This window comes from Ensifer sp. EB106-05-01-XG146 (assembly GCF_058791875.1).
On the sequence record NZ_JBYTDX010000002.1, the window covers coordinates 340186 to 454721 of the forward strand.

Genomic DNA, 114536 nt, shown 5'->3' on the forward strand with positions numbered 1-114536 from the left:
GAATATTTCGACCATTTCGCGCGCAATCAAGTATTTCTTGAGAGGAAAAGTATCGTTTCCCGTTTGCACCGGCCTGGTTCGTTGGCCGTGCCGACCGGCTACTCCGCTGGACGCGTCAGGATGAAAAGCGCGGGAAGCGCCATTGCGGCTGCGACGATAGCGGCGAGCGAGAGGCTCGGATTGCCGAAGAAAAGGAAGAGGCCGAAGCTGGCGGCCATCAGGCTGACCGCACCGGTCTTGGCCCGCCGGGATATCGCCCCCTTTTCGCGCCACAGCCGAAGTGGGGCCCCGAAGACCCGGTGGTTGAGCAGCCATTGCTCCAGCCGGGGCGAGGCGCGGGCAAAGAGCCCGGCTGCCAGCAACAGGAACGGCGTCGTCGGCAGGATCGGAAGAAAGGCGCCGATGACGCCGAGGCCGACCATCAGCCATGCGAGGCAAAGATAGAGAAGGCGAAGCGCGGGGTTCACCGGAGGGCTCCAGGCTGTGTCATGCTTCGGATGCCTCGGCGATCACGACCGTTGCGGTCTCGAGCGGAGGCCAGCGGCGAAGTGCTTCGGCGCCCTGTTCCGACAGCGCGTAGATGCCGCGGTCGACCCGCTCGAACCAGCCATAGACGTTGCTGAGCAGGATTTTGGCGGCATCGGGTGCTACCGGGCGCAGATCGCGCGGGCGCTGCTGGCCGACTTGCAGGGCGGCAGCGCAGGCGAGCGCCTGCTGCCGATACGCGGTCATGATCGGTGTGCGCGTGGCGCCACCCGCGGTCGGATCGCCCTTGCGGCGGCGATGCTCGCTGATCAGGCGCGCTCTTTTCCTGTTGTTCTTGCGCGGCATCACCGCGGAAGCCGCGAGAATAACATCGACCATGCCATTGTCGGCGACCGCCAGCATCCCGAAGCCGAGCCGGCGGCAGAGATCGCGGAAACGCCGGTCACTCTCCCGCCCCTTGCCCTTGGCCGAAACACGGGCGGCGACCCACACCTCGTCGCCGGCGGTGGCGCGATCGACCGCCTGCAGGATCAGTTCGAGATTGAAGCTCAGCTTCAGTTCGCACACGACCACCAGCGGCGGTTCGTCGTCGCTGAGCGCGACGATATCGCAGCCGCCGATCTCGCCCTTGACGCTATAGCCGCGGGTTTCGAGGAAGCTCTTGATCGGCTGGTAGAGGGTCGTCTCCAAACCCAAAATCCTGTTCTGCTGAAACTGGAAGGCGCCAAAGCCGGCCTCGAATTGGCGGCGAAGCGTTGCCGCTCAAATGAACATCTAGCAGATACCGCCGATCGCCGCCGTTGTCATCCCGTCGCAGCCGAGAGGCCGCCGGCGTCCCGTGCTCTGACGTGCGAGCCCGCGGGCGCAGTAGAGGCCTTCGCTTCGTGCTAACCTTGTGTTGTGCTATCATGCGGCGCGTGGCCCTCTTCGCAGGTGTCGAGCATGCGAGGTTCTGACGACGGATGTTGCGAACCCTCACGCTGTTGTTTTTGTTGATCTTGTCCTTCGCGTTTCCAGCTTCGTCGCGGGCCGAAAACGATCGGGTCGCCTTGGTGCTGCATGTCAACGGCGCCATCGGTCCGGCGACCGCCGAATATGTCAGGCGTGGCCTGACGAAGGCGCAAGAGCGCCGCCTGCCGCTGGTGGTCCTGCAGGTGGATACGCCCGGCGGCCTCGACACCTCGATGCGCGAGATTATCCGCGCGATCCTTGGCTCGCCCGTACCCGTCGCAACCTACGTTGCGCCGAGCGGCGCGCGGGCGGCGAGCGCCGGCACTTACATCCTTTATGCCAGCCACATTGCGGCGATGGCGCCGGGAACGAACCTCGGCGCCGCGACGCCGATTGCGATCGGTGGCGACATGTTCGGTGAGGGTAAGGACGGCGACAAACAGCCGGCGGCGCAGAGCCCTGCCGAGGCAAAAATGGTCAACGATGCCGTGGCCTATATCCGCGGGCTGGCGGAGTTGCGCGGGCGCAATGCCGACTGGGGCGAAAAGGCGGTGCGCGAGGCTGCAAGCCTCTCGGCCGAGGCGGCCGTCCGGGAAAAGGCCGTCGATTTCACCGCGACCGACGTTACCGATCTCCTGAAGCAGGCGAACGGGCGGACGGTGCGCGTGGGGCAGCGAGAGATCGTGCTCGATACCGCAGGTCTTACGACCGAGGACTTCGTGCCCGACTGGCGCACCCGGCTGCTTTCAGTGGTCACTGATCCCAATATCGCGGTCATCCTGATGATGATCGGCATCTACGGCTTGATCTTCGAGTTCCTGTCGCCGGGGTCGGTGGCGCCGGGAACGATCGGCGGCATCTGCCTGTTGCTCGGGCTCTATGCGCTTTCGGTGCTGCCCGTCAGTTATGCCGGCATAGGGCTGATCATGCTCGGGATCGGATTGATGGTCGCCGAGGCGCATTCGCCATCCTTCGGCGTGCTCGGCGCCGGCGGCAGTTTTGCACTGGTTCTGGGCGCGGCCATTCTCTTCGATACGGATACGCCGGGTTTTGGGGTTTCCTGGTCCGTGCTGGCGGCGCTTGCGGTTGCAAGCCTCGGTTTTAGCCTTCTGGTCGCTCGGCTCGCCTTCAGTTCGAGCCGCCACGCGGTGGTGACCGGCAGCGAACAGATGATCGGCCTTGCCGGCACGGTCGAAAATTGGACCGGCGCGGCCGGTTACGTCATCGCCCATGGCGAGCGCTGGCAGGCCGTCAGCACGGAGACGCTGTCGAGGGGCGAGAACGTGAAGGTCATCGGGCGGAACGGACTGACGCTCGAAGTGATCCGCGACGGACCAAAGACATAGCGCCCGCGGATCTGGTGAGGGCGCGGTGAAGGCGCCCGGAATGGAGGAATGGTCATGGACATGTTCGGGAGCCTTGCTCCTTTTGCTGCGTTGCTGGTGCTCGTCATTCTCGTCATCGCCTATTCGATCCGGATCCTGCGTGAATATGAACGGGGCGTGATCTTCACCCTCGGCCGGTTCACCGGCGTCAAGGGGCCGGGGCTGATCCTGCTTGTGCCCTATGTGCAGCAGATGGTGCGGGTCGATCTCAGAACCCGGGTGCTGGACGTGCCGAGCCAGGACGTCATCTCTCATGACAACGTTTCCGTTCGGGTCAGCGCCGTGATCTATTTCCGGGTGATCGACGCCGAGAAATCGACGATCCAGGTCGAGGACTTCATGATGGCGACGAGCCAGCTGGCGCAGACTACCCTGCGGTCCGTGCTCGGCAAACATGATCTCGACGAGATGCTGGCCGAGCGTGATCGGCTGAACGACGATATCCAGAAGATCCTCGACAGCCAGACGGATGCCTGGGGCATCAAGGTGGCGACCGTCGAGATCAAGCATGTCGACATCAACGAGAGCATGGTTCGGGCGATTGCCCGTCAGGCGGAGGCCGAACGCGAGCGGCGCGCCAAGGTGATCAATGCCGAGGGTGAGCAGCAGGCCGCGGCCAAGTTGCTCGAGGCCGCCGAGATCCTCGCCCGGCAGCCTCAGGCCATGCAGTTGCGCTATCTGAGCACCTTGAACGTCATTGCCGGCGAGAAGAACTCGACCGTGATCTTCCCGTTCCCGATGGAACTCGGTGGTCTGCTGGGATTCAAGCCCGACAAACCCACCGGCTCGGCGCAAGAGTGATCAAGCTGCTGCCCGGTCAAGCTGGGCGACCTTCAGCAGGTCATCGACGGCGCTGGGGGCTGCGGCCAACACCGGCGCCCAATGCGTCAGCGCCTCGCCCCGCGCGGGGAAAGGCAGCGTCCAGCCGCCGGCTTCGGTCACCAGGCAATAGCCGCCAAGGCAGTCCCAGGCATGCATGTAGGGTTCGTAATAACCGACGAGGCGACCTGCCGCCACATAGGCGATCATCAGTGCGCCGGAACCGTTGCGCATGAAGTTGCCGCCATTCGAGAGCAGGCGCTCGACGATGGCACCCATCTCGCCAGGTTTCACCTGATCGTTGGCGCCAAGCCCGGTGACGGCGTTGCGGATCGTGCGCGTGCCGTCGAGACGAAGCGGCTTGCCGTTCAGCGTCGCGCCCCGGCCGGTTGCAGCGGCATAGATTTCCTGGTGGCAGGGCGAGTGGATCACGCCGATAACGGGTTTCTCCGCATAGACCACCGCAATCGAGACGCACCAGTTTGGCATGCCGTTGACGAAGGGCGTGGTGCCGTCGATCGGATCGAGCACCCAGGTGAAGCCGGATGTGCCGTCGAGAAGTCCATGCTCCTCTCCGAGCACGCCATCGTCCGGATACGCGGCCGCGATCTTGTCGCGGATCAACGTCTCGACGTTGCGGTCGGCGATCGACACGACGTCGTGGGCGTCACGCTTGGTTTCGATGACGAGCGTTTCCCGCTTCAGGAAGTAATCGTAGGCGAGCCGGCCGGCCTCCTCGGCCATGGATTTGGCAAGCGCGAACCGGGCATCGAGGCCGGCAATTTCAGCAGTCATGCAAGTGTCCTTCTCGTATCCAGTTGTGAAAAGTCATGCGTCAATCAAAGCGAGGCCGCGGCTGCGGAAACCGATCGCGACCTCCGTTGCCGGAGATAGCATTTCCTCCACCGCCTGATCGACAACAAAGAGGAGACCCGCCGGCGTTTCGACCTCGTATTCGACGTGGCCGCCGAGATAGGCGGCGCTGCTGATCGTGCCTGAAAGGGCGGCACCCTTGGCCGGCGTCAGCGTCACCGCGTTGGGCCTTACGGCGAGTTTTGACGGACCCGTCCGGGCGCCCTTGGAGGGCAGGCGGTGCTCAAATCCGCCGATGCGGATCGTCGCCAGGCCGGCGTCGGTCGCGGTCACCTCGCAGGGCAGCACATTGGCCTCGCCCATGAAGTCGGCGATGAAGGTGGAGGCCGGTGCTTCATAGAGGTCGCGCGGCGCACCTTGCTGCGCGATCGCGCCATCTTTCATGACGATGATGCGGTCGGAAACGGCAAGCGCCTCGTCCTGGTCGTGGGTGACGTAGACGGCGGTGAACCCGAGGCGCTGCTGCAACTCGCGGATTTCTGTGCGCACCTTGCGGCGCAGTCGCGCGTCGAGGTTGGACAGCGGTTCGTCGAGCAGCAACACCTGCGGTTCGAGCACGAGCGCGCGGGCAACGGCGACGCGTTGCTGCTGGCCGCCCGAAAGTTCGGCCGGAAGCCGCTGGCCGAGGCCGCCGAGGCCGACGAGCTGCAGGCCTTCTTCGGCGCGCTCACGCGCTTCCTTCTTCTTGATTCCCGAGGATTCGAGGCCGTAGGCGACATTGTCGAGCGCCGACATGTGCGGGAAGAGCGCATAGGACTGGAAGACCATCGACACGTCGCGCTCGTTGGCCGGCAGCATGGTCACGTCCTTGCCGCCGATCAGGATCCGGCCGGTGGAAGGGTGTTCGAGGCCAGCCAGCATACGCAGCGTCGTCGTCTTGCCGCAGCCGGAGGGGCCGAGCAGGGTCACCAGCGTGCCCGGCTCGATGGTGAGCGACAGGTCGTGGATGGCGGTAAAGCTGCCGAACTGCTTGCGCACGTTCTGGAAGACGACCGAGCCGGTGCGCGGGGTGCTCATGGAGGTGCTCATGCGGTTTTCTCCTGGGAGATGGTGTTGGACGAACGGACCGGAGCGGCGCCGAGGACGCGGTTCTCGCGCCTCAGCTTGCGTTCGCCGACGAGGAGTTGCAGGCCGGTGATGACGGTGATCATCACCAGGATGAGGGCCGAGGAGTAGGCGATCGCCACGCCGAACTCGCCGTTTTCGACAAGGCCGACGATGTAGGCGGTGGCCATGTTGTACTCGGCGCTGACGAGGAAGACGACGGCGCTGATCGAGGTGATCGCCCGGACGAAGGAGTAGACGAGTGCCGCGACGATCGCCGGACGCAGCAAGGGCAGGATGACCTTGCGCAACGTGCGGAAGCTCGTTGCCCGAAGCGTCAGCGACGCCTCGTCGAGGCTCTTGTCGAGCTGGCTCATCGCCGCAATGCCGCCGCGCACGCCGACCGGCATGTTGCGGAAGACGAAGCAGGCGACGAGGATCAGCGCCGTGCCGGTCATTTCGAGCGGCGGCAGGTTGAAGGCGATGATGTAGCTGATGCCGATGACGGTGCCGGGGATAGCAAAGCTCAGCATCAGCGCGAACTCGAAGACATCACGGCCGGCGAAACGCTGGCGCACGATCAGATAGGCCGTCAGCAACCCGACCATAGCCGTCAGTGGTGCTGCGATCAGCGAGATCTCCATGGTCGTCCAGAAGGAGTTCCAGGCAACACCCGTCCAGGCGATTGCGCCGTCGGCAAACGAGATCGAGAAGGCCTTGGCGTAGTGGTCGAGCGTCAGCGAGTTGTCGAGACCCCAGGTCTTCACGAAGCCGCCGAAGAGGATCATGCTGTAAACGACGACGGTGAAGATCATCCAGGGAATGACGATGGCGTGAACGCCGATCGAGATCGAGCGTGGCAGTGCACTGTGGGCACCGGAATCGCCCTTGCCGGTCACGGTCGAATAGTTCTTGCCGGCGAGCCAGTAGCGTTGCGCCACGAAGGCCGTGAGCGTGAAGCAGAGAAGGATGATGGCGAGCACGGCCGCACGGGACGGATCGTTCTGCGCGCCGACGACGGCGAAGAAGATTTCGGTCGAGAGCACGCCATGGCTGCCGCCGAGCACCAGCGGATTGCCGAAGTCGGCCATGCTTTCGATGAAGCCGATGAGGAAGGCGTTCGCCAGGCCCGGCTTCATCAACGGCAGAGAGACGGTCCAGAAGGTGCGCCAGCGATCGGCGCGCAACGTCTGCGACGCCTCTTCCATCGAAGGGCTGACCCCTTCGACGACGCCGATCAGCACGAGGAACGAAATCGGGGTGAAGGAGAGGACCTGCGCGATCCAGATGCCGGTGAGGCCATAGAGCCAGCGCCCCGGTTCGACGCCGAAGGCATCCGAGAGAAATTCGGTAACGACCCCGGCGCGGCCGAAGAGCAGCGTCAACGCCAGGCCGATGACGAAGGGCGGCGTGATGATCGGCAACACCGTCAAGAGCCGCATGCCCTTCTTGAAGGGGAAGCGGGTGCGGGTGGCGACAAGCGCGAAGGCAAGGCCAAGCAGCGTCGAGCCGGACGCCGTCATCAGCGCCAGCCATAGGGTGCGCCAGGCGACGCCGCAGCGGCCTTCGCCGACGGCACAGCTCAGGCTCCAGATCGAGGCGTCCTGGATATTGCGGATGAAACCATCCGGTTTGAACGAGCCGTCGAAATCCTGAACCGACGCCGCGAACATGCTGCCGACCGGATAGAAGACGAAGACGATGACGAGGGTCACGAGCAGGGAAATCGCCGCGACGATGAAGGCGTCGCCCTTGAGCACGCCGCGCTCGGCCAGCCCGAAGGCGAACAGAAGAACGAAGGTGAGTGCCATAAGCACGGCGCCGGCGCCCATTGACGGCTGACCGTCGGAAAGCGTGCCGAACAGGGTCTCGCTGATCGTCCAGGTCCAGCCGGAAAAGCCGATCGCCAGCCCCTGGAGAGCGAGATAGAGAACGCCCGCTGCGCCGGCGACGGCAAGCAGAAGCCCTCGACGCGCGGGATCGCGGACGAACCGCGCTGCCACGCAGATGCCGAGCAGCGCCAGCGCCACGATCAGCCACGGCTTACCATGGGCGAAAATCTGCATCAGGCCGGGGGCAACGGCTGGATCCCCGGGGAAATCGGCAAGCCAGCCGAGCCCGAAGAAGCCGCCTTCGATGCGATACCAGGGGACAGCCAAGAATGCGGCCAGTCCGAGCCCGAGCGTGAGGTCGAGCCTGCGGTTGCGATGTTCCATGACGGTCCTCGCGCAATTTGGAATGAAAGATGATGTGACATCGCATCACCGCGACGCCTGCCGGAAGCGATGAACGACGGTTGGGACCGTTGGGCGGTGCCGGCCGGATCAATCACCCGGCCGAACCGTTCAGGCCGCGATCAGTTGGCGCTCGCGCCGACCTCGCGGTCCCAGCGCTCGAGCAGGGCTTTGCGCTTCTCGGCATCGCCGAAGGTGGCGAAATCGTAGTCGATCAGCTTGATGTCCTCGAACTTCGGTGCTTCCTTCGGCACTTCGGCCGATTTGTTGGACGGCAGCTGGAAGGACTTGGCGTCTTTCATGCGCGACTGGACCTCGGGCTTCAACGCCCAGTCGTACCAGGCCTTGGCATTGTCCAGGTTCTTGGCGCCGCGGATGATCGACATCGAGCCGATCTCGTAGCCGGTGCCCTCGCAAGGCGCGATCGACTTGATCGGGAAGCCTTCGGCAGTCTGTGCCACCGCATCGTGCATGAAAACGATGCCGAGGCCGGCTTCGCCCCGTGCGGCTGCCTTCACCGGTGCCGAGCCGGACTTGGTGTACTGCGCGATGTTGCCGTTGAGCTTCTTCAAATAGTCGAATGCCTGGTCCTCGCCCATGATCTGCACCAGTGAGGCAAGCGCGGTATAGGCCGTACCGGAAGAGTTCGGGTTGGCCATCTGGATCTCGCCCTTCAGCGAGGCGTCGAGCAGGTCGGCCCAGCACTTCGGCTCCTTCAGGCCCTTCTTCTGGAAGATCTCGGTGTTGTAGCCCCAGCCGAGCGCGCCGGCATAAACGCCGACGGTGCGATAGCCGGAGCCTTCAGCCTGCTTCTTCGCCCAGTCCTGGAGCTGGTCCAGCATCGGCGACTTGTATTCGAGCGTCAGGCCGTCAGAGGCTGCCTGCAGGTGCGGGTCGCCGGTGCCTGCCCACCAGATGTCGGTCTTCGGATTGCGCGCCTCGGCGCGGATCTTGGCGTAGGTTTCGCCCGAAGACAGGCGAACCATGTTGACCTTGATGCCGGTTTCCTTCTGGAAGTCGCCGGTCATCTGTTCGCAGATGACCACGTCTGCGGAGCAGATGAGGTTGAGGCTGCCGGCAGCCTGGGCGGGCAGGGCGGCAAGCGCCGTGCCTGCAAAGAGCATGAGGGAAAGCGTCGTTGTTTTCATTGGGGCATCCTCCTGTTGCCTGTTTGAAACTTGGGCGCGAACGGGCATGGCGCGGCCATCGGCCTGCCCGCCGGGCGGCACGTTCACGATTTCGGTGCTGTGGATTTTGCTACGCTTCTGCGAAGCGCTCAGTTCGTCGCGGCGATCTCCGCGTCGAACCGTTTGAGCAATCGACTTCGTTCCTCCGGCGAGCCGAAGGTGGCGAAGTCGAAATCGACCATCTTGATCAGCGATATGTCCGGTGCGCCAGGCGGCAACTCCGCGCGGGCGTTGGATGGGACCTGGTTCTGGCCGGCAGCTGCACCCGTACCCTGGCCTTCCGGGGTGAGCGCGAAATCGACGAAGCTTTTCGCGTTTTCGAGATGGCGCGCGCCCTTGACGATGCTGACGGCGCCGATTTCGTAGCCGGTCCCTTCGCACGGCGCGACGATGACGAGTGGGAAGCCCGCCTGCTTCTGCGTGACCGCGTCATGCATGAAGGAGATGCCGATCAGGGTTTCCCCGCGTGCTGCCGCCTTGACCGGTGCCGAGCCGGCCGTGGTGTACTGGTCTATGTTGCGGTTGAGTGCGCCCATGAACCGGAAGGCCTCATCCTCGCCGAAGAGCTGCACCAGCGTTGCAAGCGTGGTGAAGGCGGTGCCCGACGAGTTCGGATTGCCGCTGCGGATACGGCCGCGATAGGCGTTGTCGGCGAGATCCTTCCAGCAGGTCGGGGCCGGCAATTTCAGCGTATGCAGCAGGTCGGCATTGTAGGCAAAGCCAAGCGCTCCGGCATAAATGCCCGCCGAACGTCCGCCGGAGATGGCGAAGAAATTCTGCGCCCAGGGCAGCATGTCGCGCTCATGCGCCGGCCGATAGGGTTCGAGCAAGTTCTCCGATCCCGCCTGCAGATGGGTGTCGCCTGTCCCGCCCCACCACACATCGACGGTAGGGGTGTCCTTTTCGGCCCGGATCTGGGTGAGGATGTCGCCGTTGCTCTTTCGGGTCATAGCGACCTCGATGCCCGACTTCGCCTCGAAAGCGGCCTTCATCGTCGCGCACCACGCTTCGTCGACACCGCAAAGCACGGTGAGCGCCGGTGCCGTCATGCCTGACGTGGCGGCGCACAGCCATAGGGCCACGCCCGCGCCGATAGCGGTAATGCCTTTCACGATGTCCTCCCATTTGGAGCGTTGCCGCCCCAATCTCCGCAATCAGGATGTCGGTATTCCCTGCGGGTCGCAACCCGCAGAATGGTTACCGTTCTTACAACACGGATGCGGCTTTGCCGTTTCAAGATTACAAAGATTACAAATGTGACAATGCGGATAACGCGAGCCGCTTTGATCATTGGGGCAGCCCCGCCTATGATGGCGGCGGGAGGACGTGCATGCTGAGTGAGAGAATACGGATTCTGATCGTCGAAGACGATCCGGACATGGCGGAGCTTGTTTCCGATCTGGTGGAGGCCGAAGGCTGGATGCCGCTGACGGCGCCATCGGCGGAGGCCGCCGCTGTCGTCCTCGAGCGGGAAACGGTGCACCTGGTGCTCGTCGACCACAACCTGCCTGGAGCCTCGGGCCGGACCTTTGCCCAGCGGCTGCGGGCGCGCACCAATATCGGCATCGTCATGGTAACGGCGGCAGGCAGCGCCGCGGATCGGGTGCTGGGACTGGAGACGGCCGCCGACGATTATGTCGTCAAGCCGTTCGAGCCGATCGAACTGACGGCCCGGATCAAGGCCGTGCTTCGACGGACTTACCCGTCGCTGAAGCCGGAGCGGGAGACCGAGCGCGAGCACGAGCCCGCGGCGCTGAAACTCGGCGACTGGTCGATCGACCTCAAGAGCCGGCGCGCGGTCTGCCTTTCCGATGCGACCCGCTCGCTCACCAGCGCCGAGTTCGCTCTGCTGGAAATTCTCGCGGAAACGCCGAACACGCCAGTCACCCGCGCCCATATCCTCGATCGGCTGGGCGCCGAAAGCGATCGCTATATCGACCGCAACGTCGATGTGCTCGTGCTTCGGCTCCGGCGCAAGATCGAGCGCAATCCGGACCTTCCGCGCCACATCAAGACGCGGCGCGGCAAGGGTTATGTGCTGGATACCGACGACGACGAGGCCCGGCCGTGATCAGCCGCCCGTTCCTTTCGTCGATCGCCTTCCGCCTGCCGTTTGCGATCGTCTTCATCTGCGTGCTCGTTTTCAGCCTGGCAACGGTCGCCGTGTTCGGCCTGCAACGGGCGCGTGACGAGATGGCGGCCTACGGGCTGCAGGCCTTTTCCAGCCTTGCCAAGGCCTCGCTGGTTTCGCGCCAGGTTTCCGATCTCGTGTCCAGCGCGCCGTTCCTGATGAACGCAACCTCGCCCTATCGGGTGTCGAGCGAAAGCCGGTCGGTCGTCGCGCAGGTCGACGTCCTGCTTCAGACCATGGCGCCGGAGACCGGCAAGACAGCGGTCGAGGGCTTTGCCAGCGCCCACATCGTCGAGTTGCTGGATGCGATCCGCACACAGACGGTGACACTCGCCGCCGACGCGGATTCGGCCCAGCAGTACAAGGCCGATGCGGCAGCAGCGCTCGGAGAGATCGCCACCGGCAACGGCATAGCCGACGCAGAGGTTCGCCAGAGCCTCAACGCGATCGTGCAATCGGCATCCAATTCCGACAGCCTGTTCCAGCTTGGCGAACTGCGCCGCCGCTACGTTGCCGTAACGACGCCCCGGCTGGCGCCCGCCGGGCCGGATAGCCGGATTTCGGCAGCCAAGCTGACGCCCTATGAACGGGTGTTCGAGGCGCAGACCCACTATCTTCTGGAAATGTTCGCCATCCGCGCCGCGGTGGCGCGGCTGCACACGGTCTCGCGCGATCTTTCGCACGCCACGGAAACACAAAGCGAGGCCGTTGCCCGGGGGCTCAACGAGGATCTCGCCTCGACCTCTGATGCGCTGAGCCGACTGCTCGTCATCGTCGCGGTCTCCGCCCTGCTGGTGCTCGTCATGGCGATCTTCTCGATCCGCTCCGTCATGCGGGTGTCGCGCGGGATCGTGTCGCTCTCCAAGGGCATGAACGCGCTTGCCCAGGGGCGCCGTGACGTCGATACACCGAGCTACAAGGGGACTGAGACCGAGTTCCTGCGGCTGCTTGAAGCCTTCAGCGCCTTCCGCGAAAGCGTCGAGCGCGTGTCGCGGCTTCGTCGGACGGCCGAGGCGGCGGCGCGCACCATTCGCTCGACCTTCCGCAACATGAACGAAGGGATCGCGCTTTTCGATCCCGGCGGCAAACCGATCACGATGAATCGTCGCGTCATGGAGCTCGTCGGCTGGCCAGGCTCGGCGCGGAAGCTTCCGCTGCGCCGGTTCGTGAGCCCAATGCCGGAGATCGATCCAACCCTCTTGCCCGCCGATCGCGACGCGGGATCGCTCGACGACCGGTTGGTGCTGCGCCATCGCTCCGACATGGGCCGGGTGACCGAAGTCTCCCTGTCGCGGCAGCCGGACCGGGGCATCGTGCTGCTGGCGCGGGACGTGACGGAGATCGACCGGCAGGAGGCCGAGGCGGCGAAGGCGCAGCGGCTGGACGGGATCATGAGGATGACCCACCAGGTGAGCCATGAGGTCGGCAACATGATCGGTATCATCACCGGCAGCCTGGGGCTGCTGGAGCGCGAGACAGGCTTCAGCGACCGGCAGAAACGTCATATCGCCCGCATTCGCAAGGCGGCCGACCGGGGGCGTTCGCTGGCCTCGAGCATGCTGTCTGTCGGCAGCCAGCATCCACTCCAGCCGGGCGCGCTCGAAATCGGCGCGGTGCTCCGCGGCATGGCCGACGTGCTTGAAATCGCCGTCGGCGAAAAATGCCGGCTCGCCTTCGAGATTGCGGACGGCTTGCCCAACGCGCATCTCGATGCAGCGCTCTTCGAGCAGGCTATCCTCAACCTTTGCCTCAATGCCGCCGCGGCGATGCCGCTCGGCGGCACCATCCTCGTCCGCGCGGGCTGCGTCGAGAGTGATGTCGTCGTCTCGGTGACCGATGCGGGGATCGGCATGTCGCCGGAGGCGGTGGACAAGGCGTTCGAGCCCTACTTCACCACCCGTGACCAGGAGGGCGGTGCCGGACTTGGCCTCGCCGTTGTCTACGGCTTCGTTCGGCAAAGCGGCGGCGATGCCCGCATTCTCTCGCAGCCTGGGCGCGGGACGACGGTGGAACTCGTCTTTCCGCGCTGAAGCGATACCGGTTTCTCGGGCGCTCTATGGCGCGCTTCGGCGCGAAAGGCGCATAACGGCGGCATCGATCCGTTCGCCGTTGTCGGCAAATACGGCCCACAGCCACGCCATCAGCCACAGCATCAGGCACCACGCCAGAACGACATCGGACAGATAATGCGCGCCGAACACGATCCGGTTCAGCGAGAAGGCGAGGACAAGGGGGACGAGGGCGATGATTGTCGCCCGTCGCCATTGAACCGGTAACAGCAGTGCGAGCGCCACGAGCGCGATCGCGGTGGCGGATTCGCCCGACGCAAAAGAGCAACTGCGCGAGCAGGCGCCGGACACTTGCCAGGCCGGCGTAAACGGCAGGCTGCCGCCGAAATCGGTGATCTCATGGGGGCGCGCCCGTCCGATCAGCCGCTTCAGCGCCTGAATAAGGAGCCCCGGCCCGAGCGCAAAGAAGGTCAGGAAGAACAGTGCCTTGTGCGGGCGGGGCAGCCATGGGCGGGGTGCGATGGCCTGCGCAACCAGAAGCGCCAGAACGCAAGGCAGAATGAAAACCGGCAAGATACGGTTGAAGTCGCGAAGGGCCCGTAGCTCCGGTTCCCGCGAGAGCGGAAAGTCGCCGGTGGCGAAGGCGGCCCAGCGCGAGACGGCAAGATCGATCCCGGGAAAGGCCATGAAGACGAAGGCCGCGCAAATGGTCAGTGCGCCGGCGGCCGCGATTGGCCGGTGTTCCAGGCGCGCGCGCGCCTGCCCCGGCCAGAGACGAGGATTGGCACGCGGCCATCGGCCGCTGTCTGAAGAGGTCGCCGTGGATGAATAAAGGCTGGGCATGCGGTCGCTCGCAAGTTGTCTGTGTGGGTGGGCCGGACACTTGCGCCGCTCTGTCAAGGCTGCGTCGAGGAACTGGGAGCGCTTGATGCGCAAGATCGAACGGTTGGCCGATACAGCTTCTGGTCGAGCGCGACCGACATGCGGGAAGGAGGTCTCCGGCACTCTGCCCCGCATTTCGGCCGCGGGGAGAGGCCCGGTTTGTCGGTTGTGCGGCGCGTCCGTCGCCAATTGTCAAGAAACGGCGAAGATTTGTACGGAGCTCTATCCGGAGGGCCGATCAAGCGACCATTGGGCCGCGCGGACGAATTGCAACGCGGGCTTATTCGTCACATAAGCTGCTGATCACAACATCAGACCCAGGGAGTTAGTTCATGGTCGATAAGGGTCTCATCCTTCTGGCGGAGGACGAGCCGGAGATTGCGCAGATCCTAGATGCCTATCTCGTGCGCGACGGTTTCCGGACGGTGCGTGCCGCCGACGGCGAGACGGCGCTGACCCACCATGCGGTGCTGTCGCCGGACCTGGTGCTGCTGGACGTTCGCATGCCGAAGCTCGATGGGTTCGAGGTTCTCGCCCGCCTTCGCCGCGAGGGGAATACGCCGGTTATCATGGTCACGGCACTGGCAGAAGATCTCGACCGGCTGACCGGACTGAGGCTCGGCGCCGATGACTACGTGATCAAGCCGTTCAACCCGCAGGAGGTGGTGGCGCGCGTCAACGCGGTGCTGCGCCGTACCCGCAACGGCGCCGGCGCCACCGTGCTTCGCTTCGAGAGTGTCGAGGTCGATCTCGATGCCCATGTCGCCTTCGTCGAAAGGGCCGGCAATCGCCAGTCGGTGCCGCTGACGCTCAGCGAATTCCGCATCCTTGCCCACATGATCCGCCGACCGACGCATGCCTTCGATCGCGCCGATATCCTCGACGCCTGCCTGCCGGACAGCGATGCGCTCGCCCGCACGGTCGATACCCATATCGCCAATCTCAGGCGCAAGCTGGAAGATCTCGGTGCCTGCGGCTTCTTCAGTGCCGTGCGCGGCGTCGGCTACCGTTTCGTGGAGCCCAGATGAAGATCGGTCTCTCGCGCCTGCCGCTCGGCATTCTCACCGCGCTCGTGACGATCGCGCTGCTCATCATCAGCGTGTTCATCATCTATGCCGGCGTCGAATTTATGGAGCCGCGGCTGGAGGCGAGACTGCTGGAGCGGATGCCTGCGGAGGCGGCCCAGGCTTACAAGGACATCAATGCCGGCAAGTTGCCGCGCCAGGAGTCGCTGCAAAAGCTACTTTCGACGATGCCGGAACTCGAAGACTGGGCGAACTGGGAGGTGGACAAGATCATCCTCGGTTTCGGAGCGACGGCAGTCACTTTCTGCGGGCTCGTGGGCTACTGGCTGGCGCGCAAGATCAGCCGGCCACTGGAAGTGCTGGCGCAGGCGACGCAGGACCTCAGGACGGGTGACTTCGCGGTGCGCGTCGGATCGTTTCGCAAGGGTGCCAAGGAGGTGGCGACGCTCGTGAAGACCTTCGATGAGTTGGCAGCCGAACTGGAAAACATGGAGAACCGGCTGCGCTTCAATACGATGGCGGTGGCGCACGAACTGCGTACGCCGCTGACGATCCTGCAGGGCAACCTTCAGGGAATGGCCGACGGTGTTTTCCCTCTCGAGCCGGAAAGGGTGCGGCAGTTGCTGCTGCAGGTGGAGGGGCTTTCCGCCCTGGTTGAAGATCTGCGTACGCTTTCGCTCGCCGCCGGCCAGAAGTTGGTCACCCAGCGTCAGACGGTGGACCTCGCCGTGGAGGCGACCCAGGTGCTTGGTGCGTCAAACACCCTGCTTGGCTCTGTTGGCATGTCGGTGGAGGTCGCGCTTGAGCCGGTGCGGGTCTCCGGTGATTCGCAGCGTCTGCGCCAGGCGCTGCTGGCGCTGATCGAAAACGCTACACGCTACGCCGCAGACGGCCGTGTCCTGCGCTGCGAGACCGGGCGGCGGGGTGCCGACGAGGCTTTTATCCGGATGCTGGACCGTGGTCCCGGTCTTCCGGACGACGTTTCGATCCATTCGATCGACCTGTTCTGGCGCGGCGACGCCTCGCGGTCGCGTGCGACGGGCGGCACGGGCCTTGGGCTTTCCGTCGTCCAGGCGATCGCCAAGGCGCATGGCGGACGGCTGGAATTTTCCGCGCGTGCCGGCGGCGGCGCCGTGATCACGCTCGTCCTGCCGCGGGAAATCGCCCTGTGAGCGATTGGCGCAACAGCCGTTGCGCTAAGCAATTTTCCGCTTTTCCCGATCGGAACATCGGCGGCTTCGCCGCCCTCGCGCCCGCTTAGAATCGGCGTGCAATTGCCCACCGGTTCTCCGCAAATCCTTGACAGTGCCCGGGCAAACCTGAGCTCGGCCGAGTCCTTCGGCCAACAGCGTTTGCTCTCAAGGATAGCACCATGTCCCTGGAATTCAGTCAGGAATACAGCGCGGATCTGCGGTTGCCGGTCGATGGCAAGGCATTCGTGGGCGAACAGCTGACGCCTTCGGGCCGGCCGGTTTCTGCGCCTGTCGTCGGTGAAGGCTCGGGAGAGACGTCGATCACCAGCCATGTGCTCAAGCTCGGCCTGAGGGTGAGCTTGAAGCGCGCCGTCGTATTTTCCATGCGGTTTGCGCGCCATCCGTTCCTGACATCGCGCTGGATCGGCTTTCTCGGCGAATTTGCCGAACGCTACCGGCTGGGTCTGCCGCACGATGATCTCGTGCGCAAGTCGATCCCGACATTCTTCCTGCACGGCGCGTCGTCGACAGCAAGACTCGACCTGCTGCTCAATCACTTCGATGTCGCAAGCGAGGTCCTGTCGCGCCGTTCACTGATGGCCCTTTGGCGCGGCAGCACGCTGGAAATGGGCACGGTTTCCGGCCGCAGCGAGAACTATCGCATCCAGCTGCAACTGGCCGACCATGGCGGCGCCCGCCATGAGGGGGCATTCGCGATCCGGCTGCGCCGGCAGAGCGATGGCTATGCGCTCTGCACTGTCGGCTTCATCTTCGTGCGTTGCGCAGGCGACACCTATAGTCTCGCCATCGGCGGGATGCAGGGGCCGAAGGGCGAAGAGGCCAAGCGATCCCTGATCACGGCAACTCGCGATCTCGGCGGGCTCCGGCCGAAGGATGCGGCGCTGCTGGTCCTCAATGGCCTGGTGACGGAAGGCCACGCGGGCCACGTCTTTGCGGTCTCGAACGACAAGCACGTCATCAACCGCCGCCGCTTGAAGCGGCGCCGCATGATGAGGGCCGACCTCGATGCCTATTGGTGCGATCGCGGCGGCGTGCCGGCCGAGCCTTTCGGCTTCAGTCTGCCGATCGGCGACGACCCGGCGGCGCGGGACGGCAACAGGCGCGATCAGAGCAAACGCGCGTTTCGCGACATCGGCGCGTGGTTCTACTGAGCCGGTACCGGCATGTAAGCTGCCGCGATTACGGGATCTTCGTGAAGTCCATCTCGAAGGCGCCGGAGACGATCCGGCCCTTCGGCGTTGGCCCGGCTGCAGACGGGCGCACACCATCCTCAGCCATCGCCTCGCCTGCGATGCCGCCGACAACCACAAGGGCAGATATCACCCGAATTGCACGCATGGATGCCTCCAATTTTGTCGCGGTTCTTTATACTGGCGCCGATTCGAAACCACAACTGAAGGTAAGTATGACGCGGGCCGTTGCCAAGAGGCTTAAGCCGCACACGGGCGGATGCCTCTGCGGAGCAATCCGGTTTGAGGCGCAGGGGACGGCCGGAAAGCCGCATACGTGTTCGTGCAAGATGTGCCAGCGCCATTCGGGCGCCTTGACCCTGGCGTGGGTCGAATTCCCGAGCGAAGCCGTAACCTGGACCGGACCGGGCGGCGCGCCATCGGTCTATCACTCCTCGGACTATTCCAGCCGCGCCTTCTGCCCGGCCTGCGGCAGCAGTCTCGGTGCGATCGACGATGCGCCGGTGGTTGCCCTTCTGCTCGGCGTCTTCGACAAGACGAGTGCCATCGATCTGATCCCGAAGAGCCACAGCTATCGCACTGCCCGACCCAAGTGGTGGCACGTGGAGGCGGTGAAGCCCACGACCTGACGAGCAGGGTTCGAAAGTGATTGACGCAGCCGGTAGAGGCTGCGTCGACAGGGGCTAGAGCAGCCCCTTCACGGCGGCTCCGATGGCAATGATGCCGAAAGCGATCAGAACCAGCCCCGAAATGCGCGATACCCAGACGACGAAGCTGTCGGGCAGTCGCGTCCGGGCGATCGCAACACCGCCGCTTAGGAAAAACCACCAGCCGAGCGATCCCAGGAAGACGCCCATGACCACGACGGCAGCGCTGAGCGCGTCGCCCGCTTCGGCAAGGCCGAGGCCGGCGAAGATCGCGGCAAAGGAGAGGATCGTCGCCGGGCTCGTCATCGTCAGGAAAAAGGTGGCGATGGTTGTGCGAATGAGATCGCGTCCGCCGACATCGGCGGCTGCCGTCACCGCCCTTGGCCGTAATCCGCTCCAGCCGAGCCAGATCATGAACAGTCCGCCGGCCAAGCTAAGCGGCGTGGCGATGATGGCAAGGACCGCTGCGAAGGCCGCGAAGCCGATCGCAGCCAGTGCTGCATACGTGGCATCGGCGGCGGCTGTCCCGAGGCCGCCGGCCACGCCCGCCCAGAAGCCGCGCTCCAGCGTGCGGTTGATGCAGAGCGCCCCGATCGGGCCTAGAGGGGCTGCGACCGCGAGGCCGACGAGGAGGCTTTTTCCAAACAACAATGTGGACATGGCATAGGGCTCCGGCCGGGGCATGGTTGCGCCGTTCGCTTCGAGGACGGTGCATGCCCGGCAAACAAAAAATGTTGCAGCAGTTTGCGCGTCCGGTCAGGCGCGCAGCACGGTCGTTACCAGGCTTTCCCGCACGGTCGACAGCGCGATCACCGTTTCGCTTCGCGCCAGGAACCGCCGTTGCTTCATTTCGGCAAGGAACGGCTCGAGGTCGCCGAGCGATGGCATCCGGACCTTGACGCAATAGGACCAGGCGCCGGTGACATGGTGGCATTCCGCTACGGCAGGGTGACCGGCCATGAAGCTGCGGAACGCTTCCTCGTCCGCGTCCGGCGCAAGGCCGACCCAGACGAAGGCGAGTACGTCGAGGCCGAGCGCGCGATGATCGACCTCGACGGTGAAATTTCGGATCACGCCATTGGCGACGAGCCGGCGAATGCGTTCGTTGACGGCCGACGGCGACAACTCCACCGCAGCACCGATATCGGTCAGCGATCGCCTCGCATCGTCAGCAAGAATTTCAACGATTTTTCTGTCAACGTCATCCATTTCCAATGAATACGCTGTTTCTAATGGAATGTACAGATGATTTTTCTGTATGAAACCGCAGTTTCCGCGGAAACGTTGGTCGCCGGGGCTATTCGATGTCTTTCAAGGCGTCGAGCGGGCCGGTCAGTGCCGTGCGCGGCTGCACCAGTTCGGGCTGGATCAGGTGAATGCGCGGCTGCGGCCGGGCTTCCTCGATGACGTCGAAGGCCTTGGTGATCATGCCCTCGACGTCCTGGCGGATCATGATGACGGGGAAGGGCAGGAAGGACGCGAAGGGATCGTAATCGTAGCAGCCGACCACGAGGTCGGCGAAGTTTTCGTGCGGATGCCCTGCCATGAAACGCAGCAGCCCCTCGAAGTTGATCGACGAGTTGACGAAGAGACCACGCGGCAGCTTGCCGTGCTTTTCGTAGAAGGCCTCGAAGGCGAGGCGGGCATTGTTCGGCGCATAGCCCGTCGGCTGGATGCATTCGTCCGGATCGGCGCCGAGCAGTTCGCTTTTGACGGCACGGAAGCCGCGGATGCGCTCGCGGCTGGCATGGTCGTTGCGGCCGCCGAAAAGGTAGAGATCGTGCGGCGCAAGCGGACCTGATGCCTGGAAGTGGCGGATGATCGCCTCGGTCAGCATTCGCCCGCCCTCGTAGTTGTCGCTGATGACGGAGGGCACCTTGGTGCCGGGCAGGTCGATGTTGATGTGTTTGAGGCCGGCCGCCTCGCAGACCTCGTGCACGCCGTCGGGGTCGGTCGCGCCGCAGATGAACAGCTCGTCGATCGAATAGGAGATCAGCGTTTCGGCGGTCTTGCGCTCTTCCTCCGGATCGCGGCTGGCACTGACGACGATCGGGCATTGCCCCTTGCTTCGGACATGCGCCTCGAAGGTCTGCGCCATCGACGAGAAGTAGCGGTTGTCATGGATCGGCAGGAGCAGCCCGATCAGGCCGGAGCGCGAACTGCGCAGTCCGCGCGCCTGGCGGTTGGCCGTATATTGGTGCGTCTCGGCGAGGTTGCGGATCAGTTCTGCCGTGCTCTCCTTGATCCGGCGCTTCTGCCAGGTGCCGTTCAGGACCGCACTTACGGTTGAAGGCGAGCTTCCTGACAACACCGACAGGTCGTAGATCGTCGCTTTCTTCTTGCTGCTGCTGGCCAACGGTTTCTCCCCCTGGTGGTTTTAGTGCCGATTTCCCCTTGACGAAAGATTAAGTCTGCACAATAGTTCTTGCACCATCGATTGTGCAAACAAGAAATATCGATTGTGCACATTTGATGGTGTCGTCTGAGGAGGCGGCGTTTCAGGGAGGCGAGGAACACTTCGCCAGTGATGATTTGAAACTGGAGGCCGGCGCTGAGGCGACCGGGCGCGTTCCCCCTATGGGAACGAGTGGAGGAGAGAACATGATCAGGAAAATTCTCGTCGCCGCCCTGGCGACATCGCTGGCGCTTGCGAGTTCGGCGGCCGCCTTTGCGCAGGATGCCGGTAAGGTCGGCGTCGTCGTCAAGATCGGCGGCATTCCGTGGTTCAACGCCATGGAAGCCGGCATCAAGGAACGCGGCCAGAAGCTCGGTATCGACGCCTTCATGGTCGGCCCGACCAGCGCCGACCCGGCGCTGCAGGTGCGCGCCATCGAGGATCTCATCGCCCAAGGCGTGAAGGTCATCGGCGTGGTGCCGAACGACGCCAAGGTGCTTGAGCCGGTGCTGACCAAGGCCAAGGAAAAGGGCATCATCGTCATCACCCACGAATCCCCGGGCCAGAAGGGTGCCGACTGGGACTTCGAGCTCGCATCCTCGACCGGTTTCGGTGAGGCGCATGGCAAGCTGCTGGCCGAGAAGATGGGCGGCAAGGGCGAATATGCCGTCTTCGTCGGCTCGCTGACCGTGCCGCTGCACAATGCCTGGGCCGATGCGGCAATCGCCTACATCAAGAAGAACCATCCGGACATGACGCTGGTCGGCGATCGCTACGGCGTTGCCGAAGACGTCGACAAGAGCCGGTCGACTGCACTCGACCTGATCTCTGCCCATCCGAACCTGAAAGGCTTCCTTGCCTTCGGCAGCCAGGGCCCGATCGGCGCCGGCCGCGCCGTCGAAGAGCGCCGCAAGGTCGGCGAGATCTTCGTGCTCGGTCCCTTCTCTCCCGGCCAAGGCCAGAAGCTGGTGAAGTCCGACGCGATCTCCGGCGGCTTCATGTGGAATCCGAAGCAGGCCGGCGAAGTCTTCGTCACACTCGCCGACAAGCTGATGAAGGGCGAGGAGGTCAAGGACGGTGACGAGATCGAAGGTCTCGGCAAGGTCAAGCCGGACTTCGAAAACCGCAACATCATCGTCGATCAGCTCGTGCCGATCAACAAGGACACGGTCGCGGATCTCGCGGCCATGGGTCTCTGATCCTCAAGGGTTCTCCCGGCTGCTGGGCCGGCTTCGGCCGGCCTGGCAAGTCCCTCAACCGTACCGGAGCCGGATGAGGAAAGGTGTTTGCGGTTTCTGCCCGCATCTTGCTCGGACTTAACGTGATTTAGGGGCAGTCCATGCACCAGCTTGCGACCGCGGGAGGAGGCGAGAAGCCGCTTCTGGCCCTGCGCGATATCAACATGACGTTTGGTGGGGTTCGTGCGCTCAAGAATGTGAGCTTCGACGTCCGCCCGGGCGAGGTTCATTGCCTTGCCGGCGAAAACGGCTGCGGCAAGAGCACGCTGATCAAGATCATCACCGGCGTTTACCGCCCCGCCGATGGCGCCTCGATCGAGTTCGATGGCGAAACCTATTCCCACATGTCACCGGTGACCGCGCAGGATCGCGGCATCCAGGTGATCTGGCAGGACCTGGCGCTGTTTCCCGAAATGAGCGTCGCCGAAAACATCGCCTTCCAGACGGTGCTCGGCCGCTGGCCGAAACTGGTCGATTATGGCCGAATGCGCCAGATCGCGACCGATGCGCTCGCCCGTCTTGGCGTGACGCTCGACGTCGACCTGCCGCTCAAGGAATATGCGATTGCCCAGCGCCAGATCGTGGCGATCGCCCGGGCGCTTGTGGGTGAAGCGAGGCTCGTCTTCATGGACGAGCCGACCGCGTCGCTGACGCAATCGGAAACCGACCATCTGCTCGATATCGTTCGCGGGCTCTCCGCCTCCGGCGTCGCCGTCGTCTTCGTCAGCCATAGGCTCGCCGAGGTGTTGGAGATTTCGAGCCGCATCACGGTCTTGCGCGATGGTGCGCTGGTGGGCGTCTACCCCGCCGCCGGCATGACCCAGTCGCGCATCACCGAACTGATGACCGGCAAGACCTTCGACCAGCAGGTGCGCGCGAAATTCCGCGACGGTCAGCCCGTCGTGCTCGATGTGAAGGGCCTGTCCCGCCCGGGCCAATTCGAGGATATCTCGCTCTCGGTCAGGCGCGGCGAAACACTTGGGATTACCGGCCTGCTCGGCGCCGGGCGCACCGAACTGGCGCTGACGCTTTTCGGCATGCTGAAGCCGGCATCCGGTACCATTGCGCTTGAAGGCAAGCCGGCTCGCTTCTCGTCCAACCGCGATGCGATTGCGGCGGGCGTCGCCTATCTCTCCGAGGACCGGCTGTCGCTTGGCCTCATCCAACCGCAGTCGATCGCCGACAATCTCGTGATTAGTTCGCTCGACAAGATCCTTTCAGGCGGACTGCTCTCCGAGGATCGCAAGCGCAGCCTTGTCGCGCGCTGGATCGCCGATCTCGGCGTCAAGATCGGGCTGCAGCAGGATGCGATCTCCACGCTTTCCGGCGGCAACCAGCAGCGCGTGGCGATCGCCAAGTGGCTGGCGACCGATCCGAAGCTCCTGATCCTCGACGCCCCGACTGTCGGCGTCGACGTTGGTGCGCGTGCTGGCATCTTCGACATCGTCGCGCGGCTTGCCGAGACCGGCCTTGCGATCATTCTGATCTCCGATGAGGTGCCGGAGGTCTATTTCAACGCCGACCGTGTGCTGCACATGGCACAAGGCCGCATCGTCGGCAGCTATGATCCGCGCAGCGCTTCGCTCGCCGAGATCGAAGGAGCGGTCTATGCGTAGCTTCGTCCGCACCCACGCGACGGAAGTGTCGCTGCTTGCCGTCATCATCGCGATCAGCGCCGTGCTGTCGGTCTCGACCGCCAACTTCTTCTCGCTCGGCAACGCCTTTGACCTGCTGAACATCAGCTCGGTCAACATCATCTTCGCCGTCGGGCTGCTCGTCGTGCTGATCGCCGGTGGCATCGATATCTCCTTCGCTGTTGCCGCCTCTGTCGTGCAATACGGTACGGCCATTGCTCTTGGTTGGATGGTCGGGGGAGGTTGGATCTCAGGCCTTTTGATTGCCGGCTCGCTCGGCATCCTGCTCGGCGCCATCAACGCCTTCCTGATCCACCGTTTCCGCGTCATCTCGATCGTCGCGACGATCTCGACCTTCAACATCTACTTCGGCCTCCTGATGTTTTTCACCAAGGGCGTGTCGATCTACGACCTGCCGGATTGGCTGACGGACCGCGTCATCCTGTTCGAACACGAGATGCCGGACGGAACCTGGATCGAGATCACGCTTCCCGTGCTGGTGATGGTGCTCTGCGTCATCGCCACCTGGGTGCTGATCACCCGCACCACGACCGGCCGCCAGCTCTATGCGTTCGGCGACAATCCGGAAGGCGCGCGCCGCTTCGGCATCAACATCGGCGCCATGCAGTTCATCGCCTTCGGCTGGCTCGGTCTGATGGCCGGCATCGGTGGGCTCATCCAGGCGCACTATGCGCAGGAGGTGGTGCCGAACGCGCTCTATGGTCGCGAACTCGACGTGCTTGCGGCGGTCGTCCTTGGCGGCGCGCGGCTTGGCGGCGGCAAGGGCTCGGTGCTCGGCTGCGTGCTCGGCGTGCTCCTGATCTCGATCACCCAGAACGGCCTCAACCTGATGGGCGTCTCGCCCTTCGCTTTCAAGATGATCATCGGCGCCATCATCCTCGTGGCGATCACGCTCTCCAATACCCGCATCGAAAGGCTTCTGCCCTTCGTCAGCCAGAAAGGAGCCGGACGATGAGTGCGATCGTCGAACGCGTGAAGACCCTCATCGGTCCGGAAATAGCCGGGCCGGGGCTGGCGTTTCTCGCCGTGGTGTTGGTGTTCGGCATCGCCTCGCCGCAGTTCCTCAGCGCGGCCACCTTCGGTTCGGTCGCCTTCCAGCTGCCGGAGCTCGGCCTTCTGACGCTCGCGATGTTGCTGCCGATCCTGACGGGCGGGCTCAATCTCGCGATCACCTTCACGGCCAACATCGCCGGGCTGACGCTCGCCTGGGTGTTGCAGGCCAATGGCGGGGTGGAGGCCGGCCCCGGCGCTTTCCTGCTCGGTTCGGTGCTCGCCATTCTCGTTGGGGCGGCGAGCGGCGTGATCATGGGACTGGTGATCGCCTTTACCCGCGCGCATCCGATCCTCGTTTCGTTGTCGATGATGATCTTCCTGCGCGGCCTCGGCGAGTTCCTGACGCGCGGCGGCGACGTATCCGGCTTTCCGGCCTTCCTCGGTCCGCTCGGTCACGGCTCGTTTCTCGGCGTGCCGATCCCGCTGATCGTCTTTATCGTCTGCGTGCTCGCTTGGAACGTGCTGCTGACCCGCACGAAGCTCGGCTTCAACACGTACATGATCGGCTCCAACCTCGAGGCGACCCGCTATTCCGGCATCAACACCCGCAAGGTGATCGTGCTCGTCTATGCGCTCTCCGGCGCCATGTGCGCGATTGCCGGCATCATCATGCTGGCGCGCTTCAATTCCGTGCGCATCGGCCACGGTGAAAGCTACCTGCTGATCACGGTGCTCGCCTGCTTCTTGGGTGGCGTCAATCCGTTCGGCGGCTTCGGTCGGGTAATCCCTGTCTTTGTCGCGCTGGTGGTGCTGCAGCTTCTCTCTTCGGGTCTCAACCTCGTCGGCGCCAACCAGCATCTGGCGACCGCCGTCTGGGGTTTGCTGCTCGCCGGCGTCATGGTGCTGCGCTTCGTCGCGACGAAATTCAAGATTTCATTTGTCAGAAAGGAAACATGACCATGCAGGGTTTTGGCGTCCATACGAGCATGTGGACCATGAATTGGGATCGCCCCGGTGCGGAGCGCGCCGTTGCGGCGGCGGTGAAATACGCCGTCGACTTCATCGAGATCCCGATGCTCAATCCGCCGGCGGTTGATACTGCCCATACCAAGGCGCTGCTGGAGAAAAACAAGCTGCGCGCGGTCTGCTCGCTCGGCCTGCCGGAGCGCGCCTGGGCATCCGTCCGACCCGATGCCGCGATCGAGCATCTGAAGGTGGCGATCGACAAGACGGCCGATCTCGGCGGCGAGGCGCTGTCCGGCGTCATCTACGGCGGCATCGGCGAGCGCACCGGCGTGCCGCCGACTGAAGCCGAGTACGACAACATCGCCCGTGTGCTGCAGGCCGCCGCCAAGCACGCCAAAACCCGTGGCATCGAACTGGGCGTCGAGGCGGTCAACCGCTACGAGAACCACCTGATCAACACCGGTTGGCAAGCGGTCGACATGATCAAGCGGGTGGGCGCCGACAACGTCTTCGTGCATCTCGATACCTACCACATGAACATCGAGGAAAAGGGCATCGGCACCGGCATCCTCGATGCACGCGACTTCATCAAATACATCCACCTGTCCGAAAGCGACCGCGGCACGCCCGGCTATGGCAACTGCGCCTGGGACGAGATCTTCGCGACGCTGGCTGCGATCGGTTTCAAGGGTGGACTGGCGATGGAAAGCTTCATCAACATGCCGCCGGAAGTGGCCTATGGCCTTGCGGTCTGGCGGCCGGTCGCCAGGGACGAAGAGGAAGTGATGGGCAACGGCCTGCCGTTCCTTAGGAACAAGGCCCGGCAATACGGATTGATCTAGGTGCGCGCGCTTTAAGGGCCGCCTCTATCAGGACGGAGGGTCTCGGTATGGCAGTTTCAGCGGATGCGGACACGGGGACGGTCGCCGTCCTTGACGTCGGCAAGACCAATGTGAAGCTGAACGCGGTCACATCAGACGGTTTCGTCCTGGAAACGCTGAGCGTCGCCAACCCAGTGCTGCCGGGCCCGCCCTGGCGGCATCACGATCTCGAAAGCCTCGGCGAATGGATCTTCGCCAGTCTCGCAGATCTTGGTCGCCGCCATCCGCTGCAAACCTTCGTCGCCGCCGGTCACGGGTCCGGCGGCGTACTCGTCGGCGATGACCCGGATATGGCCGCTGGCGCGGCTCTACCGATGATCGATTACGAGCAGCCGGTGCCGGAGAAAATCCGGCTCGGCTATGCGCCGCTCTCCGGCTCGTTTTTCGACCGCGGCAGCGCGACGATGCACAGCGCCACCCATCAGGCGCGCCAGCTCTACTGGATGCAGGAGCATGCGCCCGATGCCGTCGCCGCCGCGCGCTGGTATCTCGGCCTGCCGCAATATTGGGCGTGGCGGCTGTCGGGCGTTGCTGCATCCGAGGCGAGCCTGCTCGGCGCGCAATCGCATCTCTGGAATGTCGCCGAACGCTGCTTCGCGCCCATTGTCGGGACACGCGGCTGGCGGAGCCTGATGCCGGATTTTGCCGATGCCTGGCAGGTCCTCGGCTCCGCTCGTCCCGAGCTTGTCCGGCGCCACGGGTTGCCGGAAGGCTTGCGCGTGCTTACGGGCGGCCACGACAGCAGCCTCAACCACTATCGTTATCACGCCGGCGGGCTCAACGATTTCATCGTCGTTTCGACCGGAACCTGGATCGTCGGCTTTTCCGGCCGCACGGCGCTCGACCGGCTCGACGAACACCGCGGCATGACGCTGAACAGCGACGTCTTCGGGCGCCCGCTCGGCGGCGTGCTCACGATGGGCGGCCGCGAGTTCTCCCATGTGGCGGGCCGCGAACCGCCGGACGCCGCGGTGCCTGACGACGTCGTTCTCGGCTTGATCGCCAGACGCAGCATGGCGCTGCCGTCGTTCGGCGACGATGACGGCCTCTTTCCGGGAAGTGCCGGTCGCGGTCGCATCAGCGGGCCACCGCCGGAAACGCCGATCGAACGCAAGGCGCTGGCGTTGCTCTATTGCGCGCTTCTAACGGCGGAGTGCGTGGAGGCGCTGGGGCCGGGGCCGCTGGTCGTACTCGACGGAAGCTTCCTGCGCGACCCGCTCTATGCCCGCCTCGTCGCCGCACTGATGCCGAACCGGCGTGTGCGTTTCAATCTCGATGCCTATGGCGTGGCCTCCGGCGCCGCACTGCTTGCAAGCGAGGGCCGGCGCCGGCGCCCGGCGCCGCTTTCGCTCGCCGATCCCGGCGACGTGTCTCACCTCTCGCCTGCTGTCGCCGTCTATGCGTCGCAATGGCGAGCCCGCGCCCGGGCTGGGCGCAACAATGGTTTCAGTCGCGACTTCGAAAGGACATATCGATGAGCAAGGCCGACATTCTGTCGCTCCGCCGCGAGATGGTGGACATCTGCCGCCGCATGAATTCGAACGGTATCAACCAGGGGACTGCGGGCAACATTTCTGTTCGCACCGAGACCGGTTTCCTGATCACGCCGTCGTCGCTGCCCTATGAGACGATGCAGCCTGAGGATCTGGTCGAGATGGATTTCGACGGTACCTATGTCGGTCTTCGTCCGTCGTCGGAATGGCGTTTCCACCGCGATATCCTGAGGGAACGCACGGATATCAACGTCGTACTGCACTGCCATTCGGTCTATGCGACCACGCTTGCCTGCCACCACAAGACCATCCCGAGTTTTCACTACATGACCGGCATTGCCGGCGGCACGACGATCCGCTGTGCAGAATATGCGACCTTCGGCACGCAGGCATTGTCCGACAATGCGCTTGTGGCGCTCAAGGACCGCACGGCCTGCCTGCTTGGCCAGCACGGCCAGATCTCGCTCGGCAAGACGCTCGAGGCCGCCTTGTGGCTGGCGATCGAGATCGAGACCCTGTCGCGCATGTATGTCCAGGCGCTGACGCTTGGCGAGCCGCCGGTTCTGCCCGACGACGAGATGGAGCGCGTCATCGCGCAGATGCGCCGCATGAGCTACGGGCAGGCCCCGGATGACGAGGGTGTCAACGATCTTGCCCGTCCCAGAGAAGCGGTTTGAGGCGACTGGTCGCAGCGCCGCGGAAGCGCGCCGGCCCGCCCTGAAACAATCGATTTTGAGGGGACAAAGCCGTACGTCGTCGCCCGGTCGCATCTCTGCCCCCATTCTTCGCGGGTTTGCGAAATGGGGTGAATCAACTAATGCTCAGCCATGATGCAACGATATCTGAGTCGGAGATTCGGCACGTCGGAGAGACGGCTGCGCCCTGCGGACGGCTGGCGCGTGGCTGCGGTGTCGCTGGTGGCCGCGACCGTGCTGTCGGGCTGCAACACGCGCCAGGACGTCGGCACGCCGACCGGCAGCATCATGGTTCCCTCGGAAAACGCGTTGATCCTGCCGCCGCCCGGCGGGCCTGCGGTTCTGAACGTCGTCGAACGGCGCAGCACCAACGCGATCGAGCAGGATATCTATCTTTACACCTCGGCGGCGACCCCAGGTCAGAACCTGCTGCGGGCCAAGTTCTTCGGCCCGATGAACGCCAAGTTCGACCAACAGTCCCGCTCGAACTATGCCGCTGTGCGCGACAACAAAATGATGGCTGAGGCGCGCCGGGCGCTGCCCGGCGTTTCGCTGTCGCTCAACCCTTACTTCCTGCAGAACAATTACGGGCCGTTCGGCTATGCCTTCGGTCAGGGCCGGGCGAACGACGCCTGCATCTTTGCCTGGCAGCAGATCCGCCAGGCGGAGAACCATCGCTCGCCGCTCAAGGGCTACGGCACGATCCAGGTGCGGCTGCGCTATTGCGCGGCAGGCGCCAGCGAGACCGAGCTTTTGGCCCCGGTCTACGGCTACACGATCACCGGCACCTTCGGCGATCCTGCCTGGAACCCCTATGGCGCGCCGCCGCCGCTGGAGGCGGGTCTCGGCCGAACCGGCAGCCCGATCTACCGCCAGGAAGAGGCGGTGACCACGAGCGCTCCCGTGGCGGTTCCGCGGCGCCAGGTGCAGCCCGTGGCACGGCGTGAAGTCAGCAGCGTTCCGGCACGCGTCGAACAGCAGGTCGTTGCGCCCGCCGCGGTGACGTCGATCCCGGTTCCGCAGCCGGACGGGACCGTCTCAATGCCGCAGGCGCAGGCGGAAACCACGGCGAAAACCTTGCCGAACGTGATCGTGCCGGCTCCCGCGTGCGCAGGGCAGCAGACCGGAGGAGCCTGCCCTTAATCGACCGCTAACCATCCTTTGTTATGGGCTGGTGTCGGTAGGGGAGACTCGGTCGAATATGGGTCGGGCAATACCAGTGGCATGATGCCGAACGCTGGAAGGCAAATGTATGAGCAGGATCGGATCGGTTGCCGCTTGGGCGTTTTTCTCGCTTTGTGTGATGGCGGTCATCACGCTGCCGGTGAACCTCCAGACGCAGCTCATCGTCAGCGTTCTCATCGTTACCTTCATGGCCGTGCTCAAGCTTGCCAATGCCGGCGGCCGCTGGCGGCTGATCGCGCTCGCCTTCGGTACGGCGATCGTGCTGCGTTATGTCTATTGGCGCACGACAAGCACGCTGCCGCCGCTCAACCAGCTTGAAAACTTCATCCCGGGCTTCCTGCTCTACCTTGCTGAAATGTACAGCGTGATGATGTTGTCGCTCAGCCTGTTCGTAGTGGCGATGCCGTTGCCGCCGCGAAAGGCGAGTTCGATCTCTCCCGGCAAGTTTCCGAAGGTCGATGTCTTCGTGCCATCCTACAACGAGGACGCAGGCCTGCTCGCCAATACGCTTGCCGCCGCCAAGGCGATGGATTATCCGGCCGACAAGCTGACGGTGTGGCTGCTCGACGACGGCGGTACCCTGCAGAAGCGCAACTCGGCAAACCTTGTCGAAGCGCAGCGCGCATCCGCCCGCAATGCCGAACTGCAGGCGCTTTGCGACGATCTCGGCGTGCGCTACCTCACGCGCGAGCGCAACGAGCACGCCAAGGCCGGCAACCTCAACAACGGCATGCTGCACTCCGACGGCGAGTTGATTGCGGTCTTCGATGCCGACCACGCGCCGGCGCGCGACTTCCTTTTAGAGACCGTCGGCTATTTCGAGCAGGACCCGAAGCTGTTCCTGGTGCAGACGCCGCACTTCTTCCTCAATCCGGATCCGCTTGAGCGCAACCTGCGCACTTTCGAGAAAATGCCGAGCGAGAACGAGATGTTCTACGGCATCATCCAGCGCGGTCTCGACAAGTGGAATGCCGCCTTCTTCTGCGGCTCGGCCGCCGTTCTCCGCCGCAAGGCGCTGGAGGATACCGAGGGCTTCAGCGGCATGAGCATCACCGAGGATTGCGAAACGGCATTGGCGCTGCACGGACGCGGCTGGAACAGCATCTATGTCGACCGCCCGCTGATCGCCGGCCTGCAACCGGCGACCTTCGCCAGCTTCATCGGCCAGCGCAGCCGCTGGGCGCAAGGGATGATGCAGATCCTCATATTCCGCTTTCCGCTGTTAAAGGGCGGACTGTCGATCCCGCAACGGCTTTGCTACATGTCGTCGACGCTGTTCTGGCTGTTTCCGATCCCGCGGACGATTTTCCTTTTTGCGCCGCTCTTCTATCTGTTCTTCGACCTTGAGATCTTCACGGCGTCTGGCGGCGAGTTCCTCGCCTATACGCTGGCCTACATGGTCGTGAACCTGATGATGCAGAACTATCTCTACGGCTCGTTCCGCTGGCCCTGGATCTCTGAACTCTACGAGTTCGCCCAGACGGTGCATCTGCTGCCGGCGGTCATCTCGGTGCTGCTGCGGCCGAGCCGGCCGACCTTCAAGGTGACGGCAAAGGATGAATCGATCCTGGAAAGCCGGCTCTCCGAGATTGCCCGGCCGTTCTTCGTCATCTTCGCGGTGCTTTTCGTCGCCCTGCTCATGACGGTCTACCGGGTCTACACCGAGCCGTACAAGGCAGACGTGACGCTCGTCGTCGGCGGCTGGAACCTCTTGAACCTGATCATGGCCGGCTGCGTGCTCGGCGTCGTGTCGGAGCGCGGCGAGCGGGCAGCCTCCCGGCGCGTCAAGGTCAGCCGCCGCTGCGAATTCGGGGTCGCCGACAAATGGTATCCGGCAACGATCGAGGATGTCTCGGCGCACGGCGCGCGCGTCCAGGTCTACGGCATCGACGCATCGACGCTGCCGACCGACACCGAGGGCGGGATCCGCTTCGAGCCCTACAGCGGCAGCGGCGTGGCCGAGACGCTGCCTGTCGCGATCCGCAACAAGGAGGTTGCCGGCGATATCACCATCATGGGCTGCCGCTACCTGCCGCAGGTCGCCCGCCATCACAGCCTGGTCGCCGACCTGATCTTTGCCAATTCGCGGCAATGGAGCGAGTTTCAAAGCGCCCGGCGCGGTAATCCGGGACTGGTGCGCGGAACGTTCTGGTTCCTCTGGCTGGCGCTCTATCAGACGAGCCGCGGCATGATCTACTTCCTTCGCAGCCTGCGTGGCTCCGAGGCGCAGAAGGAGGGCGCTTGATGCTCAGGCGCCTCGTTCTCCCAGCCCTCTTGCTTGCGAGCCTTGCAACCGGCGTGTCGGCGCAGCCGTCGCCTTTCGACATGTCCGGCGAGCGCCCGGCGGATGTTCCGATCCTGCAGCCGCCGGCAGACACCGGAAGCAACGCCGGGCCGGCAGAGCCCATCGTCACGCTCAAGCCGCCGGACGACTTCAAGCGCTTCATCATCCCGTTCAGCGCACTGTCGCTGACCGGCGAGGTCGATGAACGCACCTGGTCCGTCTATCTGACGCCGGCGCAGGCGCAATCTGCCGCGTCGCTTGATTTCGCCTATCAGAACGCGATCGTCGTTGCGCCGGAAGCGTCGACGCTTTCGATCTTCGTCAATGGCGAACTGGCCGGCGAGAAGCCGATCGGCTCGGCGGAGGCCGCCACGCCGCTGAGCTACGACCTGAAGCCCGGGTTGCTGCGCGCCGGATCCAACGATATTCGCGTCAAGGTTCGCCAACGCCACCGCACGGACTGCACGGTCGAATCGACCTATGAACTGTGGACTGAGATCGCACCGAAATCGGCCTTCATCCGGTTTTCCTCCGGCGACAGCGCGACGCTTTCCAGTCTCGACGACGTACGCGCAGTCGGGCTCGATGCGCGCGGCCGGACGCAGTTCAACCTGGTCGTACCCGGCCTCCAGCAGCCGAGCCGAACGGCAGCTCTGATGCGGCTTGCGCAAGGCATGGCGTTGCGCGGCCAGATGCCCGCCCAGGAATTCGCCCTCAGCGAGACCATGCCTGAACTCGCGAAACCCGGGCAAATGACTGCGCTCGTCGGCACGGCCGAGGAAGTGGCGCCGTTCCTCGAGCGACTGCCGGAAGGTGCGTCGAGCGGCCCTGTCGCCATGTTCGTGCGCGACGGCAAGACGAAGTCGTCGGTGCTGGTGATCAGCGGTCCAGACTGGTCCGCCGTTCAGGAGGCGATCGAGGGGATCACGCAGCCGATGGACCGCCCGAGCAACGTGCCGCGCGACGTCATCGCCACCGGGCGTTGGCAGTTGCCGGAGACGCCGCTGGTCGTGACGAATGCGCGCCTGCGCTTCTCCGAACTCGGGGTGGAAACCAGCGAATTTACCGGCCGGCGCTTTCGCACGCGTTTCTCCGTAGCCGTGCCGTCGGATTTCTATGCCGACGCCTATGGCGACGCGACGCTTTTGCTCGACGCTGCCTATACGGATGCCGTGCTTCCAGGCAGCCACATCGACATCTATATCAACGGCAACATCGCATCGACGATCCCTTTGAACTCGGCCACAGGCGACATCCTGCGCCACCTGCCGATCAAAGTAACGATGCGCCATTTCAAGCCCGGTCCGAACCTGATCGAGATCGAGGCGGTGCTCTCCGCCGAGCCGGACAAGGCCTGCGCGCCGGGAACGCCGGCCTCTAACGATCCCCGCTTCGCGCTCTTCGATACGTCCGAACTGCGAATGCCGGACTTCGCGCGCATCGGTCGCCGGCCGAATATCGCTGCGATTTCCGGTGCTGCCGCCCCCTATCGCAGTGATAGCGCCGCCGTTCCCCTTTTCCTCGACCGTGCCGACGAGGACACGCTGTCGGCGGCCGCGACCTTCCTTGCCCGCCTGGCGGTTGCCGGCGGCAGGCCGATGCTGGTGGAGGTGATCACATCGCCGCTTGCAGCCGGCAGCCGCAACGCGATCTTCATCGGCGCCATGCCGCAGTTGCCGAAGACGGTGCTGACACAGGTTGGTATCGACCCCGCCAGGCAGATGTCCTGGGGCAATGCGGAGGACACCGGCCGTCCTGACGACACGCAGAAGGCCATCGACGAGTGGCGCACGCGCCTGAGCGGCGGCGCCTGGCGCAACCAGGTCACGGGGTTTCAGACCTGGGTGAAGCAGGAGTTCGACATTTCGCTGAGCTCGCTGCGTATCCTGCCCGAAGCGCAAGCCGCCTATATTCCGCCGGAAAGTGCCGGGCTTGTGATTGCGCAAGGCGCCAATCCGAGCGACGACGCGACCTGGACGCTGCTGACGGCGCCAACCGGCAAGCGTCTGCGTGAGGGCACGGCGGCGATCGCCGACGTCACGCGCTGGCAACAGCTTACCGGGCGGGTTTCGGCCTACGAGCCGGCGACGGACAAGATCGAGGCGACGCCGGTCGCCGGTTTCGATTTCGTCCAGACGCAGCCGCCGTCGCTCACCAACTATCGCCTGATCTTTGCCAACTGGCTGTCCAGCAACATCATGGTCTATGCCCTGCTGCTGATCGTGCTGTCGGTGCTTCTGGGGCTGGCAACATCCTCGATGCTGACCCGCCTGGGGCGGCGCCAATGAGGTGGCGAACCGCGCTTCTCGCCGGATTGCTTGCGCTCCTTTTGCCGATGGCGGCCGGGGCCGACGAACAGGCGGGCTCGGTGAAGGCTGGGGAATGGGACCAGTACAAGGCGCGGTTCCTCGATGCCGGTGGCCGGATCATCGACGACGCCAATGGCAATGTCAGCCATAGCGAGGGACAGGGTTATGGCCTGCTTCTCGCCGTGCTGGCCGACAACCCGGCCGACTTCGCGCTGATCTGGTCGTTCACGCGCCGTGAGCTGCTGCTGCGCGACGATGGGCTGGCGGCGTGGAAGTGGAGTGCCACCGAAACGCCGCACATTATCGACATCAACAATGCCACCGACGGCGACATCCTGATCGCCTATGCGCTGGTGCTCGCCGGTGAACGCTGGAAGCGGCAGGATTACCTGCAGGCCGCCTCGCGGATCGCCAAGGCCATCCTCGACAACACCCTGCTCGATCATGGCGGGCGAACGCTGCTGTTGCCCGGCGTTACGGGCTTCGGCACGACCGATCGCCCGGATGGCCCGGTGGTCAATCCGTCCTACTGGATCTTCGAGGCTTTTCCCGCACTTGATCGGGTAGCGCCGTCGCCGCGCTGGAAGGCGCTCTCGGATGACGGCCTGGCCTTGCTCAATGCCCTGCAATCAGGCCCGAGAAAACTGCCGGCCGACTGGGTCAGCCTGCGTGCGATGCCGAAGCCAGCCCAGGGCTTTCCCGCCGAGTTCGGCTACAACGCTTTGCGGATCCCGCTCTACCTCGCCCGGGCGGACATGGGTGGCCGCGATCTGATGGCGCGGCTGCGGGCGGGAATGGCCGGCGACAAAGACGCATTGGTCCTCAGCGACGCCTCTACGGGGGCCGTTCAAACCAGCCTCACGGACCCCGGTTATCGATTTGTTAACCATATTCTGGCCTGTGTCTTGGACAGGGTTCCGATACCCGACAGCGTCAAGGTGTTCAGCCCGACGCAATATTACCCTTCCACGCTGCACCTGTTGGGGCTGTCTTACGTGAGGGAGAAGCGTCCGGAGTGTCTATGAAGTCCTCAATCGTTGCCATTGCCGCTGTGATGACTACGGCGATCGGGGTTGCCGGACTGACCGATGGCGGCTTCTTGCGCCAGGACAACAAGAAACTCGGCAGCTTGACTGGCGAGAGCCAGGAGGCGCCCGCCGTCGGCGGCAGCGCCGGCCAGGGCGCGCGCGGCGCGCCGCCGCAATTCACCGAGGTGGCCCAGGCCGACAGGCCGTCGGAGGAAGCACAAAGCACAAGCAAGCCGCAGTCGGTCGTCGACGAATCGGCGCTTCGCTACTTTGCCGCCAAGGGCGATACCGCACGGCTGCAGGCGGAAATCTCGCGCCTGCGCTCGCTTTATCCCGACTGGGTCCCGCCCGCCGATCCGCTGGCTGTGCCACGCAACAACGACGTCGCGCTCGAAACCATGTGGCGGCTCTACTCTGAAGGCCGCTACGCCGAAGTGCGCAAGGCGATCGCCGAGCGTCAGGCGAAGGAAGCCGCCTGGCAGCCGCCATCGGACCTGCTCGAGCGCCTCAACGTCGCCGAGGCTCGCGCCCGGCTGGTGAACGCCTCCGAGCTCAAGCAGTATGAAACCGTGATTTCGATTGCTGCGAGCACGCCGAGCCTTCTGACCTGCTCGGAAGTGGATGTGCTCTGGCATGTGGCGCAGGCCTTTGCCGAGACCAAGCGGCCGGACCGGGCCCGCGATGCCTATCTCTATGTGCTGAAGAGCTGCGACAACGCGCCGGAACGGCTCGCCACCGTGCAGAAGGCTGCCGCTGTGCTGTCCTACGCGACGCTGCAGGATCTGCTCGCGCTCGAGCGCACCACGCCGGAGGGCGTGCCGGAGTTCGAAAGCATCCGTGACGATCTCGCCCGGCGCTTCGTTGCCGAAGGTGACGGAGACAAAGCGCTTGCGGTTGATCCCAAGTACGTCCAGCGCGTCGAAAAACTGGCCGAGACCGGTGGCACGGCAAGCGACGCTCTGCTGCTCGGCTGGTATCAGCTGCGCCGCGACAACATGAGCGCCGCCGAGCAATGGTTCCGCCGTGCCCATGACAAGGAAGACAGCGCCTCCGCCGCGCAGGGGCTGGCGATGACGCTGATCGCGCGCAAGGCACCGCTCGAGGCCGAGGCCGTACTCTACCCGTGGCGCGATAGCTCGCCCGATGCCCTTGCGACCTATTTCGCGGCGACTGCCAATCTGCTGGCAATCGATCCGCCGGTCGCCCTCGATGCCGCCGTGCTGGCGCGGATCGCTCAGGAAACGACCAAGGCCCGCGAACCGGCCACGGCCCAGCAGTTCGGCTGGTATGCGCGCGCCCTCAACCAGCCGGCAACCGCCGCACAATGGTTTGCAACGGCGCTGCGCTGGAAGCCGGACGACGAGCCGTCGGCCTATGGCCTCGCGCTCAGCCGTGACCAGCTGAACGACAAGGATGGCGTCGTCGAAGTCCAGCGTTTGTGGTCGGGCCGTTCCGAACGCATCGCCCGGCTTGGCGAAGTCAAGGAGAAGCTCGACGAAGTCAGCCGCGCGCCGCTTCCGACGGCCGAGGTGCAACGGACGCAACCGCAGCCGACGGCCCGTACCACCGTCGTCACAGAGGTGGTCGAGCAACCTGCCGCTCAGAGGCCGCGCACGGGCGGCGTCGTGCAGAAATCGGTGCGCAGCGGGGCCGGCTGCCGAACCACCATCAATCCCGCCGGCATGGCGCCGCAGGCGGCGCTCGCGCGCGGCTGGTGCCTGATGGACCTCAACCGGCCGCTGGAGGCCGCCGAAGCATTCGAGGTGGCCTTGCAGGCGCCTGCGTCGCAGATGCGCGAAGACGCTGCCTATGGCCAGAGCCTGGCCTACCTGCGCGCTGGTCTCACCAACAAGGCCGCGGTGTCGGCGACCAAGTCGACGCAGAGCCGGGGGCGGGTCGACGAGCTGCAGACGGCGATCCTCGCCGACCGTGCCATTGCCGCCTTCAATGCCAATCGCTACCGCGAGGCCATCCTTTTTCTCGATCAGCTCGGGCAGATCTCGACCCGCCGCCAGGACCTGATGGTGCTGCGCGGCTACGCCTACATGAACCTCAAGTACCACGCGGAAGCGCGACGCATCTTCGAGGCGCTTGCCGCCACCGGCAATAGAGACGCGATGCAGGGCCTTGCGGCCGTCGAGGCCAGCCAGGAAATCTGGCCGAACAAGAACTGATCGTCGATCCCGCGATGTCACGGCGACACCTGCTGCCGTACCAGGAGTGGAACGCCTGCCGCCGGACTCGGCGCGAGGGCCCGCCAACTCGTTCGCGCACAGGATGCAATCGGCAGGCGGTTCCGGATTTGCATATCGTGCTTGGCTTTGCCCCTCTTTGGAAGGAAATTAGCGAAACGCGGTGCTATCGTCCGGCCATGTCGCGGCGTTGATCTCATTGCATTCGCTGCGATCCGCGTAGAGGATGGAGCGTTATCGTCCGGCCGCTGTGGGAGGAGACCGCACTGGCCGGCACGATGGGAGGATAGACATGTTTCAGGGCGGATTGAGCTTCGCGCTTGGCGAGGACATCGACGCGTTGCGCGAGAGTGTGCGGCGCTTCGCAACGGACCGTATCGCGCCTTTGGCGGACGAGACCGATCGCAGCAACGCATTTCCGATGCCGCTCTGGCGCGAGATGGGCGAGCTTGGTCTGCTTGGGATTACCGCCGGCGAGGAGCATGGCGGGGCCGCTATGGGCTATCTCGCCCATTGCGTGGCGATGGAGGAGATCAGCCGCGCATCGGCCTCGATCGGCCTTAGCTACGGCGCCCATTCCAATCTCTGCGTCAACCAGATCAACCGCAACGGCAACGACGACCAGAAGGCGCGTTACCTGCCGAAGCTGATTTCCGGCGAGAATGTCGGTGCGCTGGCGATGTCGGAGCCCGGCGCCGGTTCCGACGTCGTTTCGATGACGCTCAGAGCCGACAAGCGCGGCGACCGTTATGTGCTCAACGGCAACAAGATGTGGATCACCAACGGTCCGGACGCCGACGTGCTCGTCGTCTATGCCAAGACCGATCCGACCGCCGGCCCGCGCGGCATCACCGCCTTCCTCGTCGAGAAGGGCTATGCCGGCTTTTCGACCGGCCAGAAGCTCGACAAGCTCGGCATGCGCGGCTCCAACACCTGCGAGCTGATCTTCAAGGACTGCGAAGTGCCGGAAGAAAACGTGCTCGGCACCATCGGCGGTGGCGTGCGCGTGCTGATGTCGGGGCTCGACTATGAGCGTGTCGTGCTTTCGGCCGGGCCGCTCGGCATCATGGCCGCTTGCCTCGATGTGGTCGTCCCCTATCTGCATGAGCGCAAGCAGTTCGGCCAGGCGATCGGCGAGTTCCAGCTGATGCAGGGTAAGCTCGCCGACATGTATGTGACGGCGAATGCGGCGCGCGCCTATGTCTATGCCGTGGCGGCGGCCTGCGATCGCGGCGAGACCACGCGCAAGGATGCGGCCGGTTGCATCCTCTATGCGGCTGAGAAGGCGACGGCGCTGGCGCTCGAGGCGATCCAGGCGCTCGGCGGCAACGGCTACACCAACGACTACCCGGCGGGTCGCCTGCTGCGCGACGCCAAGCTTTACGAGATCGGCGCCGGCACCAGCGAGATCCGCCGCATGTTGATCGGGCGGGAGCTGTTTACCGAGACGCGGTAGCCGCCGGCAACTGAAACGGCCGAACTCGATCGAAAGAGGACTTGATGACCGTTCTGAAATCTCACATTTCTCCGTCCTCCGATACGTTCAAGGCAAACCAGGCGGCCATGGCGGAGGCGATCGCGACTGTCGAAGACGCGGTGAAGGTGGCGGCCGCCGGCGGCGGTGATACCGCGCGCGAACGCCATGTCAGCCGCGGCAAACTCTTGCCGCGCGACCGGGTGGCCAACCTCATCGATCCGGCAACACCCTTCCTCGAAGTCGGCATGACGGCGGCGCACGGCATGTACAACGGCGATGCGCCGGCGGCCGGGCTGATCACCGGCATCGGCCGGGTGTCTGGCCGTGAGTGCATGATCGTTTGCAACGACCCGACGGTCAAAGGCGGCACCTACTATCCGCTGACGGTCAAGAAGCACCTGCGCGCGCAGGAGATCGCCGCGGAAAACAATCTGCCCTGCATCTATCTGGTCGATTCCGGCGGCGCCAACCTGCCGAACCAGGACGAGGTTTTTCCGGACCGCGATCACTTCGGTCGGATCTTCTATAACCAGGCCAATATGTCGGCCGCCGGCATCCCGCAGATCGCCGTGGTGATGGGTTCCTGCACCGCGGGTGGCGCCTATGTGCCGGCCATGTCCGACGAGACGATCATCGTCGAAGGCCAGGGCACGATCTTTCTCGCCGGCCCCCCGCTCGTGCGCGCCGCGACCGGCGAGGTCGTCTCGGCGGAGGATCTCGGCGGCGCCGATGTGCACACGCGGCTCTCCGGCGTGGCCGACCATCTGGCGCGCGATGACGCTCATGCACTGGCGCTCGCCCGCCGGGCCGTTTCGGCACTCAATCGGCTGAAGCCGTTGACGGTCGAGCTGGTGACGCCTGAGCCGCCGCTCTACGACCCGCACGAGATCGCCGGCATCGTGCCCTCGGATCTGCGCACGCCCTACGACATCCGCGAGGTCATCGCCCGCACCGTGGACGGTTCCCGTTTCGACGAATTCAAGGCGCGCTACGGCACCACGCTCGTCTGCGGCTTTGCCCATGTGCACGGCATCCCGGTCGGCATCATCGCCAACAACGGCGTGCTGTTTTCGGAATCCGCCCTGAAGGGCGCGCATTTCGTCGAGCTCTGCGCCCAGCGCAAGATCCCGCTCGTCTTCCTGCAGAACATCACCGGCTTCATGGTCGGGCGGAAATATGAGACGGAAGGCATCGCCAAGCACGGCGCCAAACTGGTGACGGCGGTGGCGACGGCACGTGTGCCGAAGGTGACGATGCTGGTCGGCGGTTCCTTCGGCGCTGGCAACTACGGCATGTGCGGTCGGGCGTTTTCGCCGCGGTTCCTGTGGACCTGGCCGAACAGCCGCATCTCCGTCATGGGTGGTGAGCAGGCGGCCGGCGTCCTGACGACCGTGCGCAGCGAGGCCCTGAAGCGGGCGGGAACGCCCTGGAGCGAGGAGGAGGAGGCGCGTTTCCGCCAGCCCATCCTTGATCTCTTCGAACGCCAGAGCCATCCGCTCTATGCCTCGGCCAGACTTTGGGACGACGGCGTCGTCGATCCGCGCAAGACGCGCGACGTGCTCGGCCTGTCGCTGTCGGCGGCGCTCAATGCGCCGATCGAAGACACGCGCTTCGGCCTCTTCAGGATGTAGGGACACCGCCATGAAACGCGAAAACATCAATGCCCCGAACGCACCGCAGCCGCGTGGAGGCTACTCGCAGGCCGTTCGCCTGGAGAACTTCGAGCGTCTGCTCTTCGTCAGCGGGCAGGTGCCGCTGACGCCTGAAGACGCGCTGCCGGAGGGTTTCGAGGCGCAGGCGCGCCAGGTCTGGGCCAACATCGACGCGCAATTGACCGCGGCGGGCATGACCAAGGCCGATATCGTCAAGGTGACGGTGCTGCTTGCCGATCGGCAACACGCCATGGCCAACCGCGCGGCCCGCGCCGAATATCTCGGTGCGCTAGCACCCGCCATGACGGTCGCGATCGCCGGCATCTTCGATGCCGGATGGTTGCTCGAAATCGATGTGATCGCAGCGCAATAGGGCCAGGAGATGCCGATGTTTTCCAAACTCCTGATTGCCAATCGCGGTGAGATCGCCTGCCGGGTGATCCGCACAGCCAAGCGCCTCGGCATCCGCACGGTCGCCGTCTATTCCGATGCCGATGTCGGCGCGCTGCATGTGGCGCTGGCCGACGAGGCGATCCGCATCGGCCCGGCGCCGGCGCTCGACAGCTACCTTGTGGCCGAACGCATCATCGCGGCGGCGCACTCCGTCGGCGCAGACGCCATTCATCCCGGCTACGGCTTCCTGTCGGAGAATGCCGACTTTGCCGAAGCCGTCGAGGCGGCCGGCATCACCTTCGTCGGACCGTCGGCGTCGGCCATTCGCGCCATGGGGCTGAAGGATGCCGCCAAGGCGCTGATGGAGCAATCCGGCGTGCCGGTGGTTCCGGGCTATCACGGCGAGACACAGGAGCCGGACTTCCTTGCCGGGGAAGCGGTGAACATCGGCTATCCCGTGCTGATCAAGGCGCGCGCCGGCGGCGGCGGCAAGGGCATGCGGCGGGTCGACAGCGCCGCCGACTTTCCGGCTGCGCTGGAGGCGGCGCGCCGCGAGGCGGAAGCGGCCTTCGGCGACGGCGCGGTCCTGATCGAGAAATATCTGACGAAGCCGCGGCATATCGAGGTGCAGGTCTTCGGTGACCGGCACGGCAACATCCTGCATCTTTACGAGCGCGACTGCTCGCTGCAACGACGCCACCAGAAGGTGATCGAGGAAGCGCCGGCGCCGGGCATGACCGCGGAAGTGCGGCGCGCCATGGGCGAAGCCGCCGTTCGCGCGGCGCAGGCGATCGGCTATGTCGGCGCGGGCACTGTCGAGTTCATCGCCGACGTGACCGACGGGCTCTGGCCGGATCAGTTCTATTTCATGGAAATGAACACCCGGCTGCAGGTCGAGCATCCGGTCACCGAGGCGATCACCGGCATCGATCTCGTCGAGTGGCAGCTGCGGGCTGCAGCCGGTGAAGCGCTGCCGAAACGCCAGAGCGAGATCGCCATCGACGGCTGGGCCTTCGAGGCCCGCATCTATGCGGAAGACCCGTCGCGCGGCTTCCTGCCGGCGACCGGGCAACTCACGACCTTGAGCTTTCCGGAGGAGGGCGTCCGTGTCGATGCCGGTGTCCGGCAGGGAGACAGGATCACACCGTTCTACGATCCGTTGATTGCCAAGCTGATCGTCCATGGGCCCAACCGGTCGACGGCGCTGGCCAGGCTCGAGATCGCGCTCAGGGCCTGCCGCATCGGCGGAACTGTCACCAATCTCGATTTTCTGGCCCGCCTTGCGGCCGAACCGGATTTTCGCGCCGGGCACCCCGATACCGGCCTGATCGATCGTTCGATCGATCGGCTATCGGCGTCGCCGGCGCCGAACGATGCGGCCCTCGCGCTTGCGGCCATCATTTCGACCGGAGCCTTGCAGCCGGACGGATCGGCCGATCCCTGGTCTTCGCTCGGCCATTGGCAGATTTGGGGTGACGCAAACCGCAACATCGCGATCGAGCACCTGGGTGGACGGACGACCGTGGCGCTGGCGGCCCGTGGCCGGGATCAGTTCGCCGTCCACACCGGGACGGCGGCGCTGCCGGTCGTTATTCTCAATCGCTCTGCCGATGGCGCCCGGGCGGAAATCGCCGGCGCGCAGCAGGAGTTCCGTTTCCTGCGCGAAGGCGAGCAGATCACGCTGTTCCTGAATGGTGAGACCTACGGACTTCGCTTGCCGGACGCGCTTGGTGCCGGTCACTCAAGCGAGGTCGCCGACGACGCGGTCTCGGCGCCGATGCCCGGCATCGTCAAGCTCATCCGGGTCCGCCCCGGTGATGCGGTCGAGAAGGGCCAGGCGCTTGCGGTCATGGAAGCGATGAAGATGGAACTCACCTTGTCGGCCTCGCGCGCCGGCGTGGTCGAGAGCGTGCAGGTCAGCGAAGGCGAGCAGGTGACAGCCGGCGCCGTGCTGGTGATGCTCCAGCCGGAGAGCGCGGAATGAGCGGAGCGGCGCCTGGGCATGTGACGATCGTCGAGATGGCGCCGCGCGACGGGCTGCAGAATGAAAGCGCGCTCGTCCCAACGACTGAGAAGATCCGTCTCGTCGATATGCTCTCGGATTGCGGCTACGAGCGGATCGAGGTGACGAGCTTCGTCAGCCCGAAATGGGTGCCGCAGATGGCCGACGCCGCCGAAGTGATGGCCGGCATCCGGAGGCGGCCCGGGACGCGCTACGCGGTGCTGACGCCCAACATGCGCGGTCTTGAAGCCGCGCTCGAAGCCGGCGCCGACGAGGTGGCGATCTTCGCCTCGGCTTCCGAAACCTTCTCGCAAAAGAACATCAATTGTTCGATCGCCGAAAGCATCGAGCGGTTCCTACCGGTTGCCGAACTGTGCCGGGAAAAAGGAATTCTGCTGCGCGGCTATGTGAGTTGCGTTGTCGAATGCCCTTATGAGGGTGCGATCGCCGCAGCGAGCCCTGCCCGCGTCGCCGGCCTGCTCGATGATCTCGGTTGCTACGAGATCAGTCTCGGCGACACGATCGGCCGCGGCACGCCAGAGGCGGTGGACGCGATGCTGGCCGCGGTGCTGGAGCGCATTCCGGCCAACAGGCTCGCCGGGCATTTCCACGACACCTCCGGCCGCGCGCTCGACAATATTGCCGTTTCGCTCGACCGCGGCCTCAGGGTCTTCGACGCTTCGGCCGGCGGTCTCGGTGGCTGCCCCTATGCGCCGGGTGCTGCCGGCAATGTCGACACGCTCGCCGTCAACGCCTTCGTAACGGCCAAGGGTTTTTCGACGGGGCTCGACCTAGCGAAGCTCGAACAGGCCGCCGCTTTCGCGCGGACCTTAAGGACGGGATCATGACCTTCGAAACGATCCGGATCGAAACCGATGCGCGCGGTGTCGCGCGGCTGACCTTGGCACTGCCGCAGAAGCACAACGCGCTTTCGGCGCGGATGATCGGCGAACTGACCGAGGCGGCAGAGCAGCTTTCGGCCGGCCGTTCTGTCCGCGTCGTTATCCTTGAGGGCGAGGGCCGCAGCTTCTGCGCCGGCGGCGACCTCGGCTGGATGCGCGAGCAGTTCGATGCAGACAGGGCGACTCGCATTGCTGAGGCGACGCGATTGGCGATGATGTTCAAGGCGCTGAACGAGATCTCGAAGCCCGTGATCGGCCGCCTGCATGGCAATGCCTTTGGCGGCGGCGTTGGCCTCATGAGCATCTGTGACGCGGCGGTTGCCTCGACCGACGCCAAGTTCGGCCTGACCGAAACACGCCTCGGCCTGATCCCGGCGACCATCAGCCCCTATGTCGTCGCCCGCATCGGCGAGGGTAAGGCGCGGCCGCTGTTCATGTCCGCCCGCCTGTTCGGTGCGGAGGAGGCGCGCGCCTTGGGGCTCGCCACCACCGTTGTCACCACCGACGCGCTGGATGCGGCGATCGAAGCAGAGATCGAGCCCTATCTGGCGGTCGCGCCGGAGGCCACCGGCCGGGCCAAGCGACTGGCTCGCTCGCTTGGGGCTCCAATCACCGAAGAGACCATTGCCGCGACCATCGAACAGCTTGCCGATTGCTGGGAATCCGATGAGGCGCGTGAGGGTGTCGGCGCGTTCTTCGACAAGCGCGAGCCCGCCTGGCGGCGATAGGCGTCCTTGATTTGGGCATGTTTTGATCTTATTTTGATAACACGATGATCAAAACAAGTGCGGATCCTGTCATGGCTGCTGTCGGTCTCAACATCTCCACCGCCCACTACGGCGAGAGCCAGTCGTCCTTCCTGTCCGCTCGGCTGGTCGCCGAACGCCTTGGCGTGACGCTTGCCGAACTCGCGAAGCTGATCGGTGTCGCGCGCAACACGCTGACGGCGAAGTCCAGTGCCCGAAAGGTCGATGCGGCCTTGAGCAGCGTCGTCCGTATCCTTGCCATGGCCGGCGAAATGGCGGGCGACGATAGCCGCGCCGTCATCTGGTTCAAGCACCAGCCGATCCCCGGCTGGGCCGGCAAGACCGCCTATGACCTCGTCGGTGAAGGCAAGGCCGACAAGGTGCTCGCCTATCTCGAAGCCGTGCGTTCCGGTGTCTACGCCTGATGGCGGTTGGTGAGCCGGTGCGCCTCTGGCGCGCCTATGTGCCGCGCTGGGCGCATGCGCCGCTCTCGGGCGAAGGGGCAGGGCGGTACGGTGGGAGGTGGAATCCCGTTGGAACGCCGACGGTCTATGCCGCCCGCGAGCTCTCGACCGCCTGGGCCGAATACAATCAGGGTTTCGTCCAACACCCGGCGCTGATCGCCCAGCTTGAACTCCGCTTTGCCCGTCTTGCCGATCTGACGGCGCCGGAGATCCTTTCCGACCTTGGTCTCACCGAAGAAATCCACCGATGCGAATGGCGCGATGCGCTCGATCGTGGTCTGGTGCCGGAGACGCACCGCCTGCAACTGGCGTTGAGCGACCGAGGCTTCGATGGCCTGATCTATCCGTCCTTCATGTCGCCCGGCGGCACCTGCGTCGCGCTGTGGCACTGGAATACGGGCGAGGGTTCCGAACTGAAGGTTATCGATCCCGAAGGGCGCCTGCCGAAAACGCCGGCGTCCTGGCTCTGAATTTGAGCCGTTTGCGTGGCGATGAGGCTGCCTCAGATCACCTTGCCCGGATTGAGGATGCCGTTCGGGTCGAGCGCCCGTTTGATCCGGTGCATGAGTTCGAGTTCGGCCGGGCTGCGCGAATGGTCGAGGAAATCCCGCTTCAGCGTGCCGACGCCATGTTCGGCCGAGATCGAGCCTTTGTAGCGCCGCACGATTTCGTAGACGATGCCGTCGACGATATGCGGCGTGTCCGCGTCGCTGTCAGGCTCCGAAAAGGCGATATGCAGGTTGCTGTCGGCGACGTGGCCGAAGAAGGAGACATGGGCGGCCGGGAACCGTTGAGATAGAGCCGCACCACATTCCGTGGCGAAGCGGCCGATATCGCCGATCGGCAGGCTGACGTCGAGGTTGACGAGTGCCGGCAGCTGGCTGTCCATCGCGTGGCCTTCGCGCACGCTCCAGAACGAACGGCTTTCTTTCTCCGACTGGGCGATCAGCGCATCGGCAATGATCCCATCTTCAAGCGCCTCACCGAGAAAGGCCTCGAAACCGTCACGCTCGCTGGCATCACCGAGCAGATCCTGCTCGACGATCACCGCGAAGGGCGGGATTTCATCAAAGAGCTTCAGCTTCTCCGCCTCGGCGTTGAAGCGGAAGTAGTTTTCCCACATCGCCTCGAAGGCCGAGAGGCCGGGCAGGCGGCGTTGGCAGCGCGTGAGGAAGGCGACCACATCGTCGTAGCTTTCGAGAGCGCAGAGCGCCGTCAGCCGGCCGGCGGGCAAGGGCCGCAGGCGCAGGACCGCGCGGGTGATCACGCCGAGCGTTCCTTCGGAGCCGATGAAGAATTGCCGGAGGTCGTAGCCGGTGTTGTTCTTGATCATCTTGTTGAGCGACGAGATGATCGTGCCGTCGGCGAGCACCGCTTCGAGACCGAGCACGTTGTCGCGGGTCACGCCGTAGCGAAGCACCCGGATGCCGCCGGCATTGGTGGCGAGGTTGCCGCCGATCTGGCAGGAACCACGGGCGCCGAGATCGATTGGCAGCAGGAAACCGGCGTCTTCGGCGGCGCGTTGCGCCACTTCGAGCGGCGTTCCGGCCCGCACAGTCATGGTGCCTGCCTGTGGGTCGATCTCTTCGATGCCGGTGTAACGCTCGAGCGAGATCACCACCGCGTCGCTGCCGGCATTGGCGCCGCCGGCAAGCCCGGTCAGGCCGCCCTGGACGACAACCGCTTGGCCGTTCTCGTTGCAGAGCCGGAGGGCCGCGGCGATCTCGCCACTGCTTGTCGGGCGGATCACGGCTCTGGGCAGCTCCCGGCCGGTCAGGCTGGCGTCGCTCCGGTGGCGTTCGCCGATTTGCGTGCCGGTGAGCACGATGTCGCCGAGGGCTTGTTTCAGGTCGTCGACGATCGTCATGCGCTTCTCCCGGTTCCGCAGCCATTGTCGGCAGCGGGCGTCCCTGCTTAGCGCATCGCGAAGCAAACCGATATCCGCACGGCGACCCTCAGCCCGTCGTTGCCGGCACGATTGCACACGGCACGACGAGACAGGTGAAACTGCGCTACCGAGCGCGCCCGATCAACTGCCGGTGCGCGCCAGCTCGAAGGGCTCGGCCGTTTCCACTTCGGCCGGCGCCTCCAGCGTTGCGGCCGCATTCGGCTGCTCCTCCCTGAACAGTTTCCACTTTGTCGGTCGGAAGGCGATGCGGCTGTGGTCGCCGGCAGCGGCGCGTTCGGGTGAGAGTTCGATCTCGACATGCGGATGGTTGCGGCCAAGGTCGAGTTCGAGATGGCGGGTGCCGGCAACGCGGCGGCTGGCGGCGACAAGACCGGCAAGGCAACCGCCGCAGCCGTCGATCAGCTCGATGTCGTGCGGGCGGAAGTGCAGTTTCGCCGGGCCGTCGGGCTCGGACGGGGCGCGCAGCCCGATCGGCCGATCCTCGAACCAGATCTCGCCGTTCTGCAGCGTAACATTGAGGCAGTTCGACTGGCCGATGAAGCCGTAGACGAAGGGCGAGACCGGATGGTCGTAGATCTCGTCGGGGGTGCCGACCTGTTCGATCACGCCCTTGCTCATGACGACGACGCGGTCGGCGAGCTCCAGCGCCTCGTCCTGGTCATGGGTGACGAAGATCGTCGTGTGGCCGGTGCGGTCGTGAATGTCGCGCAGCCACTTGCGCAGTTCTTTCCGGACCTGTGCGTCGAGCGCGCCGAAGGGCTCGTCGAGCAGAAGCACGTTCGGTTCCACCGCCATGGCGCGGGCGAGCGCCACACGCTGGCGCTGGCCGCCCGAGAGCTGCGCCGGATAGCGCTTGTCGAGGCCGGAGAGCTGGACGAGGTCGAGCAGATCGAGCGCGCGCTTGCGGATCTCGGCCGAAGGCGGGCGGCGATTGGAGGGCCGCACCTTGAGGCCGAAGGCGACGTTGTCGAGCACGGTCATGTGGCGGAACAGGGCATAGTGCTGGAAGACAAAGCCGATGTTGCGCTCCTGCACGGTCTTTTGCGAGGCATCCTCGTCGCCGAAGAAGATCGTGCCTTCGGTCGGGCTTTCGAGCCCGGCAACGAGACGCAGAAGTGTCGTCTTGCCGGAGCCGGAGGGGCCGAGCAGCGCGATCAGCTCGCCGGAGCGGATGTCGAGCGAGACGTCGTCGAGCGCCGGGAAGCGGCCAAATTCCTTGCGGATGTTGTGAACGCGCACGTCCATGACAATACCTTTCGAATGCCGGCTTTCCCGGTCAGTGCCTGCGGCTGGCGGCGATCTCGGCGCTGTAGCGGATCTCCAGCGCCGTCTTCAAAATCAGGGTGATCAGCGCCAGCAGCGCCAGCAACGCCGCCACCGCGAAAGCGGCGACGAAGTTGTATTCATTATAGAGGATTTCGACCTGCAACGGCATGGTGTTGGTCTCGCCGCGGATATGGCCGGACACCACCGAGACGGCGCCGAACTCGCCCATGGCGCGGGCGTTGCACAAAAGCACGCCGTAAAGCAGCCCCCATTTGATGTTGGGCAGCGTCACATGCCAGAAGGTCTGCCAGCCCGATGCCCCGAGAGACAAGGCTGCCTCCTCGTCGCTACTGCCCTGTTCCTGCATCAACGGGATCAGCTCGCGGGCGACGAAGGGGAAGGTGACGAAGACGGTGGCGAGCACCAGGCCCGGCACGGCAAAGAGGATCTGGATGCCGTGGCTTTGCAACCAGGGACCAAGGACACTGTGCGAGCCGAACAGAAGCACGAAGACGAGGCCGGAGATCACCGGCGAGACCGAGAACGGCAGGTCGATCAGCGTCGTCAGGAAGGCCTTGCCCTTGAACTCGAACTTGGCGATCGCCCAGGCGGCGGCCACGCCGAAGACGAGGTTGAGCGGCACGGCGATGGCGGCGACGATCAGCGTCAGGCGGATGGCCGAAAAGGTTTCGGCATCGCCAAGGGCCAGCACGAATTCCGTCACGCCCTTGCGCAGCGCCTCGGTAAAGACGGCGGCGAGCGGCAAAAGCAAAAACAGTGCGACGAAGGCGAGCGCCGTGATCGTCAGCGTCAGTCGGGCAAAGCGGCTTTCGGAGGTGGCGGCGGCCAGTTCCGGCAGGGCGGCGCGAGGGCCGGAAGCCGGACTGAGACCGGGACTGGGTGCTGAGGCGGCGGTCAGGTCATGCGACATAGACATATCTCCGCCGGCTCCAGGCCTGGATCGAGTTGATGAGGAGCAGCATGGCAAACGAGATCGCCAGCATGACCGCGGCAATCGCTGTCGCAGCCGCATAGTTGAACTCTTCGAGCCGGATGACGATCAGCAGCGGCGCGATCTCCGAGACATAAGGAAGGTTGCCGGCGATGAAGATCACCGAGCCGTATTCGCCGACACCGCGGGCAAAGGCGAGCGCAAAGCCGGTGAGGCCGGCCGGCAGCAACCCTGGCAGCAATACCCGGCTGATCGTCTGGAAGCGGCTGGCGCCGAGGGTGGCTGCAGCTTCCTCCACCTCCTTGTCGATCTCCTCCATGATCGGCTGCACGGTCCTGACCACGAAGGGCAGGCCGACGAAGATCAGGGCAATGACGATGCCGGCCGGGGTGAAGGCGATCTTGAGGCCAAGTGGTTCCAGGAACTGGCCGATCCAGCCGTTCGGGGCATAGAGCGTCGTCAGCGCAATGCCGGCCACCGCGGTCGGCAGCGCAAAGGGCAGGTCGACCATGGCGTCGATCACCCGCTTGCCAGGGAACCGGTAGCGCACCAATACCCAGGCGAGGATGACGCCGAAGACGAGATTGATAACGGCGGCGATAAAGGCCGTGCCGAAGGAGATCTTCAAGGCATTGAGCGTGCGCGGATCAAGCGCCAGCGCCACGAACTGCGCCCAGCCGAGCCCGCTGGCGCGAAACACCAGTCCCGACAACGGGATCAACACGATCAGAACCAGCCAGCTCAGCGTGATCCCGAGCGACAATCCAAATCCAGGCAAAACACTCGGCTGGCGAAATTGCCAGGGTGCAGTCTTCGTCGCATCCGTCAATGGCACTACCTTTGCAGTCTTTACGCGGCACGATGAAACGCGCTTCGCTCGAGGGCTCGGCCCGGCGCGACGCGAAGCAGCGCGCGCAGGCAGGCTCGCCGGCTGCGCGCGCTGTTCAGGTTTTATTGGCCCGGCTTGTAGAGCGTGTCGAAGACACCGCCGTCGCCGAAGAATTTTGGCTGGGCTTCTTTCCAGCCGCCGAAGTCTTCGATGGTGACGAGCTTCAGTTCGCCGAACCGCTTGATATCGGCCGGGTCTGCCGCTGCCGGCTTGAACGGCCGGTAGTAGTGCTTGGCCGCGATCTTCTGGCCGGCATCGCTGTAGAGGTAGCCGAGATAGGCTTCCGCCACCTTGCGTGTACCCTTGGTGTCGACGTTGCCGTCGACGAGCGCTACGGGCGGCTCCGCCTTGATCGAGATCGACGGCGTGACGATCTCGAACTTGTCGGGGCCGAGTTCCTCGAGCGACAGGTAGGCTTCGTTTTCCCAGGCGAGCAGCACGTCGCCGAGGCCGCGCTGCACGAAGGTCGTCGTAGCGCCACGCGCGCCGGTATCGAGCACCGGCACGTGCTTGAAGAGCTCGGTCACATATTCCTGCGCCTTGGCGTCGTCACCGCCATTGGCGGAGCGGCCATAGGCCCAGGCAGCGAGGAAGTTCCAGCGCGCGCCGCCCGAGGTCTTCGGGTTTGGCGTGATCACCTGGATATCGGGCTTGACCAGATCGCCCCAGTCCTTGATGCCCTTGGGGTTGCCTTTGCGCACCAGGAACACGATCGTCGACGTGTAGGGCGCGCTGTTGTTTTCGAACTTCGTCTTCCAGTCTGCCGGGATCTTGCCGGTTTCCTTGGCGATCGCGTCGATGTCCGCTTCGAGCGCCAGCGTCACGACGTCGGCCTGCAGGCCGTCGATGACCGAGCGGGCCTGCTTGCCCGAACCGCCGTGCGACGTCTGGATCGTCACGGTCTCACCGGTGTCCGCCTTCCACTTCTCGGCAAAGGCAGCATTGAAGTCCTTGTAGAGTTCTCGTGTCGGATCATAAGACACGTTCAGGATCGTCGTGTCGGCAAACGCAACACTTGCAGCTCCCAGCTGCAGGCCTCCGAGCACGATTGCCAGTCCCACCATTCCGGTAATTCGTCCAAAGACCATTTCGACCTCCATTGGTTACCAGATAAAACTATCAATTTTGTCGACTGCTACAACGTAAACCGATGACGCCAGAAGCAGCTATGGGGAAATGTCCTATCGTTTTGTCGGGCTTTTCGGGAACGGTTTGCCTGCAACCGCCTCCGCGACCGCGCCAAACCAACGACAGAATACATGGAGAGCGCGAAGCGGCTGTCCAGAAAAAATGCGCGGCGGCGGAAATATTTGGCGCGCATCTGCGAGGAGGCGACGACGGCCGTGCTCGGCCGGCTGAACGCCGAAGGCTTCCTCGGTTACTGGTCGGCGGCTGCCGGGGACGAAGCGGCCTACTCTCGCGACCGCGGCTATGCGGACAGGCTGGTCGGGGCGGAAAAGGTGGTGTTTTCGAGGATGCTGACCGAAGCTCCCTGGGAGCGCACGCGGATCGCGAATGGATCGGTGATGGACGTCGTTTCAGACCTCAAGGCGTCCGGCGAAGGTGACATTCTCGTCAACAGCAGCGCCAGCCTCATCAAGTCGCTCCTTTCGGCCGACATGATCGACAGGCCCTATCTGCTGATCTGCCTGGAGATTGCAGGAGGTGGCGCGCGGCTCTTCGAGGACGGCCTGCCGGGCACGACGTGGCGCGTTGCGCACCAGGAGACGGGTGAGCGGGGCAAGATCGCGCTCGTTTATGACCGGGTCCGCTGAGCGCGGAGCGTCAAGAGTGGCGGCGCGGCAAACGCGCCGCTCAACTATGGCGACCGGCTAAAGCACGTGGCCGCGCGCCACTACCGGCCAGATATCCTTCAGCCTGTCGCCTTCGACGATATGGACGGCGTCGAACATGTTGGTCACGACGCAGGCGTGGTTCGGCACGATCCTCAGCTGCTCGCCGACCTTGAGCCCGATTGGCCCGTCGGTGACGAGGCGGCCGTGTTCCTCAGAGAGCTGGTCGATGCGGATGTCGTCGCGGCCGAGCACGTGGCCGTAGCCGGTGAGGCCGAGTAGATCCGAGGTCAGCACCTTGCTGCCGGCATCGATGATGGCGCGGTTCTCGGAGGGGACCGAGACGACGGTCGCAAGCACCGTCAGCGCGCACTCGTCCCAGCCGGCGACGCCGCGCGAAACCAGCGAGCGGTCGTTGTAGATATAGGTTCCGGGGCGGTATTCGCTGGCAACAGGCGCGCCGTCGGCATGCATCATGCTCGGCGTGCCGCCTGAGGTGATGGCGGGGACAGTGATGCCGTCGGCCTCGATCAACTGCTTCGCCTCGCTCATGAAGGCCTGGACCTTCGCCTGGCCGTTGACGGGCGGATAGGTCATCAGGCCGCCGAACACGAGCCCCTTTGCCTCTTCGATCCGACGGGCGAGCTTGGCGGCCTCTGCCGGGGAGCCGACACCGCAGCGATCGGCGCCGGTGTTGCATTCGACAAGCACGTGCAGCGGCTTGTCCTTGTCGGCGAAATAGCCGGCGAGCCCGTCGATGACCGTTTCGCTGTCGGCGACGACCGAGAGCGAAACGCGGTCATTGAGCCGCTCCAGCCGCGCCATCTTGGCGTCGCCGAGAATGTTGTAGGTGATCAGCACGTCCTTGATCCGGTCGCTGCCCGCAACCATCGCCTCCGCCTCGGTGACCTTCTGGCAGGTGATGCCGATGGCGCCGGCTTGAAGTTGAAGCTCGGCCATCTGCGGCAGCTTGTGCGTCTTGATGTGGGGGCGCACGCGAATGCCGTGCTCATCCGCATAGGCCTGAAAGCGCTCGATGTTGCGCTTGGCAATTTCAAGATCGACGAGAACGGCCGGGGTTTCGATCGGCAGGGGCATCGCGACTCAACTCCTCTTGGGCGGCGCAGGATCGGGGCGAAACTACCTCAACTGCCCTTGACAAGATATGACCGCGGGCCTTTGATACGTCAATCCATTATTCAAGATTATGATGCATAGTAATAGAATAATGGTGGGGAGGCTAAAAAAGGGAGGAATGAAATGAGCAAGACCGTTTTTGCAGCGGCTGCCGTCGCAGTCATGGCTATGGCCGGCTCGGCCTTGGCCCAGGAGCCGGCGAGCAAGCTGGACGAAGTTATCGCCCGCGGCCATCTGGTCATGGGCACCGGCAGCACCAATGCGCCGTGGCATTTCAAAAGCGCCGACGACAAGCTGCAGGGCTTCGATGTCGACATGGGGCGCATCATCGCCAAGGCCCTCTTCGGCGATCCGGAGAAGATCGAGTTCGTCAACCAGTCGTCCGACGCCCGCATTCCGAACATCACCACCAACAAGGTGGACATCACCTGCCAGTTCATGACGGTGACCGGTGAGCGCGCGCAGCAGATCGCCTTCACCATTCCCTACTATCGCGAGGGCGTGGGCCTGATGCTGAAGGCCGACGGCAAATATGCCGATTACGCTGCGCTCAAGGCCGGCGGCTCGTCCGTCACCGTATCCGTCCTGCAGAACGTCTATGCCGAGGCCATGGTGCATGCCGCCTTGCCGGAAGCGACGGTCGACCAGTACGAGTCCGTCGACCTTATCTATCAGGCGCTGGAATCCGGTCGTGCCGACACGGTCGCCACCGACCAGTCGTCGCTCGCCTGGTACATGACGCAGAACCCCAACCGCTACAAGGATGCCGGCTACGGCTGGAACCCGCAGACGTATGCCTGCGGCGTCAAGCGCGGCGACCAGGACTGGTTGAACTTCGTCAACACCGCACTGCACGAGGCGATGACCGGCGTCGAGTTCGATTTCTATGCGAAGTCGTTCAAGACCTGGTTCGGCAAGGACCTTGCTCCGCCGCAGATCGGATTCCCGGTCGAGTACAAGTAAGCCTCTCCGGGGCGATCCCGCCGCCTGCGGGGTCGTCCTGCGTCCTTCGGCATGGGTGGCTGAAACATGGGCTACACTCTGAATTTTGCCGCCGTCTGGCGCTCTTTCGATCTTCTGCTCGAAGGGCTGGCGCTCAGTCTCGGTCTCGCCTTCGCGGCAATCCTTGCGGGTTGCCTGATCGGTCTCGTCACCGCTTTCGGGCTGGTGTCGAAAAACCTGTTCCTGCGCAAGCCGGCCGGCCTCTATGTGACCGTCATCCGCAACACGCCGATCCTGGTGCTGGTGCTGTTCAGCTACTTCGCCTTGCCGCAGCTCGGCGTCAGGCTCGGCAAGATCGAGAGCTTCGTGCTGACGCTGGCGATCTATTCCGGCGCCTATCTCGCCGAAGTCTTCCGCGGTGGGCTGCTTTCAGTTCCGCCGGGGCAGCGCGAGGCGGGGCTGGCGATCGGGCTCACGGAAATGCAGATACGCACCTCGATCATCCTTCCCTTGATGCTGCGCAACGTCCTGCCATCCTTGAGCAGCACGATGATCTCGCTGTTCAAGGACACTTCGCTTGCAGCCGCGATCGCAGTACCCGAACTGACCTTCGAGGCGCGCAAGATCAATGTCGAGACCTTTCGGGTGATCGAAACCTGGATCGTTGCGAGCTGCCTCTATGTCGCCACCTGCTCGGTATTGGCCGCCTTGATGCGCGCGGTCGAGCGCCGTCTCTCCGTGCCGAGGTGATCGCCATGGATTTTCCAGCATTTCTCGACCAGCTCTGGCTCGCCCGCATTCCCTTGCTGAAGGGGCTTGGTGTCTCGATCTCGATCTCCTTCCTGTCGATCGTCGTCGGAACGGTGCTCGGCGTCTTCGTCGGCCTGGCGCTCACCTATGGCTATCGCCCGGTGCAATGGGTCGTGCGCGGCTATACGGATTTCATCCGTGGCACGCCGGTGCTGGTGCTCGTTCTGGCGAGCTACTATGTGCTTAGCACCGTCGGTATCGATCTCGGGCCCTTCCAGGCCGGCATCCTGGCGCTCTCGGTCTTCTGCAGTTCGCATGTCGGCGAACTCGTCCGCGGCGCCCTGCAGGCGATCCCGAAGGGGCAGACGGAGGCGGCGAAAGCCATCGGCCTGACATTCTCGCAGACCTTCGTCTACGTGCTCGGGCCGCAGGCGTTGCGGCAGGCGCTGCCGGCCTGGGTCAATACGGCGGCCGAGATGGTCAAGGCCTCGACGCTTCTGTCGATCATCGGCGTCGCCGAGCTTTTGCTTCGCACCCAGGAGCAGATCTCCCGCAGCTTCATGAGCCTGGAGTTCTATTTCTTCGCCGGCTTCCTCTATTTCGTCATCAACTACAGCATCGAGCGCTTCGGCCGTTACGTCGAACGCAAGACCGCTGTCCCATCCTGAGGCTTCGGCTCCGATGACCCAGACACTGCTTGAAATCCGTGACCTCCAAAAACGCTACGGCGCCGTCGAAGTGCTGAAGGGCGTCGACTGCACCATGGCGCAAGGGGAGGTCATCTCCATCATCGGCTCCAGCGGCTCGGGCAAGACGACGATGCTGCGCTGTATCAACATGCTGGAGGAGTTTCAGGGCGGCTCGATCCGCATCGACGGCCAGGAGATCGGCTACGAGACCGTGGGCGGCCAACGCCGCCGCAAGAAGGAAAAGGAAATCGCCCGCCAGCGGGCGATGACCGGCATGGCCTTCCAGCAGTTCAACCTCTTCCCGCATATGACCGCGGCCAGAAACATCATGCTCGGCCTGATGAAGGTCCGCGGTATGGGACGCGATGAGGCGCGGGCGGTTGCCGAGAAATGGCTGGACCGTGTCGGGCTGCTCTCACGCATGGATCATTATCCCGGCCAGCTCTCCGGCGGCCAGCAGCAGCGCGTGGCGATCGCCCGGGCGATCGCAATGAACCCGAAGCTGATGCTGTTCGATGAAGTGACCTCGGCGCTCGATCCCGAACTCGTCAACGAGGTGCTGCAGGTGATCAAGGGGCTTGCCGAAGACGGCATGAGCATGCTGCTCGTCACCCACGAAATGCGCTTTGCCTATGAGGTCTCGACGCGCGTGATCTTCATGAACCAGGGCCGCATCGGCGAAGAGGGCAACCCGAAGGAAATGTTCGTGAAGCCGCAGACCGAGCGCCTGGCGGAGTTCCTGAAAAGCTCGTCGTTCAATTGATGTGGGGGCTATGATCGGGCCGGCCGCCGCGGCAGCGACGGTCGGCTGTTGTTCGTCGCGAAAGGCTCAGCCTTTCGCCAGCGACCGGCCGCTTTGCGGATCAAAGAGATGCAGCGCATCCGCCTCGATGCTAAAGGCGCGCTCGTCACCGGCCAGAAGCGAGCTGCGCGGTGGCAGGCAGGCGGTGATGCGCTGCTCACCGATCCGTGCCGTGGTGACAAGTTCCGGGCCTGTCAGTTCGACCACTTCGACGCGCGCCTTGAATTGCGGCGCAGTCCCGTCGCTGGAGGCCAGCCGCAGCGCTTCCGGGCGGATGCCGATCTTGACGCGCTGACCATCGGAGACCACACCGCGAAAATGGGACGGCAGGGCGATTGCCTGATCACCGCCGGCGATCGTCACCTGACCCTGAGCAACAGTCGCATCCAAGATGTTCATCGGCGGCGAGCCGACGAAGCCGGCGACATAGAGCGTGGCGGGCCGGTCGTAGATCTGTTCCGGCGTGCCCAGTTGCTCGATCCTCCCGTCGCGCATGACGGCGATACGGGTCGCAAGCGTCATCGCCTCGATCTGGTCGTGTGTGACGTAGACGACGGTCGTCTTCAACATCTGGTGCAGGCGCTTGAGCTCGGTGCGCATTTCCATGCGCAGCTTGGCGTCGAGGTTGGACAGCGGCTCGTCGAAGAGGAAGACCTGCGGATTGCGCACCAGTGCGCGGCCGATCGCGACGCGCTGCCGCTGGCCGCCGGAGAGCTGGCTTGGCTTGCGCTCGAGCAGGTTTTCGATCTGCAGCAGTTTTGCCGTCTCCGCCACCGCCTTTTCGCGCTCGGCCGAGGGGACCTTGCGCATTTCAAGGCCGAAGCCGATGTTCCGCGCGACGCTCATGTTCGGATAGAGCGCATAGGACTGGAACACCATGGCGATGTCGCGGTCCTTCGGATGCGCGCCGAGAATTGAGCGCTCGCCGATGCGGATGTCGCCGCCGCTTGGCTCCGCCAGTCCGGCGATGATGTTGAGAAGTGTGGACTTGCCGCAGCCGGATGAGCCGAGAAGGACCAGGAACTCGCCACTTTCGAGCGCGATGTCGATGCCCTTCAGCGTCTCGACCTCGCCATAGCGCTTGTGAATGTTCTCAATCGCAAGTGCGCTCATGCGCGGGTCTCCTGAAGGTAGGACGAAAGCGGTTGGCCGTAGCTGCGCGGCAGGGTGGAGATCGCTTCGGAAGCGATGGCGACGCCGGTTCGAAGGCATGCTTCCACGGGCATTTCGGCGGCAAGTGCCGCGAGGAAACCGGCATTGAAGACGTCGCCGGCGCCGATCGTGTCGACCACGGCGACGACGGGTGCTGCCGCCGACGAAAGGCGGCCTGCCGCGTCAATGGCTATCGCGCCATGCGATCCGCGCTTGACGACGACGATCGCGCCTTCGGGCATATGTTTTCGGAGTTCGCGTGCCGCTTCGGCCGGGTCGGCGACACCCGTCAGCGTCGTCGTTTCGACCTCGTTGAACAGAGCCAGCCGGCAGCGCTTGAGCCAGCCGATGGCCGCCGCACAGTTCGCCTCCGTCCAGCCGTCAAGCGGCCAGCCGGTGTCGAGGGCCACCGCAATGTCGTGCGCATCGGCCCAGTCGAAGAACCGGTCGTAGTCTGCCGTCAGCGCGTCGGTCAGGAATGAACCGGTCAGGAGCGCGTAACCGCCGCGCAACTGCTCGCCGTCGAGCATGGCGCGGACTTCCTCGAAGCTTAAGAGTGGCAGGTGCCCGCGCGTGGTGAAGAACGTGCGCTCGCCGTCCGGATGGGTGATGCCGACCGAGAGGGTGGTTCCGACAGTCTCGACCGGCCACGCCTTCGACCGCTCGGGAAAGGCCTGCCTCAGCCAGGTGCCGAACTGGTCGTTGCCGACATTGGCGGCGATCGCATAGTCGACGCCGAGCGAATCCCAGGCAAGCGCGCTGTTGCCGGCGCAACCGCCGACGCGCAACTCGTCATGGTCGACGATGATTTCGGTTCCGGCCTTGGGCCAGGGGGCCGCCGGCCCAAGAATGAGGTCGACATTGGCGTTGCCGACGACGGCAAGAGGACGCATCGTTATTCGCTCCGGGTAATCTTGGTCGAGCGCACGGGAGTGCCGGCATTTTCGACGCGGGCCGCCGCAAAGGCGATCATGAAGGACTGGGCAACCGGCAACATGGCGAAGATTGCCGCCAGGCCGGAAGCCGGCGCAAAGGGAATGGTGTTGACGCCATCGATTGCCGCCTCACCGGAAGCGTCGAAGACGATGACCGGCGAACCGGCTTCGGCGGCGGAGATCGCCATGGCGCGAACGAGCTCGGCGGTTGCATCCGTTCCACGAAAGAGAACGACACCAATCGAAGGGCCGAGCATTTCCATAGGCCCATGCCGGAGCTGGCCGCCTTCGAGCGAGAAACAGGGCAGGCGCGAGAGTTCGGTCAAGCCGAGACCGATCGCCTCTGCGAGGCCCTGCAGGCGACGGCCTGAGGTGACGACGGAGCGGACGTTGCTCAGGGCGGCAAGCGCTGCGGACGTATCCGGCGATTGCGGGTTTTCCAACGCGGAAAGCGCTTCGCCGGTGTCATCGCCGAGGGCTGCGAGGACGGAGAGGTGCAGGGCGAAGCTGATTGTCAGGCTGCGGGTGGCAGCAAAGGCCTTTTCGGTGCCGCCGACGCCGACCAGCGAAGGCGCGTTGCTGGCGAGGAAGGAGCCACCTTCCAGCGTCAACCCGAACGTGTGCGGCGTTCCGCCATCGGTCTCGGCGAACCAGCGCAGCACTTCGGCGCTTTCGCCGGACTGCGAAGTGATGAGGATCGTCTTCTCCTCGATCGACAGCGGCTGGCCGAGCTGCTCTGAAAGCGGCAGGGCGACGGCGTCGATGCCATGAGCGCGGTAGAGCGGTTCGACAGCGCGGCCGACCGCATGCGAGCCGCCCATGCCGAGCAGCAAGAGTTTGCCGGTCGCTTTCAGCGAGCGGGCAATCTCTGCGGCGCGCGGCGCTGCGCCGCGGACGGAGGCGACCGCATCGGCGGCCTGGCGCGCCATTTCACGATCGATTGCGGCGAGCCCTGCGGGGCGTTCCGAAGTGGTCATGGCCGTCATCCCTTCACACCGCCGCTGGTAAGCCCGGAGATCAGGGCACGTTGCATGACGAGGCCGATCAGTACCGGGGGCAGGGCGGCCAGCACCCCGGCTGTGGCGATCAGCCCGTAATCGGAGACACGGCCGCCGGCGAGATCGGAAATGGCAACCGTAAGCGTCTTGGCGCGCAGGTCCGACGTGAAGAGCAGCGCGTAGAAGAATTCATCCCAGGCAAGCAGGAAGGCAAAGAGTGCCGATGTCGCCATGACGGGTGCTGCGAGCGGCAGGGTGATGAGCCTCAGGATCTGGTCGAGGCGGGCGCCGTCGATCATCGCGGCACTCTCGATCTCCTTGGGAATGGAATCAAAGCCGGATTTCAGCAGCCAGGTGGTGAAGGGCGCGAGGATGGTAAGGTAGACGAGGGCCAGGCCGAACACCGAATTCAGAAGCCCGAGATAGGCAAGCCCCATGTAGAGCGGCACTGCGAGCGCCGCCGGCGGCAGCATGTAGGTGGCGATCACCGCATAGAGCGACCAGGAGACATTTGACGTGCGCGACACCGCCCAGGCGGCCGGAATGGCGACCGCGATCGCTGCCAGCGTCGCCATGCCGGCGACCTTCAGGCTGTTGAACAGCGAAGCGGTAAAGGCCGCACCCGCGCTGTTCTCGATCGTCGAGAGAAGCAGCCGGTAGCGCGAGAGGTCGATTTCCTCCGGCCACCAGTTGAGCGGCTTCGCCGAGAGGTCGGCGGCCGACGAGATGCTCATGACGAAGAGCCAGAGGATGGGGGCGAGAATGATTGCCGCCAAGAGCAGTGCTGCCGCATAGACGAAAACGGTAAAGAGTGGGCTTTGGCGTTCCATCACGAGGCTCCCGCGGCTTTGCGCACCATGGCCGCGTAGGCAACGGCGAGCACGGTGACGAGCAGGGTGACGATCAGCGCCAGCGACGCGCCGGATCCCGCCCGCTGGAAGGAGAAGGCTTCCTGATAGACCAGGATCGACAGGGTGCGGGTGCTGTTGGCCGGACCACCGCGCGTCATCACCCAGATGAGGTCGAAGACCTTGAACGCCTCGATGGTGCGCAGCACCAGCGCAACCAGCAGCGGGCCTGCGAGATAGGGCATGATCACGTAGCGGAAACGGTTGAAGGGCCCCGCGCCATCGACGAGCGAGGCGGCGGTGATATCTCGCGGCACGGCCTGGAGGGCGGCAAGCGCGATCAGCGCGACCAGCGGAAAGTTCTTCCAGCAATCGGCGACGATCAATGCCGCCAGCGCCGAGCCGGGTTCGCCGAGCCAGGAGCGGTAGCTGTCGATCACTCCGAACTGCAACAGGGCGGCGTTCAGCGCGCCGTATTCCGGGTTGTAGATCAGCCGCCACAGCGTGGCATTGACCACGGTCGGCAGCGCCCAGGGCAGGATCATCAGGGCTCTGAGCGCCGTGCGGCCGCGGAACTGCTGGTTGAGCAGCAGCGCTGCGAGCACGCCGAGCACCATTTCGGCGGTAACCGAGACGACCGCGAACCAGGTCGTCGTGATGAATGCACGCAGGAAGTTCGAGCCGCCAAGCATCTTCGCATAGTTGTCGAAGCCGACGAACGCGCCTTCCGTGCCGACGAGCTTGGCGTCGGTGAAGGAAAGCCTGACCGTGTCGATCAACGGCCAGCCGATGACGGCGATCATCACCGCCAGCAGCGGCAGCATGAGCAGCCATGCGCGCGTTGTTATCCAGGTGCCGGACATAGGATGGAAACCTTCTCGGGCCTAGGGAGCCCCGTCATGCTATCGCATATTGCCCCGGACCGTAATCGACCCAAGCGAATGATGCGCCAAATCAAAGTGTTAAAGCGTGGCAGCGCTGCCGCCGATTCCCGCGGTCCCCGGGCGGTCTCCCGCCCGGGGCTTGGGAGGGCGGCTCAAAGGCCGCTGTTTACGGCCGCCGTCTTCAGGGCGTCTTCGGCCGAGGCCTGGCCGAGAAGCGCTTCCTGGATCGCCTGTTGAAGGGCGGTCGAAAGTTCCTGGTACTTGGGGGTCGTCGGACGCGGATACATGGCAGCGAGGCCAAGCTTGGCGGCGCCGATCAGCTCTTCCTGGCCCTTGGTGACGCTGGCGTCCTCATAGGAGGAGGCCCAGATCGGCAGGCTGAGCTTGGCGTAGGCGTTCTGCGTCTGCTGCGAGGTCATGTAGACGATGTACTTCCAGGCCTCGTCCGGGCTCTTGCTGGTCGAGGTGACGCCGAGGCCCATCGAGCCGTTGACGGCCGAGACTTCGCTCTTGCCGGCCACGCCCGGGGCCGGCACGACGCCGACCTTGCCCGCGACCTTGCTTTCCTTCGGATCGTTGGCGAGGTTGTACATATAGGTCCAGTTGAGCGCGAAGGCGGCTTCGCCGTTCTGGAACACCTTACGCACGTCCTCCTCCAGGAATTCCTTGGAGTTCGGATTGGTGAGGCCCGAGGTGTAGCTTGTCACCATGTAGTTGAGCGCATCGAGACCGCCGCCGGTGGTAAAGGCCGGCTTGCCGCCGTCGATGAACTTGCCGCCATAGGCGCTGACGAGCGTGGTGTAGTCGCAGATCGCGGCTTCGGCCTGCGACCAGCTCCATGCGATCGGGGTTGTGAGCAGGCCCTTGTCCTTGATGACCTTGGCCTGTTCGGCAAGCTCGTCCCAAGTCTTCGGCGGTGCCTTGATGCCGGCCTTCTCCAGGATTTCCTTGTTGTAGAACAGGTACTTGGTGTCGAGGATCCAGGGCATGCCGTAGCGCTTGCCGTCGTATTCGACCGTGGTCCAGGCGCCGGGCAGCACGCCGGACTTCATCTCGTCGGTGATGCGGTCGCTGACATCGACGAGCACCTTGTTGGCGGCATATTCGGCCGGCCAGATCACGTCGAAGAGCACGACGTCGTAACCGCTGCCGGAGCCCTGTGCCAGCACGGTCTTGTCGTGCAGGCCTTCATAGGGAACGAATTCGAGATTGACCTTCACATCCGGGTTGGCCTTGGTGAAGGCCTCGGTCATCGCGCGCACATCCGCCTCGCTATAGGCGGCCTGTGCCATGAACAGTGCGTTGAGTGTCGTTTCCGCATGCGCGTGGCCAGCGAAGGAGACGCCGGCAAGGGTCGCGCAAAGCAGCGTCGTTCTTATGGATTTCAACATTTCCATCTCCCAATGACAAAAGCGTTTCAGATTTCCCGGCATGCCTTATGTGGCGCGCCGCATGCGAGAAGTCCGCCCTTCACGAAGCGGCTTTCGACATATCAATTGGAGCGCTCGCGGTGGTCCTGCCGCCGCTGTCGTTCCCCCGAAGCTCTTTTCGGCCTCTAATAAGTCAATTGTCTTGACTTATTTTTTGTTCAATATTCTAAGAGTGTCAAGAGGGGTTTTTGGATGAACGATATGCGCCTGATCCGGGCGAAGAGCGGCACCAATCAGGAGGGGACGAGCGCGCATAACCGCCGCGTCATGATAGACGCGTTGCGGCTGAACGGGCAATTGTCCCGCGCTGACCTCGCCCGCGCAACGGCACTGACGAAGCAGACCGTTTCCAACATCATCGAGGATCTGGAGCGCGACGGGCTGGTCGAGTCACTGCAAGCAGTGCGTAATGGCCGCGGGCAGCCTTCGACGCCCTACCGGCTGGTGCCGGAGGGTGCGTTCGCGATTGGGCTGCAGATCGACCGGCACGTGACGCGTACGATCGCGGTCGATCTCGTCGGCCGGGTGCTCGCCCGCGGCGAGGCCAACCTACCGGCCGGCGGACCGGCGACCGGGGTCAGGACCATCCTTGAGCTGATCGAAAAGACCCGCCGTGACCTGACGGCGCTTGCGCCGCATTCGGAAGATCGCCTCGTTGGGCTTGGCGCGGCCATGCCCGGTCCCTTCGGCGTGGAGGCCGATGCCGACGACCCCTGGATGATGGCCGCCTGGCAGAACTTTCCGCTGCTCGAAACCCTTGCTGCCGGCACCGGGCTCGATGTCGGCCTGCAGAATGACGCCGCTGCAGCCGCCACTGCCGAGCGTATGGTCGGGGCGGCGCATGGCGTCGATCATGCGATCTGCATTTACTTCGGCTATGGCCTCGGCGCGGGCCTGATCCTCAACGGCGAACTCTATCGCGGCGCGAACGGCAATGCCGGCGAGATCGGCATGATCCTCAGCCTGCCGCGCGGGGCCAGCTCCGACGAGCGCATGCCGCTCGAACACCGCGCCTCGATCGCTTCGCTGTGCAAGCTTCTCGACCTCGACCCGGCCGATCCGGACCTCTATGCACGCATCGATGCTGTGGCAGAGAGCCCCGACCAAAGGCTGCTGCGGTGGATCGACGCCGCTGCCTTTGAAATGCGCGCGGCCGTCCAGACGCTGGAAACGATCTTCGACCCGCAGACGGTGATCCTCTGCGGTGGCCTGCCGCCGGGCCTTGCGCGCCTGTTGACCGACGCGATGATGCCGCTGCTTCCGTCGATCGCCGACCGGCGAGACCGTACACTTCCTCGGCTGCAGGTCGGCTTCACCGATCCTTGGGCGGTGGCGATCGGCGCTGCCGCCGAGCCGATCAGCCGGACCTTCGATCCGCGCTTTTCCGCGATCCTCAAGACCCGGGCTGGCGCCGCCATCTGACCGCCGGCTTTCGACGATCAGGTCCGGGGTTCGTCCAGACGGGCGAGTTCCGCAAACTCGGTGCCGAGAAAATCGAGCAGGGCGCGGACGGAGGGAAGCAGGCCGCGCCGCGACGGGAAGGCAGCATGAATGATGCCGGCCTTCGGCGCCCAATCGGGCAGAACGTCCACAAGCGTGCCGTCTTTCAGGTCCTGCCGCACGACCATGGTCGGCAGCTGGCAGATGCCGACGCCGTTGAGCGCGGCGAGCCGCAGGGCCACCATGTCTTCGGTTACGAGGCGTGGCCGATGTCGGACGATCGCGGTCGCGCCGTTGGGACCGTCGAGCCGCCAGTCGTGGCTTTGGCGGTCGGGGTTCCAGGCAAGGCTCGGCAGGCCGCCGAGATCCGCCGGTGCCGGCGGGTTGCTCAAACCGGCAAGCAGCCTGGGGCTGGCGACCAGCCTTTGTTTGCTCTCGGCGAACCGCTTTACGACGAGATCGCTTTCCTCGAGCGGCGGGAAGCGCACGCGGATGGCGACATCGATGCCTTCACGCAGAACGTCGACGCGGCGATTGGTGCTTTCGAGCACGACCTGCACCTTCGGCCGCGACGGTGGCGGCATTACGCCGTCGCCTCCGAACTGCAGCGCACCTGGCATCGCGACGACGCCCAGCAGTGGGCCGAGATCTACACCAAGGTCTTCCCGGAATATCAGCTGCTGATCGAAAGCTACCTCAAGGCCCAGCAGGTCGAGAAGGATCAGGAACAGCTGGACTCGCAGCGCGGCTAAGGCCCGCGTCGGGCAAGCGAATGAAGCACCCACGGCAGATATTCTGCCGTGGGTGTTTTGTCTTGGCAGTCAGCGGCGGTCGATTTCCAGAATGGTCTGGAACAGGACCTCGGCGCCGCGGGCACACTCCTCGGGCGCGGTGTATTCCGCCTCGTTGTGCGAGAGCCCGTCCTTGGATGGCACGAAGATCATGGCGGTCGGGGTGATCGTCGCCATATGGGCGGCATCATGCCCGGCACCGGAGACCATGTCGGTCGCCGAATAGCCGAGCGCTTCCGTGCTGGCGCGCACGGCGTTCACGATCGCCGGATCGAAAACGACCGGTGCCTTCGACCAGATGTGATTCAAGGCGACGTCTGGCCCAGCCTTGCGGACAGCGTCTTCAAGGGCCGCTTGCATCTGATTGAGCCCGGTCTCGGACGGATGGCGCATGTCGATCTGGAGTCGAACGGAACCGGGCACGACATTGCGCGAATTCGGACCCACCTCGACGAAGCCGACGGTGCCGACACCCGGCGGGTTTTGACGGGCGATGTCGCGGACGGCAAGGACGACCTCGGCCGCCGCTACAAGTGCATCGTCGCGCTGCGCCATCGGCGTGCTGCCCGCATGCGCCTCAGTGCCGGTGATGACGACATCGAACCAGCGCAGCCCTTGGATGCCGGTGACGACACCGACCTCCGTCGCCGACGCTTCGAGCAGCGGTCCCTGCTCGATATGGAGCTCGACATAGGCGGCAAAGGAAGCCGGATCGACCTTGGCCTCGCCGCGATAGCCGATCGCATCGAGCGCCGAGCCGACCGTGACACCTTCGCGGTCGCTGCGCGCCCGGGCGTCATCGATCGACAGCGCGCCGGCAAAGACGCCGGAGCCCAACATTGCCGGCGAGAAGCGCGAGCCTTCCTCGTTCGTCCAGTTGACGACCACGAGCGGATGGCGGAGCCGGGTGGCGCTTTCCCTGAGGGTGCGCAGGATTTCGACCCCGGCAAGCACGCCGAGAATGCCGTCGAAGCGGCCGCCTTGCGGCTGGGTATCGAGATGGCTGCCGACGGCGATGGCCGGCAGCGACATGTCCTCGCCGGCATAGGTCGCAAAGATGTTGCCAATTGCGTCGACCTCGACCGTGCAGCCGAGCGTGCGGCATTCGGAAACGAACCAGTCGCGGACCTGCCGGTCCTCCTCGGTCAAAGTCAGGCGCGTGACGCCGCCCTTGTCCGCAGCGCCGAAACGCGCGGTCGAGATGATGTCGGCCCACAGCCGGTCACCGTTCGTCGCCGGCGTGTTGATGCGGGTCGTTTCGCTGCGCATGGCTTCGGTGCTCATTTCTGCTGCTCCGGCGCGTCCTTGTTGAGCCGGTAGCGGAAATCGCAATGGGAGGCGCCCTGCATTACCGTCTGGGTGCGCTCCAGCGTAATGCGCGGGTCGTAGCCGGTGCAGAAGACGCCGTCGCGGTTGCAGGACAGCAGGTGTCCGATGTGGCCAAGCCCCATCTCGCGATAGGTCTCGGCGTAGCGACAGCGCTTGACGTTGTAGTGGAATTCCTCGTCCGTCGCCTTCGTCACCTCGATGACGAGCGCGTCGTCCTGGGTCCAGAGATCCTGAAGTTCCTGGAAGGTGCGCAGGTTGGTTCCGCCGGGTGTCTTTGCGGCAAAGGTCCGGCCCGCCTCGATCGCGGCCTTGGTGATTGCCTTATCGAGGATCGCCTGGGCGCGCTCCTCGCCGATCTCCTCGCGCATCGCCTCATAGATCGGCGCGATGATGCCGGCCTCGATGCGGCGGCGCGCGAGAATTCCGATCTCGCCATCCATCGCGACGCGCGAATCGGTGTTTTGGTTGTCCGTCTTGTCCATGCAATGCCTCCCTGTCTGCCTCGGGGCAGATCAACAGAGAACAGGATACTACGCCGGGCATGCTGCTGTGTTGCAAATCCGTGCCGGAAAGATTCCTTCAGGCGCAAATACTTTGCGCCATTCCGTCGTTGTGCAGGAAGCAATCGCGAGCCTGCCGACGGATCATGAGCGGCAGGGGTGCCAGCCGGGAACCATTAGCGCTACGCGTTTCCCCAGGCAGCGCCCCTTGAACAGGTTCCCGGGCGATAGGCACGTTCAGGGAAAGCGCGATCGCTGCGGCGACAAGGCCGAGCCCTCCAGCCGCCTGAACGCCAAGGGCGGGAATGAGAACGAAAGAAACAGCCAGGCACCCGGCGATCGCGCCGAGCGTATTGGCAGCATAGAGCCTGCCGCCCTTCGCGGCGACGCTACGTTAGCGATTCAACTTCTACCGGCGGGTGTCCGCGGGTAAGTACGTAACAGTTACGAAGGTCGGCGACGGCGGGTAAATCAGGTCCGGCCCACGGCTCCGAAGCGCCTTGGCGGCGCGGCCTCCAGGCCGGGATTGAGGTCGGGCAAGTCCGATGTCGGGCCGCCGCCATCGGCGGAGGTTTCCGAAAGCCAGCGCTGTCTTGCCACCTTCAATCCGCCGCGCAACCGGAGGAGATCAGGCCCGTCCTGATGGGAGCCGCCGCTGCCGTAGCGGCTGCGGCGATAATCGGCAAAAGCGTTTGCCGTCGCCGGGTCGGCGAACCTGTCGAGCCAGCGCGAGAGCGGCGTGTTGCCGGTCCGGCGTGACCAATGGTCGAGCGCCGTCTCCAGCCGCATGGGGTCGTGATCCCGACACGCGTCGAGCACGTGGCAAAATGCCGTCGCCTCGGATTGCGCCCTCTGCTCGAGCGCGGTTTCCAGCCGGGTTTCGAGGCGACCGAACAGATTGGCGGCCAGCTGGATAAGCGTCGCGAGTGCGGCGATCGATGCCGCGATGCCGAGCCACCACAGCCAGTCGAAAGGTTCCTCAGCGGGCGGCGGCGCAGGTGGGGCGAGTGCGGGCGCAGCCGCTGGGGCAGCGTTGACGTTGACGGTCACGCCGGCCGCCTCGGCCGTCTGCGTCGATCCGCTCGCCGGGTCGAACCAGGGCAGGCTGATCGCAGGAAGCGCGTAGGTGCCGGGCTTTGCAAAGACGTAGGTTGCCACGTCCTTGCGCAGTCCCGCCGTGATATCCCCGCGTGACGTGCGTTCCTCCGAAAGCACCGGATCGTGCCGGTACAATTGCACGTCCGCCGGGGCGTCGAAGGTCGGTTCGGGTATCATCATCGGTGCGAGGCCGGCCGCGCGAATGGTGATGGTCCGCACCAGGGCATCGCCTGCCTTTAGCCCCGCGGGATCCCGGTCGAAAGACTGGGTGAGGGTGATTTCTCCGGCGGTGACGCCGGCCTCTCCGCCTGCGCCTTGCGGAACGGCTTCGACCGTGAACTTGAGCGAAGGCAACGTCACCTGACCCTTGCTCATCTGGCCGGGTACGGCGGCATAGCCGAACGGAATGACGGCGGGCGGCAGTACGTAGTCGCCTGCCGCCTGCGGGGTGATCGCGTAGGTTTTGCGGATGCCTGAGAAGGCCTCGCCGTTGACGGTCTCGTTGAGGTTCATGCCGCGTTCGTCGGGCATGGTGACGACAGTGCCGGGAAGATCGAACAGAGGAAACTGCGGCGGCGAAAGGAAGTAGTTCGGCACGAAGACGTCGACGTCGACCTCGATCTGCTGGCCGGCATAAATCGGCGCCTTGGTCGTGAGCGTCGCGCGGGCAAAGGGATTGGCGGCGAAGGCCGTGCCTGCAAGCCAAAGCGACAGGCCGAGGAGCCAGATGATCTGCCGCGGCAGGGCGGCGAGGGCTGTCACGGGGCCGCCTCCTTTGCTTCGATCGCAAATTTTCGTGCCAGCAGTTCGGCCGGCGACACCTGGATGTTGCGCATCCACATGTCGGCCGTCTGCGGTCCCCCTTGCGTGGTGGCTTCCGTTCCCTTCTTGCCCTTGTCGTCGAACTGGACCTGGTCCGGGTCAATGCCCGCCTGTTCCTGCTGTGCGTCCTGTTCCTGCTTGTCCTTGTCGGCCTTGCGCTTTTTGGCGATCTCGAGGTTCTTTTGGGCGTCGGTCCAGTCGGGGCGGCGCTTTAGCGCCTGCTCGTAGACGGCGATCGCTTCGTCGGCCTTGTCGAGGTGCAGGAGGGTATTGCCCTGATTGTAGTAGCTTTCCGCCGTATCGCTCTCGGCAAAGGCGTCGATCGCATCCTGGAAACGGCCGGCGCGGTAGAGCGCTGCGCCGCGCCAGGCGGGATCCGCGAACGTTTCAGAGGCCCCCTGGAAATCGCCCTGTTCGAAGGCGCGACGGCCCTGCTGGTCCGGAGTGAGCCAGAGGTCGATAAAGCGATTGTCCGCCGCCTCCACCCGTTCGCTGCCCATGAGCGAAGTGGCCGCGAGCAGATAGACCGCCCAGCGTATGGTCCAGCCGCGTCGGAACCAGAAGAGGCCGAAGACGGCGATCGGAATCGTCAGCCACCAGCCGAGATCGTGCCAGCGCGTCAGCCCTTCGGCCGTCTTCGCTGCAAAATTCGTCTGGATGCGTCTGATGATCCAGCTGACGTCGGCGTCGTCGGATGTCACCGACGCGACCTCGACCTTGGAGGCCGACTGCAGCGCCTTGAGGCCGTCGACATCGAGCTTCGCCCTGACATACGCGCCGGTCGCATCGGTCAGGAACCCGCCGTCCGCCGTCTTGACCGGACCGCCTTCTGCCGTGCCGATGCCGAGCACCATCAGCGAGTTGCGCCCCTGATACCCACCGAAGGCCGGGAAGGCGGAACGCTCGACGCCGTCGGTCATGAACAGGATGGTGCCGGGCACCGTTTCGTTGGCGAGCGCTTTTTCGACCTCCTGCAGGGCCTTGGCTGTGTCCTTTCCCTCGACGGGCATGATCTGCGGCGACAGCGCGGCGAGGTAGGATTTGACCAGCGCGGCATCGTCGCTGAGCGGCAGGACCATGTGGGCGGAGCCGGCATAGGCGAACAAGGCGGTGCGCGAGCCTTTCCTCCTGTCGAGAATGTCTTGAATCTTCAATTTGGCGCGTTCGAGCCGCGTCGGCGAAACATCGGTCGCGTTCATCGTCGGGTTGAGGTCAATGGCGATTGCCAGAGGTGCGGTGTCCTCGACGAAGGGCGGCCGTTCACGCTGCCAGGTCGGGCCAGCGGCTGCGATCGCCGCAACGGCGATCAGTGCGGCGGTGACGTGCACCGGCTGGAAACGCCGTTTCCCGCCCTTGTCGATCAGCAGGTGATCGAGCAGGTGCGGTGCGATCATGTCCTGCCACTGCGAGCGGACATCGCCGCGCCGGGTAACGAGGTAGATCAGCAGCGGGACGGCGGCGAGCGCCAGCAGCCACAGCGGCCGCAGAAAGTGAAAATCCGCGATCATGGCGCTGCCTCCCGGCGCTGACGCCGGTCGCCGAGCGAGGATAGGAGCCACATGACGGCGTGATAGGCGAGCACCAGCAGGAGTGCCGCACCCAGCGGATAGTAGAACAGCTCGATGCGCGGCCGCCAGGAGAGCGTCTTCTGGTTTGCCGGCGTCAACTGGTCGAGCAATTGGTAGATGTTCTGCAGACCGGCCTGATCCTGGCCGAAGAAGTAGCGCCCCTTCGTCGCTTCGGCGATCTGTTGGAGTGCCGCCGTGTCGAGCTTCTGTTCTCCTTGAGCATTGGGATCGCCGATGCCGACCGTGTGGATCACCACCTTTCGCTCGGCGGCGATGCCGGCGGCCTTGTCGGGCGGCATCTTACTGGCGGTGTCGTTGCCGTCGGTCAAGAGGATCATCACCTTGTCCGGCGCGGTGCTGGCGTCGAACATCTTGATCGCCAGCCCGATCGCATCGCCGACGGCGGTGCGGGGACCGGCCATGCCCGGCAGGCTGTCGGCCAGCATCAGCTTGACGGTCTTGTGGTCGAGCGTGAACGGTACCAGCGGATAGGGCGCATCGCCAAAGGCGATCAGGCCCAACCGGTCATTGGGCCGCCGGTCGATGAAGTCGGCGACCACCGCGTGCACCGCTTCGGCGCGGGTCTGCAGGTTGCCGGCGGGATCGCGAAAGTCGCGCGTGTCCATCGACTGTGACAGATCGATCGCCAACATCAGGTCGCGCTGCGGTTCGACCTTTTCGATCGGCGGCTCGACATATTGCGGCCGCGCCAGCGCCAGCACGATCAGCGTCCAGCAGATGGGTGCGATCACCTTCTGGCCGAGATTGGTTCTCGGAACGACGGAGCCTTCGGTCGGACCGAGATTGGCCGCCGCGGTGATGTCCTTGAAGAACGGCACCCTGACGGCGGCCGACTGCTCGCGGTATGGCGGAAGCAGCCACCAGACAAGGAAGGGCAACGGCAGAAGGATCAGTGCCCAGGCGTGGTCAAGCACGTACATGATGCGCCTCGATCCAGTGCCGCGCTGCCGCGATGTAGGCCTTTGCCTCAGCCTCCGGAACCGCGGCGAGCGCCTGGCTGCCACGATACTCGGCTTCCTCGAAAAAACGCGCAGAGGCGATCGGAAAGACGGGGCCGCCGGAATGAGCGTCGAGATATTTGGTCCAGCCGGTGCCGTGCAGGCCGGCAATGGCTTCGCGTGGCCAGACCGAGAGCGCGGTCCGCTTCAAAAGGACAGGCAGGGCCGCGAGCGCCTCGCCACGCGATCCGGTGGCGGTCAATCCGGCTTCTATCTTTCTGAGGTCGGCGAGCGCCTCGCGGCGGTAGCTGTTGGCCTCCCAGCGCCGGTACCAGCGCCAGCAGGCAAAGGCCGCCATGAGAAGGACAATGCAGCCGAGCACCACCCATGCCGGGGTCTGGGGCATCATCGAGACAGGCTGCGGCAAGGCGATATCCGCGAGCTGCCGAAGGGCGGCGTCGAGCATCGGATCTCTCGCAGGTGCCGCCGTCGCCATCATCGCCTCCGCTGCCGGCTGGCGAGTTGGCCGAGCATGGTGCGCAGCTGCGGCGCCACCTCTTCCGCCGCAGAGATCGGCAGCATGGGCAGGCCGAGCTCCTCCTGCCAGGCGCGCAGCGCTCGCCCGCGCTTGCGGGCAAAGCTGTCGATCGCCTCGCGCACATTGCCATGGCCGAACTGCACTTCGGCCTGAAGCAGCCCGCCGCTAAAGACGATATCGCCCTTGCGCGGCAGTTCGAGCAGGAAGGGATCGTAGATCAGAACGCAGATCACATCGTTGTGGGCCGAAAGCTTCAAAAGCATGTCGCGGGTTTCGAGGCTGTAGCCGTCGAAGTCGCTGACGACGATGATCAGGTGATCGTGCCGGGCGATGTTGGCGACGGTCGTCAGCACGACGTCGAGCTGCTCGGCTCCATGCGGCGCCTGCGAACCGGCCTGCAGTGCGGTATTGTGGCGAACGATGCTGTCGGCGAGCCGGATCACCGCTTCGCGGCTGCGGTATGGGCGCGTTTCGGTTACCTCCTCGTCGCCGAAGACGAAGCCGCCGACACGGTCGCCAAGGGCTAGCACGCGCCAGGCGGAGAGCGCTGCCACTTCCGCCGCGGCGACCGACTTCATCGCGCGGCGGCTGCCGAAGAACATGTTGATGCGCTGGTCGACGACAATGAGGGCCGGCCGGTCCTTTTCTTCGTCATAAACGCGGACGACCGGCTTGCCGGTGCGCGCCGTCACGCGCCAGTCGATGGCGCGGATGTCGTCGCCGGGCAGGTAGTTGCGTAGTTCCTCGAACGAAAGTCCGCGGCCGCGCATGCGTGATTCGTGACGGCCGGCAAGCAGGCGGCGCACCGGCGCCTTGCGCAGGAACGTCAGATCGCGGGCCATCGCTTCGAGACCGACAAGTGCGTCCACTGAGGTGTAGACGCCGGTGGCGTCGGCGGTGCGGGGCTTTATGATGCCGCGTGAGCGGGCGAGGGCCGGCAGGGATATGGCCATCGGCGAACCTCCATCCTCAGGCGACCGCGACGAGCTCGACGATGCGGTCGATCACCTGGTTGGCGGTGGTGCCGCCGGCATGCGCTTCGTAAGAGAGCACCAGGCGATGGCGAAAGACATCGTGCACGGTCGCCTGCACATCGTCGGGCGTGACGAAATCGCGGCCATTCAGCCAGGCGTGCGCCCGCGAAACCTTATCGAGGCCGATGACGCCGCGCGGGCTCACGCCGACCTGAAGCCACTTGGCCAGATCCTTGTCGACCTTGTCGGGATAGCGCGTCGCCATCACCAGCGCGACGATGTAGTTCTCGATCGCTTCGGAAACGGTGATCGCCGATATTTCCTTGCGTGCGGCAAAGACCGCGTCCTGGGCAAGCTTCTCCGTCGCATGATTGTTGGACTTGGCGTTGGTTTCCTCCGAGCGCACGAGCCGCATGATGTCTGCCTCTGAGGCTGCGTCCGGATAATCCACCTGGATGTGCATGAGGAAGCGATCCAGTTGCGCTTCGGGAAGCGGATAGGTGCCTTCCTGCTCGATCGGGTTCTGAGTCGCCATGACCAAAAAGAGATCGGGCAGCACATGGCTCTTGCCGCCGATCGTGACCTGGCGTTCCTCCATCGCCTCGAGCAGCGCCGATTGCACCTTGGCCGGCGCCCGGTTCACCTCGTCGGCGAGGACGAGATTGGCGAAGATCGGCCCTTCCTGGAACTGGAACGCGCCCCTGCCGCCCTCGGAAAAATAGATCTCGGACCCCGTGATGTCGGCGGGCAAGAGGTCGGGTGTGAACTGGATGCGCGAAAGCTCCGCATCGAGGTTTTTGGCCATGCTCTTGATCGCTCGGGTTTTCGCAAGTCCGGGCAGGCCCTCGACCAGCAGATGGCCGTTGCTGAGCAGCCCCAGCAGCAAGCGCTCGATCATGCCCTCCTGGCCGATGATCGCTTCGCCGATGCGCTTGCCGAGTTGTTGGATATCGTCGCGTGCACCCATGAAGTCCTGCTCCCTTGCCCTGCCGGCAACATCAGTCGTCATGAACTTTCGCGAGAGCTTATTGTTAAATCAGGCCAATTGGAAAGAACGTAACAGTAACGAAGGCCTGAGCGGCGATGGCGGATACCTCTTGTGGCACGCGGCCTGCGACCCCGAGGGCTTTGGGCGATTGCGTAACGGTTACGTACTTTGGGCAGCGGGCATTTGGCGCTAACGTGTGCAGACCGTCCGCGCGCGTGCTAGCCGACGGTGCCAAGGGAGATCAGAGCCACATGCAAATGTCCCCGAAAATGCCCCTTGTCGACGAAACGCCCGCGGCGATCAGCGCCCGCGAGCAAATCTGGATCGAGGGCGGGACCTTTCTCATGGGTTCGGACAAGCACTATCCGGAGGAAGCGCCGGCCCATCCGGTGAAAGTCGACGGCTTCTGGATCGACGTCACGCCTGTTACCAACCGGCAGTTTGCCGCCTTCGTCGAGGCGACCGGCTACGTGACCGAGGCGGAAAAGACGCCGGACCCGAAGGACTATCCGGGTGCGCTTCCGGAAATGATGCGGGCGGGTTCGGTGATCTTCGATCCGCCGAAGCGGGTGACCAGCAACAGCCCGTCGCAATGGTGGAGATTCAAGTTCGGCGCCGACTGGCGGCGGCCCTATGGGCGGCAGAGCAACATCCGCGGCAAACTCGACCATCCGGTGGTGCAGGTCTCCTACCTTGACGCCAAGGCCTATGCCGCCTGGGCGGGAAAGGACCTGCCGACGGAGGCCGAATGGGAGTTCGCCGCGAAAGGCGGGCTCGAAGGCGCGGAATTTGCCTGGGGGGACGAACTGGTGCCCGAGGGACGTTTCATGGCAAACACCTGGCACGGCATGTTTCCGACGGAAAACCTGAAGCCCGACGGCTTCGAGCGGACCTCGCCGGTCGCGAGCTTTCCCGCCAATGGCTACGGCCTCTACGACATGATCGGCAATACCTGGGAATGGACCAGCGACTACTGGTCCACCCGCCACCCTGCGCCGGCGCAAAAGAGCTGCTGCATACCCGCCAATCCGCGGGGCGGGGACCGGGAAGCGAGTTTCGATCCGCGGCAGCCGACGATCCATATCGCCCGTCGCGTCGTGAAAGGCGGATCCCATCTCTGCGCGCCTAACTATTGCCGTCGGTATCGTCCGGCGGCGCGTCACGCGCACGAGGAAAACGCGGCGACGACCCATATTGGGTTCCGTTGCATTCGGCGGCCCTGATCCGGCCGGAGGACTTGAAAACCGTTCCGCCAGGAGGATGGATGATGACGGCAACAGCGATGCGTTTGGGGTTCGTGATGGACGAAAGGGCTTGCAAACCGCGGCTTCGCGCAAGGCTCGCTGGCCTGCTGCTCGCGTTCGTTGCGGCCTTCGCCTCACCTGTTGCCCTTGTGGCGGCCGATGCGCCGGCCGACATTCTGCCCTCGTGGAACGATGGCGAGGCGAAAAACGAGATCGTCGATTTCGTCACACGGGTCACCAGCGAGGGCAGCGCCGATTTCGTGGCGCCGGCAGAGCGGATCGCCGTCTTCGACAATGACGGCACGCTGTGGACCGAGCAGCCGAACTATTTCCAGGGCATGTTCGCCATCGACCGCGTCAAGGCGATGGCGCCCGAGCACCCCGAATGGAAGGACAAGGAGCCTTTCGCATCGCTGCTGAAGGGGGACATGGCAGGCGTTGCCGCCGCCGGCGAAAAAGGCATCGTCGAGTTGGTCATGGCGACCCATGCCGGCATGACGACGGACGCGTTCACGAAAACGGTCACGGATTGGTTCGCGACCGCCCGGCATCCGCGCTTCGATCGCCCCTATAACGAGATCACCTTTCTGCCGATGCGCGAGTTGCTCGATTATCTCAGGGCAAGCGGCTTCAAGACCTATATCGTCTCGGGCGGCGGCATCGAATTCATGCGGCCGATGACCGAACAGATGTATGGGATCCCACCCGAGCAGGTGGTCGGCAGCAGCATCACGACGAAGTACGAACTCGACGGCGACGCGCCGGTGCTGATGCGGGAGCCCAAGATCGACTTCATCGACGACGGTGCCGGCAAGCCGGTCGGGATCAACACCTTTATCGGCCGCCGCCCGATCTTCGCTGCCGGTAATTCCGATGGCGACTATGAGATGCTGCGTTGGGTAACGGCGGGGTCCGGCCCGCGTTTCGGCATGATCGTTCACCATACGGACGGGGAGCGCGAATGGGCCTATGATCGGCAATCGCCTGTCGGCAAGCTGGACAAGGCGATGACCGAGGCCGAGCAGCGGAACTGGCTTCTGGTCGATATGAAGAACGACTGGCGCAAGATCTACGCCTTCGACAAATAGGTGGCTGCACGGCTGGCGCCGTGCGCCTCAGCGATCGATGTTGGGGCGAGGGCCGAGTGCTAAGCGCGACTTTAGCGCGGGGCCGTGGTCGACTATCGTCGCGCGGACGATGGTGCTTTTGCTCGTCTTTCCCGCCGCGGAACATCTCTCAACACCGATCGCGATATCGCGTGTGCCGCCTGTACGGCTGCTGACGGCCCGAATCATGGGATTCGAGGCGAAGATTGCCAAGGTGCCGGCAATCCGGACCAATGTTACTGTTACGTACTTCCGAAAATCGGCGTTCGTGCCACTTTTCGCTCAGGGGAGAGGTAAGCGAGGGTCGGATTGGCCACAAGCACTGACCGGCGAGCCGGCCCCCCGCCCGCAACGGTGTCTGGTCGTCGCTGACACCTTGGGGAATGCAAAGGCATGAGCATCGATTGTCGTTCAAACGGATGGTAAACCATGCCCAGCGCAGCCTCTCAACGGGGACTACTGAAGCTTATGCTCAGGCTGCCGGCTCTGCGCGGCCAGTTGCAATTGCTCTGTGCCAAGAACCAGTCCCTGGAAAGCCTCTGCGAAGCCTATGAGGAAGCGAGCTCTATGCTTGACCGGCAAAGGCGTCTCGCCCCTCTGGATCATTCGATGATCTCGGAGTATGAATTGATCTGTCGCGAGATCGAAGAAGAGGTCATTTCCGTCTGTATCGCCGATACGGGGACGTGAGCGTAGTCCGTTGTGATTAACAAATAGCTCGCTTGAGCTTGTCAGAGCGACGAAAACCCCACAAGAATTCTATGGGAATGATCGGGCGTTCCTGTTCCAACTTAAAATGATTCAATTCTTCGATGAAAATATTTTGTGACGGTGCGATATTCTTCTTTCCGCCACAGAAGCTCTCGTCTAGAGTTCGCCTCGCGTTGCACTCTCTTTGGGGTTGTGGCAGTTGGGAGCGCATCATGGAAGCCAGCAGAAATGCGGGTCAAACGAACTGCATTGCCGTTGCAGAATGCGAGGCGCGAGCCGCCCTTGAGCGCATTCTTGCCGACAGCCAGTTTCACGCGACCGAGCGTCATCGCAAGCTGTTGCGGTACGTGGTTGACGAGTTTTTCGCTGGCCGTTCGGGCCAGGTGAAAGCCTACACGATCGCCATTGACGTCTTCGGACGGCCCGCCTCCTTCGATCCTGCGACCGATCCGATCGTGCGTGTGGAAGCGTCGCGCCTGCGCGCGGCCCTGGCGCAATATTACGAGGCGCTCGGCGAAAGAGCGGAGCTTCGCATCGAGCTGCCGAAAGGCAATTACGTTCCGCAATTCGTGATCAGCGGTGAGCCTTTGAGAGGGGTGCTCGAGAGCACGACGCCGGTTGCTGAGGCGGCAGCCGAGCAGCCCATCGAGCTCGCGATTGCGCCTGCCGTTCTTGCCCGCAAATGGCGCCCGCTTGCGGGCTTCGCGGCACTTGGAACCGGCGTGGCGGTCATGGCCGGGGCCTTCTACGTGTCCATTGCCGACCACCTTCCCTGGCAGCCGGTTTTCTCGGCCAAGCCGACGATCGTCGTTGACGTGCCGACGCGGCAGGGTGCCGACGACGACGTGCAGAAGAAGGCGGGTGACTATCTGGTCCACGCACTCTCGCAGTTTTCCGCCGTCCGCACCCTTGCGCCGGTCTCGCCCGCGGGTGTCGACGTGGCGTCGATAACCGGGTGGGTTTCGTCCGCGCCGCCGGTCAAGCTGCAGGGCAGCAAGGAATACAGGCTTTCCATCGCCTACAGCACCGACGAGCGCCGGCATGAGGTCTCCTGGCAGGTGATCGATGTGCAAAGCAACGAGGCGTTGAGGTCCGGCAGCTCGAAGGTGGCGCTCGACAGCGGCGACGCGCAGGAAATACAGGAAAAGCTGCTTTCTCGTCTGGCCCTTTCGCTTGCCGGCGAAGAGGGCGTCATTGTCAGTCTGGAGGCTGCGCGGCAACTGGTGACGCCGTCGATCGGCTTCGGCTGCGTGCTTCAGGCGGATGTGGCACTGGCGCGGATCGACCCTGAGGGACTGGTTTCGGCCCACGGCTGCCTTGAAAAATCCGTCGCCTACCAGGCCGCCGACGCCGATGTTTTGGCGAGCTTGGCGATGGTGTTGGTGGCAACCGGTGAAGCGAGCGCCGCGCCGACGGTGGCTGAGCGTGCGCTGAAGCTCGCCGACAAGGCCGTTGCGCTGGCACCGCAATCGAGCCAGAGCTACGTCGCCCAGATGCAAGCGCGCTTTGCAGCCGGTGACAGGGAAGCGGCGTTCATTTCCGGTCGGCGCGCGGCGGCACTCAATCCGCTCGACGACGCCATTCCGGCGCGGCTGGGTCTGCTGCTTTTCGTCAGCGGCGCCTATTCGCAAGGGGTGAATCTGGCCCGTGTGGCGGATGCCGGCAGCGAGTATCTTCACCACGATGCCGCGCTGACCCTGGCGCTCGAAGACTACCGCAGCGGCCGCTACCGCGAAGCGCTGAGGCGCGCACGCGAGCTTGCCAATCCGGCGGACATGGCGGTCAATCTCCTACGCGTGGCAGCGGCAGGCCAACTCGGCCTGACGCGGGAAGCGACCAGCGCTTTGGACGGATTGCGCCTGAACGAAACGCGCGCGTCGCAGTCGTACGATACGGAATTGGTCGCTCGAGGCTACGCGCCGGACCTGATCGCGTTGCTTGATGACGGTCTCGCCAAGGCCGGCTTCGCCCAGCAGTAAGGCCGGGCCCGAGCCCCTTTTAGTTTTCGGCGGCGACCCGGATCACCAGCTTGCCGAAATTGCGGCCGTCCAGCAGACCGATGAAGGCTTCCGGCGCATTCTCGAGCCCGTCGACGATGTCTTCGCGGTAGCGGACTTCGCCGCTTTTGATCCAGCCGGCCATCTCCTGATAGAAGAGCGGCCTCTGATCGGCAAACTCGCGCTGGATGAAACCCCGGATGAGCAGGCTCCGGCTGAGCACTTCGCGCATGACGCCGGGCAACCGGTCGCTCCCGGCTTGCGCGCCTGCGGGCTGGTTGTAGTGCGCAATCAGGCCGCAGACGGGCACGCGAGCGAAGTCGTTCAACAGCGGGAACACCGCATCCCAGACATGACCGCCGACATTCTCGAAATAGACGTCGATGCCTTTGGGGCAGGCGGCGGCGAGCTGTTCGGCGAAATCAGGCGCGCGATGATCGATCACCGCGTCGAAGCCGAGCGTGTCGCGAACGAAGGCGCATTTGTCCGCACCGCCGGCGATCCCGACTGCGCGCGCACCCTTGATGCGGGCAATCTGCCCGACCGCCGAGCCGACGGCGCCGCTTGCAGCCGCCACGACGACCGTTTCGCCCGGCAGCGGTTTGCCGATCGTCAGCAGCCCCGCATAGGCGGTGAACCCGGGCATGCCGAGAATGCCGAGTGCCGTCGAAAGAGGTGCGGCCGCCGGATCGAGCTTGCGTAAGTCAGTACTACGCGACAGCGCATAGCTTTGCCAGCCGGAGTGGGAAAGAACGAAATCGCCGTCGCTGAAATCCGGGTGACGCGAGCGGAGGACGCGGGCGACCGTGCCGCCCTCCATGACAGCGCCGATCTCCACCGGCTTGGCATAGGAGCGGCCGGCATTCATGCGGCCGCGCATATAGGGGTCGAGCGAAAGGTAGAGGATCTTCAGGAGAACCTCGCCTTCCGCCGGCTCCGGGATAGCCGTTTCGACGACGCGGAAATCGCTCGGCACCGGTTTTTCGGATGGCCGCGCGGCAAGCAGGACCTGGGTATTCTTGCTCATAGTCTTTTCCTCCTGTGCGTGTCCCGATGCCCCGCGGCGGCTGACGCGCGACGAGAAGCTCTTTTCGCATGAAACGAAACAAAGGCCTACAGACGAGTTTTGAGCCACAAACGGCTCCGCGGGCTCGCCCCTGCGGACGAGCCCGCGGAAAATGCGAAAGCGTCTTACGCTCAGGCGGCGTCGATCGCTTGTCTGAGATCGGCGATGATGTCGTCCGAATGTTCGATGCCGATCGAAAGCCTGACATAGCCGGGCGTCACCCCGGTCTTTAGCTGGTCGATCTCCGACAGCTGCGAGTGCGTCGTCGTGGCTGGATGAATGGCCAGTGAGCGCGCGTCGCCGATGTTGGCGACATGGTAGAGCAGTTTCAGCCCGTCGATGAAACGCCGTCCCGCCTCGCGACCGTCCTTCAGCTCGAAGCCCACGAGCGCGCCATAGTGGCCGTTCAGCAGATATTTCCCGCCGCGCGCTTTTGCCTCGCCATCCTGGAACTTCGGGAAGATCACCCGCGCCACCTTCGGGTGGGTGCGGAGGAACTCGGCCACCTTGATGGCATTCTCGTTGTGCTGCCGGATCCGGAGCGGCAGCGTTTCCAGACCCTGGATGAACTGGAATGCGTTTAGCGGGCTGATCGCGGCGCCGAGGTCGCGCAACAGCACCGCGCGGGCGCGCAGGATATAGGGATGAAACGCGATCGCGGCCGCTTTTTCGAGCCAGGTCTTGCCCTGGTAGCTCGGGTCAGGCTCGTGCAGGTTCGGATGGCGCGCCTCATGCTCGTGCCAGGGAAACTGGCCGCTGTCGATGATCGCGCCGCCGATCGAGGTACCGTGCCCGCCGATGTATTTTGTCGTCGAATAGACGACTACCGCAGCGCCGTGGTCGAAGGGCCGGATCGTCAGCGGGGCCGCCGTGTTGTCGACGATCAGCGGAATGCCGAAGCGCTTGCCGATCTCGGCGACCTCGGCGATCGGAAAGACTTCGAGCTTCGGATTCGGCAGGGACTCGGCATAGTAGGCACGTGTCCGGTCGTCCGTCGCCCGGGCAAACGCCTCGGGATCAGCCGCATCGACGAAACGAACCTCGATGCCGAAACTTTTCAGCGTGGCGGCAAACAGCGCCCAGGTGCCGCCATAAAGGCCGGCGGCGCTGACGACGTTGTCGCCGGAGCGCGCAAGGTTCAGGAGCGCGAAGGCCGATGCCGCCTGGCCGGAGCCAAGTGCCAGCGCGGCTGCTCCCCCTTCGATCTCCGCCAGCCGCTGCTCAAACGCGTCTTGCGTCGGGTTGGAAACGCGGGTGTAGAGATGCCCCGGCGCCTCCAGCGCAAAGAGCTTGTCGGCGCCGTCGGTGCCGGGCAGTTGATAGGAGGTCGTCTGGTAGATCGGCACGGCGACGGCGCCGCTTGCCGGATCGAAGCGATAGCTGCCGCCGTGGAGCGCCAGCGTTTCGGGATGCAATCGCCCGTCGGCTTCGCGCAGGCCGTTCGGCGTCTTGATCTCGACTGCCGGTTCTTCCGGCTTCTGATGGATCGTCATGCCATTTCTCCTTGGCTCTCAGGTTGATCGGCGCTGTCCGGTTGATCAGGCGGGCATAGCCGCCTTTGGCTGCTCCAGCAGGTCTGCGTGGTGCGCGGCGGCGACATCGGGGTGCGAGCGCAGCCGGGATTTCAGCACGTTGCGGCCGACCTCGTGGAAGAGCGGGTTCTGCGGATCCTGGGTGACGCCGCGGACCTCGGCTGCAAGCTGTGGCGGGAGATCGAGCACCGGGATGGTCGAAGCGAGATTGGCGCCGAGGAAGAAGGCGACCGAGAGCCGATCGCCGCCAGCTGGCGGCGTTACCACCCGGTGGATGTTGGCGAGCAGATAGCCGTTCGATGCCAGTTCCAGGAGTTCGCCGACATTGATGACGAAGGTGCCGCGCTTCGGCGGTGCGTCGATCCAGCCGCCCTTGCCGTCGTCGACCTGCAGTCCGCCGACCACGTCCTGCAACAGGATGGTGACGAAGCCGCCGTCCTTGTGGGCGCCGACGCCCTGATCGCTTTCGGTCTTGTCGCGGCCGGGATAGCGGATGATCTTGAGCAACTGGTTGGGGCCATCGCGATAGATCGGCCCGAAGACATCGGGCTTCTGCCCGAGCGCTTCGGAGAAAATCTCGATCAGCCGGATACCGAGCCCGGTGACGGCTTCGATATAGCCAAGGATCGCAGGCTTCAGTTCCGGCAAGGCGTCCGGAAACTGGTTCGGGCCGACAAGCCGCTTCCACGGCGCATCGCCGGACGCGATATTGAGGCTCTGGCGCTCGGGACCAAAGTCGACCTGTTCGCGCCAGTCCTGCGTGCCGCGCGTGTATTCGAGGCCGGCGCGATTGTAGCCGCGGAAGTGCGGCGACTTGCGCATCTCGATCGCCCGCTTGTCGTCCTCCGGCAGCGCGAAGAAGCTGCGCGAAAGCGAGAGAATGCCGTCGATTTCGTCCTGCGGGATCCCGTGGCCCTCGAGATAAAAGAAGCCCACCGAGCGGGCAACGCTGCGCAACTCGTCGAGCGCTGCGGCCCGCTCGGGGTGGCCCGCCGCAAAGCGCGAAAGGTCAAGGACGGGCAGGGTTGGATTTGTCTTGCTCAAGCCGGTCTCCCTTTGTCGTTCAGGCGGTGGGCCAGTCGATAAGGCCCTGCGCCGGTTCGCACATGATGGGAGAAGCCTAACCGGAGGTGGCTCGCTCACTCAATATTGTCTATGGAAATTATGGACTAAATTTCAACGAAAGCGCGAAGCGGGCTTTCGAACGGAACTGGTTTGCGGGGAATATCCGTCCCGGCCGTCTGTTTTACGGATTCCCTGAGCTGTCTCATGCGTGCGAGAGCAACGATCGTTCGGCGACGAAATCCGCTTGCGGCGAAACGCGGGGAGCGGCAGACGCTAGGCCTAACAACGACCAAAACCCCGCTTCGCCTTCGGCCAAACGGGGCTATCTTCGTGTCATCGCTCAATCGCAAAGCCACGGGTCCGCGCAGGCGGACCAATCGCGGGATGACGGCAATCCCAAAAGCGGCGTGGAACTCAGCAGCGGCCGAGGCTCGGGCGCGTCAGCAACTCGTTGGTCAGATGCGCTCTCTGGCTGCCGCAGTCCTCGGCTTCCTTGAGCAGCGATGCGAGCGCGAGTTCGAGACAGTATTGCACGCCTTCGACGTTGAGGGTCTTGGCGGAGTCGCGCGCATAGGTGACAAGACGAGCCAGTGCCAAGAGCTCCTTTTCCTTGTCTTCCGGTTCTACCGGCACAGCAAATGAAGATAGCATGATTTTCCCCAGCTTCCTTTGGATCCGCAGATCCAGCCCACCGTGGCCAATCATAGCGTGACTTCGCGGCATTGCGCGTGACATGAGCGTGACACACGTTGTATGTGAAAACCACATCCTTAAGATGAAGCGTCAGGTTGACCGAACAACCTCTTCCACATGCTGGTAGAATTGAATTTCCAGCCTTGCGTTGCAACCGTCCGTTGGGTTGGCGTGTGTCGCAGTGCGTCCAGTAAATGTCGCGCGTCGATGCCCTTCTGGTCGACATATTCGCGCGCGAGCAGCGCGGTGAGACGGGCGGGGTCCGTCCCCGCCGGCAGTGCAACGCGCGCGACGATGCCCGCCCAGTTGCGCTCCTTGTAGAACATGGCGGACGCCGTCGCGCCCATCGATGCGATGAGCGCTGGGGCAAGGGCTTGGGTCTGCGAGAGGCGCTTGAGCGTCGCATCGACGTTGACGAGCGGGAGTGTCAGCGGCAGATAGCCGAGTTCGGCCGGGCCGTGGATCAGCGCAACATCGGCGTCGTCCACGCGGGCTCCTTCGGCGTATTGCCGGTAGATCTCGCCAATGCCGACCATGCCGAAAGGCGCGCATTCCGCCGCGCGCAGCGCGCCCATGCTCGCCGCGCCGAAGACCTGCACGCCCAGCGACAGCGCATAAAGGATTTCCTTGTGCCAGACGGGCGCAGCATTTTCGAAGTTGCCGTCGATAAGCCCGATCGCGGTTGCCCCGCCCTCAACTGCGCGCAGGACGTCGCCCTGAACGGCAGGTGGGAGGATTAGGACGCTCTTTTCCGCCACGTTTCGTGCGTCCGGCAGCGTCGGGCCAACAAAGACAACGTTCATCCGGCCTCCAGCGCACGGGCGAGCGCGCGTTCTCCGAAGCGACGCTTGCGCAGGCCGTCGGGATTTTCGAGGGCCGGAACGATGACCTTGACCACCGAGAAAGGTGCAACGCCTTCCATCAGCGGAACGACGACAACCGTTCGGATGCCAGCCGCTTCAAGCCGCAGCAGTACGTAATCGAGCAGCGCCTGAGGCCCGGCCGGGGCATCGGGTGCCGCCACGCTTGTCCGGAGCGGCACGGCGGCAAACAGGCCTCGCGTTTCCTCGGGAAGGTCGCGGGTGAAGGTTTCAGGGAACACATCGTCGCGGGCGCCGCTGATATAGGTAAGCCGCGACTGGGCGGCCTCGGTCACGGCACGGATGGCGGCGCGCCGTGCCACCGGGTGGGCGCCGTGGCCGATCGTGACGTCGTGATAACGCGGCTGCCTGGCCGAGAGAATGCCCGCTTCGGCGAGGGTTGCGGCATAGCAGGGGATGCCGATGTCGCTGGTCATGTCGAACAGGCGCAACTCCAGACCTGAAGAGGCGATCCGTTCCGTAAGGGCATCGAGGACAGGATCCTCCAAACTTCCCGGATCGATGCAGCCGCGGTGCTTGCCGTTCAGCGGCAGCATTCGCCACAGCGTTTCGGCGTCGCGCTCGATGCGCTCGAGCAAGCCGTGCAGGGTCGCCTCGGTCTCGGTGTTGCCCGAGGCCAGGCCATCGGAGGACTGCCAGTAACGATAACCGACGATCGTCCGGTCGAGGATTGTCGCTTCGCGCGGAACCCAGGTGGTTGCGCCGTCAAAGAGGTCGAAGCCACGGAGCCAGTCGATCGTTTCGTTGTCCTGAAGGTCCGCTTGCCCCGCCGAGATGAGCCCCGGCAGATGCAGCGTTCGATCGCCCGTTTCGGAAAGAGCCCGGCTGGTGGCCGTTCTTGCCACGGCCGACGGCGCGCAGGCCACAGCGCGCTCGATCGCCTCCATGGCCGCCGAAACCTTGGCGTCAACGTCGGTGATGCCTTTTCCCTGGTTGATGACGATCGATCGGGCGTTGGGCGACACGGCGCTCCAGACGGGAATGCCGAGCCGGTCGAGGCCGGTCAGCCGCGCAAGCCGGGTGACGCCGAGCGCCGGCAGGAATGCCTCGATCCGCCGGAACGTTTCTTCTGGCGGGCAGGCGCGATCGCTGTAGGAAAGCGGCTCGGCCGCCGGACGGCTGGAATGCTCGTCCGACGGCCGGCCAGTTTCAACGGCTTGTGCCACGCGTGGACTAGCCGTCCATGAACCCGCCGGAAACGGAGCCGGACGAGGCCGCAACCACGGCGAGATTGACGCCCTTGTGCACCATTGCCCCGCTGTTGTTACGCAGGTCGTTGGCCGCAGCCAGCGGCCCCTGCGTCGGCGTTGCGATCTGCGAGACCGTGCCCGCATCCAGATCCGCAACCCAAAGCCGGTTGTCACCCGCCAAACCGATCACCACTACTTTTGCCATTTTCCCCTCCTGGCCGTTGCTGATGTGAGAAATCAGAAGCCCGCCTTGCGCAGGCCCTCGCAATAATGAACGCGCTGCCATTCTTCCCTAAAGGGAACGATGGTCATCCACTTGTCGAGATCAAAGTCCGGATGCACGTCGAAAGTCTTGCGGACGAACTGGCGCGCTTTTTTCCGGTTGCCGAGCATGCCCCAACTTGCCGCCGACAGCCGGTCGGCAGGGGTCGAATCGCGCATGCGCTCGATATAGGCGATCGCCTGCTCATACTGGCCAAGCGAGTAGCTGGCGCCGGCCGCGGTCCAGAAATATTCGTCCGGCGCAATCGGGTTGAGATCGATTGCTGCCTGGATCTTGCGCAGGCCACCCTCGGGGCGCGAAGCTTGCACCAGCGTGTCGGCGTAGCTCGCAATCACGTTGGCGTGCTGAGGGCTCAGCGCCTCCGCCTTGTCATGGTATTCCATGCTCTCGTCGAACTGTCTCAAGTAGAGCTTGACGACGCCAAGCTCGCGATAGCCCGTTGCCAGCGTGTCGTCGGCCACCACCGCATCGCGCGCATGCCGTTCCGCAAGGGCCAGCAGCTCTGCGTCGCCGCGGGCTGTCAGCAGCCACTCGAAAAAATAGCTGCGGGCGAGCCCGCTCATCGCCGGCGCAAAGCCGGAGTTCTCATAGAGCGACTGGCGGAAACTCTTGCGCGCGCGCCGCAGCTCCGGAAGGTTGAGCTGCTTGAGATAGCGCTGCCCGAGGAGGAAGCTGCGGTACGAGCCGACATTGGTCTCGTAGGTCTGGCGATGGGTCTCGTTGCGCTCCACCTGGTTGGCGATCGCCAGCGCGATCTGGCGGGCGATTTCCCGCCGTGAGGCCATCAGCCCGTCGCCATCGAGATTGAAACGGTCGGCCCAGATCACTTCGTCATTGGCAAAGAAGATCAGTTGCGTGAAGAGCGTCAGCCGGCTGCCTTCGTCGGTCAGGCGCGTGTCGAGAATGTAGCTGATGGCGTGCTTCTGGTAGGTGCTGGCCTTGTCTGCCTGCAGGCTGATCTGTGCGGCCGTGTAGGGCGCGATCACCGAAACCGAGCGAAGCGCGCAAAGCCCGATCGTCACGTCCTCGATCAATGCGCTTGCAAATTGTGTTGCCGGACTGTCGTTCGCGCCGTTGTTCGGCGGCAGAAGGACGACGCGCGGCGGGCGCGAGTCGGCTGCCGGCTCCGACGTCGGCGCGATTATCGTCGAGACCGATCGCAATTCCGGCCTGTTGATCGCGATCGCGCCGCCGCCATTCGAGACAGCCCGTGCCTCCAGATGGTTGCCCTCAAGCTGAAACGCCTGGGTCAGGATCTTGCGCACGTCCTCGTCGAGCGGGTTGCGCTCGAGCAGCCGGGTCGCTGCCGCCTTGACCAGCTTGCGATGATTGTTCGTCGCCTCCGCTGCCGCAAGAAGCAGGCTTTCGCGCAGCAGCGCCATATGCTCGCCACGCTGCCGCTCGATCCAGCCATGCAGCGCCTGGCCCTGGGACTTCAAGTCCTTGAGGAAGTCTTCCTGGAAGGTTTCGACGGCCCACTGGAGACGGGAAAGTGGATCGCCCGCCTCACGCCCGATGGTATCGAGGTCGCTCTTGAGCCGGCTGGCGTCGAAGCGCACGGCCGACGGCGAGAAACTCAGGAAGTGACAGCCGAGTTCTTCCTGACGCGCGCTGATGCGGGAGACCGTCTTGCGCAGATTGACGAAGGCCTGGCTCGGGACGATCTCGTCCCAAAGGAGCTTGGCGACATCGTTTCTTGACTGCTCGCTGTGGCCGCCGACGATCAGATGACACAGGATCAGCAGACCCTTTTCGGGAAACGCTACCTCACGCCCGCCGTTATCGACGAGCCGCAAGCGCCCGAGGGTCTGCAGTCTGAATGTCATCCGGTCATTCCTGTCGGGCGCGGGTGCTTAGCCGTGCAGGTCCTGAGCGTGGCTCGTGCTTGAGCGGGCGGTCTCGGTCTCCGGCGTCTGGGCAACGGCGGCGACCAGCGAGATGATCTTCTTGCGCAGCACCGGGTCCGTGATCTTCAGGAAAGCGCGGTTGAGCGCGATGCCTTCCTTCGACGAAACGAAGGACGAGATTTCGCTCGGCTCGCGCGTTGTGTCGCCGTTGCGTGCGCCGGCAGGGTCTTCACCCTCCTGGAAGAAGAAGCTCGGGTGCACGCCGAGGATATCGGCGATCGCCTGCAGACGGCTCGCGCCGATGCGGTTGGTGCCTTTTTCGTACTTCTGTACCTGCTGGAATGTGATCCCGAGACCGTCGGCCAGCTTCTCCTGGCTCAGTCCGGCCATCAACCGACGCATCCTGACGCGGGAACCGACAAAGACATCGATCTGGCTGGGGGCTTTCGTGTTCACTTGTATTTCCTCCGCACGTAGGAGTGGTCAAATCATACATATGAGTTTGCTTGAATAAATGACTCTATGCAATCACTACGGGCTAAAACACAAAGATTTGCGACGCTTTAATGATTTTACCCGGGGAGACGGGATAGCGACCGTCGCGATCGAGACAGAAGCGGGCAACCTGAAGGACCGGGGAGGGGTGGTGAAACGGCATGCGCCCCTGCGGCGCTCCGAATCGTTCCGGTATCCGGCGTTTGCTGCGGCACGCTCCGCTCCGTTGCGTCTAACTTCTCGGCGACCCGTTACGGTCGCCGTTACTGTTACGTACTTGCGCTTTGGCGATGGGCAAAGATGTCTATGGCTCAACCAGTTCCGGTGCCAGCTTCGGCTTCAGTCGTTGCGGGCGCGGGTCGGCCGCCCGGGATCTCGGAGAACCGTAATGCGCAGACTGACACTCGCCTTCACCCTCCTCGCGATTGCCGCGGTTCCGGCGCGGGCCGGGCCGGCAACGACGAGCGCCTCAGTCAATTTCCGGGAAGGACCGGGAACCGCCTCCAACAGTCTGGGGACGATCGCCGAGGGAACCGAGGTCGATGTCAAGGAATGCGACGATGCGGGCACCTGGTGCGCGGTAAGCTTCAATGGCCAGAACGGCTTCGTGAGCGGCAAGTACCTGAACGATGCCGATCCCAAGGGGCTCGGTTGGCCGCGCGCCTACAAGACCGATAGTGGCGCGACCATCACGCTCTATCAGCCGCAGATCAACGCCTGGAAGGATTTCACCGAACTCGATGCGCTGATCGCCGCCGAATACAAGCAGTCCGACGACGCCAAGCCGATCTTCGGCGTGGTTGGCGTTACTGGCAAGACCGATGCCGACAGCGCCTCCGGCCAGGTCGTCGTTTCTGATATCAAGATGACCGAGATCAACTTCTCCGTCCTCGACCGGAAGGAACTGGCGGATCTGACGCTCGAGGTCGGCAAGCTGATGCCGGTCGGGACGATCACCATTTCGGAGGACAAGCTGACGGCGAGCCTCGCCGACTACCAGCGGCTCGGCAATGTCGAGGGGTTGAAGGCCGACGCGCCGCCGATCTTTATCAGCAAGAAGCCGGCGATCCTGGTGCAGACCGACGGCAAGGCCGTGTTTGCCCCGGTCAAGGGCGTCGAGGGGCTCTCCTTCACGGTCAACACCAATTGGGATCTGTTCAAGGTCGAGGCTGACGCCACTTATTACCTGCGCAACGACAAGTCATGGCTGCAATCGAAGGATCTCGCCTCGGGATGGCAGTCCGCCTCGTCGCTTCCCGACATACTCAGCAAACTGCCGGACGACGACAACTGGAAGGATGCCAAGGCGGCGATCCCGCCGCAGGCGGACAAGGTGATCGTGCCCGACGTCATCTATTCGGACAAGCCGTCGGAACTGCTCGCCTTCGACGGTGAGCCGAAACTCGAACAGGTGCCGGGCACCGGTCTCAAGGTTGCGACCAACACCGAGAGCGACGCCTTTTACCGTGACGTTGACTCAAGCTGGTACATCCTCGTATCCGGTCGCTGGTTCGCGAGTACCGCGCTCGACGGCCCCTGGACCTTCGCGACGCCCAAGCTGCCGCAGGACTTCCAGAACATTCCGCAGGATGCCGCCTATTACACGGTGCGCGCGTCCGTTCCCGGTACCTCCGAAAACGCAGAGGCGCGGCTGAAGGCGAGCATTCCCGAAAAGGCGCGTGTCTCGCTCGATGGCTCCGTCACGGTGGACGTCGCCTATAGCGGCGACCCGAAGTTCAAAACGATCGACGGGACGTCCCTGACCTACGCGGTCAACACCAACGAGACCGTCATCAAGGTCGGCGACAAGTATTTCGTGCTCAAGGACGGGGTCTGGTTCGTCGGCGATGCACCGACCGGGCCGTTCGCTGTGGCAAAGGCGGTGCCGGACGAGATCTATACCATCCCGCCGTCGTCGCCGATCTACAATGCCACCTATGTGCGCATCTACGATACCGAGCCCGACGCGGTCTGGTTCGGCTATACGATGGGTTACCTGGGTGCCTATCTCGCCTGGGACACCTTCGTCTACGGCACCGGCTGGTACTATGACGACTATTGGGATTACGGCTGGGCCGGTGGCGGTTACTGGCCCTATTATCCACGCCCGGTAACCTATGGGGTCGGCGCCTTCTATAATCCGGCCATCGGTACGTTCGGCCGCTATGGATATGCCTACGGGCCCTATCGCGGCATTGCTGCCGGTGCGGCCTACAATCCGCGCACGGGCACCTATGTTCGCGGCGCGGCCGGCTACGGACCGAACGGAGACCGCGGCTTCGTCGCCGCCTACAATCCGCGCACCGGCAACGCGGCGATGGCTCGCGGCGGACATAACGTCTACGGAAGCTGGGGCACCGCGGCCGTCAAGCACGGGTCCGATTTTGCCCGCATCAGCGGCGGCTCGACCGCCAATGGCGCCGGCGTCAATTGGCGCACGTCGGACGGGAACCATGGCTTTGTCGCCGGCGGCAAGGGCGGCGACGTCTATGCCGGCCGTGACGGAAACGTGTATCGTCGTGACGACGGACAATGGCAAAAGCGTACGCCCGACGGTTGGCAGCCAGTCCAGAAGCCTTTGATCCAGGATAGGACCAAGGCGGGCGAGCAATTCTCCGCCAATCATCCGGATGCAGCGGAGAACATCAACCAGAGGATCGAGACGCGCCAGCAAGCCGGTCAAGGCGCGGACCGCGAGCGTGCCCCCGACCATCTGGCGATCGACAATATCGGCCGGCAGCTCGGCAACCAGCGCAGCTTCGAGCGGCAGTCGTTCGGTCAGCGGCCGCTGAATTTCCCGACCGGTGGCGGTGGCGGCTTTGACCGCCCGGGCGGCTTCGGGGGCGGCGGCTTTGACGGCGGCGGTTTCCAGGGTGGTGGTGGATTTGGCGGTGGGGGTGGCTTCCATGGTGGAGGCGGTTTCCACGGAGGCGGTGGGTTCCACGGTGGCGGTGGCTTCCGTCGCCGCTGACCGCGTCGCATTTGGCGTTGACGCAACAGCCCGGTGGTATGTTAGCCTTTGTAAAGATTGGGAGTCGTGCCGGTCGGGGGACGGGCATGTTCGTCGGGGGTGATGAGAATGGGCTGTGTCGGGTCGTCGGGTCGCTTGCTTATGGGGCCGGTCTTCGGTCTCGTGGCTTTTCTTTCCGCTGTTTTCGGGCTGGTTTCGCCAGGGCTGGCGCAGCAAGCCGCGCCGGCGGCTCCGCCCGCAAAGGTCCAGCAGCTGATCCAGCTTCTCGATGATCCGGAAGTGAAACAGTGGCTGTCGACGAAACAGGCCCCGCCCGCCACTGCGGCCGAAGCTCCGGCCGGAACGCCCGCAACCGGTGTCGTGGCGCGTTGGACCGCCGAAATCAGGCGTCATCTGACCGGCATCGGCAACGCCGTGCCGCGTGTCCTTCCGGAGATGCAGGCGGCGCGCCAGCGCCTTTCCGGCGACATGGAGAGCCATGGCGCCGCTCCCATCCTCAAAGGGTTTTTCCTGATCCTGGCGATCGGCTACGGCGCCGAATATCTCCTGCGCTGGCTGCTCGGACGCAGCCTGAAGGGGGCCGTGCTGACGGGGCCGGCCCGCACCATGCTCACACGGCTTCTGCCGCTTATAGTTTTTGCGGCTGCCAGCATGTCGGTGCTGGCGATCGCCGACTGGCCGACGCGGCTGGAAACGACGATCGCGCCGCTGCTCGGCGCCTGGATCGGAGCACGCCTTTTGATGATCATCGCCTCGGCGGTCCTGACGGGGGGACCGGTCAACGAGGGGAATGCGGACGGGCGAGGCGGTTACCTCTCGCTCACGCCCGATGAGGCCAGCTTCTGGCACCGGCATGCCCTATGGCTGATCGGTGGGGGGGCGCTCGTCTGGGGTGTCGGCGACGCGATGAGCGCGTTGTCGATTTCCGCGGACGTGCGCAATCTCATCACCGCGCTTCTTGGGCTCGTGGTCCTCGCGCTCGGGATCCTCACAGTCGTGCGGCGTCCGGTGGGGGCCGTTGTCGGTTCGCGCCGTATCGTCGGCAACGTGTTCCTGGTTGCGTTCCTGATCGTGCTTTGGCTGCTTTGGGTCGCCGGCATGGACGTGCTGTTCTGGATCGGCCTTTACGTGATCGGCTTGCCGCCGCTGCTGCGTTTCACGAGCGCCTTTACCAAGACGATGCTGGATAGCTCGGCAGAGGACGATGCGCGCGTGGTGCGCAACATCTTCATCGAGCGCGGGGCACGGCTGCTGGTCATCGCGCTTGCCGCCGGCTGGCTGGCGCTCGTCTTCAAGGTCAGCGCCACGTCTATGATGCAGGACGACGCCTTCAATCGGGTGTTCCGCGGCGTCCTGGCGGGTATCGTCATCCTGCTGGCTGCAGATCTGGTCTGGCAGCTCGTCAAGGGTTTCATCAACCTGCGCGTCAAGCAGGCCAATCACGCGACCGAGGATCCGGCCGAGCGCGCCCGCAACACCCGCCTGATGACGTTGCTGCCGATCCTGCGTAACTTTCTGGCAGCCTTCATCGCGATCGTAGCCGTGCTGATGGTGCTCTCCGGCCTTGGGGTGGAAATCGGCCCGCTGATTGCCGGCGCCGGTGTCTTCGGCGTGGCGATCGGCTTCGGCTCGCAGACGCTGGTCAAGGACGTCATCAGCGGCATCTTCTATATGATGGACGATGCCTTCCGGATCGGCGAATACATCCAGAGCGGCAGCTACAAGGGCACGGTCGAATCCTTCAGCATTCGCTCGGTCAAGCTCCGGCATCATCGCGGTCCCGTGTTCACGGTGCCTTTCGGCTCGCTCGGCGCGGTGCAGAACATGAGCCGCGACTGGGTGATCGACAAGTTCCTGATCAACGTTTCCTTCGATGCCGACGTCGCCAAGGTGAAGAAACTGGTGAAGGGCATCGGCGCCAAGCTGCTCGAAGATCCGGATATCGGGCCGCTGATCCTGGAAACGGTCAAGATGAAGGGTGTCGAGAACTTTGGCGACTACGGCATGACCTTGAGTTTCGCTATGAAGACGAAGCCGGGGGCACAGACCCAGGTCCGGCGCCGGGCGCAGGTGATGATCAAGGAATCCTTCAAGGAAAACGGCATCAACTTCGCCTCGCCGACCGTGCAGGTGGCGGGCGACGAGCAGCAGCAATCCGTCGCCGCGGCCGCCGCGACCCGCGACGCCATCGCCAAGAAGAATGCGGCCGCCGCGCTTGGCGAAGGCGGTCCGCCGCAGGAATAGCATTTCGGCAACAGGGTTCTCGGGCTGGGGGCTGACATGAAACGCGTTCTCTTGGGGCTGCTGCTTCTCGTGTTCTTCACGGGAAGCGGCGCCTTGGCACAGTCGAATGAGCAATTCCTTCGCTCGATGTTCGTCCCCCACAAGGACGACTTCGACGGAATGGAAAAGCGGCGCGTGATCCGCATCATCGTGCCTTTCAGCAAGACCATCTATTTCCTCGATCGCGGCCAGCAATTGGGCACGGCCGTCGACTTCGGAACGGCGCTCGAACACGAACTCAACAAGGGGAAGAAGAAGCAGATCGACAAGATCCGCGTCGGGTTCCTGCCGATGCCGCGGGCGCGTCTGCTCTCGGCGCTCGAAGAAGGGCTTGGCGATATCGTCATGGCCAATCTGACGATAACCGAGACGCGGCTTGCAAAGGTCGATTTCACCGCGCCGCTGTTCGACGAAGCCAAGGAGGTGCTGGTCACCGGCCCTTCGGCGCCGGCGATCACAAGCGTCGACGATTTGAGCGGGCAGGAACTGCATGTGCGCCGATCGAGCAGTTATTACGAGCACCTGGCGGCGCTCAGCGCCGGCTTCGAAGAGGCCGGTCGCGCGCCGATCACGCTGAAGGACATGGATGAGAACCTCGAGGACGAAGACGTCCTGGAGATGATCAATGCCGGCCTGCTGCCCTGGACGGTCGTCGACAAATACAAGGCGGACATCTGGGTGAAGGTGTTCACCGACCTCAAGGTGCGCGACGACATCGTCGTTTCCGACCACGGGGAGATCGCCTGGGCGATCCGCAAGGACAGCCCCAAGCTTAAAGGTGTGCTCGACGACTTCGTCAAGACCCACAAGGTCGGGACGACCTTCGGCAACATCCTGAGGAGCACCTATTACAAGGGCGACAAGATGCTGAAGCGCGCCTATGCGCCAGCCGATGTCGAACGTTTCAAGCAACTCGTGGAAATCTTCCGCACGCACGGGAAGACCTATTCCTTCGACCACCTGATGCTGATGGCGCAGGGCTACCAGGAATCGCAGCTCGATCAGTCCCGCCGCAGCCACAGGGGCGCGGTCGGCATCATGCAGTTGCTGCCATCGACCGCTGCGGACAAGGCCGTCAACATTCGCGGCATCGATAAGGACGAGAACCTCAACGTCGAAGCGGGCTCGAAATATCTGCGCTACCTTGTCGATACCTACATCGACGACCCGGCCGTCACGCCGAAAAACCAGATGCTGTTTGCCTTCGCGGCCTACAATGCCGGACCGGGAAACCTGCGCAAGTTCAGGGCCAAGGCCAAGGATATGGGGCTCGACCCGAACCTCTGGTTCGGCAATGTCGAGAATGCGGCGGCGGCGATCGTCGGGCGCGAGACGGTGCAATACGTCAGCAATATCTACAAATACTATGTCGCCTATAGCCTGCTCTCGGAGCATGATACGGAAACCACGGTCGAGAAGGCCGGCAGCACAGGGGTGGCTGCAACGCCTTAGCGAACGCGGCGGCGCGATCTGGCCGCGCTGGAAGAAGAGAAACGAAACAAGGAGTGGCAGGCACGGAGCGGTCCACGGACGGCGATGGGGCTGCCAGGTGATCATGGTGAAAAACATCCGCAGCCTTGGCGGGCTGTTTGGTCTGCTTGCTCTGTCCGCGGTGACGCTTGCGGGCTGCACGACGCCGGACCTGGAGCCGATCCCCGGCAGCATCACCTATGGCGGGCAGCCGCGCACGAAGCTGACGAAGGCGCCCGTCGGCAGCATCGTCCCGCACCGCTTCACGAGCGGCAACAGCTTCGTTCAGGAAACCTATGTCATCGAGCCGGACCGTTCGCTGAAACTGATCCGCCGGGACTACTACGATTTGCCGATCGACCGATGAACCGCTGGCGGTCGGGCCTGGTATCCCCTTGGCTGCAGACGGCGGCGCGGACGCATGCTTTCCTCTCCCGCGATCCCACCGGAAAGCGGCAAGCTCCCGGCGCGGTCGGTTGACAGGCCGCCGCGGAGAAACGATAGCTCGCTGCGGATGAAGATCGCCTTTTACGCACCGCTGAAATCCCCAGACCATCCCGTTCCTTCGGGTGATCGCCTGATGGCGCGCATGCTGGTTGCAGCACTCCGTGCGGGAGGGCACGAGGTCGCGGTCGTCTCGGACCTGCGCAGCTTCATGGCGGCCGCGTCGGACGTAGATTTTCGTGAACTGGAGCAAGCGGCGGCAGGCGAGATCATCCGCCTCCGGCAGGGGTGGATGCGCGACGGCGCCCCCGATCTATGGTTCTGCTACCATCCCTACTACAAGGCGCCGGACCTGCTCGGTCCTTCGCTTGCCGCCGAATTCACCATCCCCTACGTGACGGCAGAGGCCTCCTACTCGGCGCGGCGAAACGAGGGCGTGCGCGCGATCGCCCAACGCCACGTGCTCCAGGCCATCGAGCAGGCGGCAGTCAACATCTGCCTGACGCGCCGGGACCGGGATGGCCTGCTGGAGGCCGCGCCCGACTGCCGCCACGCGATGCTTGCCCCCTTCATCGATGCCGCCCCTTTCGTGCCGGGCGGCGGAAGCACGGATGACCTCTGCCGCATGGTCGTAGTCGCCATGATGCGCAGCGGCGACAAGCTGGACAGCTACCGCATGCTGGCGCAATCGCTGACACACATCGCCGATAGCCGCTGGACCCTGACGATCGTCGGCGACGGTCCGTGCCGCGACGAGGTGCAACAGGCCTTCTCGGCCTTGCCGTCCGACCGGCTGGACTGGCTCGGCGAAAGGAGCGCTGCCGATCTGCCGGCTATTCTTGCCGGCAGCGACCTCTACGTTTGGCCGGGCTGCGGCGAGGCCTATGGGCTTGCCTATCTCGAAGCTCAGGCGGCGGGCCTGCCAGTCGTTGCGCAGAATACCGCCGGCGTGCCGGAAGTGGTCAGGGACGGCGAGACAGGGATCCTTACGCCCGACGGCGATGCCACCGCCTTTGCGGCGGCGATGCGCGCGCTGATAGAGGATCCGGTCCTTCGGCGGAGATTGGGTACGGCTGCCGGACGGTTCGTCCACGACGAACGTTCCTTCCCTGCCGCGGCGCGGCGGCTGCGCACGATATTTGACGAGCATCTGGAGGCGACGGCATGAGACGACCCCATTGGCAGCAGCTTGCCGTCGCGCTCGACCGCGTGGCCGCGTCCGGTCGACAGGTTGATTTCTGGCTGCGGGACGACGACGCCGCCGAGCCGACGGCAGCACTCGACCGCCTGTTGTCGCTGGTTGACAAGCACCTGGTTCCGGTGGTCATCGCCGTGCCGCCCGCGCTGACGGGCGAGGCGCTTGCGCGCCGCCTCGATGGACATGCCGGCGTCAGCGTCGCGGTGCACGGCTGGGCGCACCGCAACCATGCTCCGCCCGAGGAAAAGAAACAGGAACTCGGCGCGCACCGGCCACGCTCAACGGTTCTCGATGAACTCACGGAGGGTTACGCGCGTCTCCAGGCGCTGTTTCCGCGCAGCTTCGTGCCGATGCTGGTGCCGCCGTGGAACCGGATCGACGGCGCGCTTCTGGATGACCTGCCCGGGGTCGGTTTTGCGGCGCTGTCGGTCTTCGGTCCGGAAAAACCCTCGCTCTTCAAGCTCGTCAACACCCATGCCGATGTGATGGATTGGCAGGGAACACGCGGCTGCCGCGAGCACGCGGCGATTGTAGCAGACATCATCGCCAGGCTAAGGCAGATCTGCGGTGACGATGAAAAGAGGCGGGATCAGGCCGGGCGAACCATCGGAGTGCTCACCCATCATCTGGTTCACGACGCCGGCGTTTGGTCCTTCATGGAGGAGCTCTTCACGCTTACGGCCGCGCATCCGGCCTGTCGCTGGCGGACCGGAGCCGATCTCATAGCTTAATGATCCTTTCGCTGGCGGAAGCGTAGTTTGGCCAGCTGCCGCGACAAACAGTAGGGACGCTTGCCGCCATGTCAGGGAGGCGCGGCCGTCGGATGCGACGGCCCATGTTTTGCTGGAACACCACCTCAGCCGCTACCGGGTACGACAGTGTCGTCATCGTTGTCCGGCAGCAACCCTGAGCCGGGGGTCTTGGTCTTGTCGGTCAGTCGATCCTTTGCATGAGGACCTGCGGTTGGAAGATGCTGCCCACCCGACGGATCCTTGCCGGTTTCCTCGATCGCCTGCTGGGCCTTCTTGTCCTTGCTCATGCGGCGCTCCTTCTTTGGAAAGAAGGAATCCACGAGGCGTGAAATAGTTCCGGCCCGAATTTCGGGTAAAGGACATCCCGACGCGATTTCAGATGCTCAATCGAGCTCGACGATCTGTCCGTCGCGGGCGGCAAAGGCGCCGGGGAATGTCGCCTGGACATCGCGTTCCATGGCGGCCAACGCCTCATCGGTGCGCGACGGATCGTGGTGGAACATGGCGAGCTGCTTGACGCCGGCGGCCATCGCCAGTCGTGCGCCATGCATGCCGGTCGAGTGTCCGTAACCCTGAAAATGCTCCATCTCGCTTTCGAGATAGGTGCAGTCGTAGACGAACAGGTCGGCCCCGGCGATCAGTTCGAGCACGCCGGGATCGAGAACGCCCGGCTCGTGCTCGGTATCATAGACGAGCGCGACGGCGCGGCCATTCCATTCGATCCGGTAGCCGACGCAGCCACCGGGATGATTGAGGCTCATCGTGCGGATGGTGACGCCGGCACGCGGGGTCAGCACGTCACCGGGTTTGAAGTCCATGCCGTCGAGGCTCGCTTGACAGATGTCGGGATCGACCGGGAACCACGGCGGGCGCATGAAATCGCGGATCATCTCCCGCGTGGTCATGGTGCCGTGCAGATGGCCTGACCAGAAGCGCACCGAATTGCGACATTTGTAGATGGGTTTGAAATAGGGAAGACCGATAATGTGGTCGTAGTGGCTGTGAGTGAAGAATAGATCGAACTCTTCGACACCTTCGGCGATCAACGCATATCCCGCCTCGCGCAGGCCAGAACCGGCATCGAACAGCAATACGTCCTTACCGCATCGAATCTCGATGCAGGATGTATTTCCCCCATAGGCGACGTACTGTTGGCCGGAGACCGGCAAACTTCCTCTTACGCCCCAGAACCGCACTCGAAAGTTGTCGTCACGCATTCAGTTTCGGCTTCACTACGCACACTTGGATCATTTTGATCCTTGTATGACTGTTAAACAAGCACAGATGGCCACACCCCTGCAATGCCGTGGGTCATTATTTGGAAACTAACCTTCGCGTCGCCAAGTTCCGCTCCGGCCCGATCCGCTTCTCGCACAACCACTAGGCCGCCGAAACGGACAGAGGTGTCCCCCTGGTAACAGCCAACGAAACTTTTTGTTGCGCTCCTGCGTGAATTATCTGACGAACGTTAAGGGAGAGCGAGATCGAGGCGCTGATGGCTGAGGCAATGGAAGGGCGATTTTACGATAGCGTGCCGCTGTTCGCCGCCTTCGAAGGCGTCGCGGACGAAGCGAATTACCGGCCGTTGCCGGACGGCTGGCTGCTTGCCGTGGCCGATATCGTCAACTCGACCGGTGCGATTGCCGACGGCCGCTACAAGACAGTCAACATGGCTGGCGCGAGTGTCATATCCGCCCTGATGAACGTGCTCGAAGAAAAGACAATGCCCTTCGTATTCGGGGGGGATGGCGCCTTGGCGGCGCTGCCGGCATCGATGGCCGACAGGGCCCGCGACGCGCTGGCTGCAGTGAAAACCTGGGTGGCGGAGGAACTTGACCTTGAGTTGCGGACTGCGCTCGTTCCGGTCAGCGACATCCGCCAGCACGGGCTCGACATGCGTGTCGCCCGCTTCAAGGCCAGCGACGAGGTTTCCTACGCGATGTTTGCGGGCGGCGGGGCAAGCTGGGCCGAGGCGGCAATGAAGGCCGGGCGCTATCACGTCGCGGCAGCGCCTGCCGGCAGCCGGCCGGACCTGACCGGCCTTTCATGTCGCTGGAACTCGATCGAGTCCTGCCACGGCACGATCGCCTCGATCATCGCGGTGCCGGGGGCGAAGGGCAACGGACCGGAGTTCCAGGCGCTGATCGCCGACATCGTCGCGCTTGCCGACGAGGAAGATCGCGGCGGGCACCCCGTTCCCGAGCTTGGGCCGACCGCGCGGCTCTCGTTCCAGGGGATCGACATCGAGACGCGTGCGGCCGCTCCGCGAGGGCGACGTTTCCTGAAACGTTGCATTATCACCGTGCAGACGCTGGCACTTTTCGTCTGCCTTCGCATGGGCTGGAACTTCGGTCCTTTCGATACGAACCGGTATCGCCGCGACCTTGCCGACAACACCGACTTCCGTAAATTCGACGACGGCCTGAAAATGACGATCGATATCAGTGCCCCGTGCCTCGAACGGATCGAGGCGCGGCTGCAGCGGGCAGAGGCAGAGGGCGTCGGACACTATGGCCTGCACCGGCAGGATTCGGCGCTGATGACCTGCATCGTGCCGACGCCGATGACCCGCGACCACATACACTTCGTCGACGGCGCCTCTGGAGGCTATGCGGTGGCGGCGAGCAATCTCAAGGCCGCGCTGGCGCGCAACAAGGCTACTCAACCCTTTGCGGGTGGCGCCGGCTAGCTGTTGTGGCCACAGGGATGCGCACGACCGTTGCGCTATGCCTTGATAATGTGGCTGCCCGTCAGGCCGTTTCGATGGAAGACGTTGCGGGTATCGACGACGAGCGGCGCCCACTTGGCGAGGGCTGCGTAGTCCACCTGGTCGTGGTCGGTGGCGATCAGCACGGCGTCGAACGCCGCCACCGTGGGCTCGTCGAGCGTCACTGAACTCCGGCCCTTCAGAGCGGCATATTCGCGCGTCGGCGGGATCTCGGTAACGTAGGGGTCGTGATAGGCGGTGTGGCCGCCGCGCTCCTCGATCAGTTCGATCAGGCGCAACGATGGGCTCTCGCGAATATCGGGAACGTTCTTCTTGTAGGCGAGGCCGATGACGAGAACGGTGGAGCGGCTGAGCGCCTTGCCGGCGTGCCGGTCCAGCGCCTCGGCCAGTCGGCTGACGACGTGGCGCGGCATGGCCGAGTTGATCTCGCCGGCAAGCTCGATGAAACGCGTCGGCAGTTCGTATTCGCGCGACTTCCAGGTGAGGTAAAAAGGGTCGATCGGAATACAGTGGCCGCCGAGGCCGGGGCCGGGATAGAACGGCATATAGCCGAACGGCTTGGTTTTGGCGGCCTCGATCACTTCCCAGACGTCGATGCCCATCGCCTCGTAGACAATCTTCAATTCGTTGACGAGCGCGATGTTGACCGAGCGGAAGATGTTTTCGGTGAGTTTCACGGCTTCCGCCGTGGCGTTGGACGAGACCGGAACGACCGTCTTAACCACGGAAGCGTAGAACGCCTCCATCAGCTTTGCCGCCTCGGGGCCGTCGCCGGCGACGACCTTCGGAATGCTCACGGTCTCATAGACCGGGTTGCCCGGGTCTTCGCGCTCGGGTGAAAAGCCGACGAAAAATTCGGCGGCGGACTTGAACCCGGTTTCCTCGAGGATGCTGCGCACGATGCCATCGGTCGTACCGGGGTAGGTGGTCGATTCCAGGACGATGAGCTGCGCGGGACGCAGGGTTGCGGCGATCGCGCGCGACGTCTTTTCGACAAAGGAAAGGTCCGGGTCGCGATATTTGGTCAGGGGCGTCGGCACGCAGATGATGATGACGTCGCAGCCGGACAGTTCGAGGAAATCCGTCGTGGAACGGAAACGGCCAGCACCGCTCTCCCGGGCAAGGACAGCGTCCGAGACCGCCCCGATGTAGGACTTGCCCGCATCGAGCGCGACGATCTTGCCGGGATCGATGTCGAAACCGATGACGGAATAGCCCGCGCGCGCTGCCGCAATCGCCAATGGCAGGCCGACATAGCCGAGCCCGATGACGCCGACCTTGGCGCTCCGGTCGGAGATGGACGACAGCAGGCTTTCGAAATGAGGTGAGGTCAAGTTTCGGTTCCGGATCTCGTGGACAGACAGGCGCGGCGCGCGAACATGTCGTGGTTTGTTGGAGAGAAACAAGCCCCAAGTCAAGCGAGGCCCGGTACCAGTGCTGCTGGCACGCCGTTGAGCCGGCTATCAAATCTTCGTGCTGCAACAGGTCGGAAAAATCTTCGTTCGCCTCTGGAAATTGGCTGCGCGCGTGAATATCTGCAACATATAAGTGCCGCATTCCGGGTGCCTGCACGTCATCGACGCCGGAATCGGTTGGAGCATTTTCTTAACGGGCACGGCTCATCATCATCCACCGCGAACATGAACCGGCAAATTGCCGGGGCGTTCGCCGTCTCCGGATGCTGACGCGGGACGGTCTGTCATGCGAGGACGCGAAATGGGCCCGACGAACGACAACGTATCCGAAATCCTCATCGACAAGGTCGCCGACTGGCTGATGCGCACATCGCTGAGCGACGCGCCGCTGGAGACGATCGTCAAAGGCTTCTGCGAGCGGCTGGCGGCCGCCGGCCTGCCGCTGATGCGCGTCCATCTTTCATTCTCGATGCTGCACCCGCTTTACGATGCTCTGGGTTTCACCTGGGTGCGCGGCAAGGGCGTGGAGGTCAGCGGCCTTCGGCACGAGGAACTGGCGCTTAATCCCGAGCGGTTCCTGCAGAGCCCTTACTATTACCTGCTCAACAACAATCTCGAGCATGTCCGCCGGCGCATCTACCAGGATACACCGTCCGAGTTCCCGATCTTCGACGACCTCAAGGAAATGGGGGCGACGGACTATCTGGCCTTCATGCAGTCGCTCGGCGCCGATTCCGGCCATGGCATGGTCGGGTCCTGGACGACGGATCGGCACGGCGGCTTCACGGACGATGTCATTGGCGCGCTTTTGAAGCTGCAATACCATCTGGCAGTCGCGGCGAAGATGGCGGTGCTCGGCAAGCTCGCCGACAACATGCTGACCACCTATCTCGGCTCCAGCGCTGGCCGGCGTGTGATGAGCGGCCAGGTTCGCCGCGGCGACGGCGAGACCGTGCGCGCCGTCCTCGTCATGGGCGACATGCGCCGCTCGACGATGCTGGCGGAAAAGGAAGGGCGTCAGTCCTATATCGAGACCCTGAACACCTATTTCGATGCAATCGCAGCCCCCTTCAATCGCAACGGTGGCCATATTCTGAGCTTCGTCGGTGACGGCTTCATCGCCGTCTATCCCTGTGGGCGCCACAAGGAGCCCTCGGAATTTGCCGCCCGCGAGGCCTTTGCCGCCGTGCGCGCGGCAACCGCACGCATGGACATGCTGAACGGCGAGCGGCGCAAGCAGGCACGCGATCCGATCGGCTACGGCATCGGTCTGCATGTGGGCAACGTGATGTTCGGCAATGTGGGCCTGCGCGACCGGCTGACGTTCTCGGCCTTCGGCTCGGCCGTCAACGAAGTCCAGAGGTTGCAGAACCTGACCAAGAAATACGCCCACAGCGTCGTCGCGAGCGAAGCCTTCGTCAATTATTGCGGCGGCGACTGGACGGCCCTCGGCCAGGAAAAGCTCCGCGGCGTGCGGCAGAAATTTACGATCCTCTACCCCAACGACGCTGCCTTGCTCGCAAGGGCCGATGAACGCTTCGACGACGTGTTGCAGGATGGACTTTCCGAGGCGGAGCATGTCATGCTGCTTCATCGCAATACGCGTCCGCTCCAGCCGCCGCGCGGCCTTATCGACAAGATGCTTCAATAGGGGGAAGAATGTTTCGCACCGTCCTTTTCGTCGCTTCCATCGTCATGGCCGGGAGCGCGATGGCGCAGCCATGGGAAACCAAGCTTTCCGACGACTTCGAGGGGCGGGATTTTGCGCCTGAGGGCGGGCTCTACTATCGCGAGAACTTCGAGCAGACCGCCGGCACGGTGGAGTTTCAGAACGAGGTCAAGCATAACGGTAATGGCGCGCTCAAGCTGAGCGTCGTTCCGACCTGTCCCGATTCGCTCGACGGTTGCAGCGAGCGGGCCGAGATCTGGGAAAAGACGGCGCTGCGCGTGCCATACGACCAGGGCGTCTGGTATGGTTTCGCGGTCAAGTTTGCCGACCCGATCCCGAATGAGGACCATCGTTATCTGATCGCCCAGTGGAAGCGCGAGATCGATCCGGGTGCCGAGGGCGATTTCAGCCCGTTCCTTGCCTTGAGGCTGGAGGCCGGCAAACTTTTCGCCACTGTGGAAACGAACTATATCGCGCCGCTCTGGGCCGGTCCTGAGGGGAAGCCGGCGAGCTGCAAACCGGGCGAGATCCCCGTATGGGGGCGGCCGGGCGTCAACCAGATGCGCATGCTCGTCGCCGCAGACAGCAACTGGGAGCTGATCGACGGCAGTCTCTTCAATGCATGCACCGATGCGATCAAGGTGACGAACCACGGCAATCCGTTGCCCGACCCGAAGTCCGGCTGGATCGATTTCGCGATCTACACGCTGCCGGGAGCCAATGGCACGGGTCGCATCGAACTCTTCGCCAACGACAAGCCGATCATCACGGTGACGGGCCATATCGGTCACGACGACAAGGGGCTCGGCAAGAACCAGTACTTCAAGTTCGGCCCCTACCGGGCGGCCGATACCACCGACTGGACACTGTTTTACGACGACTTCAGACGCTCGGCCAATTGCGCCGACGTGTTGAAGGGCGGTCCCTGCCCTTCGTTCTAACCATCTGAAGATGCAGGTGGGTATAGCCTCGTCTGCAACCGGGTGTGCTGGACAGCCCTTGGAAGCTGCGCTAGTCTTTTTTTAGAGGCGGCGGATAAAAAGCAATGAGGGAAGCGTGCTGCTATGACATCTGGGGCGGACCTGCTTCGAGTTGAAGGTCTGCGGATCACATTCTCGGTGCTCGGCGGCGAAGTTCAAGCCGTCAACAACGCGAATTTCAGAATTTTGCCCGGCAAGGTGACGGCGCTCGTCGGCGAGTCCGGATCGGGGAAATCCGCAATCAGCCAGGCGGTGATGGGCATCTTGCCCAACGTCGCCAAGGTTGGTGGCAAAATTTTGTTCAACGACCCGACGACGGCGGCAAAGCCGATCGACCTGCTCTCGCTGGAGCGGGAAGGGGAGGAGATCCGCAGCCTGCGCGGCACGCGCATCAGCAAGATCTTCCAGGAGCCGATGACATCGCTGTCGCCGCTCCACACGATCGGAAATCAGATTTCCGAAGTGCTGAAGATCCACACCGACGCGGAAAAGGCGGAACGTCGGGCGCGAACGGAAGAGCTGCTCGGCTATGTGGGCTTTGCCAATCCGAAGCGCGCCTACGACATGTATCCGTTCGAGCTTTCCGGCGGCATGCGGCAACGCGCGATGATTGCCATGGCATTGATCTGCCGGCCGGCGCTGTTGATCGCCGACGAGCCGACGACAGCGCTCGACGTGACCGTTCAGGCGCAGATCCTGAAACTCCTGCGCGAGCTTCAGGTCAAGCTCAACATGGCCATGCTGCTGATCACCCATGACCTTGGCGTCGTCGCCAATATGGCCGACGAGGTTGTGGTGATCTATCACGGCCAGATCGTCGAGGCCGGTCCGGTCGAGGCGATCTTCCGCAACCCGCAGCATCCCTATCTCAAGGGCCTGATGGCCGCGGTTCCGCATTTCGACATGAAGCCCGGCGAGCGGCTGAAGGCGCTGCGCGAAGTGCCGGTCAAGGCTGGAACGCTGCTCGGGACATCGGCCGCCGACCGGCGCACCGGTCCCGACGTGCTTTTGTCCGTCCGCAATGTCTCGAAGACCTATGGAACGCGCAAATCGTCCTGGTTCGGCAGTGGCGAAGATACGCTGCATCGCGCCGTCGACGATGTCAGTTTCGATATCCGCCGTGGCGAGTGCCTCGGCCTCGTCGGGGAAAGCGGCTGCGGCAAGACCACCGTCAGCAAGATCTTGATGCGGGCCGTCACGCCCGACCAGGGCTCGGTGATCTTCGACAATGGTGAGGGGCCGGTCGATGTGCTGAAAGTGCAGGGCGACGACCTGAAGGCCATGCGATCCAAGATCCAGATGGTCTTCCAGGATCCGGTCTCCTCGCTCTCGCCGCGCATGACGGTCAAGAACATCCTCAGCGAGCCGCTCGAGATCCACGGGCGCGGAACGGGCAAATCGCGCGAAGAAACGGTGCGTTCGCTGCTGCAGGCCGTCGGTCTCGACCAGCGCTTCATCAATCGGTACCCGCACAGCTTCTCCGGTGGCCAACGCCAGCGCATCGGGATCGCGCGGGCGCTGGCGCTGGTGCCGGAGCTGCTGATCTGCGACGAGCCGGTGTCCGCGCTCGACGTCTCCGTCCAGGCGCAGATCCTCAACCTGCTGAAGGACCTACAGAAGGAACTGGGACTGACCTGCCTTTTCATCTCGCACAATCTGGCTGTTGTCGACTATATGGCCGACCGCATCGCCGTGATGTGCGCCGGGCGTATCGTCGAGCTGGCACCGCGCGAGGTGCTGATGCGCAATCCTGTTCATCCTTATACCAAGTCGCTGCTGGCGGCGGTTCCTTATCCGGATCTCGACCGGCCGCTGGATTTCGAACTGCTGAAGGACAGCGAAGGTTCGGACATGCGGCGCTGGGGACCGCAGTTCCGGGACGATGATGCCGGCGACGCGCTGATCCCCGCGGATCTCGGTGGTGACCACATTGTGCTGGCACGCCGATCCGTGGATGCAAGGGAGTTGCGGCCATGATCACCCGCCGAACTGTACTGGCATTGCTTGCGACCGTGGCTCTGCCGACGCGGCTCTTTGCAGCTGCAGGCGAGCCCGCATTCTGGGAAAAGCAGATTGCCGACGGCAAGCTGCCGCCGCTGGCCGAGCGCCTGCCGAAGACGCCGCGAGTCATCAACGTCGCGGCCATGGGGCGCCAGCCCGGCAAGTACGGCGGCGAGGTGCGGATGCTGATCGGCAGCGCCAAGGACATCCGCCTGATGACCATCTACGGCTATGCCCGTCTGGTCGGCTTCGACGAAGCGCTGAAGATCGAAGCGGACGTTCTCGAAAGCTTCGAAACGGTCGAGGACCGCATCTTCACCTTCCACATCCGCGAAGGCCACAAGTGGTCCGACGGCACGCCGCTGACGTCGGAGGATTTCCGCTATTGCTGGGACGACGTTCTCAACAACGAGAAGCTGAGCCCGGCCGGGCTGCCGACGGCGCTGGTCATGGATGGCGAGGCCGCCAAGTTCGAGATCATCGACGAACGCACGGTGCGCTATTCCTGGTCGACACCCAATCCTGACTTCCTGCAGAAGCTCGCCGGCGCCCAGCCGATGGTGGTGGTGATGCCGTCGACCTACCTGAAACAGTTCCATGAGAAATATCAGGAAGAAGACAAGCTCAAGGCCCTGATGAAGGAGGAGCGGGTCAAGAAATGGAGCCAGCTGCACATGCGCATGGCCCGTTCCTACCGCCCGGAAAACCCGGACCTGCCGACGCTGGACCCCTGGCGCAACACGACGCCGCTTCCGGCCGAACAATTCGTCTTCGAGCGCAATCCCTACTATCATCGCGTCGACGAGAACGGCCTGCAGTTACCCTATATCGACAAGTTCGTGCTCAGCGTCAGCTCGTCTGCGCTAATCCCGGCCAAGACCGGCACCGGCGAAAGCGACCTGCAGGCGACCGGTATAGACTTCGTCGACTACACCTTCCTCAAGGATTCCGAGAAGCGCTATCCGGCGAAAGTGCTGCTGTGGAAGAAGACGCAGGGCTCGCGCCTGGCGCTGCTTCCCAACCTCAACTGCTCGGATGCGGTCTGGCGGGCACTGCTGCAGGATGTGCGCGTTCGCCGCGCCCTGTCGCTTGCCATCGACCGCACCGAAATCAACAAGGCGGTGTTCTACGGGCTGACGAAGGAGAGCGCCGACACGGTGCTGCCCGAGAGCCCGCTCTTCCGGCCCGAGTTCGCCAATGCCTGGGTCGCCCACGATCCGGAACAGGCCAATGCGCTGCTCGACGAAGCGGGCCTGACCAAGAAGGACAGCGACGGCATCCGCATTCTCTCCGACGGCCGCGCGGCGCAGATCGTCGTGGAAACGGCCGGGGAAAGCACACTCGAGACGGACGTGCTGCAGCTCATCACCGACTACTGGCAGAAGGTCGGGATATCGCTCTTCATCCGGACCTCGCAACGCGACACGTTCCGCAGCCGCGCCGTCGGTGGCGAGATCATCATGTCGATGTGGTTCGGCATAGACAACGGCGTGCCGACGGCCAGCATGAACCCCGGCCAGCTTGCGCCGACCGCGGACGACCAGCTGCAATGGCCGGTCTGGGGGCTGAATTATCTTTCCCACGGCGAAATGGGCCAGGCCCCGGACCTTCCGGCAGCCGTGGAACTGACGGAACTGCTGCAGCGCTGGCGGCATTCGGCCGAAGACGCCGAGCGGACGGAGATTTGGAGCCGGATGCTCTCGATCTACACCGACCAGGTGTTCTCGATCGGCATCGTCAACGCCTCGCTCCAGCCGATCCTCGTGGCAAAGAAGCTGAGGAACGTGCCCGACACTGCGCTCTACGGCTTCGACCCCACGTGCTATTTCGGTGTCTACAAACCCGACACCTTCTGGATCGAACAGGAAGCCTGACATGCTGCGATATATTCTCTGGCGTATCGCGGCGATGGCTCCGACCCTCCTCATCATTTCCGCTCTTGTCTTCACCATCATCGAACTGCCGCCAGGAGATTACTTCGAAAGCTATGTCGCCGAGATCAAGGCGCAGGGCGAAGGCGTGGACATGGAGCAGATCGAGGCGCTCAGGAAGGAGTACGGCTTCGATCAGCCGCCGGTCCTGCGCTACGTCTATTGGCTCGGCGGCATGCTGCAGGGCGATTTCGGCTATTCGTTCGAGTACGAGCTTCCGGTGAGCGCGGTCGTCGGCGACCGCCTTTGGCTGACGATCCTCGTCTCCTTCGTCACCATCATCTTCACCTGGCTGATCGCCTTTCCGATCGGTATCTACTCGGCGACCCATCAGTATAGCTGGGGAGACTACGGCCTGTCGCTGATGGGCCTGATCGGCATCGCCATCCCCAACTTCATGCTGGCGCTGATCCTGATGTATTTCGCCAATATCTGGTTCGGGATTTCGATCGGCCATTTGATGGACCAGAAGTATCTCGCTGAACCTATGAGTTGGGAAAAGGCGAAATCGATCCTCGAACACATCTGGATACCGGTCATCATCGTTGGCGCGGCGGGAACCGCCGGCATGATCCGGCGCCTGAGGGCCAACCTGCTTGACGAGTTGCAGAAGCAGTATGTGGTGACGGCACGCGCCAAGGGCCTTTCGCCGATGCGCACGCTGGTGAAATATCCGCTGCGCATGGCGCTGAACTTCTTCATCTCGGATATAGGTTCGATCCTGCCGGCGATCATCTCCGGCGCGGAAATCACCGCGATCGTGCTTTCGCTGGAGACCACCGGCCCGATGTTGATCAAGGCGTTGCAGAGCCAGGACATGTATCTTGCCGGGTCTTTCTTGATGTTCCTGGCCTTCCTGACGGTGATCGGCGTGTTGATCTCCGACATCGCGCTCGCCATTCTTGATCCTCGAATTCGGCTGCAAGGCAGGAGCACCAAGTGACGTCATTTCTTCCGGCGCCCGGCGAGCCCATGCCGCACTACGTATCTACGGCTCCGTTCGACCCCTATTCCGTCGAGGCGATGACGGACGAGCAGGTGCGCGTCAACCAGGCTTCGCAGCTGCGGCTGATGTGGTGGAAATTCCGCCGTCACAAGCTGGCGCTTGCGTCCGGCGTTTTTCTCGTCGTGCTCTACCTGATGATCGTCGTCTGCGAGTTTCTGGCGCCCTATAACCTGCATACCCGGAATATGGACTATATCTATGCGCCGCCGCAGGCGGTGCATCTCTTCCATGAGGGCAAGTTCGTCGGTCCCTTCGTCTACGGCCGCACGATGACGCTGGACATGGATACGCTGAAGCGCAACTACGCCGACGATACCAACGATGTGCAGCCGCTTCGCTTCTTCTGCCGCGGCGACGGCTATCGCTTCTGGGGGCTGTTTGAAAGCAACGTGCATTTCGTCTGCCCGGCAACGGGCGGCGAGGCCTTCTTCCTCGGAACGGACCGCCTCGGGCGCGACGTGCTGTCGCGCATCATCTATGGCGCGCGGATTTCGCTGACGATCGGCCTTCTCGGCATTACCGTCAGCTTCGTGCTCGGCATCGTCATCGGCGGTCTTGCCGGCTACCACGGCGGCGTCTTCGATCTCATCGTCCAGCGTGTCATCGAGGTGTTGCAATCGATCCCGAGCATACCGCTCTGGCTGTCGCTGGCGGCGATCATGCCGGCGACCTGGAGTCCAATCTTCATCTATCTGGCGATCACGATCATCCTCGGCCTGCTCGATTGGACCGGGCTTGCGCGCGCTGTCCGCTCGAAGCTGCTGGCCTTGCGCGAGGAAGACTATGTGCTTGCGGCCCAGCTTATGGGCGCAAGGAGCAGCCGCATCATCGGCCGGCACCTCGTGCCCGGTTTCATGTCGCATCTGATCGCCACCGCGACCATCTCTATTCCCGGCATGATCCTCGGGGAAACGGCGCTCAGCTTCCTTGGCCTCGGTCTCAGGCCGCCGATCACCAGCTGGGGCATTCTGCTGACGGAGGCGAAAAGCGTCAGCGTCATTGCCTTCTATCCCTGGCTCCTATTTCCCACAATTCCGGTCATTCTTGTGATTTTGGCGTTCAACTTCTTGGGAGATGGGTTGCGTGACGCGGCGGATCCCTACAAATGAAGCCCGGTTTGACGCAGCCACACGGCCCGCGTGAAACGGTTCATCGTACCCTGAGTGAAAGGTTTCTTGCATGATGCGGCGTTTTGAAGATGCCCGGATCCTCATGTATAGCCATGACACGTTCGGGCTCGGACACCTCAGGCGCTGCCGCACGATCGCGCATTCGCTGGTGGAAGACTATCGCGGCTTGAACATCCTGATCATTTCCGGGGCGACGATTGCCGGCGCGTTCGACTATCGCGCGCGCGTGGATTTCGTGAAGATCCCCAGCGTGATCAAGCTGCATAATGGCGACTACACCTCGCTCGACCGCCATATCGAACTCGATGAAACGCTGAAGATGCGCCAGGCGATCATTCGCCATACGGCAGAGACCTTCAAGCCGGACATCTTCATCGTCGACAAGGAGCCGATGGGCCTGCGCGGCGAGGTCGAGGAAACGCTGACCTATCTGAAGGCGCACGGCACGACGCTCGTCCTCGGCCTGCGTGAGGTCATGGATGCGCCGCACCTGCTCGAGGCAGAGTGGAAGCGGCGCGATACCATGCGCAAGATCGAGCAGTACTACGACACGATCTGGGTCTACGGCCCGCCTGATTTCTACGACCCCCTGACCGAACTTGACGTGCCGCCCGCGGTGCGCGAGCGCATGAACTTCGTCGGTTTTCTGCAGCGAAGCGTCCCGCGCGAGGAATTGCCGGGTCATAAGCCTCAGGGCGACTACATCCTCGTCACCACCGGCGGCGGCGGAGATGGGGCGGACCTGATCCACGACGTCATCCACGCCTATCAGCAGGATCCGGAGCTCACGCACAAGGCGCTGATCGTGCTCGGACCCTACATGCCGGTCAAGAAGCGCGAGAAGCTGATCCGCAAGGGCAGCAAGATCCCCTATATCAAGATCATCGAGTTCGACAATCGCATGGAAGAGCTCATTGCCGGCGCCAAGGGCGTCGTCGCCATGGGCGGCTACAACACCTATTGCGAAATCCTCTCCTTCGACAAGCCGGCGCTGATCGTGCCGCGCATCCAGCCGCGCGAGGAGCAATTGATCCGCGCGCGCCGGGCTGCCGAGCTGGGGCTGGTCGAGATGCTCCTGCCGGACGAGGCGGAGGATCCGTTGCGGCTGGCGGCGGCGCTGAGGGCGCTGCCTTATCGTGAGCCACCGTCGAAAAGCAGCGCCAACGGCCTGCGGCTGGAAGGCCTCGTGCACATCTCCGAGATCGTCGGCAGATGGCTCGATCGGCCGTCGAGCGACCACCTGAACATCGTGAAGAAATCGAGCTGAAGCATTGCCGACAGACCGCAAGATTGCAGTCGTGCTGAAGGGCTACCCGCGTCTTTCGGAAACATTCATCGCCCAGGAACTGCTTGGCCTCGAGCGCGCCGGGATCGAACTCGTCCTGATCTCGCTTCGGCGTCCGACGGACGGCAAGCGCCACCCGGTGCATGACGAAATCCGCGCCGACGTCCACTATCTGCCGGAATATCTGCATGAGGAGCCGCTAAGGGTTCTGCGCGGGCTCGTGCGCTGTCTGCCGAAACCCGGATTCTGGCGCGTCCTGGGTCTGTTCCTCAAGGACCTGCCGCGCGATTTCAGCCGCAACCGCTTTCGCCGGCTCGGCCAGGCGCTGGTGCTCGCCTCCGAATGGCCTGGACAGCCGCGCTGGCTGCACGCGCACTTCATCCATACCCCTGCTTCGGTGACGGCCTATGCCAGCGTGATCGCTGGCACGCCCTGGACCTGTTCGGCGCATGCAAAGGACATCTGGACCTCGCCCGACTGGGAACTGTCCGAAAAGCTCGGCCTTGCGCGCTGGACCGTGACCTGCACACGCATGGGGTACGAGCATCTCCGCAGCCTTGCCAGCGACAAATCGAGAGTACATCTGAGCTATCATGGCCTCGACCTCGACCGCTTCCCGCATTTCGACGGCACGCATTCCAATCGCACCGGTTCCGATCCGGCCGATCCCGTCCGCATCGTCAGCGTCGGCCGTGCCGTTGGAAAAAAGGGCTACGACGTGTTGCTGAAGGCGCTGGCCAAGCTGCCGGCAGAGCTTCATTGGCGGTTCGAGCATATCGGCGCCGGCGAACTGACCGGCCAATTGAAGACGCTCGCCACGGAGCTCGGCGTCTCCGACCGTATTGTCTGGAAGGGCGCGCTCGACCAGACCGATGTGCTTGCGCACTATCGGGCAAGCGACATCTTTGCGCTCGCCTGCCGGATCACCGCGGACGGCGATCGGGACGGGTTGCCGAACGTGCTTGTCGAAGCATCGAGCCAGCGGCTGGCCTGCGTCTCGACGGCGATATCCGGCGTTCCGGAACTCCTCGAGGACGGCGAAAACGGCCGTGTCGTTCCGTCGGAGGATCCGCAGGCACTTGCGGCCGCGCTTGAGGAACTGATCCGCAATCCGGCACTTCGCCACAGGTTCGGCGATGCGGCCGAGCGGAAGGTTCGCGGCCAGTTCGACCACCACACCAGCATCGAACAACTCGCCGGCCTGTTCGCCAGCGAATGGAGAGCCGCCTGATGTCCGCACGTCGCGTCTTCTTCTACGTACAGCACCTGCTCGGCATCGGTCACCTGGCGCGGGCAAGCCGGATCGCGAGCGCCTTGGCGGCCAAAGGCTATGACGTGACCGTCGTGACGGGCGGCAGCCCGGTGCCGGGGTTCCCGGCAAACGATGTGAAACACGTGGCCCTGCCGCCGGTGCTGGCTGGCGACAAGGGGTTTAGCGGACTTGCCGATGGCGAGGGAAACCCGGTCAGCGAGGCTTTCAAGCAAGAGCGCCGCGACCTGCTGATCGAGGCATTTCTTGCCTGCAAGCCTGACATCGTCATCTTCGAAGCCTTCCCCTTTGGCCGCCGCCAGATGCGTTTCGAGTTGATGCCGCTGCTGGAGGTGATCGAGAAGCAGGAGCCGCGGCCCCTCGTTGCCGCATCGCTGCGCGATATCCTGCAGGAGCGGACGAAGCCCGGGCGCGCCGAAGAAACCCTCGACGTTGTCAGGGCGCATTTCGACCTCGTGCTCGTGCATGGCGATCCTGCCTTTGCGCGGCTAGAGGAGACCTATCCGTATACGGCGGAGATCGAAGACAAGATCGTCTATACCGGTCTTGTCGCCGGCCATGCCCCTGAACCTCCGGCTGAAAGGTTCGACGTGCTTGTTTCGGCTGGCGGCGGCGCGGTCGGCAAGGAGCTGATCGGCGCGGCACTACAGGCGGCCGGGCTGCTTGCGGGCGACCTGAAATGGTGCCTGATCACCGGGCCGAACCTGCCGCAGGACGACTATGATGGCTTTGCCGCCGCAGCGCCCGCAAACGTGCATCTGTTCCGCTTCCGCAAGGATTTTGCGAGCCTTCTGTCGGGTGCGCGGCTCTCGGTTTCCCAGGCCGGCTACAACACCGTCTGCGATATCTTCCGTGCCGGCTGTGCGTCGCTGCTCATTCCCTTCGTCGCCGGCGGCGAGACCGAGCAGTCGACGCGCGCCGAAAGGCTCGAAAAGCTCGGCCTTGCCGGCGTTCTGCCAGAAGCGGACGTGACACCGGAGAGGCTGGCCCGCGACGTCGAGACGATGCTGGCGCGGCCAAGGCCGGAGATCCCACCACTCGACCTGAACGGCGCCGCTAGAACGGCGGAGATACTGGGGCTTCAGACGGTCCGCTAGCTGTAGTCGGTGGTGCCCATCGGTCTCCGCTGAAGGCCGCCCTTGAGCGGAACCACCGAAATAGAAAAGTCGCTCGGCAAACCAATGGTCGGGCGACCATTCGACTATCTGCCAGTATGTACGGAGCCTGGATATTTTCCTCGCGTTCTGCGTGTCCCGGCTGGCTGTCTCCGGAATGGTATGTTAGTGAAATCAATAATACTGATTCTGAATATACGCAGTGCATTTCCACCGAACGATAACTTGGGTTCCTGTGTGCACTAAACTCAAGGTCTTGCCAGGACTGGGTCATACTCTTGGCGAAGAGTTTCCCGTACGGCTTTCCTGCCTTGTCTACCTCTCCAACATCCGCCGGCCTCTCGCGCACGGCATCGCCTGTGCGCTGCAGCGGCGCTGGCTGGCGAGCGTAGAGGCAGCGGGGCACCCGCGATGAACGGCGGCCGCAGAGCAATGCAAGGGGATTTCGGCGCGTCGAGCGCGTAAGGCAGGAGGGGCAGTTGAGAAATCTGATCGCGCTGTTGATCTCAGTGACCTTGGCATTGGGGGCCGGGGAGGTAATGCTGCGCATGTTCACGCCGTTTCCGATCGGAACGCAGTCGCACCGAAGCATCGACGAAAAGTATGGCTATCGTCTCGATCCTACCCTTTCCGGCGTTGACGAGGACGGCTTCCGCGACCCGGCAGGCGCACGGCAGGGCTTTCAAGTCGCCGCAATCGGCGACTCGATGACCTATGGCAACAACGTCGAAAGCGGTCAGACCTGGCCGGCCGTCTTCCAGGCCATCACCGGCGAACACACCTACAATTTTGGTGTCGGAAGTTACGGCATCTACACCTACCACGCGATCGTCCACGACGCGCTGGCAAATGGAGCCAAAGGCGCGATCGTCGCCATTTTCCCAGGCAACGACTTCGCGATCGTTTTTTCGGCATGCGATATCATGAACGCGCGTTCCGACTTCTGGCTTGCAGAGCAGGCACGGCTTCACCTGCAGGCTCTCTTCAGTCCGACCGGAAGCCATACGCAATGCACCAAGGCGCGATCGGCGAGCATCAAGACGAAGCTGTTCGAGAACGTCGCGCTTCTGAGCGCTTATCAATATGCGATAAAGGACCGTGTGACGAGCTTGTATGCGCGCTCCCTTGGCACGGGCAGCGATGAAGCGTCCGAATATTACCGGTTCCCGGACGGGATCCCACCGGTGTCGAGGCGCTATGTGGATGATGCCGGTCGCATGAGCGATTTGGCCTCGTCCGAGACAGCGGCGATGTTTGCGGACTTTGAACGTTTTGCGGCCGACTGGGCCGCGCAGGGACGGGGACGGGTAGGACTGTTGCTGATTCCGTCCAAGGAGCGTGTGGTTTTCGAACACCTTCGGCGCGGTG

The 114536-nt window shown here is 64.0% G+C and carries 100 protein-coding genes (1 of these 100 running past the window's edge); 55 read left to right on the top strand and 45 right to left on the bottom strand.

All coding sequences use genetic code 11. From position 1 onward, the window contains the following. Window positions 1–98 precede the first annotated feature (98 nt). On the bottom strand, window positions 99–467 hold the full coding sequence (locus tag AC3WVQ_RS21725) for a YbaN family protein (RefSeq protein WP_082572828.1): 369 nt from the start codon (window positions 465–467) through the stop codon (window positions 99–101). Window positions 468–486: 19 nt separating this feature from the next. Continuing rightward, window positions 487–1176, bottom strand: a complete 690-nt coding sequence (locus tag AC3WVQ_RS21730) for a DUF2161 domain-containing phosphodiesterase (protein WP_060519920.1) — start codon at window positions 1174–1176, stop codon at window positions 487–489. Between the two features lie 272 nt (window positions 1177–1448). Here AC3WVQ_RS21730 and AC3WVQ_RS21735 point away from each other — a divergent pair, with 272 nt between their 5' ends. Both AC3WVQ_RS21735 and AC3WVQ_RS21740 read left to right on the top strand, forming a co-directional pair. Continuing rightward, on the top strand, window positions 1449–2783 hold the full coding sequence (locus AC3WVQ_RS21735) for an NfeD family protein (protein ID WP_457578590.1): 1335 nt from the start codon (window positions 1449–1451) through the stop codon (window positions 2781–2783). Window positions 2784–2837: 54 nt separating this feature from the next. Then, a complete protein-coding gene (locus AC3WVQ_RS21740) occupies window positions 2838–3623 on the top strand; it encodes a slipin family protein (protein WP_060519915.1) in 786 nt (261 codons plus the stop codon). Here the strand turns inward: AC3WVQ_RS21740 and AC3WVQ_RS21745 are convergent, their stop codons facing one another. The 5 genes from AC3WVQ_RS21745 to AC3WVQ_RS21765 form a co-directional block, all read right to left on the bottom strand. Next, window positions 3624–4436: an inositol monophosphatase family protein gene (locus AC3WVQ_RS21745; protein WP_060529126.1), complete on the bottom strand. Its 813-nt coding sequence runs from the start codon at window positions 4434–4436 to the stop codon at window positions 3624–3626. It abuts the gene before it with no gap. Between the two features lie 33 nt (window positions 4437–4469). Continuing rightward, window positions 4470–5531, bottom strand: coding sequence for an ABC transporter ATP-binding protein (locus AC3WVQ_RS21750; RefSeq protein ID WP_112772356.1), 1062 nt, complete (start codon window positions 5529–5531; stop codon window positions 4470–4472). An 8-nt stretch (window positions 5532–5539) separates the two neighbouring features. Further along, entirely contained in the window at window positions 5540–7774 is a 2235-nt protein-coding gene (locus AC3WVQ_RS21755; protein ID WP_435383548.1) for an ABC transporter permease, read from the bottom strand. A 140-nt stretch (window positions 7775–7914) separates the two neighbouring features. Next, on the bottom strand, window positions 7915–8940 hold the full coding sequence (locus AC3WVQ_RS21760; RefSeq protein WP_034790034.1) for an ABC transporter substrate-binding protein: 1026 nt from the start codon (window positions 8938–8940) through the stop codon (window positions 7915–7917). A 128-nt stretch (window positions 8941–9068) separates the two neighbouring features. Further along, window positions 9069–10091: an ABC transporter substrate-binding protein gene (locus AC3WVQ_RS21765; RefSeq protein WP_234798799.1), complete on the bottom strand. Its 1023-nt coding sequence runs from the start codon at window positions 10089–10091 to the stop codon at window positions 9069–9071. Window positions 10092–10309: 218 nt separating this feature from the next. On the opposite strand from AC3WVQ_RS21765, the gene AC3WVQ_RS21770 reads away from it, so the two are divergent. Together AC3WVQ_RS21770 and AC3WVQ_RS21775 are read left to right on the top strand one after the other, a co-directional pair. After that, window positions 10310–11050 carry a response regulator gene (locus tag AC3WVQ_RS21770; RefSeq protein ID WP_034790032.1) on the top strand — a complete coding sequence of 247 codons (741 nt, stop codon included), beginning with the start codon at window positions 10310–10312 and terminating at the stop codon, window positions 11048–11050. Next, window positions 11047–13140, top strand: a complete 2094-nt coding sequence (locus tag AC3WVQ_RS21775; protein ID WP_457578592.1) for a two-component system sensor histidine kinase NtrB — start codon at window positions 11047–11049, stop codon at window positions 13138–13140. The genes AC3WVQ_RS21770 and AC3WVQ_RS21775 overlap by 4 nt, the downstream gene beginning before the upstream one ends. A 24-nt stretch (window positions 13141–13164) precedes the next feature. Here the strand turns inward: AC3WVQ_RS21775 and AC3WVQ_RS21780 are convergent, their stop codons facing one another. Continuing rightward, window positions 13165–14124: a phosphatase PAP2 family protein gene (locus tag AC3WVQ_RS21780; RefSeq protein ID WP_162728719.1), complete on the bottom strand. Its 960-nt coding sequence runs from the start codon at window positions 14122–14124 to the stop codon at window positions 13165–13167. 209 nt (window positions 14125–14333) lie between these two features. Between AC3WVQ_RS21780 and AC3WVQ_RS21785 the strand changes: the two genes are divergently transcribed. From AC3WVQ_RS21785 to AC3WVQ_RS21795, 3 genes are all read left to right on the top strand, one after another. Beyond that, window positions 14334–15029, top strand: coding sequence for a response regulator (locus AC3WVQ_RS21785; RefSeq protein ID WP_060643952.1), 696 nt, complete (start codon window positions 14334–14336; stop codon window positions 15027–15029). Continuing rightward, window positions 15026–16198 (top strand): ATP-binding protein, encoded by a 1173-nt coding sequence (locus AC3WVQ_RS21790; RefSeq protein WP_034790027.1) that lies wholly within the window; start codon window positions 15026–15028, stop codon window positions 16196–16198. Before AC3WVQ_RS21785 ends, AC3WVQ_RS21790 begins: the two co-directional genes overlap by 4 nt. A 200-nt stretch (window positions 16199–16398) precedes the next feature. Further along, window positions 16399–17391: a DUF535 family protein gene (locus AC3WVQ_RS21795; RefSeq protein ID WP_051659181.1), complete on the top strand. Its 993-nt coding sequence runs from the start codon at window positions 16399–16401 to the stop codon at window positions 17389–17391. 28 nt (window positions 17392–17419) lie between these two features. Here the strand turns inward: AC3WVQ_RS21795 and AC3WVQ_RS21800 are convergent, their stop codons facing one another. After that, a complete protein-coding gene (locus tag AC3WVQ_RS21800; RefSeq protein WP_156624128.1) occupies window positions 17420–17578 on the bottom strand; it encodes a hypothetical protein in 159 nt (52 codons plus the stop codon). A 67-nt stretch (window positions 17579–17645) separates the two neighbouring features. Between AC3WVQ_RS21800 and AC3WVQ_RS21805 the strand changes: the two genes are divergently transcribed. Next, window positions 17646–18059 (top strand): GFA family protein, encoded by a 414-nt coding sequence (locus tag AC3WVQ_RS21805; protein ID WP_060529165.1) that lies wholly within the window; start codon window positions 17646–17648, stop codon window positions 18057–18059. Window positions 18060–18113: 54 nt separating this feature from the next. Here the strand turns inward: AC3WVQ_RS21805 and AC3WVQ_RS21810 are convergent, their stop codons facing one another. The 3 genes from AC3WVQ_RS21810 to AC3WVQ_RS21820 form a co-directional block, all read right to left on the bottom strand. Beyond that, window positions 18114–18737, bottom strand: coding sequence for a LysE family translocator (locus AC3WVQ_RS21810; RefSeq protein ID WP_034790024.1), 624 nt, complete (start codon window positions 18735–18737; stop codon window positions 18114–18116). Window positions 18738–18833: 96 nt separating this feature from the next. Beyond that, window positions 18834–19286: an Lrp/AsnC family transcriptional regulator gene (locus AC3WVQ_RS21815; protein WP_034790005.1), complete on the bottom strand. Its 453-nt coding sequence runs from the start codon at window positions 19284–19286 to the stop codon at window positions 18834–18836. Between the two features lie 88 nt (window positions 19287–19374). Beyond that, the gene (locus AC3WVQ_RS21820) at window positions 19375–20433 is read right to left on the bottom strand and encodes a LacI family DNA-binding transcriptional regulator (protein WP_034789995.1); all 1059 of its coding nucleotides are present in this window, start codon (window positions 20431–20433) and stop codon (window positions 19375–19377) included. Between the two features lie 245 nt (window positions 20434–20678). On the opposite strand from AC3WVQ_RS21820, the gene AC3WVQ_RS21825 reads away from it, so the two are divergent. From AC3WVQ_RS21825 to AC3WVQ_RS21920, 20 genes are all read left to right on the top strand, one after another. Continuing rightward, a complete protein-coding gene (locus AC3WVQ_RS21825; protein ID WP_089043683.1) occupies window positions 20679–21671 on the top strand; it encodes an autoinducer 2 ABC transporter substrate-binding protein in 993 nt (330 codons plus the stop codon). A 140-nt stretch (window positions 21672–21811) separates the two neighbouring features. Next, the gene (locus tag AC3WVQ_RS21830) at window positions 21812–23326 is read left to right on the top strand and encodes a sugar ABC transporter ATP-binding protein (protein ID WP_089043684.1); all 1515 of its coding nucleotides are present in this window, start codon (window positions 21812–21814) and stop codon (window positions 23324–23326) included. Continuing rightward, on the top strand, window positions 23319–24320 hold the full coding sequence (locus tag AC3WVQ_RS21835) for an ABC transporter permease (protein ID WP_492382964.1): 1002 nt from the start codon (window positions 23319–23321) through the stop codon (window positions 24318–24320). The genes AC3WVQ_RS21830 and AC3WVQ_RS21835 overlap by 8 nt, the downstream gene beginning before the upstream one ends. Beyond that, entirely contained in the window at window positions 24317–25315 is a 999-nt protein-coding gene (locus AC3WVQ_RS21840; protein WP_060643947.1) for an ABC transporter permease, read from the top strand. The genes AC3WVQ_RS21835 and AC3WVQ_RS21840 overlap by 4 nt, the downstream gene beginning before the upstream one ends. Before the next feature lie 2 nt (window positions 25316–25317). Beyond that, window positions 25318–26166, top strand: a complete 849-nt coding sequence (locus tag AC3WVQ_RS21845; RefSeq protein WP_034789974.1) for a sugar phosphate isomerase/epimerase family protein — start codon at window positions 25318–25320, stop codon at window positions 26164–26166. A 47-nt stretch (window positions 26167–26213) separates the two neighbouring features. Continuing rightward, the gene (locus tag AC3WVQ_RS21850; protein ID WP_112772349.1) at window positions 26214–27683 is read left to right on the top strand and encodes an FGGY family carbohydrate kinase; all 1470 of its coding nucleotides are present in this window, start codon (window positions 26214–26216) and stop codon (window positions 27681–27683) included. Then, a complete protein-coding gene (locus tag AC3WVQ_RS21855; RefSeq protein WP_457578593.1) occupies window positions 27680–28375 on the top strand; it encodes a class II aldolase/adducin family protein in 696 nt (231 codons plus the stop codon). The genes AC3WVQ_RS21850 and AC3WVQ_RS21855 overlap by 4 nt, the downstream gene beginning before the upstream one ends. A 222-nt stretch (window positions 28376–28597) precedes the next feature. After that, on the top strand, window positions 28598–29536 hold the full coding sequence (gene bcsN, locus AC3WVQ_RS21860) for a cellulose biosynthesis protein BcsN (RefSeq protein WP_063894939.1): 939 nt from the start codon (window positions 28598–28600) through the stop codon (window positions 29534–29536). Window positions 29537–29645: 109 nt separating this feature from the next. Further along, on the top strand, window positions 29646–31823 hold the full coding sequence (gene bcsA / locus AC3WVQ_RS21865; RefSeq protein WP_492382965.1) for a UDP-forming cellulose synthase catalytic subunit: 2178 nt from the start codon (window positions 29646–29648) through the stop codon (window positions 31821–31823). Continuing rightward, complete coding sequence (locus AC3WVQ_RS21870; protein ID WP_492382966.1) at window positions 31823–34150, top strand: cellulose biosynthesis cyclic di-GMP-binding regulatory protein BcsB; 2328 nt, start codon at window positions 31823–31825, stop codon at window positions 34148–34150. The genes bcsA and AC3WVQ_RS21870 overlap by 1 nt, the downstream gene beginning before the upstream one ends. After that, window positions 34147–35196 carry a family 8 glycosyl hydrolase gene (locus AC3WVQ_RS21875; protein ID WP_060585793.1) on the top strand — a complete coding sequence of 350 codons (1050 nt, stop codon included), beginning with the start codon at window positions 34147–34149 and terminating at the stop codon, window positions 35194–35196. The genes AC3WVQ_RS21870 and AC3WVQ_RS21875 overlap by 4 nt, the downstream gene beginning before the upstream one ends. After that, window positions 35193–37373 (top strand): cellulose synthase, encoded by a 2181-nt coding sequence (locus AC3WVQ_RS21880; RefSeq protein WP_492382967.1) that lies wholly within the window; start codon window positions 35193–35195, stop codon window positions 37371–37373. Before AC3WVQ_RS21875 ends, AC3WVQ_RS21880 begins: the two co-directional genes overlap by 4 nt. A 310-nt stretch (window positions 37374–37683) precedes the next feature. After that, window positions 37684–38847, top strand: coding sequence for an isovaleryl-CoA dehydrogenase (locus tag AC3WVQ_RS21885; protein WP_060529109.1), 1164 nt, complete (start codon window positions 37684–37686; stop codon window positions 38845–38847). Window positions 38848–38891: 44 nt separating this feature from the next. Continuing rightward, entirely contained in the window at window positions 38892–40499 is a 1608-nt protein-coding gene (locus tag AC3WVQ_RS21890; protein WP_060529108.1) for a carboxyl transferase domain-containing protein, read from the top strand. 10 nt (window positions 40500–40509) lie between these two features. After that, a complete protein-coding gene (locus tag AC3WVQ_RS21895; RefSeq protein WP_060529107.1) occupies window positions 40510–40893 on the top strand; it encodes a RidA family protein in 384 nt (127 codons plus the stop codon). 15 nt (window positions 40894–40908) lie between these two features. Then, the gene (locus AC3WVQ_RS21900) at window positions 40909–42897 is read left to right on the top strand and encodes an acetyl/propionyl/methylcrotonyl-CoA carboxylase subunit alpha (protein WP_162731944.1); all 1989 of its coding nucleotides are present in this window, start codon (window positions 40909–40911) and stop codon (window positions 42895–42897) included. Next, window positions 42894–43763, top strand: coding sequence for a hydroxymethylglutaryl-CoA lyase (locus tag AC3WVQ_RS21905; protein ID WP_112772352.1), 870 nt, complete (start codon window positions 42894–42896; stop codon window positions 43761–43763). The genes AC3WVQ_RS21900 and AC3WVQ_RS21905 overlap by 4 nt, the downstream gene beginning before the upstream one ends. Further along, window positions 43760–44545: a crotonase/enoyl-CoA hydratase family protein gene (locus AC3WVQ_RS21910; protein ID WP_112772353.1), complete on the top strand. Its 786-nt coding sequence runs from the start codon at window positions 43760–43762 to the stop codon at window positions 44543–44545. The genes AC3WVQ_RS21905 and AC3WVQ_RS21910 overlap by 4 nt, the downstream gene beginning before the upstream one ends. 71 nt (window positions 44546–44616) lie before the next feature. Then, window positions 44617–44988, top strand: coding sequence for an antitoxin Xre/MbcA/ParS toxin-binding domain-containing protein (locus AC3WVQ_RS21915; RefSeq protein ID WP_112772357.1), 372 nt, complete (start codon window positions 44617–44619; stop codon window positions 44986–44988). Further along, window positions 44988–45497, top strand: a complete 510-nt coding sequence (locus AC3WVQ_RS21920) for an RES family NAD+ phosphorylase (protein ID WP_181529578.1) — start codon at window positions 44988–44990, stop codon at window positions 45495–45497. Before AC3WVQ_RS21915 ends, AC3WVQ_RS21920 begins: the two co-directional genes overlap by 1 nt. 32 nt (window positions 45498–45529) lie before the next feature. Here the strand turns inward: AC3WVQ_RS21920 and AC3WVQ_RS21925 are convergent, their stop codons facing one another. From AC3WVQ_RS21925 to AC3WVQ_RS21945, 5 genes are all read right to left on the bottom strand, one after another. Then, entirely contained in the window at window positions 45530–46894 is a 1365-nt protein-coding gene (locus tag AC3WVQ_RS21925) for an FAD-binding oxidoreductase (RefSeq protein ID WP_268087824.1), read from the bottom strand. Between the two features lie 162 nt (window positions 46895–47056). Further along, window positions 47057–48181 (bottom strand): sulfate/molybdate ABC transporter ATP-binding protein, encoded by a 1125-nt coding sequence (locus AC3WVQ_RS21930; RefSeq protein WP_457578597.1) that lies wholly within the window; start codon window positions 48179–48181, stop codon window positions 47057–47059. A gap of 31 nt (window positions 48182–48212) precedes the next feature. After that, window positions 48213–49133, bottom strand: a complete 921-nt coding sequence (gene cysW, locus AC3WVQ_RS21935) for a sulfate ABC transporter permease subunit CysW (RefSeq protein ID WP_112773461.1) — start codon at window positions 49131–49133, stop codon at window positions 48213–48215. After that, window positions 49123–49983: a sulfate ABC transporter permease subunit CysT gene (cysT, locus tag AC3WVQ_RS21940; protein ID WP_210339605.1), complete on the bottom strand. Its 861-nt coding sequence runs from the start codon at window positions 49981–49983 to the stop codon at window positions 49123–49125. The genes cysW and cysT overlap by 11 nt, the downstream gene beginning before the upstream one ends. Before the next feature lie 122 nt (window positions 49984–50105). Further along, window positions 50106–51107, bottom strand: coding sequence for a sulfate ABC transporter substrate-binding protein (locus AC3WVQ_RS21945; RefSeq protein ID WP_370689622.1), 1002 nt, complete (start codon window positions 51105–51107; stop codon window positions 50106–50108). A gap of 195 nt (window positions 51108–51302) precedes the next feature. On the opposite strand from AC3WVQ_RS21945, the gene AC3WVQ_RS21950 reads away from it, so the two are divergent. After that, the gene (locus AC3WVQ_RS21950; protein WP_457578598.1) at window positions 51303–51818 is read left to right on the top strand and encodes a dihydrofolate reductase family protein; all 516 of its coding nucleotides are present in this window, start codon (window positions 51303–51305) and stop codon (window positions 51816–51818) included. A 57-nt stretch (window positions 51819–51875) separates the two neighbouring features. On the opposite strand, the gene AC3WVQ_RS21955 is transcribed toward AC3WVQ_RS21950, so the two are convergent. Further along, window positions 51876–52934, bottom strand: a complete 1059-nt coding sequence (locus AC3WVQ_RS21955; RefSeq protein ID WP_034799096.1) for a D-TA family PLP-dependent enzyme — start codon at window positions 52932–52934, stop codon at window positions 51876–51878. A gap of 162 nt (window positions 52935–53096) precedes the next feature. On the opposite strand from AC3WVQ_RS21955, the gene AC3WVQ_RS21960 reads away from it, so the two are divergent. The 4 genes from AC3WVQ_RS21960 (at window position 53097) to AC3WVQ_RS21975 (ending at window position 56117) form a co-directional block, all read left to right on the top strand. Next, entirely contained in the window at window positions 53097–53936 is an 840-nt protein-coding gene (locus AC3WVQ_RS21960; RefSeq protein WP_060521812.1) for a transporter substrate-binding protein, read from the top strand. A 66-nt stretch (window positions 53937–54002) separates the two neighbouring features. Further along, window positions 54003–54665, top strand: a complete 663-nt coding sequence (locus AC3WVQ_RS21965; protein WP_060521811.1) for an amino acid ABC transporter permease — start codon at window positions 54003–54005, stop codon at window positions 54663–54665. Window positions 54666–54670: 5 nt separating this feature from the next. Then, complete coding sequence (locus AC3WVQ_RS21970) at window positions 54671–55333, top strand: amino acid ABC transporter permease (protein ID WP_034799100.1); 663 nt, start codon at window positions 54671–54673, stop codon at window positions 55331–55333. Window positions 55334–55346: 13 nt separating this feature from the next. Next, complete coding sequence (locus tag AC3WVQ_RS21975; protein ID WP_492382968.1) at window positions 55347–56117, top strand: amino acid ABC transporter ATP-binding protein; 771 nt, start codon at window positions 55347–55349, stop codon at window positions 56115–56117. 66 nt (window positions 56118–56183) lie between these two features. Here the strand turns inward: AC3WVQ_RS21975 and AC3WVQ_RS21980 are convergent, their stop codons facing one another. The 6 genes from AC3WVQ_RS21980 to AC3WVQ_RS22005 all read right to left on the bottom strand — a co-directional run bounded on the left by AC3WVQ_RS21980 (window position 56184) and on the right by AC3WVQ_RS22005 (window position 62364). Continuing rightward, window positions 56184–57269 carry an ABC transporter ATP-binding protein gene (locus AC3WVQ_RS21980; protein WP_492382969.1) on the bottom strand — a complete coding sequence of 362 codons (1086 nt, stop codon included), beginning with the start codon at window positions 57267–57269 and terminating at the stop codon, window positions 56184–56186. Continuing rightward, the gene (locus AC3WVQ_RS21985; RefSeq protein ID WP_112974712.1) at window positions 57266–58201 is read right to left on the bottom strand and encodes a carbohydrate kinase family protein; all 936 of its coding nucleotides are present in this window, start codon (window positions 58199–58201) and stop codon (window positions 57266–57268) included. Before AC3WVQ_RS21985 ends, AC3WVQ_RS21980 begins: the two co-directional genes overlap by 4 nt. A 2-nt stretch (window positions 58202–58203) precedes the next feature. After that, entirely contained in the window at window positions 58204–59220 is a 1017-nt protein-coding gene (locus AC3WVQ_RS21990) for an SIS domain-containing protein (protein ID WP_492382970.1), read from the bottom strand. Between the two features lie 5 nt (window positions 59221–59225). Next, entirely contained in the window at window positions 59226–60071 is an 846-nt protein-coding gene (locus tag AC3WVQ_RS21995; protein WP_492382971.1) for a carbohydrate ABC transporter permease, read from the bottom strand. Further along, window positions 60071–60952: a carbohydrate ABC transporter permease gene (locus AC3WVQ_RS22000; RefSeq protein WP_492382972.1), complete on the bottom strand. Its 882-nt coding sequence runs from the start codon at window positions 60950–60952 to the stop codon at window positions 60071–60073. Before AC3WVQ_RS22000 ends, AC3WVQ_RS21995 begins: the two co-directional genes overlap by 1 nt. A 173-nt stretch (window positions 60953–61125) precedes the next feature. Continuing rightward, entirely contained in the window at window positions 61126–62364 is a 1239-nt protein-coding gene (locus tag AC3WVQ_RS22005; protein ID WP_112974772.1) for an extracellular solute-binding protein, read from the bottom strand. Between the two features lie 231 nt (window positions 62365–62595). On the opposite strand from AC3WVQ_RS22005, the gene AC3WVQ_RS22010 reads away from it, so the two are divergent. Beyond that, window positions 62596–63825 (top strand): ROK family protein, encoded by a 1230-nt coding sequence (locus AC3WVQ_RS22010; RefSeq protein ID WP_492382973.1) that lies wholly within the window; start codon window positions 62596–62598, stop codon window positions 63823–63825. A 17-nt stretch (window positions 63826–63842) separates the two neighbouring features. On the opposite strand, the gene AC3WVQ_RS22015 is transcribed toward AC3WVQ_RS22010, so the two are convergent. From AC3WVQ_RS22015 to AC3WVQ_RS22055, 9 genes are all read right to left on the bottom strand, one after another. Beyond that, window positions 63843–64628, bottom strand: coding sequence for a LysR substrate-binding domain-containing protein (locus tag AC3WVQ_RS22015; protein ID WP_348646630.1), 786 nt, complete (start codon window positions 64626–64628; stop codon window positions 63843–63845). Window positions 64629–64664: 36 nt separating this feature from the next. Next, the gene (locus AC3WVQ_RS22020) at window positions 64665–65918 is read right to left on the bottom strand and encodes a Zn-dependent hydrolase (protein WP_492382974.1); all 1254 of its coding nucleotides are present in this window, start codon (window positions 65916–65918) and stop codon (window positions 64665–64667) included. Beyond that, on the bottom strand, window positions 65915–66445 hold the full coding sequence (locus AC3WVQ_RS22025; protein ID WP_060586073.1) for an L-2-amino-thiazoline-4-carboxylic acid hydrolase: 531 nt from the start codon (window positions 66443–66445) through the stop codon (window positions 65915–65917). Before AC3WVQ_RS22025 ends, AC3WVQ_RS22020 begins: the two co-directional genes overlap by 4 nt. A gap of 489 nt (window positions 66446–66934) precedes the next feature. Further along, complete coding sequence (locus AC3WVQ_RS22030; RefSeq protein WP_250806889.1) at window positions 66935–68323, bottom strand: BatD family protein; 1389 nt, start codon at window positions 68321–68323, stop codon at window positions 66935–66937. Beyond that, on the bottom strand, window positions 68320–69891 hold the full coding sequence (locus AC3WVQ_RS22035; RefSeq protein WP_112974717.1) for a vWA domain-containing protein: 1572 nt from the start codon (window positions 69889–69891) through the stop codon (window positions 68320–68322). Before AC3WVQ_RS22035 ends, AC3WVQ_RS22030 begins: the two co-directional genes overlap by 4 nt. Continuing rightward, window positions 69888–70892: a vWA domain-containing protein gene (locus AC3WVQ_RS22040; RefSeq protein ID WP_034799141.1), complete on the bottom strand. Its 1005-nt coding sequence runs from the start codon at window positions 70890–70892 to the stop codon at window positions 69888–69890. Before AC3WVQ_RS22040 ends, AC3WVQ_RS22035 begins: the two co-directional genes overlap by 4 nt. After that, window positions 70879–71406, bottom strand: coding sequence for a DUF4381 domain-containing protein (locus AC3WVQ_RS22045; protein WP_492382975.1), 528 nt, complete (start codon window positions 71404–71406; stop codon window positions 70879–70881). The genes AC3WVQ_RS22040 and AC3WVQ_RS22045 overlap by 14 nt, the downstream gene beginning before the upstream one ends. Then, complete coding sequence (locus tag AC3WVQ_RS22050; RefSeq protein ID WP_089043698.1) at window positions 71406–72401, bottom strand: DUF58 domain-containing protein; 996 nt, start codon at window positions 72399–72401, stop codon at window positions 71406–71408. Before AC3WVQ_RS22050 ends, AC3WVQ_RS22045 begins: the two co-directional genes overlap by 1 nt. Before the next feature lie 16 nt (window positions 72402–72417). Next, complete coding sequence (locus AC3WVQ_RS22055; RefSeq protein WP_089043823.1) at window positions 72418–73389, bottom strand: AAA family ATPase; 972 nt, start codon at window positions 73387–73389, stop codon at window positions 72418–72420. Window positions 73390–73667: 278 nt separating this feature from the next. On the opposite strand from AC3WVQ_RS22055, the gene AC3WVQ_RS22060 reads away from it, so the two are divergent. The 4 genes from AC3WVQ_RS22060 to AC3WVQ_RS22075 all read left to right on the top strand — a co-directional run bounded on the left by AC3WVQ_RS22060 (window position 73668) and on the right by AC3WVQ_RS22075 (window position 78450). Next, window positions 73668–74633, top strand: a complete 966-nt coding sequence (locus tag AC3WVQ_RS22060) for a formylglycine-generating enzyme family protein (RefSeq protein WP_492383296.1) — start codon at window positions 73668–73670, stop codon at window positions 74631–74633. Window positions 74634–74710: 77 nt separating this feature from the next. Continuing rightward, a complete protein-coding gene (locus AC3WVQ_RS22065; RefSeq protein ID WP_034799720.1) occupies window positions 74711–75742 on the top strand; it encodes an HAD family hydrolase in 1032 nt (343 codons plus the stop codon). 447 nt (window positions 75743–76189) lie between these two features. Further along, window positions 76190–76450 (top strand): hypothetical protein, encoded by a 261-nt coding sequence (locus AC3WVQ_RS22070; protein ID WP_060586085.1) that lies wholly within the window; start codon window positions 76190–76192, stop codon window positions 76448–76450. A gap of 233 nt (window positions 76451–76683) precedes the next feature. Then, the gene (locus AC3WVQ_RS22075) at window positions 76684–78450 is read left to right on the top strand and encodes a tetratricopeptide repeat protein (protein WP_034799155.1); all 1767 of its coding nucleotides are present in this window, start codon (window positions 76684–76686) and stop codon (window positions 78448–78450) included. A 19-nt stretch (window positions 78451–78469) separates the two neighbouring features. Here the strand turns inward: AC3WVQ_RS22075 and curA are convergent, their stop codons facing one another. The 9 genes from curA to AC3WVQ_RS22120 all read right to left on the bottom strand — a co-directional run bounded on the left by curA (window position 78470) and on the right by AC3WVQ_RS22120 (window position 87481). After that, on the bottom strand, window positions 78470–79495 hold the full coding sequence (gene curA / locus AC3WVQ_RS22080; RefSeq protein ID WP_457578600.1) for an NADPH-dependent curcumin/dihydrocurcumin reductase: 1026 nt from the start codon (window positions 79493–79495) through the stop codon (window positions 78470–78472). A 170-nt stretch (window positions 79496–79665) separates the two neighbouring features. Then, entirely contained in the window at window positions 79666–81027 is a 1362-nt protein-coding gene (locus AC3WVQ_RS22085) for an O-acetylhomoserine aminocarboxypropyltransferase/cysteine synthase family protein (protein ID WP_492382976.1), read from the bottom strand. Between the two features lie 45 nt (window positions 81028–81072). After that, the gene (locus tag AC3WVQ_RS22090; RefSeq protein ID WP_192445280.1) at window positions 81073–82110 is read right to left on the bottom strand and encodes an isopenicillin N synthase family dioxygenase; all 1038 of its coding nucleotides are present in this window, start codon (window positions 82108–82110) and stop codon (window positions 81073–81075) included. 435 nt (window positions 82111–82545) lie between these two features. Next, a complete protein-coding gene (locus AC3WVQ_RS22095; protein ID WP_034799160.1) occupies window positions 82546–82782 on the bottom strand; it encodes a hypothetical protein in 237 nt (78 codons plus the stop codon). A 119-nt stretch (window positions 82783–82901) separates the two neighbouring features. Continuing rightward, window positions 82902–83627, bottom strand: coding sequence for a TfuA-like protein (locus tag AC3WVQ_RS22100; RefSeq protein ID WP_492382977.1), 726 nt, complete (start codon window positions 83625–83627; stop codon window positions 82902–82904). Beyond that, complete coding sequence (locus AC3WVQ_RS22105; RefSeq protein WP_492382978.1) at window positions 83624–84871, bottom strand: YcaO-like family protein; 1248 nt, start codon at window positions 84869–84871, stop codon at window positions 83624–83626. Before AC3WVQ_RS22105 ends, AC3WVQ_RS22100 begins: the two co-directional genes overlap by 4 nt. Before the next feature lie 7 nt (window positions 84872–84878). Beyond that, window positions 84879–85100: a hypothetical protein gene (locus AC3WVQ_RS22110; RefSeq protein ID WP_034799164.1), complete on the bottom strand. Its 222-nt coding sequence runs from the start codon at window positions 85098–85100 to the stop codon at window positions 84879–84881. Window positions 85101–85132: 32 nt separating this feature from the next. Continuing rightward, window positions 85133–87004: an AfsR/SARP family transcriptional regulator gene (locus AC3WVQ_RS22115; protein ID WP_457578601.1), complete on the bottom strand. Its 1872-nt coding sequence runs from the start codon at window positions 87002–87004 to the stop codon at window positions 85133–85135. A 27-nt stretch (window positions 87005–87031) separates the two neighbouring features. Continuing rightward, window positions 87032–87481: a helix-turn-helix domain-containing protein gene (locus tag AC3WVQ_RS22120; protein WP_060521790.1), complete on the bottom strand. Its 450-nt coding sequence runs from the start codon at window positions 87479–87481 to the stop codon at window positions 87032–87034. 427 nt (window positions 87482–87908) lie between these two features. Between AC3WVQ_RS22120 and AC3WVQ_RS22125 the strand changes: the two genes are divergently transcribed. From AC3WVQ_RS22125 to AC3WVQ_RS22150, 6 genes are all read left to right on the top strand, one after another. Then, a complete protein-coding gene (locus AC3WVQ_RS22125) occupies window positions 87909–90491 on the top strand; it encodes an SH3 domain-containing protein (RefSeq protein WP_492382979.1) in 2583 nt (860 codons plus the stop codon). A 141-nt stretch (window positions 90492–90632) separates the two neighbouring features. Continuing rightward, a complete protein-coding gene (locus AC3WVQ_RS22130; RefSeq protein WP_134886709.1) occupies window positions 90633–92735 on the top strand; it encodes a mechanosensitive ion channel family protein in 2103 nt (700 codons plus the stop codon). A 36-nt stretch (window positions 92736–92771) separates the two neighbouring features. Then, window positions 92772–94226, top strand: coding sequence for an MltF family protein (locus AC3WVQ_RS22135; protein ID WP_457578603.1), 1455 nt, complete (start codon window positions 92772–92774; stop codon window positions 94224–94226). Between the two features lie 103 nt (window positions 94227–94329). Continuing rightward, window positions 94330–94611, top strand: a complete 282-nt coding sequence (locus tag AC3WVQ_RS22140; protein WP_034799172.1) for a hypothetical protein — start codon at window positions 94330–94332, stop codon at window positions 94609–94611. A 147-nt stretch (window positions 94612–94758) separates the two neighbouring features. Then, window positions 94759–95856, top strand: a complete 1098-nt coding sequence (locus AC3WVQ_RS22145) for a glycosyltransferase family 4 protein (RefSeq protein ID WP_112772073.1) — start codon at window positions 94759–94761, stop codon at window positions 95854–95856. Then, entirely contained in the window at window positions 95853–96617 is a 765-nt protein-coding gene (locus AC3WVQ_RS22150; RefSeq protein WP_060586100.1) for a polysaccharide deacetylase family protein, read from the top strand. The genes AC3WVQ_RS22145 and AC3WVQ_RS22150 overlap by 4 nt, the downstream gene beginning before the upstream one ends. A 125-nt stretch (window positions 96618–96742) precedes the next feature. Here the strand turns inward: AC3WVQ_RS22150 and AC3WVQ_RS22155 are convergent, their stop codons facing one another. After that, the gene (locus AC3WVQ_RS22155) at window positions 96743–96925 is read right to left on the bottom strand and encodes a hypothetical protein (RefSeq protein ID WP_034799175.1); all 183 of its coding nucleotides are present in this window, start codon (window positions 96923–96925) and stop codon (window positions 96743–96745) included. A gap of 96 nt (window positions 96926–97021) precedes the next feature. Continuing rightward, complete coding sequence (locus AC3WVQ_RS22160; RefSeq protein ID WP_192445294.1) at window positions 97022–97855, bottom strand: MBL fold metallo-hydrolase; 834 nt, start codon at window positions 97853–97855, stop codon at window positions 97022–97024. A gap of 278 nt (window positions 97856–98133) precedes the next feature. Between AC3WVQ_RS22160 and AC3WVQ_RS22165 the strand changes: the two genes are divergently transcribed. After that, window positions 98134–99327 carry a DUF3095 domain-containing protein gene (locus AC3WVQ_RS22165; protein WP_089043712.1) on the top strand — a complete coding sequence of 398 codons (1194 nt, stop codon included), beginning with the start codon at window positions 98134–98136 and terminating at the stop codon, window positions 99325–99327. 35 nt (window positions 99328–99362) lie between these two features. Here AC3WVQ_RS22165 and AC3WVQ_RS22170 read toward each other — a convergent pair whose 3' ends face one another. Next, window positions 99363–100700: a nucleotide sugar dehydrogenase gene (locus AC3WVQ_RS22170; protein ID WP_192445296.1), complete on the bottom strand. Its 1338-nt coding sequence runs from the start codon at window positions 100698–100700 to the stop codon at window positions 99363–99365. A gap of 382 nt (window positions 100701–101082) precedes the next feature. On the opposite strand from AC3WVQ_RS22170, the gene AC3WVQ_RS22175 reads away from it, so the two are divergent. The 10 genes from AC3WVQ_RS22175 to AC3WVQ_RS22220 all read left to right on the top strand — a co-directional run. After that, window positions 101083–102432, top strand: a complete 1350-nt coding sequence (locus AC3WVQ_RS22175; RefSeq protein ID WP_034799181.1) for an adenylate/guanylate cyclase domain-containing protein — start codon at window positions 101083–101085, stop codon at window positions 102430–102432. An 8-nt stretch (window positions 102433–102440) separates the two neighbouring features. Continuing rightward, the gene (locus tag AC3WVQ_RS22180; protein ID WP_192445298.1) at window positions 102441–103391 is read left to right on the top strand and encodes a polysaccharide lyase family 20 protein; all 951 of its coding nucleotides are present in this window, start codon (window positions 102441–102443) and stop codon (window positions 103389–103391) included. Between the two features lie 123 nt (window positions 103392–103514). Then, window positions 103515–105407, top strand: coding sequence for an ABC transporter ATP-binding protein (locus AC3WVQ_RS22185; RefSeq protein WP_060644294.1), 1893 nt, complete (start codon window positions 103515–103517; stop codon window positions 105405–105407). Then, window positions 105404–107305, top strand: a complete 1902-nt coding sequence (locus AC3WVQ_RS22190) for an ABC transporter substrate-binding protein (RefSeq protein WP_034799188.1) — start codon at window positions 105404–105406, stop codon at window positions 107303–107305. Before AC3WVQ_RS22185 ends, AC3WVQ_RS22190 begins: the two co-directional genes overlap by 4 nt. 1 nt (window position 107306) lies before the next feature. After that, window positions 107307–108305, top strand: a complete 999-nt coding sequence (locus AC3WVQ_RS22195) for an ABC transporter permease (protein ID WP_034799190.1) — start codon at window positions 107307–107309, stop codon at window positions 108303–108305. Next, on the top strand, window positions 108302–109477 hold the full coding sequence (locus tag AC3WVQ_RS22200) for an ABC transporter permease (RefSeq protein ID WP_090426408.1): 1176 nt from the start codon (window positions 108302–108304) through the stop codon (window positions 109475–109477). Before AC3WVQ_RS22195 ends, AC3WVQ_RS22200 begins: the two co-directional genes overlap by 4 nt. Window positions 109478–109547: 70 nt before the next feature. Beyond that, window positions 109548–110765 (top strand): glycosyltransferase family protein, encoded by a 1218-nt coding sequence (locus AC3WVQ_RS22205; RefSeq protein ID WP_090426411.1) that lies wholly within the window; start codon window positions 109548–109550, stop codon window positions 110763–110765. Window positions 110766–110769: 4 nt separating this feature from the next. Beyond that, window positions 110770–112014, top strand: a complete 1245-nt coding sequence (locus AC3WVQ_RS22210; protein WP_034799194.1) for a glycosyltransferase family 4 protein — start codon at window positions 110770–110772, stop codon at window positions 112012–112014. Continuing rightward, on the top strand, window positions 112014–113150 hold the full coding sequence (locus AC3WVQ_RS22215; protein WP_177235716.1) for a glycosyltransferase family protein: 1137 nt from the start codon (window positions 112014–112016) through the stop codon (window positions 113148–113150). Before AC3WVQ_RS22210 ends, AC3WVQ_RS22215 begins: the two co-directional genes overlap by 1 nt. Before the next feature lie 497 nt (window positions 113151–113647). Continuing rightward, on the top strand, window positions 113648–114536 hold the 5' portion of the coding sequence (locus AC3WVQ_RS22220; protein ID WP_457578605.1) for an SGNH/GDSL hydrolase family protein. It continues 278 nt past the right edge of the window; only the first 889 of its 1167 coding nucleotides appear in the window; its start codon is at window positions 113648–113650; its stop codon lies beyond the right edge, outside the window.

Excerpts from the sequence above, each read along its gene's own strand:
- AC3WVQ_RS21735 (WP_457578590.1), top strand. The coding sequence starts at position 1,449 with ATGTTGCGAACCCTCACGCTGTTGTTTTTGTTGATCTTGTCCTTCGCG.
- AC3WVQ_RS21740 (WP_060519915.1), top strand. The coding sequence starts at position 2,838 with ATGGACATGTTCGGGAGCCTTGCTCCTTTTGCTGCGTTGCTGGTGCTC.
- AC3WVQ_RS21745 (WP_060529126.1), bottom strand. The coding sequence starts at position 4,436 with ATGACTGCTGAAATTGCCGGCCTCGATGCCCGGTTCGCGCTTGCCAAA.
- AC3WVQ_RS21750 (WP_112772356.1), bottom strand. The coding sequence starts at position 5,531 with ATGAGCACCCCGCGCACCGGCTCGGTCGTCTTCCAGAACGTGCGCAAG.
- AC3WVQ_RS21755 (WP_435383548.1), bottom strand. The coding sequence starts at position 7,774 with ATGGAACATCGCAACCGCAGGCTCGACCTCACGCTCGGGCTCGGACTG.
- AC3WVQ_RS21760 (WP_034790034.1), bottom strand. The coding sequence starts at position 8,940 with ATGAAAACAACGACGCTTTCCCTCATGCTCTTTGCAGGCACGGCGCTT.
- AC3WVQ_RS21770 (WP_034790032.1), top strand. The coding sequence starts at position 10,310 with ATGCTGAGTGAGAGAATACGGATTCTGATCGTCGAAGACGATCCGGAC.
- AC3WVQ_RS21785 (WP_060643952.1), top strand. The coding sequence starts at position 14,334 with ATGGTCGATAAGGGTCTCATCCTTCTGGCGGAGGACGAGCCGGAGATT.
- AC3WVQ_RS21790 (WP_034790027.1), top strand. The coding sequence starts at position 15,026 with ATGAAGATCGGTCTCTCGCGCCTGCCGCTCGGCATTCTCACCGCGCTC.
- AC3WVQ_RS21795 (WP_051659181.1), top strand. The coding sequence starts at position 16,399 with ATGTCCCTGGAATTCAGTCAGGAATACAGCGCGGATCTGCGGTTGCCG.
- AC3WVQ_RS21800 (WP_156624128.1), bottom strand. The coding sequence starts at position 17,578 with ATGCGTGCAATTCGGGTGATATCTGCCCTTGTGGTTGTCGGCGGCATC.
- AC3WVQ_RS21805 (WP_060529165.1), top strand. The coding sequence starts at position 17,646 with ATGACGCGGGCCGTTGCCAAGAGGCTTAAGCCGCACACGGGCGGATGC.
- AC3WVQ_RS21810 (WP_034790024.1), bottom strand. The coding sequence starts at position 18,737 with ATGTCCACATTGTTGTTTGGAAAAAGCCTCCTCGTCGGCCTCGCGGTC.
- AC3WVQ_RS21815 (WP_034790005.1), bottom strand. The coding sequence starts at position 19,286 with ATGGATGACGTTGACAGAAAAATCGTTGAAATTCTTGCTGACGATGCG.
- AC3WVQ_RS21825 (WP_089043683.1), top strand. The coding sequence starts at position 20,679 with ATGATCAGGAAAATTCTCGTCGCCGCCCTGGCGACATCGCTGGCGCTT.
- AC3WVQ_RS21830 (WP_089043684.1), top strand. The coding sequence starts at position 21,812 with ATGCACCAGCTTGCGACCGCGGGAGGAGGCGAGAAGCCGCTTCTGGCC.
- AC3WVQ_RS21835 (WP_492382964.1), top strand. The coding sequence starts at position 23,319 with ATGCGTAGCTTCGTCCGCACCCACGCGACGGAAGTGTCGCTGCTTGCC.
- AC3WVQ_RS21840 (WP_060643947.1), top strand. The coding sequence starts at position 24,317 with ATGAGTGCGATCGTCGAACGCGTGAAGACCCTCATCGGTCCGGAAATA.
- AC3WVQ_RS21845 (WP_034789974.1), top strand. The coding sequence starts at position 25,318 with ATGCAGGGTTTTGGCGTCCATACGAGCATGTGGACCATGAATTGGGAT.
- AC3WVQ_RS21850 (WP_112772349.1), top strand. The coding sequence starts at position 26,214 with ATGGCAGTTTCAGCGGATGCGGACACGGGGACGGTCGCCGTCCTTGAC.
- AC3WVQ_RS21855 (WP_457578593.1), top strand. The coding sequence starts at position 27,680 with ATGAGCAAGGCCGACATTCTGTCGCTCCGCCGCGAGATGGTGGACATC.
- bcsA (WP_492382965.1), top strand. The coding sequence starts at position 29,646 with ATGAGCAGGATCGGATCGGTTGCCGCTTGGGCGTTTTTCTCGCTTTGT.
- AC3WVQ_RS21870 (WP_492382966.1), top strand. The coding sequence starts at position 31,823 with ATGCTCAGGCGCCTCGTTCTCCCAGCCCTCTTGCTTGCGAGCCTTGCA.
- AC3WVQ_RS21875 (WP_060585793.1), top strand. The coding sequence starts at position 34,147 with ATGAGGTGGCGAACCGCGCTTCTCGCCGGATTGCTTGCGCTCCTTTTG.
- AC3WVQ_RS21880 (WP_492382967.1), top strand. The coding sequence starts at position 35,193 with ATGAAGTCCTCAATCGTTGCCATTGCCGCTGTGATGACTACGGCGATC.
- AC3WVQ_RS21885 (WP_060529109.1), top strand. The coding sequence starts at position 37,684 with ATGTTTCAGGGCGGATTGAGCTTCGCGCTTGGCGAGGACATCGACGCG.
- AC3WVQ_RS21890 (WP_060529108.1), top strand. The coding sequence starts at position 38,892 with ATGACCGTTCTGAAATCTCACATTTCTCCGTCCTCCGATACGTTCAAG.
- AC3WVQ_RS21895 (WP_060529107.1), top strand. The coding sequence starts at position 40,510 with ATGAAACGCGAAAACATCAATGCCCCGAACGCACCGCAGCCGCGTGGA.
- AC3WVQ_RS21900 (WP_162731944.1), top strand. The coding sequence starts at position 40,909 with ATGTTTTCCAAACTCCTGATTGCCAATCGCGGTGAGATCGCCTGCCGG.
- AC3WVQ_RS21905 (WP_112772352.1), top strand. The coding sequence starts at position 42,894 with ATGAGCGGAGCGGCGCCTGGGCATGTGACGATCGTCGAGATGGCGCCG.
- AC3WVQ_RS21910 (WP_112772353.1), top strand. The coding sequence starts at position 43,760 with ATGACCTTCGAAACGATCCGGATCGAAACCGATGCGCGCGGTGTCGCG.
- AC3WVQ_RS21915 (WP_112772357.1), top strand. The coding sequence starts at position 44,617 with ATGGCTGCTGTCGGTCTCAACATCTCCACCGCCCACTACGGCGAGAGC.
- AC3WVQ_RS21920 (WP_181529578.1), top strand. The coding sequence starts at position 44,988 with ATGGCGGTTGGTGAGCCGGTGCGCCTCTGGCGCGCCTATGTGCCGCGC.
- AC3WVQ_RS21925 (WP_268087824.1), bottom strand. The coding sequence starts at position 46,894 with ATGACGATCGTCGACGACCTGAAACAAGCCCTCGGCGACATCGTGCTC.
- AC3WVQ_RS21930 (WP_457578597.1), bottom strand. The coding sequence starts at position 48,181 with ATGGACGTGCGCGTTCACAACATCCGCAAGGAATTTGGCCGCTTCCCG.
- cysW (WP_112773461.1), bottom strand. The coding sequence starts at position 49,133 with ATGTCGCATGACCTGACCGCCGCCTCAGCACCCAGTCCCGGTCTCAGT.
- AC3WVQ_RS21945 (WP_370689622.1), bottom strand. The coding sequence starts at position 51,107 with ATGGTGGGACTGGCAATCGTGCTCGGAGGCCTGCAGCTGGGAGCTGCA.
- AC3WVQ_RS21950 (WP_457578598.1), top strand. The coding sequence starts at position 51,303 with ATGGAGAGCGCGAAGCGGCTGTCCAGAAAAAATGCGCGGCGGCGGAAA.
- AC3WVQ_RS21955 (WP_034799096.1), bottom strand. The coding sequence starts at position 52,934 with ATGCCCCTGCCGATCGAAACCCCGGCCGTTCTCGTCGATCTTGAAATT.
- AC3WVQ_RS21960 (WP_060521812.1), top strand. The coding sequence starts at position 53,097 with ATGAGCAAGACCGTTTTTGCAGCGGCTGCCGTCGCAGTCATGGCTATG.
- AC3WVQ_RS21965 (WP_060521811.1), top strand. The coding sequence starts at position 54,003 with ATGGGCTACACTCTGAATTTTGCCGCCGTCTGGCGCTCTTTCGATCTT.
- AC3WVQ_RS21970 (WP_034799100.1), top strand. The coding sequence starts at position 54,671 with ATGGATTTTCCAGCATTTCTCGACCAGCTCTGGCTCGCCCGCATTCCC.
- AC3WVQ_RS21975 (WP_492382968.1), top strand. The coding sequence starts at position 55,347 with ATGACCCAGACACTGCTTGAAATCCGTGACCTCCAAAAACGCTACGGC.
- AC3WVQ_RS21980 (WP_492382969.1), bottom strand. The coding sequence starts at position 57,269 with ATGAGCGCACTTGCGATTGAGAACATTCACAAGCGCTATGGCGAGGTC.
- AC3WVQ_RS21985 (WP_112974712.1), bottom strand. The coding sequence starts at position 58,201 with ATGCGTCCTCTTGCCGTCGTCGGCAACGCCAATGTCGACCTCATTCTT.
- AC3WVQ_RS21990 (WP_492382970.1), bottom strand. The coding sequence starts at position 59,220 with ATGACCACTTCGGAACGCCCCGCAGGGCTCGCCGCAATCGATCGTGAA.
- AC3WVQ_RS21995 (WP_492382971.1), bottom strand. The coding sequence starts at position 60,071 with ATGGAACGCCAAAGCCCACTCTTTACCGTTTTCGTCTATGCGGCAGCA.
- AC3WVQ_RS22000 (WP_492382972.1), bottom strand. The coding sequence starts at position 60,952 with ATGTCCGGCACCTGGATAACAACGCGCGCATGGCTGCTCATGCTGCCG.
- AC3WVQ_RS22005 (WP_112974772.1), bottom strand. The coding sequence starts at position 62,364 with ATGTTGAAATCCATAAGAACGACGCTGCTTTGCGCGACCCTTGCCGGC.
- AC3WVQ_RS22010 (WP_492382973.1), top strand. The coding sequence starts at position 62,596 with ATGAACGATATGCGCCTGATCCGGGCGAAGAGCGGCACCAATCAGGAG.
- AC3WVQ_RS22020 (WP_492382974.1), bottom strand. The coding sequence starts at position 65,918 with ATGAGCACCGAAGCCATGCGCAGCGAAACGACCCGCATCAACACGCCG.
- AC3WVQ_RS22025 (WP_060586073.1), bottom strand. The coding sequence starts at position 66,445 with ATGGACAAGACGGACAACCAAAACACCGATTCGCGCGTCGCGATGGAT.
- AC3WVQ_RS22035 (WP_112974717.1), bottom strand. The coding sequence starts at position 69,891 with ATGATCGCGGATTTTCACTTTCTGCGGCCGCTGTGGCTGCTGGCGCTC.
- AC3WVQ_RS22040 (WP_034799141.1), bottom strand. The coding sequence starts at position 70,892 with ATGTACGTGCTTGACCACGCCTGGGCACTGATCCTTCTGCCGTTGCCC.
- AC3WVQ_RS22045 (WP_492382975.1), bottom strand. The coding sequence starts at position 71,406 with ATGGCGACGGCGGCACCTGCGAGAGATCCGATGCTCGACGCCGCCCTT.
- AC3WVQ_RS22050 (WP_089043698.1), bottom strand. The coding sequence starts at position 72,401 with ATGGCCATATCCCTGCCGGCCCTCGCCCGCTCACGCGGCATCATAAAG.
- AC3WVQ_RS22055 (WP_089043823.1), bottom strand. The coding sequence starts at position 73,389 with ATGGGTGCACGCGACGATATCCAACAACTCGGCAAGCGCATCGGCGAA.
- AC3WVQ_RS22060 (WP_492383296.1), top strand. The coding sequence starts at position 73,668 with ATGTCCCCGAAAATGCCCCTTGTCGACGAAACGCCCGCGGCGATCAGC.
- AC3WVQ_RS22065 (WP_034799720.1), top strand. The coding sequence starts at position 74,711 with ATGGACGAAAGGGCTTGCAAACCGCGGCTTCGCGCAAGGCTCGCTGGC.
- AC3WVQ_RS22070 (WP_060586085.1), top strand. The coding sequence starts at position 76,190 with ATGCCCAGCGCAGCCTCTCAACGGGGACTACTGAAGCTTATGCTCAGG.
- AC3WVQ_RS22075 (WP_034799155.1), top strand. The coding sequence starts at position 76,684 with ATGGAAGCCAGCAGAAATGCGGGTCAAACGAACTGCATTGCCGTTGCA.
- curA (WP_457578600.1), bottom strand. The coding sequence starts at position 79,495 with ATGAGCAAGAATACCCAGGTCCTGCTTGCCGCGCGGCCATCCGAAAAA.
- AC3WVQ_RS22085 (WP_492382976.1), bottom strand. The coding sequence starts at position 81,027 with ATGACGATCCATCAGAAGCCGGAAGAACCGGCAGTCGAGATCAAGACG.
- AC3WVQ_RS22095 (WP_034799160.1), bottom strand. The coding sequence starts at position 82,782 with ATGCTATCTTCATTTGCTGTGCCGGTAGAACCGGAAGACAAGGAAAAG.
- AC3WVQ_RS22100 (WP_492382977.1), bottom strand. The coding sequence starts at position 83,627 with ATGAACGTTGTCTTTGTTGGCCCGACGCTGCCGGACGCACGAAACGTG.
- AC3WVQ_RS22110 (WP_034799164.1), bottom strand. The coding sequence starts at position 85,100 with ATGGCAAAAGTAGTGGTGATCGGTTTGGCGGGTGACAACCGGCTTTGG.
- AC3WVQ_RS22115 (WP_457578601.1), bottom strand. The coding sequence starts at position 87,004 with ATGACATTCAGACTGCAGACCCTCGGGCGCTTGCGGCTCGTCGATAAC.
- AC3WVQ_RS22125 (WP_492382979.1), top strand. The coding sequence starts at position 87,909 with ATGCGCAGACTGACACTCGCCTTCACCCTCCTCGCGATTGCCGCGGTT.
- AC3WVQ_RS22130 (WP_134886709.1), top strand. The coding sequence starts at position 90,633 with ATGGGGCCGGTCTTCGGTCTCGTGGCTTTTCTTTCCGCTGTTTTCGGG.
- AC3WVQ_RS22135 (WP_457578603.1), top strand. The coding sequence starts at position 92,772 with ATGAAACGCGTTCTCTTGGGGCTGCTGCTTCTCGTGTTCTTCACGGGA.
- AC3WVQ_RS22140 (WP_034799172.1), top strand. The coding sequence starts at position 94,330 with ATGGTGAAAAACATCCGCAGCCTTGGCGGGCTGTTTGGTCTGCTTGCT.
- AC3WVQ_RS22145 (WP_112772073.1), top strand. The coding sequence starts at position 94,759 with ATGAAGATCGCCTTTTACGCACCGCTGAAATCCCCAGACCATCCCGTT.
- AC3WVQ_RS22150 (WP_060586100.1), top strand. The coding sequence starts at position 95,853 with ATGAGACGACCCCATTGGCAGCAGCTTGCCGTCGCGCTCGACCGCGTG.
- AC3WVQ_RS22155 (WP_034799175.1), bottom strand. The coding sequence starts at position 96,925 with ATGAGCAAGGACAAGAAGGCCCAGCAGGCGATCGAGGAAACCGGCAAG.
- AC3WVQ_RS22160 (WP_192445294.1), bottom strand. The coding sequence starts at position 97,855 with ATGCGTGACGACAACTTTCGAGTGCGGTTCTGGGGCGTAAGAGGAAGT.
- AC3WVQ_RS22165 (WP_089043712.1), top strand. The coding sequence starts at position 98,134 with ATGGCTGAGGCAATGGAAGGGCGATTTTACGATAGCGTGCCGCTGTTC.
- AC3WVQ_RS22175 (WP_034799181.1), top strand. The coding sequence starts at position 101,083 with ATGGGCCCGACGAACGACAACGTATCCGAAATCCTCATCGACAAGGTC.
- AC3WVQ_RS22180 (WP_192445298.1), top strand. The coding sequence starts at position 102,441 with ATGTTTCGCACCGTCCTTTTCGTCGCTTCCATCGTCATGGCCGGGAGC.
- AC3WVQ_RS22185 (WP_060644294.1), top strand. The coding sequence starts at position 103,515 with ATGACATCTGGGGCGGACCTGCTTCGAGTTGAAGGTCTGCGGATCACA.
- AC3WVQ_RS22190 (WP_034799188.1), top strand. The coding sequence starts at position 105,404 with ATGATCACCCGCCGAACTGTACTGGCATTGCTTGCGACCGTGGCTCTG.
- AC3WVQ_RS22195 (WP_034799190.1), top strand. The coding sequence starts at position 107,307 with ATGCTGCGATATATTCTCTGGCGTATCGCGGCGATGGCTCCGACCCTC.
- AC3WVQ_RS22205 (WP_090426411.1), top strand. The coding sequence starts at position 109,548 with ATGATGCGGCGTTTTGAAGATGCCCGGATCCTCATGTATAGCCATGAC.
- AC3WVQ_RS22215 (WP_177235716.1), top strand. The coding sequence starts at position 112,014 with ATGTCCGCACGTCGCGTCTTCTTCTACGTACAGCACCTGCTCGGCATC.